This window comes from Ruegeria sp. AL3 (assembly GCF_056536065.1).
Genome location: NZ_JBQFJG010000001.1, coordinates 1781156 through 1895796, shown reverse-complemented (window position 1 = coordinate 1895796; position 114641 = coordinate 1781156). Strand labels below are relative to the sequence as shown.

Annotated in this window: 109 protein-coding genes and 1 riboswitch (1 of these 110 cut by a window edge); of the genes, 42 read left to right on the top strand and 67 right to left on the bottom strand. The window is 58.7% G+C overall.

The window, feature by feature from the left end:
• Nucleotides 1-45: 45 nt before the first annotated feature.
• The 6 genes from ACR3E6_RS09640 to pdeM all read left to right on the top strand — a co-directional run bounded on the left by ACR3E6_RS09640 (nt 46) and on the right by pdeM (nt 6597).
• Nucleotides 46-588, top strand: a complete 543-nt coding sequence (locus ACR3E6_RS09640; protein WP_371732270.1) for a tetratricopeptide repeat protein — start codon at nt 46-48, stop codon at nt 586-588.
• A gap of 30 nt (nt 589-618) precedes the next feature.
• On the top strand, nt 619-1470 hold the full coding sequence (locus ACR3E6_RS09635; RefSeq protein WP_171636850.1) for a tetratricopeptide repeat protein: 852 nt from the start codon (nt 619-621) through the stop codon (nt 1468-1470).
• Between the two features lie 3 nt (nt 1471-1473).
• Nucleotides 1474-2019 carry a prepilin peptidase gene (locus ACR3E6_RS09630; RefSeq protein WP_171724435.1) on the top strand — a complete coding sequence of 182 codons (546 nt, stop codon included), beginning with the start codon at nt 1474-1476 and terminating at the stop codon, nt 2017-2019.
• Nucleotides 2020-2134: 115 nt separating this feature from the next.
• The gene (locus ACR3E6_RS09625; RefSeq protein WP_171636847.1) at nt 2135-3442 is read left to right on the top strand and encodes an ATPase; all 1308 of its coding nucleotides are present in this window, start codon (nt 2135-2137) and stop codon (nt 3440-3442) included.
• Between the two features lie 40 nt (nt 3443-3482).
• A complete protein-coding gene (locus ACR3E6_RS09620; protein WP_480486896.1) occupies nt 3483-5894 on the top strand; it encodes a ligase-associated DNA damage response DEXH box helicase in 2412 nt (803 codons plus the stop codon).
• Nucleotides 5895-5934: 40 nt separating this feature from the next.
• Nucleotides 5935-6597, top strand: coding sequence for a ligase-associated DNA damage response endonuclease PdeM (gene pdeM, locus ACR3E6_RS09615; protein ID WP_480486894.1), 663 nt, complete (start codon nt 5935-5937; stop codon nt 6595-6597).
• 2 nt (nt 6598-6599) lie between these two features.
• On the opposite strand, the gene ACR3E6_RS09610 is transcribed toward pdeM, so the two are convergent.
• The 18 genes from ACR3E6_RS09610 to ruvC form a co-directional block, all read right to left on the bottom strand.
• Nucleotides 6600-7298: a LytTR family DNA-binding domain-containing protein gene (locus ACR3E6_RS09610; RefSeq protein WP_480486892.1), complete on the bottom strand. Its 699-nt coding sequence runs from the start codon at nt 7296-7298 to the stop codon at nt 6600-6602.
• A 264-nt stretch (nt 7299-7562) separates the two neighbouring features.
• Nucleotides 7563-8453 (bottom strand): bifunctional methylenetetrahydrofolate dehydrogenase/methenyltetrahydrofolate cyclohydrolase FolD, encoded by an 891-nt coding sequence (folD, locus tag ACR3E6_RS09605; protein WP_171636839.1) that lies wholly within the window; start codon nt 8451-8453, stop codon nt 7563-7565.
• 53 nt (nt 8454-8506) lie between these two features.
• Nucleotides 8507-8812 carry a chorismate mutase gene (locus tag ACR3E6_RS09600; RefSeq protein WP_171636837.1) on the bottom strand — a complete coding sequence of 102 codons (306 nt, stop codon included), beginning with the start codon at nt 8810-8812 and terminating at the stop codon, nt 8507-8509.
• Nucleotides 8813-8872: 60 nt separating this feature from the next.
• A complete protein-coding gene (locus tag ACR3E6_RS09595; protein ID WP_480486889.1) occupies nt 8873-10549 on the bottom strand; it encodes a formate--tetrahydrofolate ligase in 1677 nt (558 codons plus the stop codon).
• 144 nt (nt 10550-10693) lie between these two features.
• Nucleotides 10694-11290 carry an MOSC domain-containing protein gene (locus ACR3E6_RS09590; protein ID WP_171636835.1) on the bottom strand — a complete coding sequence of 199 codons (597 nt, stop codon included), beginning with the start codon at nt 11288-11290 and terminating at the stop codon, nt 10694-10696.
• 97 nt (nt 11291-11387) lie between these two features.
• Entirely contained in the window at nt 11388-13301 is a 1914-nt protein-coding gene (gene ftsH / locus ACR3E6_RS09585) for an ATP-dependent zinc metalloprotease FtsH (protein WP_171636833.1), read from the bottom strand.
• A gap of 75 nt (nt 13302-13376) precedes the next feature.
• Nucleotides 13377-14636, bottom strand: a complete 1260-nt coding sequence (tilS, locus tag ACR3E6_RS09580; protein ID WP_480486887.1) for a tRNA lysidine(34) synthetase TilS — start codon at nt 14634-14636, stop codon at nt 13377-13379.
• On the bottom strand, nt 14627-15451 hold the full coding sequence (ybgF, locus tag ACR3E6_RS09575) for a tol-pal system protein YbgF (protein WP_480486885.1): 825 nt from the start codon (nt 15449-15451) through the stop codon (nt 14627-14629). The genes tilS and ybgF overlap by 10 nt, the downstream gene beginning before the upstream one ends.
• A 4-nt stretch (nt 15452-15455) precedes the next feature.
• Nucleotides 15456-15962, bottom strand: coding sequence for a peptidoglycan-associated lipoprotein Pal (gene pal, locus ACR3E6_RS09570; RefSeq protein WP_152457229.1), 507 nt, complete (start codon nt 15960-15962; stop codon nt 15456-15458).
• 72 nt (nt 15963-16034) lie between these two features.
• Nucleotides 16035-17354: a Tol-Pal system beta propeller repeat protein TolB gene (gene tolB, locus ACR3E6_RS09565; protein ID WP_171636829.1), complete on the bottom strand. Its 1320-nt coding sequence runs from the start codon at nt 17352-17354 to the stop codon at nt 16035-16037.
• Entirely contained in the window at nt 17351-18454 is a 1104-nt protein-coding gene (locus ACR3E6_RS09560; protein WP_480486883.1) for an energy transducer TonB, read from the bottom strand. Before ACR3E6_RS09560 ends, tolB begins: the two co-directional genes overlap by 4 nt.
• A 9-nt stretch (nt 18455-18463) precedes the next feature.
• Nucleotides 18464-18940, bottom strand: a complete 477-nt coding sequence (tolR, locus tag ACR3E6_RS09555; RefSeq protein ID WP_152457226.1) for a protein TolR — start codon at nt 18938-18940, stop codon at nt 18464-18466.
• A gap of 2 nt (nt 18941-18942) precedes the next feature.
• Nucleotides 18943-19638, bottom strand: a complete 696-nt coding sequence (tolQ, locus tag ACR3E6_RS09550) for a protein TolQ (RefSeq protein WP_152457225.1) — start codon at nt 19636-19638, stop codon at nt 18943-18945.
• Nucleotides 19639-19748: 110 nt separating this feature from the next.
• Nucleotides 19749-20132, bottom strand: a complete 384-nt coding sequence (gene ybgC / locus ACR3E6_RS09545; RefSeq protein WP_171636827.1) for a tol-pal system-associated acyl-CoA thioesterase — start codon at nt 20130-20132, stop codon at nt 19749-19751.
• Complete coding sequence (locus ACR3E6_RS09540; protein WP_171636956.1) at nt 20129-20752, bottom strand: hypothetical protein; 624 nt, start codon at nt 20750-20752, stop codon at nt 20129-20131. Before ACR3E6_RS09540 ends, ybgC begins: the two co-directional genes overlap by 4 nt.
• 63 nt (nt 20753-20815) lie before the next feature.
• A complete protein-coding gene (ruvB, locus tag ACR3E6_RS09535) occupies nt 20816-21835 on the bottom strand; it encodes a Holliday junction branch migration DNA helicase RuvB (RefSeq protein ID WP_171229583.1) in 1020 nt (339 codons plus the stop codon).
• A gap of 4 nt (nt 21836-21839) precedes the next feature.
• Entirely contained in the window at nt 21840-22517 is a 678-nt protein-coding gene (ruvA, locus tag ACR3E6_RS09530; RefSeq protein WP_171229582.1) for a Holliday junction branch migration protein RuvA, read from the bottom strand.
• Nucleotides 22514-23011, bottom strand: a complete 498-nt coding sequence (gene ruvC / locus ACR3E6_RS09525) for a crossover junction endodeoxyribonuclease RuvC (protein WP_152457220.1) — start codon at nt 23009-23011, stop codon at nt 22514-22516. Before ruvC ends, ruvA begins: the two co-directional genes overlap by 4 nt.
• Nucleotides 23012-23344: 333 nt before the next feature.
• Here ruvC and ACR3E6_RS09520 point away from each other — a divergent pair, with 333 nt between their 5' ends.
• Complete coding sequence (locus ACR3E6_RS09520) at nt 23345-23560, top strand: DUF1127 domain-containing protein (protein ID WP_171636824.1); 216 nt, start codon at nt 23345-23347, stop codon at nt 23558-23560.
• 111 nt (nt 23561-23671) lie between these two features.
• Here the strand turns inward: ACR3E6_RS09520 and ACR3E6_RS09515 are convergent, their stop codons facing one another.
• The 4 genes from ACR3E6_RS09515 to ACR3E6_RS09500 form a co-directional block, all read right to left on the bottom strand.
• Nucleotides 23672-24016 carry a hypothetical protein gene (locus ACR3E6_RS09515; RefSeq protein ID WP_171636822.1) on the bottom strand — a complete coding sequence of 115 codons (345 nt, stop codon included), beginning with the start codon at nt 24014-24016 and terminating at the stop codon, nt 23672-23674.
• 101 nt (nt 24017-24117) lie between these two features.
• The gene (locus ACR3E6_RS09510; protein WP_480486880.1) at nt 24118-24996 is read right to left on the bottom strand and encodes a 50S ribosomal protein L11 methyltransferase; all 879 of its coding nucleotides are present in this window, start codon (nt 24994-24996) and stop codon (nt 24118-24120) included.
• 66 nt (nt 24997-25062) lie between these two features.
• Nucleotides 25063-26295 (bottom strand): MFS transporter, encoded by a 1233-nt coding sequence (locus ACR3E6_RS09505; RefSeq protein ID WP_171724443.1) that lies wholly within the window; start codon nt 26293-26295, stop codon nt 25063-25065.
• Between the two features lie 79 nt (nt 26296-26374).
• Entirely contained in the window at nt 26375-28570 is a 2196-nt protein-coding gene (locus tag ACR3E6_RS09500; RefSeq protein ID WP_480486878.1) for a primosomal protein N', read from the bottom strand.
• Nucleotides 28571-28658: 88 nt separating this feature from the next.
• On the opposite strand from ACR3E6_RS09500, the gene fsa reads away from it, so the two are divergent.
• The 4 genes from fsa to ACR3E6_RS09480 all read left to right on the top strand — a co-directional run bounded on the left by fsa (nt 28659) and on the right by ACR3E6_RS09480 (nt 31898).
• Nucleotides 28659-29312, top strand: coding sequence for a fructose-6-phosphate aldolase (gene fsa / locus ACR3E6_RS09495; protein ID WP_152457215.1), 654 nt, complete (start codon nt 28659-28661; stop codon nt 29310-29312).
• A gap of 197 nt (nt 29313-29509) precedes the next feature.
• Nucleotides 29510-30217, top strand: coding sequence for a DUF484 family protein (locus ACR3E6_RS09490; RefSeq protein WP_480486876.1), 708 nt, complete (start codon nt 29510-29512; stop codon nt 30215-30217).
• Nucleotides 30214-31134: a tyrosine recombinase XerC gene (locus ACR3E6_RS09485; protein ID WP_209834933.1), complete on the top strand. Its 921-nt coding sequence runs from the start codon at nt 30214-30216 to the stop codon at nt 31132-31134. Before ACR3E6_RS09490 ends, ACR3E6_RS09485 begins: the two co-directional genes overlap by 4 nt.
• 68 nt (nt 31135-31202) lie before the next feature.
• Nucleotides 31203-31898: a CDP-alcohol phosphatidyltransferase family protein gene (locus ACR3E6_RS09480; protein WP_170344959.1), complete on the top strand. Its 696-nt coding sequence runs from the start codon at nt 31203-31205 to the stop codon at nt 31896-31898.
• Nucleotides 31899-31919: 21 nt separating this feature from the next.
• Here ACR3E6_RS09480 and ACR3E6_RS09475 read toward each other — a convergent pair whose 3' ends face one another.
• Nucleotides 31920-32387, bottom strand: coding sequence for a hypothetical protein (locus tag ACR3E6_RS09475; protein ID WP_152457211.1), 468 nt, complete (start codon nt 32385-32387; stop codon nt 31920-31922).
• Between the two features lie 76 nt (nt 32388-32463).
• Entirely contained in the window at nt 32464-32919 is a 456-nt protein-coding gene (locus ACR3E6_RS09470) for a methylated-DNA--[protein]-cysteine S-methyltransferase (protein WP_480486874.1), read from the bottom strand.
• 134 nt (nt 32920-33053) lie between these two features.
• On the opposite strand from ACR3E6_RS09470, the gene ACR3E6_RS09465 reads away from it, so the two are divergent.
• Complete coding sequence (locus ACR3E6_RS09465; protein WP_480486872.1) at nt 33054-35012, top strand: lipase family protein; 1959 nt, start codon at nt 33054-33056, stop codon at nt 35010-35012.
• Nucleotides 35013-35052: 40 nt separating this feature from the next.
• Here the strand turns inward: ACR3E6_RS09465 and ileS are convergent, their stop codons facing one another.
• From ileS to ACR3E6_RS09435, 6 genes are all read right to left on the bottom strand, one after another.
• Entirely contained in the window at nt 35053-37965 is a 2913-nt protein-coding gene (ileS, locus tag ACR3E6_RS09460; RefSeq protein ID WP_480486870.1) for an isoleucine--tRNA ligase, read from the bottom strand.
• Between the two features lie 165 nt (nt 37966-38130).
• Entirely contained in the window at nt 38131-40839 is a 2709-nt protein-coding gene (locus tag ACR3E6_RS09455) for a DUF2339 domain-containing protein (protein ID WP_480486868.1), read from the bottom strand.
• Nucleotides 40840-41017: 178 nt separating this feature from the next.
• Complete coding sequence (locus ACR3E6_RS09450) at nt 41018-41728, bottom strand: VIT1/CCC1 transporter family protein (RefSeq protein WP_171636806.1); 711 nt, start codon at nt 41726-41728, stop codon at nt 41018-41020.
• A gap of 60 nt (nt 41729-41788) precedes the next feature.
• Nucleotides 41789-42778, bottom strand: coding sequence for a YcjF family protein (locus ACR3E6_RS09445; protein WP_480486866.1), 990 nt, complete (start codon nt 42776-42778; stop codon nt 41789-41791).
• Nucleotides 42771-43226, bottom strand: coding sequence for a GNAT family N-acetyltransferase (locus ACR3E6_RS09440; protein ID WP_171724450.1), 456 nt, complete (start codon nt 43224-43226; stop codon nt 42771-42773). The genes ACR3E6_RS09445 and ACR3E6_RS09440 overlap by 8 nt, the downstream gene beginning before the upstream one ends.
• The gene (locus ACR3E6_RS09435) at nt 43223-44638 is read right to left on the bottom strand and encodes a YcjX family GTP-binding protein (RefSeq protein ID WP_480486864.1); all 1416 of its coding nucleotides are present in this window, start codon (nt 44636-44638) and stop codon (nt 43223-43225) included. Before ACR3E6_RS09435 ends, ACR3E6_RS09440 begins: the two co-directional genes overlap by 4 nt.
• Nucleotides 44639-44745: 107 nt before the next feature.
• Here ACR3E6_RS09435 and truA point away from each other — a divergent pair, with 107 nt between their 5' ends.
• Nucleotides 44746-45513, top strand: coding sequence for a tRNA pseudouridine(38-40) synthase TruA (gene truA / locus ACR3E6_RS09430; protein WP_480486862.1), 768 nt, complete (start codon nt 44746-44748; stop codon nt 45511-45513).
• A 1-nt stretch (nt 45514) separates the two neighbouring features.
• On the opposite strand, the gene ACR3E6_RS09425 is transcribed toward truA, so the two are convergent.
• The 4 genes from ACR3E6_RS09425 to ACR3E6_RS09410 form a co-directional block, all read right to left on the bottom strand.
• Complete coding sequence (locus ACR3E6_RS09425; protein WP_480486860.1) at nt 45515-46450, bottom strand: nickel/cobalt transporter; 936 nt, start codon at nt 46448-46450, stop codon at nt 45515-45517.
• Nucleotides 46435-47082, bottom strand: coding sequence for a DUF1007 family protein (locus tag ACR3E6_RS09420; RefSeq protein WP_171724454.1), 648 nt, complete (start codon nt 47080-47082; stop codon nt 46435-46437). The genes ACR3E6_RS09425 and ACR3E6_RS09420 overlap by 16 nt, the downstream gene beginning before the upstream one ends.
• A 72-nt stretch (nt 47083-47154) precedes the next feature.
• Nucleotides 47155-47961 carry a thioesterase family protein gene (locus ACR3E6_RS09415; RefSeq protein WP_171724455.1) on the bottom strand — a complete coding sequence of 269 codons (807 nt, stop codon included), beginning with the start codon at nt 47959-47961 and terminating at the stop codon, nt 47155-47157.
• A 7-nt stretch (nt 47962-47968) separates the two neighbouring features.
• Nucleotides 47969-48196 (bottom strand): hypothetical protein, encoded by a 228-nt coding sequence (locus ACR3E6_RS09410; RefSeq protein ID WP_171636793.1) that lies wholly within the window; start codon nt 48194-48196, stop codon nt 47969-47971.
• A gap of 130 nt (nt 48197-48326) precedes the next feature.
• Between ACR3E6_RS09410 and ACR3E6_RS09405 the strand changes: the two genes are divergently transcribed.
• Nucleotides 48327-49262: a 2-hydroxyacid dehydrogenase gene (locus tag ACR3E6_RS09405; protein ID WP_171636791.1), complete on the top strand. Its 936-nt coding sequence runs from the start codon at nt 48327-48329 to the stop codon at nt 49260-49262.
• Nucleotides 49263-49277: 15 nt separating this feature from the next.
• On the opposite strand, the gene ACR3E6_RS09400 is transcribed toward ACR3E6_RS09405, so the two are convergent.
• Nucleotides 49278-49634, bottom strand: coding sequence for a hypothetical protein (locus ACR3E6_RS09400; RefSeq protein ID WP_209834911.1), 357 nt, complete (start codon nt 49632-49634; stop codon nt 49278-49280).
• A gap of 325 nt (nt 49635-49959) precedes the next feature.
• Between ACR3E6_RS09400 and ACR3E6_RS09395 the strand changes: the two genes are divergently transcribed.
• From ACR3E6_RS09395 to ACR3E6_RS09380, 4 genes are all read left to right on the top strand, one after another.
• Nucleotides 49960-50283, top strand: a complete 324-nt coding sequence (locus ACR3E6_RS09395) for a hypothetical protein (protein ID WP_480486858.1) — start codon at nt 49960-49962, stop codon at nt 50281-50283.
• Between the two features lie 54 nt (nt 50284-50337).
• Nucleotides 50338-51324, top strand: coding sequence for a type I glyceraldehyde-3-phosphate dehydrogenase (locus tag ACR3E6_RS09390; RefSeq protein WP_209834909.1), 987 nt, complete (start codon nt 50338-50340; stop codon nt 51322-51324).
• Nucleotides 51325-51518: 194 nt separating this feature from the next.
• Nucleotides 51519-53282, top strand: coding sequence for an autotransporter assembly complex protein TamA (locus ACR3E6_RS09385; protein ID WP_480486856.1), 1764 nt, complete (start codon nt 51519-51521; stop codon nt 53280-53282).
• Nucleotides 53279-57367 carry a translocation/assembly module TamB domain-containing protein gene (locus ACR3E6_RS09380; protein ID WP_480486855.1) on the top strand — a complete coding sequence of 1363 codons (4089 nt, stop codon included), beginning with the start codon at nt 53279-53281 and terminating at the stop codon, nt 57365-57367. The genes ACR3E6_RS09385 and ACR3E6_RS09380 overlap by 4 nt, the downstream gene beginning before the upstream one ends.
• Nucleotides 57368-57636: 269 nt before the next feature.
• On the opposite strand, the gene fdhF is transcribed toward ACR3E6_RS09380, so the two are convergent.
• From fdhF to ACR3E6_RS09365, 3 genes are all read right to left on the bottom strand, one after another.
• Complete coding sequence (gene fdhF, locus ACR3E6_RS09375; protein WP_480486853.1) at nt 57637-60420, bottom strand: formate dehydrogenase subunit alpha; 2784 nt, start codon at nt 60418-60420, stop codon at nt 57637-57639.
• Between the two features lie 13 nt (nt 60421-60433).
• Nucleotides 60434-62137, bottom strand: a complete 1704-nt coding sequence (locus ACR3E6_RS09370; RefSeq protein WP_480486851.1) for an NAD(P)H-dependent oxidoreductase subunit E — start codon at nt 62135-62137, stop codon at nt 60434-60436.
• Between the two features lie 85 nt (nt 62138-62222).
• Nucleotides 62223-63104 (bottom strand): LysR family transcriptional regulator, encoded by an 882-nt coding sequence (locus ACR3E6_RS09365; RefSeq protein ID WP_480486849.1) that lies wholly within the window; start codon nt 63102-63104, stop codon nt 62223-62225.
• A gap of 215 nt (nt 63105-63319) precedes the next feature.
• On the opposite strand from ACR3E6_RS09365, the gene ACR3E6_RS09360 reads away from it, so the two are divergent.
• Nucleotides 63320-63712 carry a GFA family protein gene (locus tag ACR3E6_RS09360; protein ID WP_171636778.1) on the top strand — a complete coding sequence of 131 codons (393 nt, stop codon included), beginning with the start codon at nt 63320-63322 and terminating at the stop codon, nt 63710-63712.
• A 78-nt stretch (nt 63713-63790) separates the two neighbouring features.
• On the opposite strand, the gene ychF is transcribed toward ACR3E6_RS09360, so the two are convergent.
• On the bottom strand, nt 63791-64888 hold the full coding sequence (gene ychF, locus ACR3E6_RS09355; RefSeq protein ID WP_171636776.1) for a redox-regulated ATPase YchF: 1098 nt from the start codon (nt 64886-64888) through the stop codon (nt 63791-63793).
• A gap of 198 nt (nt 64889-65086) precedes the next feature.
• Here ychF and ACR3E6_RS09350 point away from each other — a divergent pair, with 198 nt between their 5' ends.
• The 7 genes from ACR3E6_RS09350 to ACR3E6_RS09320 all read left to right on the top strand — a co-directional run bounded on the left by ACR3E6_RS09350 (nt 65087) and on the right by ACR3E6_RS09320 (nt 71112).
• A complete protein-coding gene (locus ACR3E6_RS09350) occupies nt 65087-65575 on the top strand; it encodes an acyloxyacyl hydrolase (protein ID WP_171636774.1) in 489 nt (162 codons plus the stop codon).
• A 78-nt stretch (nt 65576-65653) separates the two neighbouring features.
• Complete coding sequence (gene trpA, locus ACR3E6_RS09345; protein WP_171636772.1) at nt 65654-66445, top strand: tryptophan synthase subunit alpha; 792 nt, start codon at nt 65654-65656, stop codon at nt 66443-66445.
• Nucleotides 66446-66589: 144 nt separating this feature from the next.
• The gene (locus tag ACR3E6_RS09340; RefSeq protein ID WP_171724464.1) at nt 66590-67756 is read left to right on the top strand and encodes an alpha-hydroxy acid oxidase; all 1167 of its coding nucleotides are present in this window, start codon (nt 66590-66592) and stop codon (nt 67754-67756) included.
• 249 nt (nt 67757-68005) lie between these two features.
• Nucleotides 68006-68659 carry a 50S ribosomal protein L25/general stress protein Ctc gene (locus ACR3E6_RS09335; RefSeq protein WP_171636768.1) on the top strand — a complete coding sequence of 218 codons (654 nt, stop codon included), beginning with the start codon at nt 68006-68008 and terminating at the stop codon, nt 68657-68659.
• Nucleotides 68660-68800: 141 nt separating this feature from the next.
• Nucleotides 68801-69481 carry an aminoacyl-tRNA hydrolase gene (gene pth, locus ACR3E6_RS09330; protein ID WP_480486846.1) on the top strand — a complete coding sequence of 227 codons (681 nt, stop codon included), beginning with the start codon at nt 68801-68803 and terminating at the stop codon, nt 69479-69481.
• Between the two features lie 83 nt (nt 69482-69564).
• Nucleotides 69565-70728, top strand: coding sequence for a serine hydrolase domain-containing protein (locus ACR3E6_RS09325; RefSeq protein ID WP_480486845.1), 1164 nt, complete (start codon nt 69565-69567; stop codon nt 70726-70728).
• 9 nt (nt 70729-70737) lie between these two features.
• A complete protein-coding gene (locus ACR3E6_RS09320; RefSeq protein ID WP_171117420.1) occupies nt 70738-71112 on the top strand; it encodes a DUF2237 family protein in 375 nt (124 codons plus the stop codon).
• Nucleotides 71113-71166: 54 nt separating this feature from the next.
• Here ACR3E6_RS09320 and ACR3E6_RS09315 read toward each other — a convergent pair whose 3' ends face one another.
• The 10 genes from ACR3E6_RS09315 to ACR3E6_RS09270 form a co-directional block, all read right to left on the bottom strand.
• Nucleotides 71167-72762, bottom strand: a complete 1596-nt coding sequence (locus ACR3E6_RS09315) for an Ig-like domain-containing protein (protein ID WP_480486844.1) — start codon at nt 72760-72762, stop codon at nt 71167-71169.
• 728 nt (nt 72763-73490) lie between these two features.
• Nucleotides 73491-74738, bottom strand: a complete 1248-nt coding sequence (trpB, locus tag ACR3E6_RS09310; protein WP_480486842.1) for a tryptophan synthase subunit beta — start codon at nt 74736-74738, stop codon at nt 73491-73493.
• 68 nt (nt 74739-74806) lie between these two features.
• Entirely contained in the window at nt 74807-75142 is a 336-nt protein-coding gene (locus tag ACR3E6_RS09305; RefSeq protein ID WP_171636762.1) for a hypothetical protein, read from the bottom strand.
• 47 nt (nt 75143-75189) lie between these two features.
• Nucleotides 75190-75831, bottom strand: coding sequence for a phosphoribosylanthranilate isomerase (locus ACR3E6_RS09300; protein ID WP_480486840.1), 642 nt, complete (start codon nt 75829-75831; stop codon nt 75190-75192).
• An 11-nt stretch (nt 75832-75842) separates the two neighbouring features.
• Entirely contained in the window at nt 75843-76193 is a 351-nt protein-coding gene (locus ACR3E6_RS09295; protein ID WP_171724471.1) for a lipopolysaccharide assembly protein LapA domain-containing protein, read from the bottom strand.
• Nucleotides 76194-76200: 7 nt separating this feature from the next.
• The gene (ihfB, locus tag ACR3E6_RS09290) at nt 76201-76485 is read right to left on the bottom strand and encodes an integration host factor subunit beta (protein ID WP_050603110.1); all 285 of its coding nucleotides are present in this window, start codon (nt 76483-76485) and stop codon (nt 76201-76203) included.
• Nucleotides 76486-76755: 270 nt separating this feature from the next.
• Nucleotides 76756-78432 (bottom strand): 30S ribosomal protein S1, encoded by a 1677-nt coding sequence (gene rpsA / locus ACR3E6_RS09285; protein WP_068337749.1) that lies wholly within the window; start codon nt 78430-78432, stop codon nt 76756-76758.
• A 231-nt stretch (nt 78433-78663) separates the two neighbouring features.
• Complete coding sequence (locus tag ACR3E6_RS09280; RefSeq protein ID WP_480486837.1) at nt 78664-78939, bottom strand: DUF6525 family protein; 276 nt, start codon at nt 78937-78939, stop codon at nt 78664-78666.
• A 168-nt stretch (nt 78940-79107) separates the two neighbouring features.
• Nucleotides 79108-80793, bottom strand: a complete 1686-nt coding sequence (locus ACR3E6_RS09275) for a tryptophan halogenase family protein (RefSeq protein WP_171636759.1) — start codon at nt 80791-80793, stop codon at nt 79108-79110.
• Nucleotides 80794-80986: 193 nt separating this feature from the next.
• Nucleotides 80987-81523 carry a hypothetical protein gene (locus ACR3E6_RS09270; RefSeq protein WP_480486835.1) on the bottom strand — a complete coding sequence of 179 codons (537 nt, stop codon included), beginning with the start codon at nt 81521-81523 and terminating at the stop codon, nt 80987-80989.
• A 217-nt stretch (nt 81524-81740) separates the two neighbouring features.
• Here ACR3E6_RS09270 and ACR3E6_RS09265 point away from each other — a divergent pair, with 217 nt between their 5' ends.
• The gene (locus ACR3E6_RS09265) at nt 81741-82217 is read left to right on the top strand and encodes a YHS domain-containing (seleno)protein (protein ID WP_210093552.1); all 477 of its coding nucleotides are present in this window, start codon (nt 81741-81743) and stop codon (nt 82215-82217) included.
• A 21-nt stretch (nt 82218-82238) separates the two neighbouring features.
• On the opposite strand, the gene cmk is transcribed toward ACR3E6_RS09265, so the two are convergent.
• The 10 genes from cmk to miaB form a co-directional block, all read right to left on the bottom strand.
• Nucleotides 82239-82856, bottom strand: coding sequence for a (d)CMP kinase (gene cmk / locus ACR3E6_RS09260; protein WP_171636757.1), 618 nt, complete (start codon nt 82854-82856; stop codon nt 82239-82241).
• A complete protein-coding gene (gene aroA, locus ACR3E6_RS09255; protein WP_480486833.1) occupies nt 82853-84199 on the bottom strand; it encodes a 3-phosphoshikimate 1-carboxyvinyltransferase in 1347 nt (448 codons plus the stop codon). The genes cmk and aroA overlap by 4 nt, the downstream gene beginning before the upstream one ends.
• A 68-nt stretch (nt 84200-84267) precedes the next feature.
• Nucleotides 84268-84978, bottom strand: coding sequence for a tRNA (guanosine(46)-N7)-methyltransferase TrmB (gene trmB, locus ACR3E6_RS09250; RefSeq protein ID WP_171724476.1), 711 nt, complete (start codon nt 84976-84978; stop codon nt 84268-84270).
• A gap of 97 nt (nt 84979-85075) precedes the next feature.
• Nucleotides 85076-86257, bottom strand: coding sequence for a methionine adenosyltransferase (metK, locus tag ACR3E6_RS09245; RefSeq protein WP_480486831.1), 1182 nt, complete (start codon nt 86255-86257; stop codon nt 85076-85078).
• A gap of 5 nt (nt 86258-86262) precedes the next feature.
• Nucleotides 86263-86312: riboswitch (SAM-SAH riboswitch) on the bottom strand.
• Between the two features lie 41 nt (nt 86313-86353).
• Nucleotides 86354-87859, bottom strand: coding sequence for an apolipoprotein N-acyltransferase (gene lnt, locus ACR3E6_RS09240; RefSeq protein WP_480486829.1), 1506 nt, complete (start codon nt 87857-87859; stop codon nt 86354-86356).
• The gene (locus ACR3E6_RS09235; protein ID WP_171636747.1) at nt 87856-88743 is read right to left on the bottom strand and encodes a hemolysin family protein; all 888 of its coding nucleotides are present in this window, start codon (nt 88741-88743) and stop codon (nt 87856-87858) included. Before ACR3E6_RS09235 ends, lnt begins: the two co-directional genes overlap by 4 nt.
• Before the next feature lie 36 nt (nt 88744-88779).
• Nucleotides 88780-89274, bottom strand: coding sequence for an rRNA maturation RNase YbeY (gene ybeY, locus ACR3E6_RS09230; protein WP_480486827.1), 495 nt, complete (start codon nt 89272-89274; stop codon nt 88780-88782).
• A gap of 36 nt (nt 89275-89310) precedes the next feature.
• Nucleotides 89311-90333 carry a PhoH family protein gene (locus tag ACR3E6_RS09225; protein ID WP_171636743.1) on the bottom strand — a complete coding sequence of 341 codons (1023 nt, stop codon included), beginning with the start codon at nt 90331-90333 and terminating at the stop codon, nt 89311-89313.
• Between the two features lie 136 nt (nt 90334-90469).
• Entirely contained in the window at nt 90470-91234 is a 765-nt protein-coding gene (locus ACR3E6_RS09220; RefSeq protein ID WP_348539536.1) for an outer membrane protein, read from the bottom strand.
• Between the two features lie 170 nt (nt 91235-91404).
• Nucleotides 91405-92724 (bottom strand): tRNA (N6-isopentenyl adenosine(37)-C2)-methylthiotransferase MiaB, encoded by a 1320-nt coding sequence (gene miaB, locus ACR3E6_RS09215; RefSeq protein WP_209834883.1) that lies wholly within the window; start codon nt 92722-92724, stop codon nt 91405-91407.
• 123 nt (nt 92725-92847) lie between these two features.
• Between miaB and ACR3E6_RS09210 the strand changes: the two genes are divergently transcribed.
• A complete protein-coding gene (locus tag ACR3E6_RS09210) occupies nt 92848-93711 on the top strand; it encodes a hypothetical protein (RefSeq protein WP_171636737.1) in 864 nt (287 codons plus the stop codon).
• On the opposite strand, the gene ACR3E6_RS09205 is transcribed toward ACR3E6_RS09210, so the two are convergent.
• On the bottom strand, nt 93694-94515 hold the full coding sequence (locus ACR3E6_RS09205; RefSeq protein ID WP_210093560.1) for a phytanoyl-CoA dioxygenase family protein: 822 nt from the start codon (nt 94513-94515) through the stop codon (nt 93694-93696). The two genes, ACR3E6_RS09210 and ACR3E6_RS09205, sit on opposite strands and share 18 nt — an antisense overlap.
• A gap of 83 nt (nt 94516-94598) precedes the next feature.
• Between ACR3E6_RS09205 and ACR3E6_RS09200 the strand changes: the two genes are divergently transcribed.
• Entirely contained in the window at nt 94599-95495 is an 897-nt protein-coding gene (locus ACR3E6_RS09200; protein ID WP_480486823.1) for a LysR family transcriptional regulator, read from the top strand.
• A 6-nt stretch (nt 95496-95501) separates the two neighbouring features.
• Here ACR3E6_RS09200 and irrA read toward each other — a convergent pair whose 3' ends face one another.
• On the bottom strand, nt 95502-95918 hold the full coding sequence (irrA, locus tag ACR3E6_RS09195) for an iron response transcriptional regulator IrrA (RefSeq protein WP_117872833.1): 417 nt from the start codon (nt 95916-95918) through the stop codon (nt 95502-95504).
• Between the two features lie 186 nt (nt 95919-96104).
• On the opposite strand from irrA, the gene fabA reads away from it, so the two are divergent.
• From fabA to ACR3E6_RS09180, 3 genes are read left to right on the top strand one after another with little or no spacing between them, the layout of a single operon-like run.
• Nucleotides 96105-96614 carry a bifunctional 3-hydroxydecanoyl-ACP dehydratase/trans-2-decenoyl-ACP isomerase gene (gene fabA / locus ACR3E6_RS09190; RefSeq protein ID WP_152457158.1) on the top strand — a complete coding sequence of 170 codons (510 nt, stop codon included), beginning with the start codon at nt 96105-96107 and terminating at the stop codon, nt 96612-96614.
• Between the two features lie 31 nt (nt 96615-96645).
• Complete coding sequence (fabB, locus tag ACR3E6_RS09185; protein WP_171117367.1) at nt 96646-97875, top strand: beta-ketoacyl-ACP synthase I; 1230 nt, start codon at nt 96646-96648, stop codon at nt 97873-97875.
• 5 nt (nt 97876-97880) lie between these two features.
• Complete coding sequence (locus ACR3E6_RS09180) at nt 97881-98672, top strand: enoyl-ACP reductase FabI (RefSeq protein ID WP_171636730.1); 792 nt, start codon at nt 97881-97883, stop codon at nt 98670-98672.
• 271 nt (nt 98673-98943) lie between these two features.
• Here ACR3E6_RS09180 and ACR3E6_RS09175 read toward each other — a convergent pair whose 3' ends face one another.
• A complete protein-coding gene (locus tag ACR3E6_RS09175) occupies nt 98944-99372 on the bottom strand; it encodes an FKBP-type peptidyl-prolyl cis-trans isomerase (RefSeq protein ID WP_171330048.1) in 429 nt (142 codons plus the stop codon).
• Nucleotides 99373-99498: 126 nt separating this feature from the next.
• Between ACR3E6_RS09175 and ACR3E6_RS09170 the strand changes: the two genes are divergently transcribed.
• The 9 genes from ACR3E6_RS09170 to ACR3E6_RS09130 all read left to right on the top strand — a co-directional run bounded on the left by ACR3E6_RS09170 (nt 99499) and on the right by ACR3E6_RS09130 (nt 107689).
• The gene (locus tag ACR3E6_RS09170; protein ID WP_480486820.1) at nt 99499-100185 is read left to right on the top strand and encodes a haloacid dehalogenase type II; all 687 of its coding nucleotides are present in this window, start codon (nt 99499-99501) and stop codon (nt 100183-100185) included.
• The gene (locus ACR3E6_RS09165; RefSeq protein WP_480486818.1) at nt 100185-101015 is read left to right on the top strand and encodes an alpha/beta fold hydrolase; all 831 of its coding nucleotides are present in this window, start codon (nt 100185-100187) and stop codon (nt 101013-101015) included. The genes ACR3E6_RS09170 and ACR3E6_RS09165 overlap by 1 nt, the downstream gene beginning before the upstream one ends.
• Nucleotides 101012-101986: a threonine ammonia-lyase gene (locus ACR3E6_RS09160; protein ID WP_480486816.1), complete on the top strand. Its 975-nt coding sequence runs from the start codon at nt 101012-101014 to the stop codon at nt 101984-101986. The genes ACR3E6_RS09165 and ACR3E6_RS09160 overlap by 4 nt, the downstream gene beginning before the upstream one ends.
• Nucleotides 101987-102045: 59 nt before the next feature.
• The gene (gene pcaD, locus ACR3E6_RS09155; RefSeq protein WP_480488118.1) at nt 102046-102834 is read left to right on the top strand and encodes a 3-oxoadipate enol-lactonase; all 789 of its coding nucleotides are present in this window, start codon (nt 102046-102048) and stop codon (nt 102832-102834) included.
• A 12-nt stretch (nt 102835-102846) separates the two neighbouring features.
• On the top strand, nt 102847-103560 hold the full coding sequence (locus ACR3E6_RS09150; RefSeq protein ID WP_171636722.1) for an alpha/beta fold hydrolase: 714 nt from the start codon (nt 102847-102849) through the stop codon (nt 103558-103560).
• Nucleotides 103561-103660: 100 nt separating this feature from the next.
• Complete coding sequence (locus ACR3E6_RS09145) at nt 103661-104860, top strand: TCR/Tet family MFS transporter (RefSeq protein WP_171724489.1); 1200 nt, start codon at nt 103661-103663, stop codon at nt 104858-104860.
• 82 nt (nt 104861-104942) lie between these two features.
• On the top strand, nt 104943-106037 hold the full coding sequence (locus ACR3E6_RS09140) for a Zn-dependent alcohol dehydrogenase (protein ID WP_480486814.1): 1095 nt from the start codon (nt 104943-104945) through the stop codon (nt 106035-106037).
• A 19-nt stretch (nt 106038-106056) separates the two neighbouring features.
• Nucleotides 106057-107289 (top strand): mandelate racemase/muconate lactonizing enzyme family protein, encoded by a 1233-nt coding sequence (locus tag ACR3E6_RS09135; protein ID WP_209834866.1) that lies wholly within the window; start codon nt 106057-106059, stop codon nt 107287-107289.
• A 112-nt stretch (nt 107290-107401) separates the two neighbouring features.
• Nucleotides 107402-107689 carry an ArsR/SmtB family transcription factor gene (locus tag ACR3E6_RS09130; protein ID WP_171636950.1) on the top strand — a complete coding sequence of 96 codons (288 nt, stop codon included), beginning with the start codon at nt 107402-107404 and terminating at the stop codon, nt 107687-107689.
• A 3-nt stretch (nt 107690-107692) separates the two neighbouring features.
• Here the strand turns inward: ACR3E6_RS09130 and ACR3E6_RS09125 are convergent, their stop codons facing one another.
• Nucleotides 107693-110689, bottom strand: a complete 2997-nt coding sequence (locus ACR3E6_RS09125; protein ID WP_480488116.1) for a cyclic nucleotide-binding domain-containing protein — start codon at nt 110687-110689, stop codon at nt 107693-107695.
• Between the two features lie 244 nt (nt 110690-110933).
• On the opposite strand from ACR3E6_RS09125, the gene ACR3E6_RS09120 reads away from it, so the two are divergent.
• Nucleotides 110934-111296, top strand: a complete 363-nt coding sequence (locus tag ACR3E6_RS09120) for a DUF3307 domain-containing protein (protein WP_480488114.1) — start codon at nt 110934-110936, stop codon at nt 111294-111296.
• Between the two features lie 6 nt (nt 111297-111302).
• Here the strand turns inward: ACR3E6_RS09120 and ACR3E6_RS09115 are convergent, their stop codons facing one another.
• The 4 genes in view from ACR3E6_RS09115 to ACR3E6_RS09100 are tightly spaced (at most 56 nt apart) and all read right to left on the bottom strand, a layout consistent with a single transcriptional unit that may run on beyond the window.
• Nucleotides 111303-112034 (bottom strand): hypothetical protein, encoded by a 732-nt coding sequence (locus ACR3E6_RS09115; RefSeq protein ID WP_480486812.1) that lies wholly within the window; start codon nt 112032-112034, stop codon nt 111303-111305.
• Between the two features lie 56 nt (nt 112035-112090).
• Nucleotides 112091-113395, bottom strand: a complete 1305-nt coding sequence (locus ACR3E6_RS09110; protein WP_210093567.1) for an NAD(P)/FAD-dependent oxidoreductase — start codon at nt 113393-113395, stop codon at nt 112091-112093.
• The gene (locus tag ACR3E6_RS09105) at nt 113392-114066 is read right to left on the bottom strand and encodes a TetR/AcrR family transcriptional regulator (RefSeq protein ID WP_171636708.1); all 675 of its coding nucleotides are present in this window, start codon (nt 114064-114066) and stop codon (nt 113392-113394) included. The genes ACR3E6_RS09110 and ACR3E6_RS09105 overlap by 4 nt, the downstream gene beginning before the upstream one ends.
• Nucleotides 114067-114641, bottom strand: partial view of a trimethylamine methyltransferase family protein gene (locus tag ACR3E6_RS09100; RefSeq protein WP_480486810.1) — the 3' portion only. Its footprint extends 970 nt past the window's final position; 575 of the gene's 1545 nt are visible here — the last part of the coding sequence; its start codon lies off the right edge, out of view — the gene reads right to left on this strand; its stop codon occupies nt 114067-114069.

The following is a 114641-nucleotide window of genomic DNA, read 5'->3' as shown; positions in this document are numbered from 1 at the left end:
CATATGAAAGCTGAATTCAGGTGCTTCCCTTCCGGGTTTCGCCTAATGTTCCGGGCCACCATGGTTTTTGCCATGGTGGCTTCTTGTACAGAAGGCCTGTCACCCAACGGTTTGGATGCACCGGGAGTTGACACCAAAGGTCAGGCCGAGGACAGCATCGAGGTCGGAAACAGATTGATGGCCGCCGGAGAATACGAACTGGCGCTTCAAACCTTTACCCGGGCCGCGCTGGAACAGGGTATGACGCCCCAGGTCCTGACGTCTCTGGGTACCGCAAATGTTGGGCTACGCCGCTTGGGACAGGCCGAAAAACTTCTGCGCAGAGCCGTCGAAGACGACACGGACTGGCCGGTGGCCTGGAACAATCTGGGTGTCCTGCTGATGGAAAAACAGGAATACCCCGAGGCCGCGCAAGTGTTTCAGCGTGCCTATGCGCTGGACAATGGCGAAAGTGACGCAATCCGGGACAATCTGCGCTTAGCACTCGCAAAAATGGAAAATCCTGTTAATAATACCCCACAAGAACAACAAGAATACACACTGGAGCAGCTTGGCGACGGGCAATTCACGCTACGCAAGATCCAGTAATTGAGGCGAGAGCAGTAAAGGACGCAAAAAATGCGCCAGCAATTCTTGATTCCGAGTGTTGTTATCAGTGGTCTGATCCTTTCGGCCTGTGCAAAGGAAACCGAAGAGGAAAAGGTTGAACGAACGTTTCAGGAAGTGAACGTTATTGACGAAACAAACCTGAGCGATGTGCTTCTGAGCGCCGCAGATCCAAACGAAGCGGTGACCTATTTCCACGGCGCAGCGCTCAAGAACCCGGACCGGATCGATCTTCAGCGCGGACTGGCAATTTCTTTGGGCCGTGCCAAACGCACGACCGAGGCCGTGACCGCATGGAAGCGCGTCACAACGATGAAGGGCACGAACGCCGCGGACAAGGTTGAATACGCGGACGCATTGGTCCGAAACGGCGACTGGTCGCAGGCGAAAACCGTTCTGGATTCGGTTCCCCCAACCTTTGAAACCTTCAAACGGTATCGCCTCGAGGCAGTCGTTGCGGATTCCCGGAAAGAGTGGAAACGCGCGGATCATTTCTATGAAACCGCTGTCGGGCTGACGACACGTCCGGGCAGTGTGATGAACAACTGGGGATATTCCAAACTGACCCGCGGCGAATATGCCGAAGCGGAGCGGTTGTTCTCGGAAGCGATCCGTCAGGACAACTCGCTGTTTACTGCCAAGAACAACCTGGTTTTGGCCCGATCAGCGCAAGGCAACTATAGCCTGCCAGTCGTCCCGATGACTCAGGTCGAGCGAGCGCGTCTGCTCAACACGATGGGTATTTCGGCAGTCAAACAGGGCGATATAACCACCGCCAAGAACCTTTTCCGCGAAGCCATTTCAACCCACCCGCAGCATTTCGACGAGGCGGTCCGCTCGCTTCGGGCGCTTGAAGGGGCCTGACACATGCAAATACCCGCAGTGGCAGCGGCCTGGTTTCTGCCGTTTGTGCTGCCGATCTGCTTTTACGTGGCCTTCACGGATATGCGTGAGATGCGGATCAAGAACCATGCAGTCCTTGCGCTGACGCTGGTTTACATCGTGATAGGACTGATCGCCATCCCGCCCTGGTCTACAGGCAGTGTCGGCGGCAACCTGGGGCCGATCACCGTGTCTATGCCGGTCTATTTCTGGCAACTGCTGCATATCGTCGTGGTTTTGGTCATTGGTATCTTCCTGAACGCCGCGGGCACCATGGGCGCTGGCGATGCCAAGTTTCTGGCCGCCGCATCGGCGTTTGTCTGGCTGGGCGATCTGCGAATTATGCTTATGATCCTGACCGCCTGTATTCTGGCTTCCGTGGTCACTCATCGTTTGGCCAAGATCACAAGGCTGCGCACGATCGCGCCGCATTGGGAAAGCTGGAGCCGGGGCAAACAGTTTCCGATGGGTTTCGCCTTGGGCGGATCATTGGCGATGTACCTGATTCTGGGCACTGTTCTCGGATCGTAAACTATCATCAGCGCGCCTTGCCGCTGCCTTTGTCCCGCCACAAAGCTGGTTCATTTTCTTCAAGACGCCCGTTTTCGGCTTCTTGGCGTGACATTTTGATGGACGAGCACAGCGCATGAATATGCAGAATTCCTCTGTTATGGCCCCCCCTGCCCCCAAAGGTCTGGGCGAAATGAAGCTTCCGCTTGTAATGATGCGGGACATCCTTCTGAAGACGATTTTTCGCAAAAACGCGAGCACGGTATCAGAAGTCGCCGAAGCCATATGTCTGCCTGGTTCCGTAACACAGGAACTGGTCGATATCGCGCGCGATCAGAAACTGCTTGAAGCGACCGGGACACTGAACGCCAATAGCGGCAATGAGATGGGATATCAGCTGACCGATGCAGGCAAGGCCCGTGCGCTGGATGCGCTGAGCCAATCCGAATATTTCGGCGCAATGCCGGTGCCGCTGGATGTCTATCGCGAGCAGGTCAAACGCCAGTCGATCCGAAATATTCAGGTCACGCGAGAGCAACTGGTTGGCGCAATGGGTCATCTGGTTCTGCCCGACAGCCTGCTGGACCATCTGGGCCCGGCGGTCAGTGCGGGCCGATCGATTCTGATGTACGGTCCTCCGGGCAACGGTAAATCCTCAATCTCGAACGGGATCCGGGATGCGTTGGGTGATAACGTCTATGTGCCCTACGCTATCGAATATGCGGGTCAGGTGATCACGGTCTATGACCCGATCGTGCACACGGCGATCGAACAGGAGCCGGACGACCCCAACAGCCTGCGTCGTCGCAAGCGGTTCGATTCTCGCTATGTGCAATGCGAACGCCCTACCGTCGTAACCGGTGGTGAGCTCTCGCTCAGTATGTTGGATCTGGTTTACAATCCGACCGCACGAACCTATCAGGCCCCCTTGCAGCTGAAATCCACCGGTGGCATTTTCATCGTTGATGACCTTGGCCGTCAGGCCGAACCGCCGCAGGCGCTGGTCAACCGTTGGATTGTCCCGCTTGAAGAAAACAAGGATATCCTCGGCCTGCAATCGGGTGAAAAGTTCGAAGTTCCGTTTGACACGCTGGTCATCTTCTCGACCAACTTCCACCCCAATGAGATCTTCGACCAAGCGGCCTTGCGCCGGATCTTCTTCAAGATCAAGATTGACGGCCCCAATCAGGAGAACTTCCTGAAAATCTTTGCCATGGTGGCCCGCAAACGAGGTATGCCGCTGGATGAGGCGGCATTGGTGCACCTGTTGAAGGTCAAGTACCCGACCATCAACAATATTTATGCCAACTACCAACCGATCTTCCTGATCGATCAGATGATCTCGATCTGCGAGTTCGAAGGCATCCCTTATCAGATGAGTCCGGACCTGATTGACCGTGCCTGGGCCAACATGTTCGTAAAAGACGAGAAAATCGTCAAATAACGCCGTGCCAATCCCTCCTCCGGGCGGGTAATCTGCAACCATGACGCAGATTCCCGCTCGGATTGGTACGTGGTTCTCCTCCAAAGGCTGGTCCATCCACCCACATCAGAAAGAGATGTTCGACCGGGCGAAGGAACCGGCAACCCTGCTGATCGCCCCAACCGGTGGCGGCAAGACCATGGCCGGATTTCTGCCTTCCCTGTCCGAAATGGCCGACGGGGACCACAACGGGTTGCATACACTCTATGTCTCGCCGCTCAAGGCGCTGGCGGCGGATATCAAACGTAACCTGCGCACCCCGGTGGATGAGATCGGCCTGCCCATCCGGATCGAGGATCGCACCGGTGACACCTCGGCCACGCAGAAAAAACGCCAAAGAGCCGATCCACCCCATATCTTGCTGACCACACCGGAAAGTCTGGCACTGCTGACCTCGTACGAAGATGCGCCGCGCATGTTCGATGGGGTACAGCGGATCATCGTCGACGAAGTCCACGCGCTGGCGGAAAGCAAGCGCGGCGATCAGCTGATGCTGGCCCTGGCACGACTTCAGCGCCTCAACCCGGGTCTGCGTCGTGTAGGCCTGTCAGCCACAGTCGAAGACCCTGCGGCAATTGCCGGCTTTCTGGCGCGCCACCCGGACGCCTGCCGGATCGTGCAGGCCGATCCCGGCCCGGACCCGGACATCCAGATGCTGGAAACAACGGAAACGCCGCCCTGGTCCGGCGGAGGCGCGGCCTATTCGATTCCGGCTGTGCTGGACCAGATCCGGCGGCACAAGACCACGCTGATCTTTCACAACACCCGCGCGCAGGCCGAAATCTACTTTCACAATCTGTGGCTGGCGAATGACGACGGCCTGCCCATCGGCATCCATCATGGCAGCCTTGACCGGCAGCAACGCGAGCGGGTCGAGGCCGCGATGGTGCGTGGCGAATTGCGCGCCATCGTCTGCACCGGCAGCCTCGATCTGGGCATTGATTGGGGCGATGTCGATTTGGTGATTCAGATCGGTGCGCCCAAGAACGTCAAGCGGCTGGTGCAAAGGATTGGTCGGGCCAACCACCGCTACAACGCGCCTTCCAAGGCGCTGCTGGTTCCTGCCAACCGCTTTGAGGTTGTCGAATGCGTCGCTGCGCTCGAGGCCGCCAAAGCCCATGACCTGGACGGAGAACCCCGAGGCTCCGGCCCCCGCGATGTGTTGTGCCAGCACATTCTGATTGCGGCCTGTGCCGGGCCCTTTGACGCTGATGATCTATATGCCGAGATGACATCCGCGGGACCTTACGCAAAGTTGACCCGATCCGAATTTGACTCCTGTCTGGATTTCTGCGCCACCGGTGGCTACGCCTTGCGCGCCTATGATCGCTGGCAAAGGTTACAGCAGCGCGCCGACGGGCAATGGCAATTGCGCGATCCCCGCGCAGCGTCGCGCATTCGCATGAATCTGGGCACGATTCAGGACACGGATACACTCAAAGTTCGCCTTAGACGCAGCCGTGGCGGTAAACCGTTGGGCGAAGTCGAGGAAGCCTTTGCTGCTTCGCTGACCCCCGGCGATACCTTCCTGATCGGCGGACAGATCGTACGGTATGAAGGTCTGCGCGAAATGGTGGTCGAAGTCAGCCGTCGCGCCGATCGCAAACCAAAGATCGCGACCTTCTCGGGCACGAAATTTGCGACCTCAACGCAACTCAGCGACCGCATTCTGCGCATGTTCGCCCAAACTGACTGGCCGCACCTGCCTTCCCATACGGCTGATTGGCTGGACTTGCAGCGCCAAATGTCCCGCCTGCCTCAACGGGATCGTCTGCTGATCGAAAGCTTTCCAAGCGACGGGCGAGAGCATCTGTGCGTATACGGATTCGCCGGCCGCAACGCGCAACAAACACTGGGGCTGCTGCTGACCAAACGGATGGAGGAAACCGGTTTGGCGCCGCTGGGGTTTGTCGCCACAGACTATGCCACGCTGATTTGGGGTTTGGATGCGGTCACTAACCCACGCCCTTTGTTTCAACCCGAAGCGCTGCGTGACGGGCTGGACACATGGCTGGCAGGCAACGCAGTCATGAAGCGTACCTTTCGCGCGTCGGCCACGATTGCCGGTCTGATCGAACGCAACTTGGCCGGGCAACGTAAAACCGGGCGGCAAGCCACGTTTTCGTCAGATATTCTCTATGACACTTTGCTGAAATATGATCCCGATCATCTGTTGATGCAGATCACCCGCGAAGAAGCCATGCGCGGGTTGGTTGACTTCGGTCGGATCGAGGCAATGCTGGCGCGCATCGGCGACCGCATCGATCTGCTGCGTCTGGACCGCGTTTCCCCACTGGCCGCGCCGCTGTTTCTTGAGGTCGGAAAGGTGCCTGTCAAAGGGGCCGCCGAAGAAAGGCTGCTTGCCGAAGAAAGCGCCCGCCTGCTGGAAGCCGCCGGGTTGGACCAGCTTTGAAGCCCTTGCGCAAGATGTGGAATCAGGTCAAGAACGTATCATGAACGTGTGTGAATTTTCCTTTGCAGACCAGCAACTCGCTGCGTTGCCGTCTGGCGCATTATGGTGGCCGGCGCGGCGACTGCTTTGTGTTTCGGACCTGCATCTGGGAAAATCAGAACGTATGGCCCGACGGGGCGGGGCTACGCTTCCGCCTTATGACAGTCGCGAAACGCTTGACCGGCTGGCGCGCGATCTGGAACACACCAACGCCGAAACCGTCATCTGCCTGGGTGACAGCTTTGACGATCTCGAAGCGGCCCAAACCTTGCCCGACGCAGAAGGGTTGAGGATTGCGACTTTGCAGGCCGGGCGCCAATGGATCTGGATCGAAGGGAATCACGATCCCGGCCCGATCGAGATGGGGGGCTCTCATCTGGTCGAATGGCAGTGCGGTCCTCTTGTCTTTCGTCACATCTCCCAGGATCGGCCGCAAGGTGAAATTTCAGGCCATTTTCATCCGAAAGCACAGATTCGGACAAAAGGAAGGCACATTTCCCGGCCCGCCTTTCTGCTGGACAGAAACCGGCTGATCCTGCCTGCCTACGGAACTTACACCGGGGGGTTGCGCAGTTCGGATCGGGCACTTTCCGATCTCATGGGCTCGGACGCAATGGCCATTCTAACGGGTCCGCAACCACAGATGATCCCAATGCCGCGTTGAGTTCAGATCAACCCGTCTTCTTCCAACTTCGGTTTGTACTTGCGGCTTACTGGAACCAGATCGCCGTTCATCAGGCGCAAAAAGGTTTTACCCGCTTTTTTTTCAAGCCCAACAATGGACGCGTCTACCACCCAATGTGACCGGTGCGAACAGTGCCCGGGGACCGGCTCCATCTCGGCAATTGCGTCCGTAAAGCGCGAGCGGACCGTGAACGTGCCTTCTGAAGTGACAATATCCACATTGTGGTCCCTGACCGTCAAACGATGGATTTGACCATCGAAGTCAGGCGGCAGACGCCTGATCAGGCGCGGCTTCTCGGCGTCCGGGGTCGAGGCCATCAATGGGTTCAGATCATTGCGTTGCACAAGAACCAAACCCGTTGCAAACAGGACCCCATATACCGCTACGGTCTGGGCGCCAGGTACTATGTGGCCCCCGCACGTGAACAGGACCCACGCCAATATCCAAAGGGACGGCGTGAACAGAACCAGGATCAGTGCCGCGAATGCCAGATCACGGACGGGAACATTCAACAGAACAGGGTTTTTCTGCATCAGCTTGCGCGCCAACCCGGTGACTGTCAGGGCAAGGACCATCACCCCGGTCCAGAAAAGAAGACGCAAACCGAAGCTCAGATCCGCAACCAGAAACGGAGGAAACGCGTAGGCAAGCAATGGAAGAAAGACAAGGCCCGCCGTCACTCGCTGTGGGGTACAAGCATTCCGAACGGTGTTAATCCCAGACGTCATACCGCTTTTGTGCATGACTCAACAAAATTCAACCTTAGCACGACACGCACTGATGCACCTTACCTGTAACCAACTGGGAATACTGGGATATCACGATTTCTTAAGCTGTCAAACCCATTCAGGGCAAAATGGCTACAGCGTGCAACGATTGTCTCGCGGGGTCACGCACAACCGAGGAGTGTGCCGGGCCGATATGATCGACCCGACCAGATTGCCTTACGCAGTCAAACCTTCGGGTTCGGGCAGAGCGTTGGCGCGGCAGCACGCAGTCAAAGTGTTGGCCAACAGGCATGCAATGGTCATTGGACCTACACCACCCGGAACCGGAGTGATGGCGCCAGCACGCTGGGACGCGCTGGCATAGTCCACGTCACCGACCAGCTTGTTCTTTCCGTCGCGTTCGATGCGGTTGATGCCTACGTCGATCACGGTCGCGCCTTCCTTGATCCAGTCGCCCGGAACCATCTCGGGGCGGCCAACAGCGGCAACAACGATGTCGGCGCGGCGTACGACATCCGGCAGATCCTTGGTGCGCGAATGCGCGATGGTCACGGTGCAGCTGTCGCCCAGCAGCAGCTGCGCCATCGGTTTGCCCACAATGTTCGAGCGGCCGATCACAACGGCGTCCATGCCGGAAAGCGAACCGTGGTGATCACGCAGCATCATCAGGCAGCCCAGCGGGGTGCAGGGCACCATCGATTTCTGACCGGTGCCCAGAAGGCCCACGTTCGAAATGTGGAAGCCATCCACATCCTTGGCCGGGTCGATCGAGTTGATCACCAGATCCTCGTTCAGGTGTTTGGGCAGCGGCAACTGAACCAGAATGCCATGCACGGCCGGGTCGTTGTTCAGCTTGTCGATCAGCGCCAGCAGGTCTTCTTCCGACGTCGCGGCGTCCAGTTTGTGCTCGTACGAGTTCATGCCGACTTCAACGGTCATTTTGCCCTTCGAGCGGACATAAACCTGGCTGGCTGGGTCTTCGCCCACAAGAACCACGGCCAGGCCAGGGGTGATGCCGTTTTCTTCTTTCAGCTTTGCGACCTGATCGGCAACTTGACCGCGCACTTTTGCGGCAAAGGCCTTACCGTCGATAACCTGAGCTACCATACTTCGATCCCTTCTTTCAAAAAACGGATCGGGCGCACGGAGCGCCCGGTCAGTCAGTCGGTGCCAATCACGCGCTCTTCGCGTGCAATCGACCAGTCAATCAATATGCGCCACAGCTTCTCGGCCAGATCCGGGTCCATCCCCAGCGCGTCCGAGCTTGCACGCACGCGTTGCACCACCTCTTCGACGCGTTCCGGGATACGGGCCGGAAGGCCCTCGCCCGGTTTCAGCTGCGACGCGCGGTCGATATAGCTGGCGCGTGTCACCAGCATTTCGATCAGTTGGCGATCCAGCTTGTCGATCTCAGCCCGCAGCTCCTGCATCGTGTTGCAGTTCTGAGGCGGTGTCAGAGTGGGCATCGTCATCTCCTCATGGCCCGGGAATGAATCCCCGGACCACGAGATGTCCTATTCGGCGGCTTAGAACAAGCCCTCGATCTCACCTGCGTCATTGAGGCAGATGGTTTCGGCAGCCGGTTTGCGGGGCAGACCAGGCATGGTCATGATCTCGCCGCAGACGACCACGATGAAGCCCGCGCCCGCGCTCAGGCGTACCTCGCGCACCGGAACCGAATGGCCCGTGGGTGCACCGCGCAGCGATGGGTCGGTCGAGAAGGAATACTGCGTCTTGGCCATGCAGACCGGCAGGTTGCCATATCCGGCTTCTTCCCATTCACGCAGCTGGTTGCGGATCTTGTTGTCAGCCAGAACCTCGTCAGCGCGGTAGATGCGCTTGGCGATGGTTTCGATCTTCTCGAACAGAGGCATATCGTCGGGGTAGATCGGTGCGAAGTTCGCGGTGCCACCTTCGACGATTTCGACGACTTTCTCGGCCAATGGGGCAGACCCTTCGGAACCCAGCTCCCAGTGACGCGATAGAACCGCCTCGACGCCGTGCTCGCCACAATAGTCTTTCACCGCCTGAACTTCGGCATCGGTATCGGTGACGAAGTGGTTGATCGCGACGACAACCGGTACACCGAAGGATTTCACGTTCTCGATGTGACGGCCAAGGTTGGCACAGCCTGATTTGACGGCCTCAACGTTTTCCGCACCCAGATCGGCCTTGGCAACGCCTCCGTTCATCTTCATTGCCCGCACGGTCGCAACCAGCACCACAGCCGACGGGGCAATGCCCGCCTTGCGGCACTTGATGTTCATGAACTTCTCGGCACCCAGATCCGCACCGAAACCGGCTTCGGTCACGACATAGTCGGCAACTTTCAGAGCGGTCTTGGTCGCGATGACCGAGTTACAGCCATGCGCGATGTTCGCAAACGGGCCGCCGTGGACGAAGGCCGGGTTGTTTTCCAGCGTCTGCACCAGGTTCGGCTGCATCGCATCCTTCAGCAGAACGGTCATTGCGCCTTCGGCCTTGATGTCACGGCAGTAGACCGGCGTCTTGTCGCGGCGGTAAGCAACGATGATGTCGCCCAGACGCTTTTCAAGGTCTTTCAGGTCGTTTGCCAGGCAGAGGATCGCCATAACCTCGGACGCCACGGTGATGTCAAAACCAGCTTCGCGCGGGAAGCCGTTCGATACACCACCCAGTGAAGCTGTGATCTGACGCAGGGCACGGTCGTTCATATCGACCACACGGCGCCATGCGACACGGCGGGTGTCGATCTCTTGCTCGTTACCCCAGTAGATGTGGTTGTCGATCATTGCCGACAGCAGCGAGTGCGCCGAGGTGATGGCGTGGAAGTCACCGGTGAAGTGCAGGTTCATCTCTTCCATCGGAACGACCTGCGCATTACCGCCACCCGCGGCGCCGCCCTTCATACCGAAGTTCGGGCCAAGCGAAGCTTCGCGGATACAGATCATCGCGTTCTTGCCGATGCGGTTCAGGCCGTCACCCAGACCCACTGTGGTCGTGGTCTTGCCCTCACCTGCCGGGGTCGGGTTGATTGCAGTCACCAGGATCAGCTTGCCGTCTTCGCGGTCCTGAACCGAGTTGATGAAGTTCTGGCTAACCTTCGCCTTGTCATGGCCGTAAGGCAGCAGATCCGCAGAGTCGATGCCGATCTTGGCACCGATTTCCTGAATCGGCTTTTTGTTCGCTTCGCGGGCGATTTCGATATCGGATTTGTAGCTCATTGGCCGGGGTCCTTGATTGAATACCGTGCAAAACCGACGCGGGGCGTCGGCGCTGTGCATTCCATACCCTTGTGTACAATCCCGATAGCCATGGATTCCGACATTCTGGCGTCGCGAAGCGTCGTAAGTTCGTTTCAGGGGTTTCTAATCGGAAACAAGCCCGTTTTCACAAGCCCAAACAGGTTGATCCGGAACAAACAGTTTCAGCCGGTCCCCCAGTTGAATGCGCCCCGGGCGCTCGACCCATCCGGTGACGCCCCGACGCCCGGCCGCCGCAGGTTTGAAAGCTGCGCCATGCCCCGGTTGATCCGCTTCGATCTCGCGCCCCGGCAGAACACAAGGGGCGTTTTCCATGTCCACTGTTATCGTCGCCCCGTTCGTTGCCTGAAGACGCGAGGACGGGGGAATATGAGAGAAATCCGGGATTCCGCGCAGCACAATGGAAGCCCCAAGATAGGACGGGTCAAGCTGATCCAACCCCATGTCCTGCGCAATTTGCTGCAACTCCTCCTCGGACAAAACTGAAAGCTGACGCACGTTGCGAATTTCAGTGCCTTTCGGGTAAAGGTTCGAGACCCGGACACAGGACGCCCGATTGAGGCCTTCGTGGCGCTCACCCTTCACGCCGTCAAAACCCAGATCCAGCGTATCAACAGCCTGGGCCCGCAAAGAGGTTCCCGCAGGGACATAGCCAAGCCAGACTGCTTCAGCGGCAAATTTGGTTTCACGCAAAAACGGCATAGCCTTCCCTTTTCATCCTTTTTCTTGCGCGCATATTGCCCGGCAAAACACCGATGAAAAGAAAAAAGACCCGGACTATGCGCCGGGTCTTTTTTGACTATGCGGTGGGTTCAGGCTCCATCCCGCCATCGGGCGGAGATTTCTTGGCCTTTGTCTTGGGAATGGCCGTGACACTGGGCGCGCTGCCTTCATCTGGCTTGTCGCCTTCATCATCCTCGCTGGGTGATTCACCGTTCATAACGCGCTTGATCTCATCACCCGTCAGGGTTTCGTATTCAAGCAGGCCCTGCGCCAGGCGTTCCCATGCTTCGTGCTGTTCGGTCAGAATCTGGTGCGCGCGCTCATAACCCTGCTGGATAAGGCGTTTCACCTCTTCTTCGATCAGCTCTTTCGTATGGGCCGACACCGAGAACCCTGCGGTGTTGCCCTGATAGCCTTCATGCGCCTCGGCATAGTCGATGTTGCCAACCTTGTCCGACATGCCCCAGCGCATCACCATGGCACGCGCCAGCTGACTGGCCTGCATGATATCCCCGGCCGGGCCGTTCGAAACGTGGTCTTCACCGTATTTGATGACCTCGGCGGCTTTGCCGGCCATGGTCATGGCCAGCTTTTGCTCACACTCATCACGGTGGTAGTTCAGGCGATCCATTTCAGGCAGCGAAACCACCATACCCAGCGCACCACCGCGCGGAATGATCGTGGCTTTGTAGACAGGATCGCACAACGGCAGGGTCAGGCCGACAACGGCATGGCCGGCCTCGTGATAGGCTGTCTTTTCCTTCTGGTCCTGGGTCAGCACCATCGAGCGGCGCTCGGCGCCCATCATCACCTTGTCCTTGGCGTTCTCAAAGTCTTCCATGGTGACAAAGCGGCGACCCACGCGGGCGGCCATCAAAGCAGCCTCGTTCACGAGGTTCGCCAGATCGGCACCCGAGAAGCCCGGCGTGCCGCGAGCAATGATGCGCAGATCGACATCGGGGCCCAAAGGTGTCTTGCGTGCGTGCACGCCCAGAATCTTCTCACGGCCTTTGATGTCGGGGTTGCCAACGGTCACATTACGGTCAAAGCGGCCTGGACGCAGCAGTGCGGGATCCAGAACATCCTTACGGTTGGTGGCCGCCAGAATGATCACGCCTTCATTGGCCTCAAAGCCGTCCATCTCAACCAGCAACTGGTTGAGGGTCTGTTCGCGTTCGTCATTACCACCGCCGTAGCCAGCGCCACGATGGCGACCCACCGCGTCGATCTCGTCGATAAAGACGATACAAGGCGCATTCTTCTTGGCCTGTTCAAACATGTCCCGGACACGGGATGCACCGACACCCACGAACATCTCGACAAAGTCGGACCCTGAAATAGTGAAGAACGGCACACCCGCCTCACCCGCGATGGCACGGGCCAGCAAGGTCTTACCGGTGCCCGGAGGTCCGACCAGCAGCGCGCCCTTGGGGATCTTACCGCCAAGGCGGCTGAACTTCTGTGGATTGCGCAGGAATTCGACGATCTCTTCCAGTTCTTCCTTGGCCTCGTCGATGCCCGCGACGTCGTCAAATGTGACGCGGCCATGCTTTTCGGTCAGCATCTTGGCCTTCGACTTGCCAAAGCCCATCGCACCGCCTTTGCCGCCGCCCTGCATCCGGTTCATGAAATAGACCCAGACACCGATCAGCAACAGGAACGGCAACAGCGTGATCAGGAAAGACTGGAAGCCCGACTGCTGTTGCTTGACCGCTTGAACCGGGATGTTCTCATCGATCAAAAGCTTGGTGACCTCGGCATCGCCGGGTTTGATCGTGACGTAAGTCGCACCGCTCTCGGTCGTATAGCGGATCTGTTCACCATCCAGCGTCACGTTCTTGACTTCACCGCCTTGCACAGCGCCGACGAAATCGGAGTAAGTTCTTTCATTGCTCTGAAGCGTTCCGCCCGGTCCACTGAACAGATTGAACAGTGCAAGGATTAGCAGGAACAGAACGACCCAAAACGCGATATTGCGAGCGTTGCCCAAGGAAATTCTCCCAAAAGTTCCGGCAGGTGAGAAGCTGCCAAGTTACCTCTTAAAATAGAGAGGATTGTGGTATGTTCAATGCGATAAAAAAGATGCGTGGAACTCGGGCCATTCCGGCGTCGTGTCCGCGCGCCATCCATTCGCGAATCCCGCAAGCGGAGCGGCCAGCACCACGCCCCCCTTCCAGACCGCGGGCGTCGCACTCAAGGCCAGCCTGGGCCGGCCTGTTTCGCGCCATTCAGGCACCTGTCGCAGCCCGTCTTCACCCAGAGCGCGGATCTCGGCACCGGAAATTTCGGGACCGGTCAAGACCCATTTGCCATCCCAAACTTCGTCACGTGCTGAAATCCGAGCCTCCACGGCCTTGAATTCCCTGCAAATCCAAACACTCATCCCTTCCGGGACCAACAGGCAACCGCTGAGCGACCCTGCCCGCCCGTCGGTTATGGCCTTCATGGCCTGCTCGACCGCCGCCTGACGCGGGGGATATCCCTGCCCTGCGATCCAGGCAAGGCATCCAAGCAACACGCGGCGTCGGATTTCCTTGGGCAATGCGGCAAAACCGGCCCTGTTCACCTTCACGTCGCATTGTTCGATTTGGGCGACATTCCGTGCGGATTCCTGCGCAAAAACGCCCAGGGCTGCATTGGCCTGCGCCAGATTGTCGGCCACTCGCGACAGTGAAAGCGCATCAATTCCCAGTGGTTTGAGGCCGGACATGGCCTCTCGTGCCTTGATCCGGTCGAAACGAGGGTCCTGATTCGACGGGTCTTCGACCCATGTTGCGCCGATACCGGTCAGGTAGGTTCTCAGATCCTTGCGTGTGATCCCCAGCATTGGCCGCAGCAATGTCACCCCTTCCCATTGCCGGCTTGCCGACATGCCGGACAGTCCCGTGACACCTGATGAACGACCCAATCGCATCAGCAACGTTTCCGCCTGATCATCCGCCGTGTGCCCCAACGCGATGGCGTCGATTCCGCGCTGTTGCGCCCAACCGGCAAGCAGGCTGTAACGCGCCTTGCGGGCCTCGTCCTGAACATTGCCCGATCCGTCCCAACCCGCCCAATGCAAAATGTCATGCGGCAGCCCCAAAGCAGCGGCCTGGCGCGACACTGTCACGGCCTCCTGCGCTGCGTCGGGGCGCAAGCCGTGATCGACCGTGGCCACAAAAAGGGCGATCTCTTCGTTTTGGGCGACTTGATGCAAAAGATGCATCAACGCCACGGAATCCCCACCGCCCGAGACCGCCACGCCCAGTTTAGGCGGAAGCCTTTCGGGAAGCCGGGCGCGAAGCTCTGCAAGCAGGTTTTCGCTGTGACGATTCAAGAACACCCCAGCGCAGACATCTCTTGCGTCGCATCCGCAAATGCCGGTGCGGATGGAAAGCGCACGCCAACTTCGTTGAGCGTGATGCAGGCCTGATCGGTCTGCCCCAGACGCCCCAGCGCCGCGCCCAACTCGAACAGCGCCTCGGGGGCAAATGCGCCTTCGGAATCTCCGGTAAAGCTTGCCAAAAACGCCCGTGCCGCTTCGCGGGTGTCGCCAAGGCCTTCGAGCGCATGACCCCGTTTCAGATTCGCTTCGGGCGCCAGGGGGCTGCCAGGATAGTTCGCATCAAACTGCGCAAACAAATCAGCCGCAGTCTGGTAATTCCCATCGGCCAGTGCTTGCGATGCCGCGTCGAAATCCGCCCGCTCGCCCACGGCCAGTTCACCCTGATCGGTTTGGGATGGCGTGGCAGGCGTGATGACGGCCGTACCTACATCTGTGCCCTCTCCGCCCAGTGTGCTGGTCGGTTCGCCTGAAATCTCGCAGTTTGCCTCAAGCTCGCACAGGCGGAACTCCAGATCTCCGATGCGATTGGTGCCGTCTGAGACGATGTTTTGCACACGCTGGTTAAGCTGCTCGGTCTGACGGGTCAGGCGTTGCAGTTCCGCTTCAATGGCGTCAACCCGATCGAGAACCGAACTGCCGGACAAGTTTGGCGCGGGCGATCCTGTGGTGGAAAACTCGCGCTTCAGACGCTGAATTTCCACATGCAGCACCGTCAGCTCCTGACGTATGTCGGCCAGGGTTTGCTGATCCTGTGCCTGTGCAACACCGGCTGTCGCCATGACCGCCGCCAATACCCATCCTGCCATACGCATTGTCTTACCCCAGTGTTGATCCGGTCAGCACAGTCACTGCGCGGCGGTTCTTGGAATAGCATTCCTCAACGCTGCAAATCTCAATTGGGCGCTCCTTGCCGTAGCTGACGGTTTTGAGACGGTTGCCAGCAACACCGCGCGAAATCAGATACTCACGAGCGGCATTTGCGCGACGCGCACCCAGCGCAAGGTTATACTCGCGCGTACCCTGCTCGTCCGCGTGCCCTTCGATCGTGGCAACAAAATCCGGATTGGCCAGAAGCCAGTCCGCTTGCCCTTGCAACACGGTCTGCGCCTGTGGTGTCAGGGTGGACTGGTCCACGGCGAACAGAACACGATCCCCGACGGTCTGCTGGAAATACGCAGGCGAACGCGGGTCACTGGGCGAGCCCGGTACGATTGCGCCTGTGCCACCAGCACCGCTGCCGCCCAAGGCGGATGGGTCATTGTTCGTACAGGCGGCGATCACACTCAGCGCGCCCAACGCCAGGACTTTGCTCAATACATTCATTTCAAGTGCCTCGTGTTTTGATTGTTGCCGCCTGTCTACCACAGGGACGATTCGTTGTGAACTTTGCTGCGATCAATTCTGTAGTGGGCCCCATGACGGATCACTGCCGCCATCCGGTGTACGCACCGGGCGCAGGTTGCGGCCCGAGATATCCACCGAATACAGCGAGGCCCGGCCGCTGGCGCCCTGCGTTTCACGGGTGAACATGATGACGCGGCCATTGGGCGACCAGGTTGGGCCTTCATCCAGAAACGAGGCGGTCAACAAGCGTTCCTCTGATCCGTCCGTGCGCATCACCCCGATGTGGAAGCGGCCCTGATTTTGCTTGGTAAAGGCAATCAGATCGCCGCGCGGCGACCATACCGGCGTGCCATAACGACCCGAGCCAAAGCTGATCCGCGTTGCCTCGCCGCCATTCGCAGGCATCACGTAAAGCTGCGGAGTGCCCGAACGGTCGCTTTCAAACACGATCCGGCTGCCATCCGGCGAATAGCTGGGGGCGGTTTCAATCGCCGGCGTGTTGGTCAGACGAGTGCTTTGCCCCGACGCCAGATCCATTTTCCACAGATCCGTGTTTCCGCCCTGAATCAAGGAATACACGATCGACCGGCCATCCGGCGAAAAGCGGGGCGAAAAGCTCATGGTTCCGTCCTGCGTCTTCAGTTCCTGTCGTTTGACGCGGCCCACATCCAGAACATAGATGCGCGGGCTGCCGCTTTCATAGCTGGTGTACAGCAACCGATCGCCAGTAGGCGAAAAGCGCGGCGCCAGAACGATTGCGGCACTGTCGGTCATGTACTGCACGTTCGCCCCATCATAATCCATGATCGCCAGACGTTTCAGGCGTTGGTTTTTCGGTCCACTTTCCGAAACAAAGGCCACGCGGCTGTCAAAATAACCGCCCTCGCCTGTAATCCGGCTGTACACCTGATCTGCCACTTTGTGGGCCATGCGCCGCCAGCCCTCGGTGGTGCCTGCCAATTGCAACCCATTGCCCAGCTCCTGACCCGAAAACACATCCCAGACCCGGAACCGAACCGTGAGGTTCTTGCCCGAAACATTGACCGCCCCCGTAATCAGCGCGTCGGCATTGATCGCTTTCCAATCGGCAAACTGAACTGGTGCTTCGAAGCTGCTGACCCGACTGATGAAGGCATCCGAAGAGATCTCGCGGAACAACCCGGTTCCTGTCAGATCAGCCGCCACCACGCGCGAGATGTCCTGTGCATATTGCGCCGCTGACGGACCATCGGGAACAAAGCTCGGCACCGCAAAGGGCAATGGTTCGATAATGCCCTGGTCCAACTCCAGTCGCAGGGGACCGTTCTGTGCAAGAACCGGCGCAGACATCAGCGTCAGGCCGACAAAGAGGCTGGTCAGAAGTTTCATCATTTGATCCGCATCCTCTCGGGATTGAATGTAATCTCAACATCCTGCCAATGAGCGTATTTGTCAGCAGGCAAATCATATCCTCTGGCCCCGCAGCGCAAAATCGCGCGCCGGGCGGCCTGATAAGCCTGATTGGCCGCACCAGCAGACCCACCAGAACTGTCCAGCATCCGAATGCTGCCATCCACAACCGTACCATCACGGTTTAGCGAAAAAGCCACAACGACCACAGTACTCAGTGCATCCGTAGACAAAGAGCCCACATTCCAGCACTTGGACACGGCCAATCGCATCGCGTCCTTCTCGCCGCTGGTCAGCGGTGGGCCGGATGGCTGGGTTCCACTGCCCAAGGCTTCGGCCAGAGCGTCATTGATCGCGGCCTCGTCGGCTTGCGCGTCAGGTTCAGGCGCCGCCTCGGGCGTCTCTGCCACAACGGCTTCGGGCGGTGGGCTTGGGCGGTTCGGACGCACCCGCGGTCGCGGTGACGTAAGCGGAGACTGCTCTTTGGTTTCCTCTGCCTCGGTCACGATCTCGGGGGCCGCTTCTTCCGGCGCGGTCTGATCCTGTTGTTCTTGCTGAACCTCGGCGCCCTCGTCCAGAGACACCGGCGGCGTTTCGAAATCATCCGGTTTTGCCTCGGGCGGTGGTGGCGCTATGGCCTCGGGGGCAACACGATCGGACGGGCGCGGCTGCGCCTCGGGTCCCGGAGGCACAGGCTGTGCGACAGGTTCGACCTCGGGCTCTGTCAGTACCGGCAGCTCATCCGGCACGTCCGGTTCCGGCGGTGCTTCGACGATAACGGGGGCAGGCTCGGGTTCGGGTTCGGCAGGCACGACGGGTTCAGGGCGGGGTTGTTCCTCGACCACAGGTTCTGGCGGCGTGCTATCAGCCTGTGGTTCGGGCGGTTGTTGCAATGCCGTCGGCACCTCCGGGATATCAGGCGCATCCCGCTGGGCCGTCATGGCCGCGAATTGTTCAGCGGTTATCACGGACACATCCTGTACGGCCATCGGCAAAGGCTCGGACCGGAAGGTACCGCCGAAAAGCGCCGCTCCGATCAGGCTGACATGCGCAATCGCCGAAATCTTGGTGCCGGTATCCACCGTGCGCCCTCACTCTCCACCTTCGTCCAGCGTCGGCCCGCCCGTATCGGTCACAAGCCCAACGTTGGAAAACCCGCCCGCGTTCAGCGCGCCCATGACCTGCATGACCTGCGCGTAAGGAATCGCGCCATCGGCGCGCAGGAAAACCCGGTCACTGCTCCGCTCTGCGGCGATGGCCCGCAGCTTGCCGATCAGTTCCTCGCGCAACACGTCAGTTGTCTGGATCTGCACACGTCCATCTGCCGTCAGGGTTACGGTCAAAGGTTCTTCATTGTCACCGGGCAAAGCACTGGCGGCGGTCTTGGGCAGATCTACCGGAACACCGACGGTCAGCAATGGCGCGGCCACCATGAAGATAATCAGCAAAACCAGCATGACATCCACAAACGGTGTCACGTTGATCTCGGCCATGGGTTGCGCACGACCGCGACGCCGACCGCGTCTGCGCCCGTTTCCACCCGAGGATTGCTGAACCGCCGCGCCCATTGTCAGCTATCCAACTGGCGCGACAGGATGGTCGCGAACTCGTCAGCAAAGGCCTCATAGCCGCCCACGATGCGGTCACAGTCAGCACTGAGCTTGTTGTAGAAAATAACCGCCGGGATCGCGGCCAGAAGGCCGAGCCCCGTTGCCAATAGTGCCTCGGCAATACCCGGGGCCACGACCGCCAGGTTGGTATTCTGCTGTTCGGCGATTTCAATAAACGCATTCATGATGCCCCAGACGGTACCAAACAGGCCGATGAACGGCGCAGTCGATCCAACCGTGGCCAGTATGGGCAGACCTTTCTGCAAGGTCTCTGCCTCTTTCGCTATGGCCACATCCATGGACCGGTCTATCCGCGCGGTCGCTCCGGCAATCAATCCGCCATCATTTCGGTGCGACCTGCGCCATTCGATCATTCCGGCCGCAAAAATCTTTTCAGAACTGCCATCCGGCTGGGTTCCGATCTGCTCGAACAGCTCGTCCAAAGGGTTGCCGGACCAGAAGCTCTCGTCAAATGCCTGCGCCTCGCGACGGGCCGCGCGGTAATTTATCAGCTTCTGGATGATGATGCCCCAGGACCAGATGGATGCACCGATCAGCATCAACATCACCAATTTGACGATAAAGGTCGCGCGGGCATACAGCCCCCACATGGAGAAATCGATCTCCTGCGCCAGCGCCAGCGTTTCAGCTTCCATGAACCTGCTCTTTGTTTTTGCCTGACGGCCGTTTGTTTGGCCTTGTTTTGCCAAACGCTAACGCAGTTGGGGTTGAAATGCCAATAGAACCACCCCCGACCCTCAAATTGTTACATCAATGCGCGAATCTCTGCCGGAAGCCGGATCGGCCTGCCATCCTTGTTGATACACACGGCAGTGACCGAGGCGCGAAAAATCTCGGTCTCGCCACGCCGGACCAGCTGCGCCATGGTCAGCCGCACACCCGAGATTTCCGTGACTTCGGTTTCGACGATCAGTTCGTCATCGAACCTGGCTGGCGAAAGGTAATCGGCCTCGACCCGCCGCACGACCCAAACAATGCCTTCTTCCCGCATCGCGTTCTGGTCATTGCCCAGATTGCGCACCCAATCCGAACGCGCACGTTCGATATACCGCAGATAGTTCGCGTGATAGACGACGCCGCCCATGTCGGTGTCTTCATAATATACACGAACCGGGTAGGAATGTTTCATTGCGGTGGCTCCAACCGGGCAAACAACCTGAGCGCATGAGACGCATCCTGCGCCGAACCGGGCAAAACCGGATCGTAAGCAGCCCGAATCAACGCAGCAATATCGGGGCGCAGGATCGTCGTCTCGCCCGCCACGGCCAGCGGAGATTGCGTCCGAAACGCAGTGTCGGACCAAAGCAAGATGGTCTGCACCACCTGGCTCAGCGCCAGCGTTTCCGCCGGTATCTTGGACAACTGCTTGTCCATGCGCAGAAAAACAAAAGCCGCGCGGATCGCACCGTCTTCTTCGAACCGGAAGATGCGGTACTGGTTTGCATCCGCTTTAACCAAGCGCCCGACCAACGGTGCCAGATCCGGGATCAGACGATCAAGATCCGGCACGTCCAGCAGCTCTTTCCAATCCCGGAAGAAGAAGACCATGCAGTTGGCACCAAGTTCGGGGTCGGTTTCGGCCATTTTGTGACCGGCCAAGGTGACAACCGCCTCGAAGGCGCCCTTCACAGTGGACAGCGTTTCATCTTCAACGCCAAACACAATCGGCACGATGGGTCGTCCCCAACGGGCAAACAGAAACTCACCGCTTTCGCGCGTGAACAGCGCCTCAATCTCTTCCGGTGTCACGGTCAAGCCTTCATCTTTTCGAAAATACTCTCGCCGAAGGCATAAATTTTCCAAGCGCAAGCTTCAACCGAACAGATCGCTCTGCCGCTTGGGTGCAGCCATGCCCAGATGCGTCCAGGCCTTTTGCGCCAACATCCGCCCACGCGGTGTCCGCTGGATCAACCCCTGTTGCAACAGAAAGGGCTCGATCACTTCTTCCAGCGAGTCCCGGCTTTCAGACAGCGCGGCTGACATCGTTTCGATCCCGACAGGACCACCACCGTAATTTTCGGCGATCAGTTTCAGATACCGGCGGTCCGCACCATCCAGCCCCAAATGGTCCACACCCAGCCGCGTCAAGGCTCCGTCAGCCAGTTCGCGGGTAATCCGCCCATCTCCTTCGACAATGGCGAAGTCCACCACCCGGCGCAGCAGACGTCCGGCGATGCGCGGTGTCCCGCGCGACCTGCGCGCAATCTCACGCGCGCCCTCATCATCCGCCGGAGCGCCGAGTTTCCGCGCGTTTCGGGTGACGATCTCATGCAGTTCATCCACGGTGTAGAACTGCAACCGGGTCGGAATACCAAACCGGTCGCGCAAAGGTGTGGTCAGCAAACCCATGCGCGTCGTGGCCCCGACAAGCGTGAAGGGTTGCAACTCGATCCGAACCGTGCGCGCAGCGGGCCCCTCGCCGATCACCAGATCAAGCTCGAAATCCTCCATCGCGGGGTAAAGCACCTCTTCCACCGCCGGGTTCAGGCGGTGGATTTCGTCGATGAACAGGACATCACGCGCTTCGAGATTGGTCAGGATCGCAGCCAGATCGCCCGCTTTCGCCAGAACCGGCCCGGACGTCATGCGAAAATTCACCCCCAGTTCACGCGCCATGATCTGCGCCAGCGTCGTCTTGCCCAACCCCGGAGGGCCATGGAACAACGTGTGATCCATCGCCTCGCCCCGCTGGCGGGCGGATTGGATGAAGATGCGCAGATTGGCGCGCGCCTCGGCCTGACCGATGAACTCATCCAAGCCCTGCGGGCGCAATGCGCGGTCGTTGTCCTCGGGCAATGGGTCCGGGCGCACAGTGGGATCAGCGTCTACCATTCATTCAGCCTTTCGGAGCCAGCAATTGCAGGGCGGCACGGATCAAACCCGCTTCGTCTGCATCCGGGTTGTTGGCGGCGGCCTCGGCAACCGCGGCTGCTGCATCCGACGGCCCATAACCCAGATTGGACAAGGCAGACAGCGCACCCGCTGATGCCGCAGCGGCCCCAGAGGCTGGTTTTGGCGTCCGCTTCGGAGCAGGCGCTGCCTCGACAGGCTCTACAACTTCGATCGAAGGGCCATCCATCGCATCAATCACCGTGCCACCCATGGCCATCACGCCCGGCGCCTTGTCCTTGAGGTCCAGAACGATCCGCTGCGCTGTTTTCGGCCCCACACCTTTCGCCGCCTTGACCGCCGCCCAATCTCCCAGTGCGATTGCGCGGCTGACACCGTCCGGCCCCAGCGCGCTGAGGATCGCCAGAGAGACTTTCGCTCCGACCCCCTGAACCGAGCACAAAAGGCGATGCCATTCCTTCTCGACCAGCGAAAGAAAGCCATAAAGCTGCATCAGGTCTTCGCGCACGACCATGTCCGTATAGATCGAAACCGCCTCGCCCACGCCCGGCAGTGCCGCCATGGTCCGGTCAGAGCAATAGACGATGTATCCCACCCCCCGGACATCGATCAGCACGTGATCTGCGGCGCGATAGTCCAGCCTTCCGGTGAGTTTTCCGATCATGCCCGCACCTCTTTCACACGCACCTGTTGGGTCTTGCCGTAATAGGCATGGCAAATCGCAATCGCCAGAGCATCGGCTGCATCCGCCCCTTTGGGCTGACATCCGGGCAATTGCAGTTTGACCATGTGCAGCACCTGTTCTTTTTCCGCGTGCCCCACACCCACGACCGTTTTCTTGACCCGGTTCGGGGCGTATTCCCCAACCGGCAAACCAGCCTGAGCCAGTGTCAGCAACGCAACCCCACGCGCCTGACCCAGTTTGAGCGTACCGGCACCATCCTTGTTCACAAAGGTCTGTTCAATGGCTGCCTGGTCCGGTTGGTGATCGGCGATGACTTCGACAATCTGGTTGTGGAGAGACAACAGCCGCTCACCCAGATCATCCCCATCCGACTTGCACAAACCGTTGGCCACGTGGCTCAGGCGGCTGCCATTTGATTCGATGACGCCCCACCCCAGGGTCCTAAGCCCCGGATCAATGCCCAGAATTCGCATGTTTTGCCTCGGCCTGCTCGGGTTCTGTGATCTTTTTTCAACGCCTAGCACGAAGCGTGAACATTTTCCAAGCGAATTGACCCAAGGCCTGAAAACGACACCCCTGTCCCAAGGGCGACTCAACGTGCCATTTGCGACTTCAAAAAGTCTGAATTCGACACTTTTGTGAACGCGTTTTCACCAATTATTTAAGGAGATTACAGCCTTTTGCAGCATTGCAGGAAACGCATAGGACACATGCAAAAACTGAACTTGTGCGGGCGATTTGGCGGCACTAGATGCCGGGCAGATCGCAAGACTGCAAAGTGAACACCAACCAGAAGGAAACAGGATATGGCTGCACTGGACACCACCCGCTTCGCCTCCACTGGCTCGTTCGGCCTCGTTGGCCGTATCGGCGCATTTTTCGTATCGGCCGTGAACGCAGCTGTCGAATGGAATGACGCCCGCGTTACCCGCAACGCGCTGACCGGTCTGAGCGATCGTGAACTGGAAGATATCGGCCTGTGCCGCGGCGACATTGACGCCATCGCCCAAGGTCTCCGGTAATACCGACCACCACTCGCATTCGCCCCTTCCTCCTCCCTTGAGGGGCAAACAAAAACACCGCGCGCCCCGGGCACGCGGTGTTTTTTTTTGGAAACTGAGTCAAATTGAGATTCAGTATAAAACCTTGTTGAGTTGCACGGCAATCGCCTGCGACACCGGGTCGATCTGCATCACCCAGGCACCCGCTTTTTCGACCGATGTGCCTTCGTTCAAACTGTCGATCCGATATTGGTATCCGGTCGGGCCAAGGCTGGACAAAAGAAACGCCTTGAACGCCACAACACTCAGAAGCGTAAGCAACAGCACCCTGGCCGGCACTGCCGAGCTTACCCGCTGCGGCTTCATGACGACCAGGCCATCCTTGCGCATCGTCGCGCGATAGCCACGGCTCATCTTTTGATGTTTTTTGTTCAGGCGATTAACGCGCTGAGTGAACTCCAGTTGTTTACCCGTCATGGCAGCCTCCAAAAACCGCCCCCCTCGACTTCAGTCAGAAAACGGTAAATAGAGAATACGACAAAAACGTGGCAAAATTCCACAAAACTCCTGCAAATGGCCTAGTTTGAGCCCTGTTTCATTAAGATTAGGGTCGTCCACTCACCAATCTCACCTCTATGAGCGAGATTGAATTCATTTTGAGAATAAACCGACACCACGTCATCGGCCTGTTCGTTGAGGATCCCCGACAGGATTGCATAGCCTCCGGGACGCAGATTCGCCGCGATTTCCGGCGAGAGGGCGACCAGAGGACCTTTCAGAATATTGGCAAAGATCAGGTCGTAGGGTGCGTGCGCCCTGAGATCGGGGTGATCGAAACCCGCGGCTTCCACGCACCGTACGGCACCGGACATCCCGTTCGCCTTGAGATTGGCTTCGGCCACGTCAACGGCCACTTCATCAATGTCACTGGCAATGATGTCGCCGTCCCAAACCCGGGCTGCGGCCATGGCCAGAACGGCGGTGCCGCATCCGATATCCGCCACTTTCGTCGCGGTGAAGCCTTCGTCCAGCAATCTGTCAAAGGCCTTGAGGCAACCCAAAGTCGTACCATGGTGGCCGGTGCCAAAGGCCATTGCGGCCTCGATCAGCAATGGAATGCGACCTTCGGGCAGCTTGTCGGCATCATGGCTTCCATAGACAAAGAAACGCCCCGCCTCGACGGGTGCAAGCTCGCGTCGCACATGCGCAACCCAGTCGGTTTCCGGCAGCTCTGAAACAACAAACGGTTTGGCGTCGAACGCCGCTGCCAGAACCGCCAGCGCGGTCTCGTCAGGGGCTTCGGTGAAATATCCGCCGACCTCCCACAGGCCGGATCCGTCTTCGACTTCGAACACACCAACGCCGGTTGGCTCTGGCTCCAGACGTTCCATCGCCTCGCCCAGACCTTCGGCGGCCTTCTTACCTGTCAGCGTCGTCAGTGCGGTGAATGTGGGCATTGGGGCCTCCTGTCTCGATTGACACCGCGCCTAGGACGCCGCGCCGTCAAGGTCAAGCGCCGAGACCTATTCCGCAGGGGCCGGAGCGTATTTGGTCAGGATGGTCTCGTTGCCAGGCTCGGGGTGACGCGGGATCAACAGGGACAACAGCAGCGAAACGATCGCCATCGCCGCGGCCAGGCCAAACACAGCGCCCGGCGACACGACCCAAAGCAGGCCAAGCAAAGCGGGCAAAAACACCGCCGCAATATGATTGATCGTAAAGGCCACCGCAGCGGTCGGCGCGATGTCAGCAGGGTCAGCGATTTTCTGGAAATAGGTTTTCAATGCCAAAGCCAGCGCAAACAGCACGTGGTCGATCACATAAAGGATTGCCGCAAGCAGAACGCCCCAACCGAACCAATAGATGCCGCCATAGGCTGCGAACACGATGGCCAGGCCGGTGTATTCAAATATCAGCGTGCGCCGCTCACCGAACTTTGCCACCGCCTTTCCCAGCAATGGGGCGGCCAACATGTTGATCATCAGATTGATCAAATAAAGGCTGGTGAGCTCATGCACTTCAAAGCCGAATTTCTCGACCATCATGAACCCGGCAAAAACGACAAATATCTGCCGCCGCGCGCCTGCCATGAACTGCAATGCATAATACAGCCAATACCGGCGACGCAGGATCAACTTCTTGGTCTGCGGCGTGGGCGCATCGAATTGCGGATAGGCGAACAGACAGAACAGTGCCAACGCAGCCGTAACTCCACCCGACGCCATGAATACAAAGTTGTAGGACAGATCAAAGCGATCCCAGGTCAGTACGATCAGCCCATACACCACCATGGTCGCCGCCGATCCCATCGCAACCAGCCATCCCAGCACCTGCGGAGCACGATCTTTGGGCAGCCACTGCAATTGAAGCGACTGGTTTACGGTCTCGTAGTAATGGAACCCGATCGAGCTGAACAAGGTCACAAACAGCAACCCGCCCAGGCTGGGAAACCACGCGGTCACCGCCGTTGCGACGCCAAGCATCATCAGCGAGATCATCGCCAGCACCTGCTCGCGAATGAAAATGATGACGGCAATCACGCCAACCGCCAGAAACCCTGGAATCTCGCGCACCGTATGCAGCAGACCGATATCCGCGCCATCAAAGTTCGCCACCTCAATAACAAAGTTGTTCAGCAGCGCGCTCCATGCGTTGAACGCAATGGGCATGGTCAGCGCCATCATGAACAACAGCGTGATGGGGCGGCGCCAGAACGGCAGGCTCTGCGCCTCTGTAAGGGGCATGGGTTTCAGCATGAGACCCCTCTACGCCCATTTCGCTGCTTTGGCGAGAGGGAAGCGGTCTGCGCACAATCACCCTGCACAGATGCAGAGGTCAGTAAAAATTCTGTGGGTCGATATCGACGGTCAGGCGGATATCGCCCTTCAGGCGCAACGGGGCGATCCAGCGGGCAATGGCATCCTGAATCGGCGCCCCTTTCGGGGCTTTCACCAACAAGCGCACTCTGTGGCGACCGCGTATACGTGCAATAGGTGCCGGCGCCGGGCCAAAGACCTGAGCACCGATCGCGCGCAGGGGCGAATCGTTGCGGGCCATTGCATTGCCGATATCGAAGACCGGCCCGACCTCGGGGCCCGACAACACGATCCCGGCCATGCGACCATAGGGCGGCACGCCTGCCGCCTGCCGACCCGCTGCCTCGGCTTTCCAGAACCCTTCCTCATCACCCGACAGGATGGCCCGGATCACAGGGTGTTCCGGTTGAAATGTCTGCAAAAGCGCCTGCCCTGGCTTGTCCGCCCGTCCCGCGCGCCCAGCCACTTGCCGCATCAATTGAAACGTACGCTCAGCCGCGCGCAGATCCGCGCCGTGCAGAGACAGGTCAGCGTCAATCACACCGACCAATGTGAGCTTGGGAAAGTTGTGCCCCTTCGCCACCAACTGCGTACCGATGATAATGTCGGCATCCCCGGCGGCGATCTCTTCTATCTTGACTTTCAATGCCCGGGCTGAACCAAAAAGATCAGAACTCAGCATCGCGATTTTCGCCTCGGGGAAGGTCGCCTCGGCTTCTTCCGCCAGCCGTTCGATCCCCGGCCCGACCGGGGCCAGCTTGCCTTCCACGCCGCAGGAGGGGCAGGCTTCGGGCATCGGCTTGGTTTCGCCGCATTGGTGGCACATCAATCGCTTGAGAAACCGATGCTCGACCATGCGTGCGTCGCACTGATCACAGGCGATCTGCTCGCCACAGGCCCGGCACAAGGTCACCGGCGCATAGCCACGGCGGTTGATGAACAACAGCGATTGTTCACCTTTTTCGATCCGCTGCTGCACCGCTTGCCGCAAAGACGGAGAAACCCACGTTCCGGGCTGCATCTGCTCGGCCCGCATGTCGATGGGCTTCATCTCGGGCAATACCGCCGCCCCAAAACGCGAGGTCAGGTCAAGCCTTTCGTACTTGCCCGCCTCGGCATTGGCCCAACTTTCAAGCGAAGGTGTCGCACTGGCCAGGATCACCCGCGCGCCACAGATCGCCGAGCGCAGAACCGCCATGTCGCGTGCGCTGTAGTGCACGCCGTCTTCCTGTTTGTAGGACGTGTCGTGTTCTTCATCGACGACCACAAGCCCCAGATCGCGGAATGGCAGAAACAGCGCCGACCGGGCGCCCACGACCAGTTGCGCATTGCCCTGCCCGACCATCCGCCAGACCCGCCGCCGTTCCGTCATGGTTGCGCCGGAATGCCATTCCGCCGGGCGCGCACCGAACCGCGCCTCGACCCGGGTCAGAAATTCTGCGGTCAGGGCGATCTCGGGCAGCAGGACCAAGGCCTGCCGCCCCATGCGCAGCGCCTCGGCCACGGCCTCCAAATAGACCTCAGTCTTGCCGGAACCGGTAACGCCTTTCAGCAGCGTGGTGCCGTAATCACCGGTCCGCTGCCCGGCCTGAAGCCGTTCGACCGCCGCTGCCTGATCCGCTGTCAGGTCTTTCCCGGGAAGGTCCGGATCAAGATGAGGATAAGGCAGGTCGCGCGGGCTGTCCTCTTCGCGCACGGCGCCTTGTTTGACCAACCCTTTGACAACAGATGACGTTACACCCGCCTGCTCGGCGAGCTCTTTCAAGGTAAAAGCCAGCCCGCCGTAGTCGCGCAATACCCCCAGAACCCGGGTCCGCGCATCGGTCAATCGGTCTGGTTGGCCTTCACCCAAGCGATAGACCTTGCGCATCGATGGCGGATCACCCAAGCCCGGTGCCCGCGTCGCCAGACGCAGCATCGCAGGCATTGGTGTCAGAGTGTAATCGGCGACCTTTTCCAGAAACACCCGCATCTCTTCACGCATCGGTGCAACGTCAAGAACCCGGATTACCGAGCGCGCCTTGCTCAGGTCAAAGCCGCCCTGCCCCGGCCCCCAAACCACCCCAAGCACCTTGCGTGGTCCCAAAGGAACCTCAACAAACGCGCCCAGAACGCACCCGCCTTCGGGCGCTTTGTAATCCAGCGTCCGGTCAAGCGGCTGCGTTGTAAGCACCGCAACCAGCTCTCCTTGGTCGAAAAATCCGTTAGCGCTCACGGCATATCCTTCGCAGGGGGTTCCAGCAGGGGTCTCTTTGAGGTAAAGCCATCCGCGACCAAGGCCAACCCATCAAAGGACTGCCCTCATGAAATTCTTCGTAGACACCGCCGAGATCGACGCCATTGCCGAACTGAACGATCTGGGCATGGTGGACGGCGTAACCACCAACCCTTCGCTGATCCTGAAGTCAGGTCGCGACATTCTGGAAGTGACCAAAGAGATATGTGATCTGGTCGATGGCCCGGTATCGGCCGAGGTTGTCGCCACCGAAGCTGACGACATGATCGCCGAAGGCCGCAAACTGGCCAAGATCGCACCGAACATCGCGGTCAAAGTTCCGCTGACATGGGCCGGTTTGAAAACCTGCAAGACGCTCAGCGACGAAGGCCAGATGGTCAATGTGACGCTCTGCTTCTCGACCAATCAGGCGATTCTGGCTGCGAAAGCGGGCGCGACATTCATCTCGCCTTTCATCGGTCGGCTTGACGATATCAACCTCGACGGCATGGACCTGATCGCAGACATCCGTCAGGTCTATGACAACTACGGGTTCGAGACCGAAATCCTTGCTGCATCGATCCGTACCGTCAACCACGTGACCGACAGCGCCCGCATCGGAGCCGACGTGATCACCGCACCGCCTGCCGTAATCAAGAAGCTGGCCGACCATCCGCTGACCGACAAAGGTCTGGAAACCTTTCTGGCCGACTGGGCCAAAACCGGTCAGAAAATCCTCTGATCTGGCTTGCAACCGCGCGGCGCCATCAGGCGCCGCGCCCGGCCCAACGGCCAAATGCCTGATCTGTGATCGGGCATGGCGGGCGGGAGCCCCTTGCCACAACATGCAAGGAAATCCACCCTTGCGTGCATTTTTTCCAAGGCAAATCCGGTCCGGCATGTTATAAGCCGCGACAACAAAAAAAGACCGGACGGGACATGAGCAGCACCCCCAAACTCGAGGATAACCTCCGCGCGGCAATTCTGGCCGAGCCGGATGTCGTACTGGACGACAAAGACCTGATGCAGGCGCTTGTCGCTGCCAACGAACAAGCGCGCGGCGACAACGTGATAGACCTGCGCGGCATCGCGATGCAACGGCTCGAGGCGCGACTGGATCGGCTGGAAGACACCCACCGTTCCGTCATCGCTGCGGCCTATGAAAACCTCGCGGGCACCAATCAGGTCCACCGCGCCATTCTGCGATTGCTGGAACCTGTCGAGTTCGAAGATTTCCTGCGCGCGCTGGGCGCCGATGTGGCGGACATCCTGCGCGTCGACAGCGTTACGCTGGTTCTGGAAACAACCGTGGTTCAGAACGATCCCGCAATCGACACGTTGGGCGGGGTCCTGACGATCGCGGAACCCGGTTTCATCGACCGGTACCTGACCATTGATCGCGGCGGTCCTGCGCGGGATGTGATCTTGCGGGAAATCCACCAGCCAAACCGACGTGTTTTCGGGTCACAGGCCGATCAGCTTCGTTCCGAGGCCTGCCTGAAGCTGGACCTCGGGGCCGGTCGCCTTCCGGGCATGATCGTCATGGCCGCCCGCGACCCGCGGCATTTCACCCCGCAGCTGGGCACCGATCTTCTGGCCTTTTTTGCCGGCGTGTTCGAACGCTCGATGCGCCACTGGTTGTCGTGAGCCTGATCTCGCCCGCCTGCCGCGACGCGCTTCAGCATTGGCTGGACAGCCTGAGCGCGCTTGCTGGACGATCCGAGAATACGCTAAATGCCTATCGTGGCGATGTCGTCGAGTTTCTGTCGTTCATGACCCTGCATCACGCCGAACGGCATGGCCTGAAGGCGCTCGAACGGATCACGGTGTCGGATATGCGCGCCTGGATGGCGGATCAGCGCGGCGCGGACGTCAACGCGCGGTCTTTGGCGCGCAAACTGTCGGCGGTCAAAAGCTTCTACCGTTGGCTGGCAGAGCGTGAGGGGTTCGAGCCCACCGCCGTTCTGTCCACCCGCGCGCCGAAATTTACCAAGAAACTGCCCCGTCCGCTGGCCGAAGATGCAGCCCGCGCCATGATCGATACAGTGGAACTGCAATCCACATCCGACTGGGTCGCGGCGCGCGACGTCGCGGTTGTCACGCTGCTGTACGGATGCGGCCTGCGCATATCCGAGGCGCTGTCCCTGACCGGAGCGGACGCGCCTTTGCCCACCACGCTGCGCATCGTCGGGAAAGGCGACAAAGAGAGGGTCGTACCGGTTCTTCCTGCCGCCCGCGAAGCGGTCGACGGATACCTGAAGCTGTGTCCCCATCCACAAGCACAGGACAAAGCCCTGTTTCGAGGCGTCCGTGGCGGGCCATTGAACCCGCGTGCAATCCAAGGGGTCATGGCCAAGGCACGTATGCAATTGGGGCTGCCCTCAACCGCAACACCCCACGCGATGCGGCACAGCTTTGCCACCCACCTGCTGTCAGCCGGAGGCGACCTGCGTGCCATTCAAGAGCTTCTAGGCCACGCCTCTTTGTCGACGACGCAGGCCTATACGGCAGTGGACACTGCGCGGTTGATGGAGGTCTACAACAGCGCGCATCCCAAAGCCTGAAGTGCACATGACTCGAAAACCCGGGCTTTTGGTTTGCATCTCGGACGCGCATCAGTCATGACGCTCGCATGACACTCAGATTCAAAGCTCTTTCCGTTCATCTCTTTACTGCAACAGGCGCTGTTTTTGCCATGTTGGCCATGCTGGCCGCGGTCGAAGAGAAATGGAGCCTTATGTATCTTTGGCTTGTCGTGTCTTTCATTGTAGACGGTATCGATGGCCCGTTGGCGCGACATTATCACGTCAAGCACAACGCGCCCGAGTTCGACGGCGTTCTGCTGGATCTGATCATCGATTACCTGACCTATGTGTTCATTCCGGCTTTTGCCCTGTTCAAATCGGGGCTGATGGACGGCTGGACCGGATGGTTCGCGATCATCGTCATCACATTTGCCAGTGCGATGTATTTCGCGGATACACGCATGAAGACCAAGGACAATTCCTTTTCCGGTTTTCCCGGGTGCTGGAACATGTTCGTGATCGTGATCTTCGCACTGGAACCGAATTTCTGGATCATCCTGCTGCTGGTCACCCTGCTGTCGCTGGCCATGTTTCTACCGCTGAAATTCGTTCATCCCGTGCGCACCGAGCGCTGGCGCAGCCTGACCTTGCCGATGGCGCTGGCATGGACGTTCTTCGCGGGTTGGGCCGCATGGGTCGATTTTCACCCCGAAAGCTGGGCCCATTGGGGGCTGGTCATCACCAGCCTGTACCTGACCTTCGCAGGCATCGCTCAACAGGTTGTTCCGCAGCGCCACGCCTGACGCAGCGCTGCCCGTCCCGTTTTACAGAACGTCCTGCACCTCGAACTCGGTGCCGTTATGGGTAAAGACGTCGCCCTTTTGCAGACCTGCCATCGCCAGATATATCGGGCTTTGGGTTGAAATGCCCATATAGGTCTTGCCATCCACTTCAAACCGCGTTGTCGAGACACACACGACAAATCTGCGGTTGTTGAACTTGATCACAGCTCCTGGCCTGACCGTGTCGGCAAGGCTGAAATCGGTATTTTCGATGACATCAATCTTGGCATGATGCGCATGAACCGGGGCATCGAAGGCAGCCGCCAGATCGGCGTTTTCCCGCGATGCGGCAATGTCATCCTTGTCGTGACCTTCCCTGTCATCCAACTGGGCATCTTTCAAAAACGCATCGTAATGCGCCTGCGCCGTTGCAAGCTCTTGCGCTTCAAGCGACATCAACCGGTCGATAATGGCCTTCTTGCGGGCTGCACGGTCTTGTTCAGTGGTCATGCAATGCGGTCCTTCAAATTCAGCAATGGTTACAAGTTGTGTCTGCAAAAAGCGGATTGCAACCGAATTTCGACGCTCAGATCAAAAGACCTGCCGCCCGCTCATGCCGCAACAGGGCAACTTTCGTCTCAACACCACCGTCGCCCGAAAAACCGCCCAGGCCATTTGCGGCCAGTACCCGGTGGCAGGGAACGATCACGGGAATGGGGTTTGATCCGCAGGCCTGGCCAACCGGCTGGGCGGGTTGCCCCAGTTCTTTGGCGATATCGCCATAGGTGCGCGTTTCTCCAAGCGGGATGGCATACATCAGGTCACAGACCCGCTTTTGAAACTCTGAACCGTCAATGTGATACGGCAGATCGAAACGGTCAAGCCGCCCTTGATCATAGGCCCTCAACTGGGCGGCGGCTTCGCGCAGCAGCGCAGTCGGCTCACCCTCGTCCCTGCCGTTCCAGACAAGCCGTGCAAGGGCCCCGTCCGTTTCTTCAACACCAAGTCGTCCGAACTGAGTTTCAACGGAAATCATCGCCATGGACCGACGGTTTCAGATCAAAGCGCCAAGCACAAGCGCGGGAATGTGCAAGACCACGCAAAACGTCATTTTTGGGCATTGGCGCCATTCGTGATACGCTCCTGCCGTTACTTAAAGAGATTTTGGAGAACGCAATGGGTCGACATTTGATCCTCACGGTACATGGAATCGGTGAACAAAAACCCGGCGAAACCGTCGATCAGGTCGTTGGCGCAGCAACAACTTGGCTGGATGGAAACCCCAGACCACCGATCGAAGTCGAACGCGGCATGATCGAACTGGCCGAATCCACCTTCGACGGAAATCCACGAAATGCAGAGCTGTTCGAAGTCAATCTGCGCACGGTGACTGACCCGGCTGTTCCTCAGGACAAGGCCCTGTTTGCCGAAGTTTATTGGGCTGATCGCTCTCCGGCCCCGAAAGGAGCGATCAAAACCGTGCTGGACCTGATTTGGGTCGTTCTGGCGTTGGGATATCTGGCGATGGACAATGTCGAGCAAACCCACATCCGAAAAGGCGTTGCTTCGGACCAACCCAATGGCAGGAATACACTGGCGGCACAGCTGGTACATCTTTTTACATGGGTCTTCTTCGGTGCGGTTGCGACGCTGAACGTCTTTTTGTTGATCGGTGCCGCAGCGGTCATGACCGACCGGATACCTGTCTCGGTTTTCCAGAACCCTACCCTGTTGTTCTGGCTTCTGTTCGTGCTGTACGCCGGCGGAGCCATTGTCGGGCTGGGGCAAAGCCGATCCGCACCGACCTATCTCAGGCGGGTCTTCTGGCGAGGAATGCTCGCAATGGGAACAGCACTGACCCTGTGCCTGGTCATTGGGCCGCTGGGCCTGAAATTGTGGGCATGCGCCCCTTCCGAAACCGGAAATTGCCCGCCGGCCCTGGAGCAATTCGTGGCGTTTCAGGTTTTTCTGCTCTCCATCTTCTGGGCCACTCTTATCTTCCTGACAATCATTCTTTACGCGTTGTCCGCCTGGACGTTGCGGATCAATGACACACTTTCAGAGCACAGGCGGCTGTACCCCAGCATCTGTGCAGGCATGCTGGTTTTCTGGATGTTCTTCATTTCCGGCCTCTGGTTGACCATAGAGCAATTACTGGAAACTGTTTCGGGCCTGTCCGGCGGTCAGCTGCAACGTCTTTTTGAAAGCAATTTGAACGAGTCCATCGAAACTCTCAGCGTGGCCTTTGTGGCCATCGTTCTGTTGGGGTTCGTTGGCGTCGGGCTTTTTGCAGGTCGCAAAACGTACAAGGCCAACCTTCACACCCGCAGCGGTCTGATTAGCCGGGCGATTGTAAACCGGCTGGCGCAGTGGGTCTTTCTGTTTGGTACAATCGTGCTGGTTCTGGTCACGATCCGAGAGATCGCAGCCAACCAGAGTTTTGAGGCCGCATGCAACGTGGGCATAGGTGAAACCAACCCGATCTCTTGGGCTTTGGACAGGTTGGCCTGTTCGCAGGGCGAGATCGGCCTGATCGTTCTTGGCGCAACTGCGTTGATGTACCGGTTTTCTGATTTTGTTTCCGCCGGGCTGGGCGTTGCACGGGATATCGTTACCTACGCCATTCGCGACAAATGCTATCTGGGAAAAGATCTGGAAACGCGGCAACGCAACTATCCGGATCGTAAGGCGATAGACGAGCGTTTCTATCGCACGTTGTACTATGTTCTCGATATCTTTCCAGCGGATCATATCACGGTGATATCCCATTCGCAGGGCACCGTGATCGCCACACAGATGCTTGCTGACCCACGTGTCCAAAGACGCATCGGCGGGCGGGCTCTGACACTCATCACGATGGGCTCTCCGGTCACCCATATCTATCAGCGCTATTTTCCCGAGATGTTCACCATCACCGCCAGTCAGTTGAACGCCGCGTGGTTCAACATCTTCCGGCAGGACGATTTTGTCGGAACCGAGATCGAGGGTGGGCTCATTTTTGCAAATCGAAACATCCCGGTCGATCCCGGCGGGCACACCGGTTACTTTACGGACTATCAGGTTTGGAAAGCCCTGTCAGGTCCTGCCATTGGCTTTGATCTGTTCAATCCAACACGGCAATCTGTGCAGACATAGCCCAAAATGCCCCCCGACTGAATTCGGGGGGCGCGATGATTTATCCCAGCGCCTCATTGCAGCGCCCGCAGACGCCCGCGTGGGTGTGGCGGCCCACATCAGGCAGGATTTTCCAGCAACGCTGACATTTCTCGCCTTCTGCTTTTTCGAACACGACGGCAACGCCTTCGATTTCCGGCACACGGAACGCCTCGGCCGGGGCGGGATCGCCGGTCACGGTCAGGCCCGAGGTGATGCACATGTCGTCCACGTCGAACGTGGCCAGCAGATCGCGGGTATCACCATCCTCGACATGCACGATCGGTGCCGCCTCGAGGCTGGAGCCGATCACCTTGTCCTGACGCTGAACCTCGAGCGCGGCAGTCACGGCCCGGCGCACACGACGCACCTTGGCCATATTGGCCTCAAGCTCGGCATCGCGCCAATCGGCGGGTGTGTCCGGGAAGTCCACCAGATGGACCGAACTGTCATCGCCCGGGAACCGCTCCAGCCAGACCTCTTCCATGGTGAAGACCAGAACCGGGGCCAGCCAGGTGGTCAGGCGGTGGAACAGAATATCCAGAACAGTGCGCGCGGCGCGGCGGCGTGTGCTGTCCCCGTCGCAGTACAGAACATCCTTGCGAACGTCGAAATAGAAGGACGACAAATCAACCGTAGCAAAGTTGAACACGGCGCTGAAAACACCCTGGAAGTCGAACGCGGCATAGCCCTTGCGGACCTGCTCATCCAGCTCGGCCAGGCGGCTGAGAACCCAGCGTTCCAGACGCGGCATATCCTCGGGCGCGACGCGGTCGGCCTCGGTGAAGTCGGCCAATGAGCCCAGCATGAACCGCATGGTGTTGCGCAGACGGCGATAGCTGTCGGCAGTGCCCTTCAGAATCTCCGGCCCGATCCGCTGGTCGGCGGTATAGTCGGTCTGAGCCACCCATAGGCGCAGAATATCGGCGCCGTATTGCTTGACGACCTCTTCCGGCACGATGGTGTTGCCCAGCGACTTGGACATCTTGTTGCCCTTGGCGTCCAGCGTGAAACCGTGGGTCACTACGTTGCGATAGGGCGCGCGGCCCTTTGTGCCGCAGGCTTGCAGCATGGACGAATGGAACCAGCCGCGGTGCTGGTCGGTGCCTTCCATGTAGACATCGGCAATGCCATCCTCGGTCCCGTCCTCGCGGTCGCGCAGAACGAAGGCGTGGGTGGAACCCGAGTCGAACCACACATCCAGCACATCAAAGACCTGTTCGTAATCGTCCGGGTTGGCGATTCCGTCGAGGATCTTTTCCTTGAAGCCGTCGGTGTACCAGACGTCCGCGCCGTCCTTTTCAAACGCTGCCTTGATGCGGGCGTTGAGTTCGGCGTTGCGTAACAGGTAATCCGCGTCGGTGGGCAGAGCGCCCTTCTTGGTGAAGCAGGTCAGCGGCACACCCCATGCACGCTGGCGCGACAGAACCCAGTCCGGGCGCGCCTCGATCATCGAATACAGGCGGTTACGACCCGTCTGCGGGGTCCATTTCACCAGCTCGTCGATGGAGCGCAGAGCACGTTCGCGGATGGTGTCGCCCATCTCGCCCATGCCATCGTCCAGCTTACGGTCGACGGATGCGAACCACTGCGGCGTGTTGCGGTAGATGATTGGAGCTTTCGAGCGCCACGAATGCGGATAGCTGTGCTTGATCTTGCCGCGCGCCAGCACCCCGCCGACTTCGGCCAGCTTGTCGATGACGGCCTTGTTTGCGTCACCCTCGCCGCCCTTGCGGGACAGGATGTATTTGCCGCCAAAGAACGGCAGATCAGCACGGAACGAGCCATCGTCCATCACGTTATAGGTGATGACCTGCTCCAGCATGCCCAGATCACGGTACAGCTCGAATTCCTCCATCCCGTGGGACGGCGCGCAGTGGACGAATCCAGTACCTTCGGTATCGGTCACGAAGTCAGCGGCGCGGAAATCGCGGATGTCGTCCCATTCGCCATTGCCGCCATCGGCGCCGGCCAGCGGGTGAAGCAGCTGAACGCTCTCCAATTCGTCGGCAGTCACGTCACGCACACGGGTCCACTGATCGTCGTTCAGACGGGCACGGCCCAATACATCGGCGGCCAGGTTGTCGGCCAACAGGAACTTGTCGCCTACCTTGGCCCAGCATTCTTCCGGCGCGCCGGTGACTTCGTAGAGTCCATAGGAGATGTCTTTACCGTATACGACGGCCTTGTTCGACGGCATGGTCCACGGCGTGGTCGTCCAGATCACCACACAGGCGTCATCCAGATCACCCGCGTTGACGATCTTGAACTTCACCCAGATGGTGAAGCTTTCCTTGTCGTGATACTCGACCTCGGCCTCGGCCAGGGCCGTCTTTTCGATGGGCGACCACATGACTGGCTTTGAACCCTGATAGAGCGTGCCGTTCATCAGGAACTTCATGAATTCGTCCGCAATCACCGCCTCGGCGTGATAATCCATGGTGATGTAGGGATCGGGCCAGTTGCCAGTGATGCCCAGACGCTTGAACTCTTCGCGCTGCACGTCGATCCAGCCTTCGGCGAACTTGCGGCATTCCTGACGGAAATCGACGATGTTCACCTCGTCCTTGTTCTTGCCCTTCTTGCGGTACTGTTCCTCGATCTTCCATTCGATCGGCAGGCCGTGGCAGTCCCAGCCGGGGACGTATCGCGCATCAAAGCCCATCATCTGATGGGATCGCACGATCATGTCCTTGATGGTCTTGTTCAGGGCGTGGCCGATATGCAGATGACCATTCGCGTAAGGGGGGCCATCGTGCAGGGTAAAGGGTGTGCGGCCCTTTTTCTCGCGCAGGCGGTCATAGACGCCGATGGTCTCCCACCGTTCCAGCCATGCGGGTTCGCGTTTCGGCAGGCCGGCGCGCATGGGGAAATCGGTTTTGGGCAGGTTCAGCGTGTCTTTGTAGTCAGGTGTCTGGATCGTGTCGGCGCACATTTGGGGCGTCCTTTGGATGATCTGGTCGTCTATTGGATCGAAGCGGTCGGTGCGAAGTCTCAAACACCTTTGCCCGGCGTCTCAGGAGGTCAGAGCGCCGGGGATATAATTCGAATAATGATGGCCATCCGGTCATGCATGACCGCGCTTATATGACGCCTGCACCTAATGGTCCAGAGGTTCTGCCCGCTGCAGCGAATGGCGCAGTTTCGCCCACCGGTTCAGCCACGCGAGACCGGCCAGCGCAAGGCCCAGCGCCAACAGCGAAAACACCCGGATCAGGCCGCCCAGACCGGCGATGTCGATCAGGAAGACCTTGGCAACCGCCAACCCGATCACCGCCAGCCCGGCCTTGCGCATCAGGTCGGATCGGCGGGCCAGAGATTGATAGAACAGAGCGGCCCCGATCAGCAGTAGAACGATGGTATAGGTGTAGAGCTCGGGCTGCGTGACGCCGTTGCCTTCATACATACCCGCCGCGCCCTGCCAGACGTGACGGATCGCCAAACCCAACCAAACTGCGGCCAACACCCCTGCAACGGCAAAGCTTGCTTGCATGATCGGTTTCGGCATTTCCCGGATCCTCCAGGCCGAACCGCCGATGGCCAATGCGGGCAACAGATAGGCAACGGCCAGCGTATTCAAAACCGGCGCCCCCAGCACCGGATCTGCATTCGGATCAAACAAGGGGTTCTGGTCCGCCAATGCCAGCAACAGATAGAATAGGCCATGAGCCGCAAAGAACAGAGCAAGCAGGTATCGCAAGTAGTTCAGCTTGCCACCCAGCCCGAACCTCTGCACCTGCGCGAACGCAAGCAAAAGCCAGATGACGGCCAGCAGACCCAGGCCCCAATGGCTGTTGTCAGCGCCGCCCTCTCCGAAGCCTTCGAGCCAACGCAGCAGCAGCAATGAAAGCAGGATACCCGCTGTCGCCCAGGCCGCGCTTTCCAGCAGCAGCGCCGCCAGAGGGCGCTTCAACGGACGCAAAAGCCACCAGCCCACGACAAATCCCAATGTGGCCGCGCAATAGACCATCGCCATCTCAGACACCGGAGCGGAATTGGCCCAGTCCAGCCCGGGATCAAGCACCAGACGCACCGTGACGGTAAAGACACCCGCCCAGATGAACCAGCTCATCGGCGGCAGGATGAACCTGCGGTCCAACGCTGCGGCAACCACGACACTGGCGACCAGAGCAACCGTGAGCGCCGATGAACTGAGCACGATGACGCAAGCGAACACCAGACACGACAGCGCGGACAGAGTGGCCAGAGCCGCTCGCATCCGGTCATCGCCGTCAACACGGGCAAAACGTTCTGCCAGAACCACCATCAGCACCGCCAGTGCGATCGCATGGAGCGCCCAGGGGTAGGCTCCGATCACCGAAGCCGGATGCCAGCCTATTTCCAGCGCGATGGCCAGCACAGGGGCAAAAAGCGCGGCTCCTCCGGCCCAGACGGCGCGATACTGGCTTGCCTTGAATGACCGCCACGCCATCAGGGCCGACATCAAACCTCCCAAAGCGACGAGAACAGTCACCACCATCGGATAGTCGGCCTCGGGCGTTTCCGCGTAAGTGGCCGCGAACCGGCCCAGAACCGCGCCATCCTCAAGCCCGTGAGAGGCGACAAAGACCACCAAACCGGCCGCAGGCAGGACAGTCAGGTCCCGAAGGGCCGGTGCATCCTTGGCCCAGAGGAGCAGCGCCAGAACAAGGGCAGACAACAGGCTGACGCCCAACCAGAATTCGGACTCTGTATCCGCCCAATGCCAGGACAGGATCACCGTACTTGCCGCGATGGCCCCGGCGGCCAGTCGAGTTGGGAATTCTGGCCAGGGGCGGGCCTTTGGGCGGCGGATCATCTCAGTCAGCATGGGGCCCGCGTGATTTGGCCAAATGCGCCGCACCGGAATGGCGGTTGCCAAAAGCGCCAGCACCGTTGCCGCGATCAGGTATCCCGATTCCCTACTCGGCGCGCCCATCACCAGAAGCAGATTCGCCGCATAGGCCCCGAACAGTGTCAGGACCGAGATCCACGCCCAGCGCCGTACCGTGTCGATACCCAGACCCAAGACGGCGACCAGCAGGAAATACGCGTAAAGCCACGACGGATCATCGGACGTGCCCCCGACCAGGAAAGGCGCCGCGAAGGCACCGGTCAAACCGACCGCAGCCAACAGCGGACCATGGAACCACCCCAGAACGAGCCCCACCAGCGCGACAACGACCATCCCTGCCAGTGCCGTTTCGGCACCGATCAGGTTGTACAGCTGGCGCGCGGACAGGATGGCCCCGAACAAAGTGACAAGCCCGGCACCGGAAAAGACCGAGGGCAGATAGGCGGTTGCCACCGCTTCGTCATCACCGAACTTGCGGTGCAGGACTTCTCCTCCGATGATCAGAACCGTGCCGAAACCCAGGGCTGCGACGACACGGGCCGCCGGCGGCAGCAAACCGTTTTCGACGCCGTATTGCACAAGAAAAATACCGGCCAGCGCCAGAGACAGGGCCGAAACCACATAAAACCAGTTCTCGCGCAGCCACGCTCCCAATGCCGCAAACCTGTCATGGCGAAACACGACAGCCGGAGAAGAAACCTCTGCATCCTGAGCGTCGGCACTGTTGTCTTCCTGCCGCTTTGGAGCCGACCAGGGTGCCGGCCTGCGCGGCTTTTCTTCAGCAGCAGGATGCGGTGCAGGCGTTTCCTGTTCCGGTTGCGGCAGGACCGTCGCATCGCCTGAGGCCAAGGCGTCGATTTGCGCTTCCAGCTGCTCTACCCGGCGACGCAAACGGGAATGCCCGACCAAAAGAGCGATCAATGTCACAGGGATGGCCAGAACAATCAGGCCAACAAGAACAAGCAGCGATTCCAACCGAGTCTCCGATCCTTTTGGAGGTCAGGCTATCTTGAGCCGTCCGAAAGTGACAGTCAGGAAAGCTGTGATCCGATCTAAAGCACCGAAATCGCCGGGCGCGCGATCGTCGGCCTGAAAAGGTCCGGGGTCTGCGGTAAGGCCCACTGCAACAACCGTCATCCCAGCGCCGCAAATTTCATGGGTGGAACAGGGACCCGACGAGATACGCGATCAGCGCGGCCAGCCCGCCGATCAAAAGCGTCTCAATCCCCGACCGCCACCAGGGGGCCAGTGACCACCGGCTTTTGAGCGCGCCAATCGCAAAGAAGACAGCCATGGTCATCCAGGCCGAGATCGCAAACGCGTTCGGCACGGACACCAGAAACGGCAGCAATGGGATCATCCCCGCCACCAGAAACGCAAAGAAGGTGGCCAATGCGGCTTTCATCGGATGCGGGTCGACACTGCCCAGACCATACTCACCTTCGATCATCAAGTTGATCCAGTTTTCGGTGCTCGAGGTGATCTCTGCCGTGGCCTCGATCAGAATGTCGCCAGACAGCCCTTTTTGCGCAAGGATCTCTCGCACTTCTTCGCGCTCACCATCCGGGTACAACGCAATGTGGCGTTCCTCGACCGCGCGGATGCGGCGAATGTTGTCCAGCTCGGCCTTGGTGCCTGAATAATTGCCCGCAGCCATCGAAAACCCGTCAGCCAGAACATTCGCCAGGCCAAGCGCCACAATAACGAAAGGGGAAAGACCTGCCCCTGCAACGCCTGCCACAATGGCAAATGTGGTGACGGACCCGTCGATGCCGCCATAGACGACATCGCGCAACACGCCGCGTCCGGGCGGTGCGTTGATCCGTTCGGCGATTTCCTGCGGGCTGTGACCGTGATCCGTCATGGCTGGCTCCTTTGACACATTCAGTGTGCCGAAGCGCAGGCCGGGGCGCCTTGCTTTGGATCAACCCTTGGAAAACAGGCCCTGCAAGGCGCGTTTGATGATGCCCCGCGTCGAAGGTTTGTGCCTGTCCGAGAAGGGCAACGGGCGGCACACCTCCATCGCGGCCACACCCACACGAGCGCTGAGTGCCCCGTTGACCAGACCCTCGCCGAACCGGCGTGACAGTTTGCTCAGAACGGAACCGCCCAAGACAGGCTCCAGCAGATCATCGCCGACTGCAACCGCCCCTGTCGCCACCAGATGCACAAATACACTGCGGGTCAGACGCCAGCCGCCCAGCGTACCCGCGCGCCCGCCATAGATTTCGGCAACCCGGCGGATCATCCGCAATGACGCGGCCAGCGCGGTTATCACATCCGCAAGCGCCAGCGGCACCAATGCGGTCACGGTTGCAACTTGCCGGGCCGCGGCCTCGACCTCGCGGCTGGCGGCTTGGTCCAGAGGCGCCAACAGCTCAACTTCGGCAAGTTCCAGCAGAGCTGACGCATCGAACTGATCCGCCATCCGCTCGGCCAATCGTTCGCGGCCCCAGCGTGTGTCTTCCCGGCCCTTGTAGAATGCGATGATACGATTGGTGACTGCGCGGGCCTGAGCCAGATCTTCCTCTGCCAACGCGGTATCTGCGGCCCGGCGCAGGCCATCCACTCGGGACAATCGCCCCAATGCGGCCAGTTCACGGATTGCGATCATAAGCGCCACAAGAACCAGCGCGGCGATCAACCCGGTTACGATCCACCCCAAAACAGGCGTTCGCGCCACCAGCGAAGTTGCAAAATCCCACGCGGCCACCGATACGGCCGCCCCGACCACTGCCAGGGCCAGCCCCCAGAACCAGCGCGCCAGAGCCGATGGCTTGCGCGCCGCCAGCCGTGCCGCGCCTTGCATCGCCTGCCCTTGTGGTTGCGCGATGTCCGGCACCGGCGGGGCCTTGGCGACATCGGCAGGGGGCTCATCCGCTTCAAGATCGATCAAAACCGGGCCTTTAGCCATTGATCACATCCTCGCTGCGCCAGACAAACCGTATGTCCGGCAGGTTTTCGTCGTTGTCCGCCCCATCGCTGCGGGCCACCTCGGCAAAGCCGTTACGTTCATAAAACCGGCAGGCTCGGGCATTGTTCTGAAACGCGTACAAACTCAGCTCTGAGCGGGCCGATTTGGCGTGATCCAGCAATTGCCGACCAATCCCGCGGCCCCGAACCGAAGCATCCAGATAAAGCGAATGGATTTCACGACCGTCGAGCGCCAAAAAACCAACAACGCCGGCCTCGGTTTCGGCCACGGTCACCCATTCCAGATCAATCATTCGACCACAGAAAGCAATTGTCTCGGCGCAGCTGTGCAATTCAGGCATCCAGTCGTTTTCCAAGACGAAACCGTGCAGGATCGACCCGATGGTGCCCGCATCCGTCGGGCGCGCGCGGCGCAGAATTGTCGTCACAACCGATCTCCGATCAAGAACTGTGCCGCCCTGTCCAGCCGGATATGCGGCGGGCCATCACCAGGTTTTAGCGACAGCTTTGCCGGGGCAAAGGCCATGAAGCCGTAATCTTCGCCCAACCACGCATCAGCCCCGTTTCGGGCCGGACCCAACAGATGCGCTGGATCCTCGGGCAATTCTCCCGGGTAGAAGGCGGCCTGTTTGCCGTTCTCCAACAGGGTACCTCGAACGCATGGCAAGTCTGTCCCGTCGTGGTGGCGCAGTTCTTCGGTCGTAGCACGCAGCGAAGCCAGAGACAGGGCCTCGGTCCGGGCTCCGGCGAAATTCGCCCGATCACTCGCCTCGCGCGTCAACGCCTCGATAATCGCGGTCAGGCGGGGATGCTGCATGTGGTGCAGGTGGTCCGCTTTTGTCGCCGCAAAAAGGATGCGTTCAACCCTTTTGCCCAGCAGCAATTGGCTGAGCCACGCGTTTCGGCCGGGGCGAAAGGCCGACAGGATATCAGCCATGGCGCGCCGCATATCCTCGACCGCCTGTGGACCTTTGTGAATAGCGCCCAGCGCATCGACGAGAACCACCTGCCGGTCGATGCGCGAGAAATGATCGCGAAAAAACGGTTTCACGACCTGGGCTTTATAGGCTTCGTATCGCCGTTCCATCTCGCGTTGAAGCGTTCTGCGCCGAGACGGGCCAGACACCACCAACGGCGCAAAGGTCAGAACCGGAGATCCGGCCAGATCCCCCGGCAGCAGGAAACGCCCGGGGGTACAGTCGTAATACCCCGCTTCACGCGCCTGATTGAGATAGGTCGTGAAAGACGATGCCAGCGCCTGCGCGGTCGGCTCGTCATGTGCGCCGGACGGGTCTGCGGCATTGACCTGCCCCAGATACTCGGCTGCCTCCGTGCGGGCCTCGATACGCGCCAGTGTTTCCCAAGACCAGTCTGCATAAGACTTGTCCAGCAGGGCCAGATCCAGAAGCCATTCGCCGGGGTAATCGACGATATCCAGATGGACGGTGCGCGGTCCCTGCAAGCCAGCGAGCAAGCCGGCTGGGCGGGCTTTGAAGGACAGGCGCAGCTCTGACACCGCGCGTGTGCTGTCCGGCCAGTGCGGTGACGGACCCGTCAGGGCGGACAGGTGCGTTTCATAATCGAACCGGGGCACAGTGTCATCCGGTTGGGGTTGCAGATAGGCGGCATTGATCCGACCTTCCTGCTGCGCAACCAACCCGGTCATGCGCCCCCGATCCAGCAGGTTCGCCACCAACGAGGTGATGAAAACCGTCTTGCCCGATCGCGCCAACCCGGTGACACCCAGGCGGATGACAGGCTCAAAAAACGTCTCGGATACGCTGTCGCCGATGGTTTCGACGCCGCGCACAAGACTGTCTGCCAGAGATGAGATGACCAATCTGTCGCCCCGCAATTATCGTTTCACCCAAGATAGGTAGAGGGTACCGCACATACCAGCGCTTTCGCCCCCTTGCCCGTTCCCGCGCCGCGCTGTACCAGCGGCACATGCCCAGATACGCGTTGAAAGTCGAATACCAGGGGGAACCGTTTGCCGGATGGCAGCGGCAGAAGGATCAGCCGTCCGTGCAGGGCGCAATCGAGCAGGCCCTGTCCCGTATCCAGCCGGGTGCGCATACGATTGCTGCCGCAGGGCGTACCGACGCCGGGGTTCATGCGTTGGGTCAGGTCGCCCATTGCGACATGGCCAAGGAGTGGGACCCGTTCCGCCTGTCCGAGGCGCTAAACTATCACCTCAAACCGCAGCCGGTGGCGATCGTGGACGCCGCACGCGTGACCGACGATTGGCACGCGCGGTTTTCGGCGGTCGAACGGCAATACCTGTTCCGCGTCCTGATGCGACGCGCGCCTGCAACCCATGATAAAGGGCAGGTTTGGCAGATCAATCATCCGCTGGATGTCGAGGCCATGCAGGAAGCGGCGAACATGCTGCTGGGTCGCCATGATTTCACGACCTTCAGGTCGTCGATTTGCCAGGCGGCCAGCCCGGTCAAAACTCTGGATGAGTTGCGGGTTGAACAGGTTCAGGGCTTTTCCGGCCCCGAAGTTCATTTTCACGTAAGGGCTCGGTCATTCCTGCACAATCAGGTGCGCAGTTTCGTCGGAACGCTGGAACGTGTGGGCGCCGGAGCGTGGACCCCGGAGGAGGTGCGTGAGGCGCTGGAAGCTGCCGACCGTGCAGCCTGCGGGCCGGTGTGCCCGCCGCAGGGGCTGTATCTGGCGCGGGTCGGATATCCGGAACCGGTGTTCGACTGACCTAAATCGCACGCAGCAGCAAACCACTTGCGATCACGGCAATGATCAGCCCGGCGACCAGTTCGATGGTTGGGGCCAACACCGATGCGAACCGTGTGGCTGAGGCTGAGGCCAGCAGACCTCCGCGAAGGCCAAAGGACGTCCATCCCACCAATGTCGTCACCAGCGCCGTGCCCAATGCCATGGCAAAAGCCCCGGCGATGCCGACCATCGCGATGCCCATCTGCCACGTCAGAATCAGCACGAACAAAGCCCCTGTGCATGGTCGTGCCGCGATGCCCGCAATCAGGATCAGGGCCTCGCGCAGTGAACCCACATTCGCAACTTCCTGCGCGGTCGGGCCATGGCGGTGGCCGCAATCTGAACAGACTTCTCCATCGTGGTGGGGATGATGCGAGTGATCATTTTCCTGATGATGGTGCTCATGGGGCGATGTGGTATTCCGTTTCTTTGCAAAACTGCGCAAGGACCGGACCACCAGCCAAAGACCGATAAGGGCGATCGCTCCGTAGCTTATCGGAGCCATGACCTGTTCCGTCGTTCCAACAAGGCTTTCGCGGGACATCTGGAACACCAGCACCCCGGCATAGACCAGTACAACGGCCGTCACCGCCTGCCCGAGGCTGGACAATACGCTGATCGCCGATAGCCTCCAGAAAGCAACACGCCGACCCAAACCGTAGCCCCCGATCAGGACTTTTCCGTGGCCGGGGCCGATGGCGTGAAAGAACCCGTAGGCGAAACAGACCGTCAACAGCGTTGCCACCGCCTCGGGTTGCTCGGCACGCGCGGCACGCAAGGACCGGGCGATCTGGTTCTGGAATTCTCGTTGCTCCCCCGCAGCCCAGGCCGCAAGGCTGTCAAAGCCTCCGCTGCCCCAAAACCAGAGCAGCAGTGCAATCGCCAGGCCGACAGGCAGGATCAGGTAGCGGGACATGATACGCGGATCTCGGTGGCAAAACGTTCACCGACCAGAGGGATGTCATTTTCCTCGAGGTCATAGTCGGCGTCCAGGGTCAGCAGAAAGGCCTGCATCTGGGCCAGTTCGCCGTCGATATCCGGGTCAAACCGGTCAATCTGGCACGCGGCGGGGCCCGTCACGGTCACGGGTCGCGTCACCTCGTAGGCGGTATAAAACGTCTCATCAAACGCTTTCGCAGACAGCGCCGTGGCCGCGACGGAACCGGCCTCCACCGCCCTGAGATGCGTGGTGACAACGCGCCCGTCTTCAACTGTCGCCTGCGCCTCCATCGGGCCCGACAGCGCGACGGGGGTTCCGTCTGTGGTAACGACAAGATCGCCGTTATATCCTTCCACCCACTGCGTATCGAACCCGGTCAGGAACCGTTCTTCGCTTTCCGTCAGAACGCCGTCAGCATCCTGATCCAGCTTCATGTCTTCCAGAACCAACAACGAGTAGAATTCGTCATACGCCCAGGTCACGCGAACATGGGTCAGTTGACCAGCGTCATCCACGATGAACTCCAGCCCGGTATCAATGAAGACATGGGGGTGGGCGTTGGCCTCCATCGGCAAACAAAGGATCATAGTGGTTATAAGATAACGCATAGGTGCAAGATAGGTCTCCCTCCGCGTGGCGGCAACGACATTTTCACTCCCGATGCGAAATCCGGCCCAACATCAGGTCGGCGGAAACAGAACCAGTGTTTGCAGCGCAGTACCCACTGGACCTTGCGTATCAAAGAGCACGGACTGAGACATGCCGATGCCGGAAGGCTGCCAATGCGAAATCGATTTTGAGGCCAGCCAATCCGAAACCGGTTCACGGTGGATATGCACGGTCAGGTCCGTATTCATGAACCCCATTTCAGTGGTCGGCGCATTCCATGAGATACCGTTTCCACAATCGGCCAACGGGCACAGGGCCTGTATGGGCGATTGATCCTCGCCCTGCAAAAGCTGTGGAGTACGCATCCAAATCGTTTTGGGCCCGGCCCCCTGTTTTCCCCCTGCGGGATAGCGAATATCGCTGTAATGGGCAAAGCCTGGCAGATCGTGGCGAATTTCACCTATCGGAAAAGGGCCATCGACAACGTCCTCTATTTTCGGCGCATCCATCTCGACATTCGGCACCTGCCCCAGATCGCGCCGCAACAGGTGCATGGTTGTTGCCGTGGCGCACAACGTATCGTCGAGATCGTGCACCGTGACCCGCGTGGTCCCAAGCGTCTTTGTGTGGCGCGTGGTTTCTGCCGCAACGCGAAGCCCGGCCAGCGGGAGCGGCCTCAGCAAATCGACAGTCAGTCGGGTCAGCATCTTCTCGGGGCCGATTTCGGTTTCCGCGGCCCGTACGATCAAGCCGCTGACCGGCCCCGCGTGGCAATGTGCGGCAGACCAAGGCCCGCGCGCGGCATCGTTACCAACAAACGCCCCGTCCTCGCGCTGATGAAAATAGGTCGTGTTGGTAAAGTCGAGCGCTTCCGCCATGTGATCCTCAGGTTTGTTCTTGCGCAAATCGTTTCCGTTTGTCTGAACCCAGGCGTTCAAACACTTTCCCCATTCCGACTTTGGCGGCGAAAATGTAGGACACGCCGGCCTTGCGATCAGTTTCGCCATTACCGCCAGGGACACATGCGTCATCCATCCGAGTGACCTCGACCCCGGTCATATCAGCAACGTCTTGCAGATGATCATGAATTTGCACGGCCAGGCTGATTGTCATGTTTTCGGAAATGTCCCTCTGAAGCACCGGGTCCGGGCTATACTTTTGCCTCAAGGATGGCTTAACTGCCCGGGCCCTGTCCACCGCAGTGACGGGACGTCACCACATCAAACACATGCAGGAGCCGCACATGGCGTTGTTGATCGAAACCGGGCTGTCCAACTGGATAAGTGATGACGAAATTGCCCGCAGTTTACAGGCCGTGTTACCGGATGCGGATATCCGCACCGCCGAAACGTTGGGCAATCCTGATGACATAACCATGCTGGCCGTGGTTGACATGCAACGTGACCACCCGACGCGATTGCCGAACCTGAAACTGGTACAAAAGCTGGGCGCAGGGGTCGAGACCATTGTCAGCCATCCCGGTCTGCCCGGTCACGTTCGCATCACCCGCCTGAAGCCTGACGCACCGGCACAGGGCATTGCCGAGTGGTTTCTGGCCTATATCCTGCGCGCTCAGCGACACATGGCGTTTCACGAAGCGGCTCAAACCCGCGCCGAGTGGTCCCCGCGAGCACCGGTTTTTACCCCGGACACCGTGGTCGGTGTTCTGGGTCTTGGCCACATCGGCGCCCGCACCGCGCGGATGCTGCACGCCGTGGGCTTTCAAGTCATGGGCTGGAGCCGTACGCCCAAAGCCATTGAAGGCGTAACTTGCATGCATGGGCAGGACGCGTTGCCCGCGCTTCTTGGCCAATGTGACCACGTTTGCGCCATCCTGCCCTCGACCCCTCAGACCGCTGGCCTGTTTGATGCCCGGATGCTGGCGGCGATGAAACCCGGCAGTCAGCTGCTGAACGCCGGGCGCGGAAATCTGATTGATGAGGGCGCCCTTATCGCGGCACTGGACGCAGGGGTTCCGGGGCATGCCGTTTTGGACGTCACCTCGCAGGAACCTTTGCCACAAGACAGCCCGCTATGGCGCCACCCCGGTGTGACGATCACACCACATGTTTCAGGCTGGCATCTGGGCGACGCCTTGTCGGATGTGGCTGAAAACTTCCGGCGCCTCAGCTCCGGCGCGGCCTTGCTGCATGAAGTCAATCGTGATCAGGGTTACTGAAATCTGAGCTGATGATCAGGGCGTAAGGATCCAATTGCCGTTGCCGTCGTTGCACCGGCGGGTTCGGATTTCCCTGCTCTGATCACCGCCGTCCGGCTGAATCACATGCTGAAGACCAACGCAGTTTCCCTGTACCGATCGCACCCGGATTGTCCCTTTGGAACCCGTGTCGTCATTCTTCCATGACCGTTCCTGGCCCACGGAAGGCGTACCGCTGGTCAAAAGCGCGTTCGAGGCTGCGTTGACCACTTCGAAATCTGCCGGAGACAACCCCATCTCGGCTATGATTCGGGACAGCGGCTTGGCCTCGACCACGGTGTTCATCAATAGAATGCCGCATGCGGCGATGGCGGTAAAACTTGGGGCATTCATGGCGGCCTCGCAGAGCTGAAATCATTTGTGGTCAAGGTTATACCCCTAACCCGGCAGGGCCAAGCCCCCGACACGTACCTTCGAAGCATACCAAAAAATCTGTCTGCGTGCCCCCTGTTCGCAAGCCCGCAACACAGGCGATCCGGGGTGGGTCAGGCATTGGCGGCACAGGTGCTGCAACCGGCATTTGCCATTGCCCACAGATCGTCGGTAACACCTGCCCGACGGGGTGGCGTCGCAAATTTCTGACCTTGGGGCTTCACAGGCGGGCCGGAATTTGCTGAAATCCAAGTAAATTCTGATTTTGAGCACTGGAGATTGTTCCATGAAACTACGCCCTGCCCTGCTGGCCGTCGCAGCACTCGCTTCATCCGCGGCCCTTTTTGCATCCCCCATCTCGGCCAAGGAAGAAACCAAATCCGTGTTCGTCATGAGCCGCACCTGGGCGGTGACACAGGTTTCCGATGCGCCGGTTGTCTATCGCGCCACGCGTGACAACAACAACCTCAACCCATTCGGTCCGCCACCGTGCCTGCGCACCGTTCAGGCCATTGCCGCGATTCAGCAGGCAACCGGGTGCAAGCCGTTCGTGGCCAGCATGTATCAGAACATCTCGGGCCAGTTTTTCTCGCAGGTCAGCTGCAACTGACACAGCGTCAGATCAGGCATTGAGGTCGCCGGACCGGCCTGCCATAGCTTGCGCATGAAACTCGCAATAAACGGATTCGGCCGTATTGGCCGTACGATCCTGCGGCAGGTTCTGGCCCTGCCGGCAGGGTCAGATATCGAGCTGGTGCTGATCAATGACATCGCGCCGCTGGACACCTGTGCATACCTGTTCAAATACGACAGCACGTTTGGCCCCTATTCCGGCGATGTGTCCACAGGGAACGCCGCGCTGATCGTGGATGGGCACTCGATTCCCATGACACACAGCGCTGATCTGACCCGCGTTGATCTGTCGGGCGTTGACGTCATGCTGGATTGTACGGGTATCGCCCGCAGTTCGGACGTTGCGCGTCGCGGTTTGTCTGCGGGCGCAGGCAAAGTGCTGATCTCAGGCCCCTCCCCTGCTGCTGATGTCACCGTCGTTCTGGGTGCGAACGAAGACCAGTTGGGCAGCGCCCGGATTGTGTCAAACGCATCCTGCACCACAAATGGGCTGGTGCCACTGGTCAAGGTCATCGACGATATCGGCGGTATCGTGTCGGGGCACATGACCACCATCCACTGCTATACCAACAGCCAACCGATGGTGGATGCGCCGCGCGGCGACCTTGCCCGTTCCCGGGCGGGGGCGCTGTCGATGGTTCCGACCACATCGAGCGCGATGCACCTGATCGACGTCGTCCTTCCGCATCTGGCCGGGCGTATCTCGGGCGCGGCTGTCCGCGTTCCGACGGCAAGTGTGTCAGCCGTGGACCTTGTGGTCACATTGCAACGCGGCATGAGCGCCGAAACCTTCGATCAAGCCCTGAAACAATCCGTTGCTGCATCCCCGGTGCTTGGCTGGACTGATTTGCCGCTGGTCTCGTCCGACTTGCGGTCCCGCCCTGAATCGCTGGTTGTTGCTGGGCCCGAGACCCGTATGGTGGGTGAAAATCAGGTCAGGGTCTTTGGTTGGTACGACAACGAATGGGGCTTCTCGGCGCGAATGCTGGACGTGGCCCGCCTGATGGCAGCCGAATAGCCGGGCGGCAACCTCAACACAATTTGGCCGAAAAAATTCTCGTCTCATGTATAATTCCTTTCCCCATCCGCTTTCAGATGCTCTAACCTGAATTCAAAGGGCCGTGCACGACACGGACAAGAGAACTGGAATTGGGACAGTTGGGGCAATTCATGCAAAGGAGCAAGCGGCAATGCCGCCTGGGGCGCTGGCTGATGGCCACACTTGTGACTTTGGCCCCAACCACGCTGGCGGCGCTGGAAACGTCTCTCACCGCCCCTGGTGCATCGAAAGAACTGGTTGAACGTCTCAAGCAGACATCCTCAGTAACCACGGCTGAAGAACGCGGCCTCGACACCCCGCTTGAAATCCTCTCGGCGGCCTTGTCGGATTACCGTACGATCGTGCAAATCCTTTACGACGAGGGCTATTTCAGCCCGGTCGTCAGCATCAAGCTTGATGGACAGGAAGCGGCCGAGCTGAGCTCTCTCACGGTGCCTGCACAAATAAACCGTGCTGCGATTGCCGTTGAAACCGGGCCAAGCTTCAAATTCGGCACCGCCACTGTTCAGCCCCTGGCCCCTGAAACCAAACTCCCCGAGGATTTTGCCCCCGGGAAACTGGCGACGACCGGTGCCATTCAACAGGCCTCCTCGGCCGGTGTTCAGGGATGGAGGGACGCGGGTCACGCAAAAGCCGGAATTGCGGGTCAGACAATCATCGCGCGCCACGCCCAAGCTCGTCTGGATGCCCAGATCGACCTTGATCCCGGGCGCAGGCTGACATTTGGCAAGATGTTCATCAAGGGCAATTCAGATGTACGCCACAGATCCATCGAAAAGATCGCCGGGTTCCCTAGTGGAGAGGTCTATTCCCCTGAGAAAATCCAGAAGGTGGGAACACGGTTGCGCCGGACCGGCACGTTCAACGTGGTCTCGTTGCAGGAACGAGAGGTTCCAAACCCCGATGGCACACTGGATTTCGACGCCACGTTCGAAGACCTGCCCAAACGTCGGTTGACCTTTGGTGTCGAACTGGCCTCTCGCGATGGTGTGGATGTGACGGCGACGTGGACCCATCGCAATATGTTCAGGCGCGCAGAACGTCTGCGCTTCGAAGCGGCGGTTCGAAATATTGGCGGTGCAGAGGATATTGATGGCCGGATCGGGCTGCGTCTGGATCAACCTGACCGGCTTGGACCTGATGACAACACCTTCTGGAGCGCCCTGCTGGAACGCCGCAACACGGAAAACTACAATGTGACGGTGGCTTCGCTGGCCTATGGTGCGCGCCGGACGTTCTCGGACAATCTTTACGCCGAGGCATCGGCCGGGTTCCAGTGGTCGGACGCGGATGACGCATATGGCAGCGGGCGCAAGTTCAGGTATTTCATCGTTCCGTTCCGATCCGAATGGGATGAGCGTGACAGCAAAGTCAGTGCAACGCGCGGTTTCTATCTGGATTCCCAGATCATGCCCTTTGTCGGCTTTTCCGGCAGCGACACGGGAATTCGTCTGTTTTTCGACGGTCGTGCCTATACCAGCCTTGGCACCGGAGGACGGGTTGTACTGGCGGGGCGGGCGCAACTGGGATCGGTAATCGGCCCACCCGCAAATGGCGTCACGCCCGATTTTCTGTTCTTCTCGGGCGGTGCGGGAACCGTTCGCGGGCAGCCGTATGAAAGCCTCGGCATTCCGGTCGGAAGCGGCGTCGCGGGCGGCAAGTCATTTATTGGCTTGTCCGGCGAGATCCGAGGCAAGGTGACCGACAGCCTGTCGCTTGTCGGGTTTTACGACTACGGTGTCGTCGATACATCTTCGTTTGTCGGCAGCGGCGCGGAAGACCACTCGGGCGCCGGTATCGGCGTAAGATACGATCTGGGCGGGTTTGGCCCCTTGCGTCTTGATCTGGCCTATCCTGTCAGCGGTCCCACCGGGGACGGGCTACAGTTCTATATCGGGATCGGACAGGCATTTTGAGACGGCACCTTTCATATCCTCTGCTGATCGCCGCGCTGGCAATCGTGCCTGTGGCCGGACATCCGCAGGAGGACGAAGGCGGCAGCATGATTGAGCGGTTCCTGCAGGATACCCTGTCGGGCGACGATCAGAACGTCACCGTCAAGGGCCTGCAAGGTGCACTGAGTTCACGTGCCACGATTGCCGAGATCACGGTTGCCGATGACGAAGGGGTCTGGCTGACTATAAAGGACGCCGAACTTGACTGGAACCGGCTGGCTTTGATCCGTGGGCGGTTTTCGGTCAATGCCTTGACTGCACAAGAAATCGACGTTGCCCGTGCGCCGGGCACCACCACCAAAGACACGCCGCCGCCAACCGCAGAAACAAAAGGCTTCCAACTGCCTGAACTGCCCGTAGCCATCGAAATTGGTGAAATTCGCATCGACGAGCTGGCTTTGGGCCAGCCCCTGATCGGAGTGGCCGCAGAACTGGCGGTTAGTGGCAACCTGTCACTGGCCGACGGAACGCTGGACACCAACCTTGATATCACGCGGCTGGACCGGGCGGGCGATGAGATCAAGTTGGCCGCGGGCTTTCAGAATTCAAACAGCCAGATCAATCTTGATCTTCAGGTGACAGAGGCAGCGGGCGGCCTGATCTCGACCGCTCTTGAAATGCCGGATACCCCGCCTATCGCGCTGACAGCGAAAGGGTCCGGACCCGTGACCGATTTTACGGCCGATATCGGTCTCAGCAGCGATGGTCAGCCTCGGGTGACAGGGCAGGTTCGGTTACGCTCGGCCCCGACTGCCGCGGCTAGCGCGGAAGAGGGCATTGCGTTTACTGCCGATCTCGGCGGTGATTTGACACCTTTTGTCGCCGAAGAAATGGATACGTTTTTCGGTGCCAAAACACAGCTCTATGTGGATGGGCGAACCCAACCTGAAGGTGCGCTGGAAATTGACGAACTTGAGATCTCGTCACAAGCACTGAACCTGAAAGGCCAGTTACAGTTGGCGGCAGGTGGGCGATTGCAACTCGCGGCCCTGCAAGGACGCATAACGCCACCGGAGGGTGAAAGGGTAACTCTTCCAGCCTCGGGCGGTGACACGTCCGTTGGAGCGGCACAGATTTCGGCGCTGTACGACGAAAAAAACGGCAATCATTGGGACCTGAGCCTGACTGCGAACGCCGTGCAGGCCGAGCAAGTTAATTTGGAGCGCGCGCAAATTACTGCTCACGGGACCTTGGAACAGGGCGCAGCGCTAAAAATCAATGGCAATCTGCAGGCCGCGTTGGACGGAATTGATCTGGCGGACGAGGCCCTGAATGCAGCAATAGGCGACCTCATCACTCTGGATGGCACCTTTGACTATGGCAGTGACCAATCCCTGAACCTGACCGGTCTCGAACTGGTTGGTTCGGATTACGAATTGGGTGTCGACGCATTGGTCAGCGGCCTGTCCACCGGTTTGGCCATCGACGGCACCGCCACTTTGGAAGCCACGGATTTGTCCCGGTTTTCGGAACTGGCCCAACTGGAGCTGGGAGGCCAGGTCTCGGCCCGTCTAAACGGTAAAGGCTCACCACTGGAAGGCAGTTTCGACGGCAAACTGGAGGTCGAAGGAACCGACCTCTCGACCGGGCGTGATGACATCGATCCGGTGATCAAGGGCAACACAGCAATAACGCTCGACGCCAAGCGTGGCGCAGATGGCATAACCATCCAAGATTTCGCCCTGATCGGTGATACTTTGCGCGCCCAGGCCGACGGCACCGTAACGACCCCTGATGGCAACGTGACGATCGATGGTCAGGCGACGGTCAATTCCCGGGACCTGTCCGTGTTTTCGGGCCTTGCCAAACGCGAGCTTGGGGGAGCAGTGCAAGCGAAACTGAACGGAAAAGGAACTGTTCAGACGCTGGAGTTTGACGGCACGGCCAGCGTATCGGGCCGGGATATCAAAACCGGTCTGGCCGAGATCGACCCGCTGTTGGTCGGTCGCAACGAGATCACGTTCGACGGTGCGCTGAGCCAGGAACAGATTGTGATCCGCGACGCATCGGTGAACGGTTCAGCGCTGACCGTCAAGGCCTCTGCCACCATAGACGACCCAAGGAAAGCCCTTGCCATTGACGGGCAGGTCAATCTGAACATCCCGGACCTGTCACCGTTTTCAAGCCTTGCAAAACGCGATCTGGCAGGGGCGATCCGTGCGGATATTGTCGGCAAGGGCGCAGTCGGCAGCAAAGCGTTCGACGTAAAAGGCAATCTGGCGGCGGACGACATCAAAACCGGGATCGACGCCGTTGACGACCTGATCCAGGGGCGAACGAACCTGACCGTGGACGCGATGAACGACGATGAAGGCCTGGATATCCGTACGTTCCAACTGATAGGAACGGCCCTTTCGGCGAATGCATCGGGCAAGCTGAACCGAGACGCCGGCGGTTTGGACTTTTCCGCCAAACTGGATGACCTTGCCCGTCTGTCGCAAACCTTGTCCGGCCCGCTGAACCTGAGCGGGAACGTCGCTCCGACCGGCTCTGGGTTGGAAGGCACTGCCCGCCTGGACGGGCCTGACAGCTCTTACGCCAGCCTTCAAGGAACGGTCGGCCAGAATGGCTCGGCTGATGTGGATTTTGACGCCAAACTGAACCGGATCGAGCGGTTCGTTCCCGAATTTCCTGGCACTGTGGCAGCAAAGGGAACGGCCAAACGCGATAACGGTGTCTGGACGATTGACGCCAAGGCGCAAGGGCCTGCCGACATAGACACCACGTTGGCTGGCACCTTTGATGAAACCAGCGGTCAGGCGGATCTGAAGGCACAGGGCGGCATCAACCTTGGGATCGCGAATGTCTTCATCACACCCAACAAGATCGACGGGTCGGCGCGCTTCGATCTGGCACTCAAGGGTGCTCCGGCGCTGGCGTCGCTGAGCGGTTCAGTCACCACTTCGGGCACATCCCTTGCCATTCCGGGTGCTGGTCAGACCATTACCGGGATCAGTGGTCAGGTGGATCTGGCGCAAAGTCGCGCAAACATTACACTGAATGGCGGAGTTCGGGCGGGAGGCAACTTTACCGTCAACGGGCCTGTTGACCTGACCCCTCCGTTCAACGCCCAGATTACCACCACCCTGAACAACCTGGTGCTGACAGACCGGTTGCTGTATGAAACCACCCTGAACGGTCAGATTGCCATGACCGGGGCGTTGGCCGGAAACAGTTCGCTTGCCGGTCAGATCACGTTTGACGAAACCAACATCAACCTTGCCGCCGCGTCCGGCGCGGTAGGCGCGGCACCTATCCCGGACATCCAGCACATCAACGAAAGTCGCGCCGGTTTCATCACGCGAGAGCGGGCCGGATTGGTCGTGACCGAAGGATCGGAGAAAAGCGCATCTCGTATTGCGCTGGATATCAGCCTGCTTGCACCCAAGGCGGTTTTCGTCAGAGGACGCGGGGTGAACGCAGAACTGGGGGGTCGAATTTTCATCGGCGGCACTACCGCCTCTGTTGTTCCGTCCGGTCAGATCGAACTGATCCGAGGGAATTTCGACATTCTGGGCCGCAGATTGGCACTGACCAAGGGGATCGTCACGTTGCAGGGCGACCTGACCCCGTATATCGAGTTCGAGTCTTCAGCCAGCACGTCTGACGGCACCGCGACGATCGAAATTGCCGGCCCGCTGGATTCACCTGAGGTCAATGTGTTTTCCGACCCTGAACGTCCGGCTGAAGAAGCGCTGGCAATGTTGCTGTTCGGGAACCGGTTTTCAGAAATCTCGCCTTTCCTGATCGCGCAAATGGCAGCATCACTGGCGCAGCTTAGCGGTGCGGGTGGTGATGCAACCAAAGGTCTCCGCGACTCCACCGGAGTCGACACGGTCGACATAGGAGCTTCGGAAAGCGGCGCGGGCCGTTTGGGCGCGGGCGCGTACCTGGGTGAAAACCTCTATACGGATTTCACCGTGAACACCGAAGGTGACACCGAAGTGAACCTAAACCTCGATGTCACGGACAATTTCACGGTGCGCGGTACGGTCGATGGCCGAGGGGAAACCGGCCTGGGTCTGTTCTTCGAGCGTGACTATTGACCAGCTGCCAATAAAAGCCGCGTTGAGCCATCCGTTTGTTTCGCACCAGCAGGTGACGGGTGTTCACATTGCCTTATGGACGCCTGGTTCCGATTTCGTTGGTGGGCGCGATGCCATCGCCAGTGCGGAAATTTGCGTGGTGCCGAGACCAAATGAAAACGCGACGAATTGCCGGGGCAAGTCAGATGAGGCAATCGTTTGAACGACGGCGCGGCAAAGAAAAAAGCGGCCCCTTCCAGAGGCCGCCCTTGTTCAGTCTGGCCGCGATCTTACTCCGCTGCCATCGCATCCTCGATCTTTTCGACACGAATGGCCGAGAACTTGAACTCGGGGATCTTGCCGTAGGGGTCGATAGCCGAGTTCGTCAGGATGTTCGCCGCCGCTTCGACATAGGCAAACGGGATGAACACCATGTCTTCGGCAATGGCCCGGTCGGCGCGCACCATGATTTCAATCGAACCGCGACGCGTGGTCAGGCGGATCATTTCGCCCGGTTCAATCCCCATCAGCTTCAGCGTGCGCGGGTTCATCGAGCAGTTGGCTTCTGGCTCGACCGCGTCAAGAACCTTTGCCCGGCGGGTCATTGAACCGGTATGCCAATGTTCCAGCTGACGGCCGGTGGTGGCAATCATCGGGTATTCGTCATCGGGCGCCTCATCGGGCGGGATGACGCTGGCCGGTGTGAACCTTGCTTTGCCGCCCGCGCGGGGGAAACCATCACCGAACACGATTGACTGGCCGGGATCGGTTTCGCTGAGCGAAGGATAGGTGATCGTCTCGGTTTCCAGCCGTTCCCAGGTGATATTGTCCAGCGACTCCATGGTCAGTTTCATCTCGGCAAAGACCTCAGACACATCGGAATAATCCCAGTTCAGACCGATCCGTTGTGCCAGTTCGACTGTGATCTTCCAATCCTCGCGTGCCTCACCCGGAGGTGCCACGGCCGGACGGACACGCTGAACCTGACGGTTGGTGTTCGACACCGTGCCGTTCTTTTCATACAGCGCCGAGGCCGGCAGGATGATGTCCGCATAGTTCGCGGTTTCGGTCAGGAAGATGTCCTGCACGATCATCAGGTCCAGCTTGGCCAGCGCCTCACGTGCGTGGCCAACATCCGGATCGGACATGGCCGGGTTTTCACCCTGAATGTACATGCCCTTGATGTTGCCCGCATAGGCTTGGTCGATGATCTCGGTGACGGTCAGGCCCTTCTCGTTCGAGAAGTCGTCCGAGTTCCAGACACTGGTGAACTGCGCGCGAATGCTGTCATCGGTGACAGTTTTGTAGTCCGGCAGGAACATCGGGATCAGACCTGCGTCCGACGCGCCCTGCACGTTGTTCTGCCCCCGCAGCGGGTGCAGACCCGCGCCCGGCTTGCCCACATTGCCCGTCATCAGGGCAAGGCTGATCAGGCAGCGCGAATTGTCGGTGCCGTGGATATGCTGGCTGACGCCCATGCCCCAGAAGATCAGACCGGCCTTGGCCTGCGCAAAGGTGCGCGCAACGCGGCGCAGCTGATCCGGTTCGATGCCGCAGATCGGTGCCATCGCCTCGGGCGTGAACTGGCGCAGGTGCTCTTTCTCGGCCTCCCAGTTCTCGGTCCAGCGGTGGATGTACTGGCTGTCATAAAGCTCTTCTTCGACGATCACGTTCATGATCGCGTTCAGCATCGAGACATCGGCACCGGGCCGGAACTGCAGCATTTCGTCCGCGAATTTGCGCATGCCGACGCCGCGCGGGTCCATCACGATCAGCTTGCCGCCGCGCTTGGCGAACTGCTTGAAATAGGTGGCCGCGACAGGGTGGTTTTCAATCGGGTTCGACCCGATGATGATGGCCACATCGGCATTCTCGATCTCGTTGAAGGTCGCCGTCACCGCGCCCGAGCCCACGTTCTCAATCAGAGCGGCAACGGACGACGCATGGCACAGACGGGTGCAGTGGTCGACATTGTTGTGCTTGAAACCCTGGCGGATGAACTTCTGGAACAGATAGGCTTCCTCGTTGGTGCATTTGGCCGATCCAAAGCCCGCAACGCTGCGCGGGTCTTGGTCGCGCAGGGCCATCAGTCTGGTGGCCGCCAGATCCATCGCCTCTTCCCAGGTCGCTTCGCGGAAATGGGTCGACAGGTTGCCGGGATCAACGTTCAGACCTTTTGCCGGTGCATCCTCGCGCCGGATCAGTGGCTTGGTCAGACGATGCGGGTGGTGGATATAGTCGAACCCGAACCGGCCCTTGACGCACAGACGGCCTTCGTTTGCCGGGCCGTTGATACCCTCGACATACTTGACCTTGCCGTCCTTGACCTTCAGCGAAACCTTGCAGCCCACCCCGCAGAACGGGCAGACGCTTTCGGTCTCAGAGTCGTAATCTTTGCTGTCGCCCTGCTGTTGGTCGTCCAGCACGGTTGCAGGCATCAGGGCGCCGGTCGGGCAGGCCTGAACACATTCACCACAAGCGACACAGGTTGAATCGCCCATCGGGTCGTTCTGGTCGAACACCACCTGAGCGGTATGCCCGCGACCAGCCATGCCGATCACGTCATTCACCTGCACGTCGCGACAGGCGCGGACACAGAGGTTGCAGTTGATGCAGGCATCCAAATTGACCCGCATCGCCACATGGCTGTCATCCAGCAACGGGATCTTCTCGGCCTCTTTCGCCGGGAAACGGCTGTCGCTGACGTCGTTCAGCTTGGCCATGTCCCAGAAATGGCTCGAGGCATCATGCGGCTGCTCGGGCTGGTCGGCCACCAGCAGTTCCATCACCAGCGCGCGCGATTTCTCGGCGCGGTCGGTGTCGGTTTTCACCACCATCCCGTCAGCCGCCGGACGGATGCACGAGGCGACCAGCGTACGCTCGCCTTCCACCTCGACCATGCAGGCGCGGCAGTTGCCATCGGGTTTGTAGCCCGGCGCCGGTTTGTGACACAGATGCGGGATCACCAGTCCACGGCCATTGGCCGCTTCCCAGATGGTGGTGCCTTCGGGCACGGTGACGTCATCGCCGTTCAGGTTGAAGGTGACGGTCTTGTTTGGGCTTGCATCAAGCATGGCTCTGTCTCCCTCAGATTTCTTCAGCGAAGTGTTTCATGACCAGACGGATCGGGTTCGGGGCCGCCTGCCCCAGACCGCAGATCGAGGCGTCGCTCATCACCTGGCACAGATCTTCCAGCAGATCGGCGTCCCACTTCTCGGCCTGCATCAGCTTCACCGCCTTTTCGCATCCCGCCCGGCAGGGCGTGCATTGGCCACAGCTTTCGTCCTCGAAGAACCGCAGCATGTTCAGCGCCGCATCGCGGGCCGTGTCCTGATCGGACAGAACCACAACCGCAGCAGACCCGATGAAGGTGCCCAGCGGCTGTAGTGTGTCAAAATCGAGCGGGACGTCGTCAATGCTGGAGGGGAGAAGACCTGACGACGGCCCGCCCGGTTGATACGCCTTGAACACATGACCTTCGGCCATGCCCCCGGCGGCATCAATCACGTCAAGAATGGTCGACCCTGCCGGCAGCAGGTAGACGCCGGGTTTCGCTACCCGGCCCGAGACCGAATAGCTGCGCAGCCCCTTACGGCCATTCTTTTCAACTGAATTGAGGATCTCCGGACCTTCCCGGCAGATTTTGGACACCCAGTAGAGCGTTTCCACGTTGTGCACCAGCGTCGGGCGGCCGAATACGCCGACCTGCGCCACGAAGGGCGGGCGATGACGCGGCAGGCCCTTTTTGCCCTCGATCGATTCGATCATTGCGGATTCTTCGCCGCAGATGTAAGCGCCCGCGCCGCGACGTAGGTCAATATAGCCCGGCTCGACGATTCCGGCATCTTCCAGCGCGGCAATCTCGCGCCGCAGAATTTCCAGAACGGCTGGATATTCGTCACGCATGTAGATGAAGCAGGTCTCTGCCTGAACCGCCCAGGCAGCGATCAGCATACCTTCGAGGAAAACATGCGGCGTGCGTTCCAGATAGTAGCGATCCTTGAAGGTGCCGGGTTCGCCCTCGTCCCCGTTCACGGCCAGATAGCGCGGGCCGTCATTCATGCGGACAAAGCCCCATTTCTTGCCCGACGGAAAACCGGCGCCGCCCAAACCGCGCAGGCCCGAGGCCAGAACCTGTTCCTGAACCGCTTCCCAGTCACCGCCCTCGCGCAGCTCTTTCAGCTTGGTATAGCCGCCATTGGCCTCGTAGGGCGCGAAGGTTTCGTAATCGGGTAGATGAGCATGGGTGTCATCGGCAGCAATAGCGGCCTGCACCTTTTCAGGGGTCGCGTGGTCGATATGGTTGTGACCAATCTCGAGCACCGGTGCCGTGTCGCAGCGCCCCATGCAGGGCGCGCGCAGAACGCGCACTTCGGACGGGTCCAGCCCATCCTCCAACGCTTTTTTCAACTGCTGCGCACCAGCCATTTCGCAGGACAGGGAATCACAGACACGAATGGTCAGCGCGGGGGGCTGTGTTTCACCTTCTTTCACCACGTCGAAATGGGCATAGAAGGTCGCGGTCTCGTAAATCTCGGCCTGCCCGATCCGCATCTCGACGGCCAGCGCGGCAATATGGTCGGCGCTGATATGGCCGTGCGTGTCCTGAATCAGATGCAAATACTCGATCAACAGGTCGCGGCGGCGTGGGCGGTCGCCCAGCAGGCGCGCAATTTCGGCCTGTGCTTCATCCGTAAACTGTCGGCCTTTGGGCGTGTGCCGCCCCTTGCCTTTACCTGACTTCCAGACGCCCTTGGGTGCGCCTGATGGCTTGGTGTCTAATGGTGCCATGATGCCCTCCGATTCAGGCCCCGTGTCTCATCAGGCTAGCATATCGTCAAATCGCTTTTTGCAATCGCACGATAACGACATCTTATCACCGTAAAGACGTCACCACAGCGCGCAGTGCCTGCACCGTTGGCAGTTCAGGATCTCGGCTCAGGGTGGCCAGACAGATCGGTTTGCTGACAATCGGATCGACCAGCGGCAGCACCTTTGTCCCCTGCAACTCGCCCAATGCCCGAATAAGGACACGTGGCACAACCGTGGCAGCCAGCCCCTCGCGTGCCATCACCATCGACGCGGTAAATCCGCTGGTTTCGGCAACCACGTCCGGGTGCAGCCCCTGTTCGGCAAAGATACGATCCAGAATACGCCGGTTTTGCATCTGCGGCTCGAGCAGGCTCAGCGGAAATTCAGCCACGCGCGCCCAAGGCATGGGGCCGTTTTCGTCCGTCATGTGTGACGGAACCAGCAGAACATAGGTTTCCTCGTACAAAGGTTGCACCTGTCGCAGATCGGTCCCGATGCTGTCGCCATATGTTATCCCGGCGTCCAGGCTTCCTTCGTCCAGCCGGTGTTGAATGGCGGTGGCAGACATGGTTTCGATGCGCGTAACGATGCGCGGATGCGCTTTCCGAAAGCGTTTGGTGAGGCGCCCGGTAAAGGCGATGGCCGTCGGAATCACGCCAAGGATCAGCGTACCGGTGATCTCGCCCTTGGTGGCCAGCACCTGCTGTTCCAGTGCTTTGGTGTCATCGAGAATGCGACGCGCCCGCTGAACGATCATCTCGCCCTCTTCGGTCAGGCCCTGAAATCGGTTGGCGCGGCGGACGATGGACACGCCCAGTCGATCCTCGAGGTTGCGGATGCGCATGGAAAAGGCGGGTTGCGAAATCCCGCACTCTTCGGCGGCCTTGGCGAAATGGCGGTGCCGCGCCAACGCGCTGAGCAGTTGCAGGTCGCGGATTTCGATCATTTTGGGGCATTCCTGTTGGCAGGTCGTTCGTCAGAGTATCGGATATTCGACGGCAGAGAAAAGAGCGCTTAAATTGCGCGGGCTGCGACTTGTGATTCCCGAACTCAAGGCATTTACCATGCAGGAACAGTGAATCGTATGACGTCTTCAACCAAGCGAAACAAAGCTGACAAAACCCGGAAATTACCTTAGCTTCCAGAGGCGGAGGTTTCAGGATGACGGAACGAATAACAGGTGGGTGCAAATGTGGCCTGGTACGCTATGCAGGCACCCGACTTGATGTACCAATGTTTCGCTGTCACTGTCGCGACTGCCAGCACCTCACAGGTTCCGGGCATTCAGAGATGATGCCTTTGGTCCGTGACTCTTTTGAAATAAGTAGTGCTTGCAAAACGTACGAAATGCTGGGCGGGTCGGGCAACCCAACGTTCAGCGGCTTCTGCCCGAACTGTGGAGCGCAACTTACAAGGCGCAGCAGTCTTATGGATGATCGTATCTATGTTCACGCATCATCGCTAGATGATCCGCGAAAATACAACCCGGAAAAATCAATCTATCAAGAGTCTGCGCAATCTTGGGATGCAACCTCAGTCGTCGGACAGACTTAAAATCACAGGACAGTTCATTTCCCGATTTGAGTTGGCGGGCCTCGATACGCCAATACGATTGCGGATTGTGGCGCAATTTCAGGTGTTGAACAGGAAATGCATCACGTCGCCATCCTTGACGACATAGCTTTTCCCCTCGGCCCGCATCTTGCCTGCCTCTTTCGCCCCCTGCTCGCCGTTGCAGGCGACAAAGTCTTCATAGGCGATGGTCTCGGCGCGGATGAATCCCTTTTCGAAATCACCATGAATGACACCAGCCGCCTGCGGTGCAGCGGTGCCGGTGCGGATAGTCCAGGCGCGAGCTTCTTTCGGGCCGACCGTAAAATAGGTTTCCAGTTTCAGCAGGTCGTAACCGGCACGGATCAGACGGTCGAGACCGGGCTCTTCCAGACCCATTTCCTCAAGGAACATCTGTGCCTCGTCCGCTTCAAGCAAGCTGATCTCTTCTTCGATCTTGGCGCTGATAATGACGTGAGAGTTGCCCTGGGCGGCAGCCATCTCGGCAACTTTCGCCGAGTATTCGTTGCCTTCAGCGGCTTCTTCCTCGGACACGTTGCAAACATAAAGAACCGGCTTGGTGGTCAGCAGTTGCAACATCTTCCAGGCCTTGGCGTCCTCGTCCGAAACCTCGACCAACCGTGCAGGTTTGCCGCCTTCCAGCATCTTTTGCGCTTCGGCAAGCAGGCGGTCCTGCTGTTGGGCCTCTTTGTCATTGCCTTTCAGCTTGCGCACCAGATTGGCGCGGCGCTTTTCGATGCTTTCCAGATCGGCGAGCATCAGCTCAGTCTCGATGGTGTCAGCATCGGCCACGGGGTCGATGCGGCCTTCTACATGGGTCACGTCGCCATCTTCGAAACAGCGCAAGACATGGGCGATGGCATCGACCTCGCGAATATTTGCCAGAAACTGGTTCCCGAGCCCCTCGCCTTTCGAGGCCCCCTTCACCAGTCCGGCGATATCCACGAATGTCATGCGCGTCGGGATGATCTGTTTTGACGATGCGATTGCGGCCAACTTGTCGAGCCGCTCATCCGGCACGGCCACATCGCCGACATTGGGCTCAATCGTGCAGAACGGGAAATTCGCGGCTTGCGCGGCAGCGGTTTTGGTCAACGCATTGAACAGGGTCGACTTGCCCACGTTCGGCAGACCCACGATTCCCATCTTAAAGCCCATAACGGCCTCCTGCATAGAATACGAACGCAGCTTCTATGCAGGTCCGCATCAATGCGCAAGTGATTGCCGGGCCACTTTGTTTGAGTCCCTTCGGCCACATCACGAAATTGTTCTCAAATCGTGTTCTTGTCGGCCCTGAAAACCGAAGGGTAGGATGAACAATTAACATAGCGCGATCAAATTAAATGGCAGAATATAATGGAAAAACTACTTCTTGCAGCCGTACTGACGGTCTCTACATTTGCTACAGCCCATGCTCAGACGGTTGTTCTTGGTGCCGGGTATTCAGATTTTTCCGAGGCGACGTCCGAAGATCAGGCACTGATCGCTCTCGAGTACCATCACACTCCTTTTCACCAGGCAACTCGGTTCAGTGCTGGCTGGGGTGCTGCGTTTTCTGTGAACGAAGACGGGGATACGCATATCGGTGTTGGGCTGGTCGGGCTGTATTCTCTGGGTGAGCGCTGGTTCGTCGAAGGCAGTGTCATGCCGGGATACTTCAATGCCAGCAACGACCAGAACGACCTGGGCGGAGACTTTCAGATCCGCAGCCTTTTGGGTCTTGGATATAACCTGAACAACGGCAACAGAATGTCAGTTGCGATCACGCACAAGTCGAACGCCAGCACCAACGATGAGAACCCTGGTGTAAACGCGGTTCTGCTGCGGTACCATCTGGGCTTCTGAGCTATTCCTGCGTTGGCGGGATTGATTTTCGGTCAAAGTTTCTGCACACGGGTCCAAACCCGATTGCAAGGACATCCGATGACCCGTATCGACGCTAAGTTTGCCGCCCTGAAAGCCGAAGGAAAGAAGGCTTTTGTTGCCTATGTGATGGCAGGGGACCCGGACTATGACACCTCGCTCGACGTGGTCAAAGGCCTGCCCGGCGCGGGTGTGGACATCATCGAACTTGGTTTGCCCTTCACTGATCCGATGGCGGATGGCCCCACAATTCAGGCAGCGGGTCAACGCGCGTTGGACGGCGGGATGACGTTGCAGCGCACATTGGATCTGGCGCGCGCGTTCAGGGAAACAGATGACACAACGCCAATTGTCCTGATGGGGTACTACAACCCGATTTACAGCCGGGGTGTAGAGGCTTTTCTGGCCGATGCCAAAGATGCCGGTATTGACGGGCTGATCGTTGTCGATCTGCCGCCCGAGGAAGACGAAGAGCTTTGCCTGCCTGCGCAGGCGGCCGGCCTGAACTTCATTCGTCTTGCAACACCTACCACGGATGACCAGCGCCTGCCGCGCGTTTTGCAAAACACCTCGGGCTTCGTGTATTACGTCTCAATCACTGGCATCACCGGCGCGGCCGAGGCGCAGGCAACGGATGTGGCCCCCGAGGTTGCCCGCATCAAGGCCGCAACCGAGCTGCCGGTGATCGTGGGATTTGGCATCAATACGCCCGAGAAATCCCGCAATATCGCGTCCGTGGCAGATGGTGCCGTAGTCGGATCGGCGATCGTCAGCCAGATCGGTGCAGGCAAACCGGTCAATGAAGTGCTGGATTTTGTAAAGTCCCTGTCGGATGGCGCTCATAGCGCCTGATCCCGCAGATAACACAGACTGAAAAGCCTGCCGCAGACTGTTCTGGGGCAGGCTTTTTTGACTGCCCGACGCCGGGCCAGATCATTGCAGGCGTTGACATGCATTGGTAAGGAAAACGAACCAGTAAGTTCGGAGGTCTGAGTCATGCCTGTGATAACCAATATCGAAAACCTCAGGCGCATTTACGAGCGTCGCGTGCCGCGGATGTTCTACGATTACGCTGAAAGCGGCAGCTGGACGGAACAGACTTTCCGCGAGAACAGTTCCGATTTTGAAAAGATCCGCCTGCGTCAGCGGGTTGCCGTTGATATGTCCGGGCGTTCGACGGCCTCGGAAATGATCGGCCAGAAGGTGTCAATGCCGGTCGCGTTGGCCCCGGTCGGGTTGACGGGGATGCAGCATGCGGACGGAGAGATGAAGGCCGCCAAAGCCGCCGAGGATTTTGGTGTGCCCTTTACCCTTTCCACAATGTCGATCAACTCGATCGAAGACGTGGCCGAGCACACCGACAAGCCGTTCTGGTTTCAGCTCTACACGATGAAGGACGATGACTATGTCAGCCGTCTGATCCAGCGGGCCAAGGACGCCAAGTGTTCGGCGCTGGTGATTACGTTGGATCTGCAGATTCTGGGCCAACGGCACAAAGACCTGAAGAACGGCCTGTCCGCACCACCCAAGCTGACCGCAAAGACCATAGCGAACCTGATGACCAAATGGGCATGGGGCATTGAAATGCTGGGTGCCAAACGGCGCGAGTTCGGCAATATAGTGGGACATGTGCAAGGTATCTCGGACGCGTCTTCACTGGGGGCCTGGACCGCTGAACAGTTCGACCCCACCCTCGACTGGAGCAAAGTCGAAAAACTGATGGAAAAGTGGGGCGGAAAAGTGATCCTGAAAGGGATACTCGACGCGGAAGATGCCAAAATGGCTGCCAAGCTGGGAGCGGATGCCATAGTCGTGTCGAACCATGGTGGGCGTCAGCTGGATGGTGCGCTCAGCTCGATTCGGGTATTGCCCGAGATCATGGACGCTGTCGGCAACGATGTCGAAGTGCATCTGGACAGTGGTATCCGCTCGGGTCAGGACGTGCTTAAGGCATTGGCACTGGGGGCCAGGGGGACGTATATCGGCCGCGCATTTGTTTATGGGCTGGGCGCCATGGGCCAGAAAGGCGTCACCACCGCGCTGGAAGTGATTCAGAAGGAACTTGATACAACAATGGCGCTGTGCGGTGAAAAAACCGTTAGCGCGCTGGGGGCGCACAATCTTCTGGTACCAGAAGATTTTGGTGGTCGCTGGCAAGCCTGAGACCGCGGCAGATTTGGGGCTCTGCCCCCGCCGCCCGTTCCGGGCGTCTCCCCCGGGATATTTGTGGCCAGATGAAGCAGCGGACCCTTCACTCATTTGACGAAGAACACTCCGAAGCGCGCGGTTGGGCCATAGAGAACGACAAGCTGTGATTTCCCCCTTTCCAAACCGGATGAATCGAGATAAGGACGCGGCTTCACGCGGGTATACAGCCTTGGAGGATACCCGCCCTAACATTGGAGAATTATCATGGCTGGAGAGATTCCTGATCTCGTAGCTCTGGAACGGACGGGGACAGGCAAGGGCGCCGCTCGCAAAACGCGCCGCGAAGGCATGGTTCCGGGCGTAGTGTTTGGCGGCGACAAAGATCCGCTGCCGATTCAGATTCCGTTCAACGAACTGTTCAAGCGCCTGAAGGCCGGTCGCTTCAAGTCGACCCTGTGGAACCTGAAAGTCGAAGGCCATGAAGACGTTCGCGTCATCTGCCGCGACGTTCAGCGTGATGTCGTCAAAGACCTGCCGACCCACCTGGACCTGATGCGCCTGCGCCGGACCACCAAGATCGCACTGTACATTCCGGTTGAGTTCATCAACGAAGATGAAGCCCCCGGCATCAAGAAGGGCGGCGTGCTGACCGTTGTCCGCCCGGAAGTCGAGCTGTTGTGCACCGCAGGTGACATTCCTGAGAAGATCACCGTTGATGTGGCCGGAATGAACATCAACGACGTCGTCACCATTTCGTCGGTTGAACTGCCCGAAGGCACCAAGCCGACCATCGACCGCGACTTCGTGATCGCAAACGTCTCGGCACCGACCGGTCTGTCGACAAGTGACGACGAAGAAGGTGAAGAAGCAGAAGTTGCAGTCGATGAAGTCGAAGTCGTCGGCAAAGAAGAAGAATAAATTCGGATCAAACGTCTGATTTTTGAAACGGGGTTCTGACGAGCCCCGTTTTTTTGTGGTCATGACGCGCGGCGCCGGCTGGATTTCCATGGCAATTCCGGGCATCACATAGCCTCGAGGCTACAGAGGCGGAGCATGGTCATGAAACTCTTTGTCGGATTGGGAAACCCGGGGCAGAAATACGCCCGAAACCGGCACAACATCGGGTTCATGGCTGTGGAACGGATTGCGGAAGATCATGGGTTTGGCCCATGGAAGTCCAAGTTTCAGGGCGAAATCTCGGAAGGGCGGTTAGGGTCTGAAAAAATCCTTTTGCTGAAACCACAGACCTTCATGAACCGGTCCGGTCAATCCGTGGGTGAAGCGATGCGTTTCTACAAACTCGAGTCCACAGATGTTGTCGTGTTCCATGACGAGCTGGACCTCGCCCCGGGCAAAGTGCGGGTAAAGGCGGGCGGCGGACACGCTGGGCATAATGGTCTGCGTTCGATCCACGACCATATAGGCGCAGCCTATGACCGTGTCCGGCTTGGGATCGGACATCCGGGCCGCAAGGAGATGGTCTCGGCTTATGTTCTGAGCGACTTTGCGAAATCCGAGAGTGACTGGCTGGACGACGTTCTGCGGGGTGTTTCGGACGGCGCGCCCCATCTGGCCCAGAATGATGGTGGAAAATTCATGAACGCGGTGGCCCTGCGTACTGCTCCGCCCCGGTCGTCCAAGACGACGGCTCCGAAAGCTGAAACCGCATCTAAGGCACCTCCGAAGCCACCAGCCGACGAACGGTCGGCCATGCAGAAACTGTTGGACAAGTTCAAATAGCGCCCCGCCCTCTTTCCGTTACGTCGGCGTTGCGAAAGCGGGATGTCCACGTTCCAATACACGCAAACAAGGGAGGCTATGCGATGCGGTCCATACTGAAGTGGGTTCTGCGCATTGTGCTGGCGCTGGCTTTGGCCGCCGCTGCCGTTGGGCTTTGGAAACGCGAAGAGTTACAGCGCCTGATGGCGGTGAACTCTCTGTTTTCCGAGGACAAGATCGTTCACAACTTTTCGCATATGGATGAAGCCTTTCTGACCGTGGATCTGCCGCGTGGAAACGCCCCAACATGGGAACTGCCTTACGGCGAAGGTTTCGATCTTCCGGAAGGCACCGACACTTGGATCAATGAACGCTCGGTCACTTCTTTGCTTATTATGCACAACGGCAAGATCCGGTTCGAGGAATACTATCTGGGCACCGGTCCCGATGATCGCCGGATTTCGTGGTCAGTGGCAAAAAGTTATCTGTCGGCGCTTTTCGGCATTCTCCTGCAAGAGGGCGCAATCGATTCATTGGATGATCCCGTCGTCAAATACGCCCCCAAACTTGCAGGCAGCGCATATGACAGGGCGACAATTCGGAACGTTCTGAACATGGCCAGCGGCGTCACGTTTGACGAAGATTATCTGGACCCGAAATCTGACATCAACAGGATGGGCCGTGTGATTGCCCTGGGCGGTGAACTGGACGATTTCGCGGCCTCATTGCAGGACAGTTTCGCGCCCCCCGGTGAAACCTGGCAATATGTTTCCATAGACACGCATGTATTGGGCATGGTGATACGCGGGGCGACCGGTCGCAGTGTCGCGGATCTTTTGACGGAAAAAATCCTTCAGCCCCTGGGCCTTGAGCGGGACGGGTATTATGTCACTGACGGCGCTGGTGTCGCCTTCGTTTTGGGCGGATTGAACTTCACGACACGTGACTTTGCACGGTTCGGGCAAATGATCCTGCAAGATGGGGCATTGAACGGCCGGCAAGTGGTGCCCTCCGACTGGATATTCGAGGCAACTCAACCCAGCGCCCCGACCGCTCAGGGGAAGATTGGATATGGGTACCAGTGGTGGATCCCGCGCGGCGCCCATGAGGGAGAGTTTCTGGCCCGGGGCGTGTATGGGCAATACATCTATTTCAACCAACCTCGCGGCGTTCTGATTGTGTCTACCGGCGCTGATCGGAAATTTCGCGACACTGGCGTAAACGACCAGAATATCGAAATGTTCCGCAAGATCGCAGAAAGCCTGTAAGGTGTGTTCATGCAGAAGCAAGACAGTATCAATGTACTCGGCGGCGTTCTGGCGCCCTGCTCACGCGATCCTCTGACCGGGTTCTTCCGCGACGGTGCGTGCAATACCTGCCCCGAGGATCAGGGAAGCCATACGGTTTGTGCCGTGATGACGGCCGAGTTTCTGGCATTCTCGAAATACGTCGGCAATGATCTGAGCACGGCTCGGCCCGAGTTCGATTTCCCGGGCCTCAAGCCCGGTGACAGCTGGTGTCTGTGTGCCGGCCGGTTCCTACAAGCCCATGACGAAGGATGCGCCCCAAAGGTTCACCTGGAGGCGACCCATCAACGCGCGCTCGAGATTGTGCCGCTTGATATCTTGCTTCAGAACAAGGCGAATGCCTAGACAGCCATTGCGCCTGGGGCGAGACCTGATCCGCGATCCAGTTTCGCCCCAAGGTCAGAACGCCATTTGCCAGATCAGGCTGATGCTGTAGTTTTCAAAACCGCTTTCACCAATGCCATCGTAGAACACGTTTGCTGCAAGCAAGCTGTTGTTTTCCAACCGATAGTCCAGGCCCAGATCCGCACGGGCTCGGGCGGTGTCGCCAATCGGAGTCACGCCCGGGGCGGTGCCAGTACCCGAAGTCGTGCTCCAAATCCCCGAAAGCCCGCCCGTCAGCATCATCTCTCCTCGTGACACTTGAAGCGGGTGGCTGAAATCCACACCCAGCCGTGCCGTCGTCAAACTGAAATCCTGCTGTGGAATCAGATTACCCAGGCTGTCGGTATAAGCTTTCTGATCGTCACTGGCATAACTTACGTCCAGCAAGGGCATCAATGTCAGGGCGCCACGCTTTATCTCACCTGTTACGCGCGACTGGACGAGCCAACGGTCACTGTCGAAACTGTCTTCGTAGGTGCCAAACGGAGAGATGTTGTTGTCGGCCTGGCCATAAAGTACCCGCCCTTCAAGAAACACCGAATGATTGGGCAATTTTGCCACCACATAAGGGCCAACCAGCCAGCCCGTACCGTCCACGCTGGCCGGGCCGTTTTCCGTTTCGGCATAGTCGAACTGAAGCATGGCGCCGATCAACAGGTTCGAATTGATCTGGCGATGAGCCCCGACAACAGCCAGTGCATAGGAGTTGTCATAATCATCCTGAGAACTCCAGTTGCCGGTCACACTGAACCAGACGGGGCGCGCCGGATCACTGGCGAAATTCAGATACCCCGAGCCCTGCGTGACCGAAGCGTCCAGTACACCCGACCCCGAACCTTGCAGAAACTGGGTCAGTTTCGGCTGGTTCGACACAAGGCTGTTGGCCCGGGCGTTCTGGAACGCCTGAATCTGACGTTGAGCATTTGTCACGGCCTGAAGCGTGCTGACCCTGTTTGACTCAAGGTTCAGATTCCCAGCCGCGTCCGAGAACACCCCTGCCGGAATGAAAAGCTCGATGGTACCGTTGTTCTGGGGCGTCAAAGTGGCGACATAGCTGGTGCCGGACCCGGTCAGAGTGGTCGTTGCATTGGTGACGGACAGGTCGCCCACGGTGAAATCGGTGCTTGGTTCGCTCAGCGTAATGGTTGCTTGAAACGTTCCGCTGCCGGTCGGCGTCAGGGCCCCAATCGTTGCAGTTGGCTGTGTCGTATCCACCAGAACGCGCGTGTTGACGATTTGGGTGTTCGTTACACCGGACAACGCGATCTCATAGCGATAAAGCGGCCCTCCGACGGTTTCGCGCGCAGTGAACGTAATCCCCATATACCCGTCTGCCGCATATGTGGAATCCGCGCCATCCTGACTGAGAATGGTTGCGCCGATATAGCCCAGGGAAGCAAGGCCGGCAGGCGTGATCGCACTCAGGTTCAGAATGCCGTTGTTGAAATAGAAACTACCGCCGGGAACCTGCCCCGACCCACCCAGCGAAACAAAGGCCGATCCGGTAAGTGGGATATTGTTGAAAAAGATGCTTCCCCCGTTCGGCGTCGGAACTGAGGTTATGAAGAAGCCGCCACCAAGGGCCGCACCCTCTTTCGCGCTTCCGATCATGAGTGCTGAAATCAGAAAACAGAGGCACAACAGCCTCGAAATAACGGACCTGACCATTTTACCTCCTACAACACCGCGAGGGCGCTAAACACCAGGGCGCCCGGGCAAAGACACTATGCCCCGAGCCACGTCATCCATTGTCCCATCCATTGCAGAGACGTCCCCTGAACCGGCCGCAACTACGCCAGTTACCCAATAGTTAATTCAAATTGGAGACACTGTATAGAATTGGAAGCAACTCAACTTTGGCGTGCGGGCCACATGACTGTGCACAAACCAAAAGACAAAGGCAAAAAATGTCGGAAAGCACTTCGAACCCCGGTGTTTTCAAGGAGTCTTCTCGGCAAGACGTCACAACAAGCCGTGACTTTGCAAGTCACGTGCTCAAAATATGCCGGTTACAGATTCTCGACCTTGACGGGATATTCGAAACAATCCTAGGCAGAGATCGCAACTGGCAGTTGTCGGGAAACAAATGCAGGCACAATGATCGAGGTTTCCCAGCAGCCGGCGATTCCTCGGGCCTCTGTGTTGTCCTTACATGCGCCTTGGCGGCGGCCCTTTTTTGCAGGGCAACCTGATTTGGGCGGACATGTCACATGTTTGACTATCCCGCCTGTCCTGCCCTGGAACGTCAGGACGTTTCGCCTTGAAAATGCTGCTTTCAGGACCGCTTGAGCCAAGGACGCCATAACAGAGCAACCGGGACATGCCGCCCCGGTTCACACTCAACCCGCCGTACGGCCTTCGGTGTCTGACATATCGAAGTTCAGATATTTGGCCACGGTCTGAACGTCCTTGTCTCCACGGCCGCACATGTTCATGCAGATCAGGTGATCCTTGGGCAATTCCGGTGCGATCTTCATCACATGGGCCAATGCGTGGCTTGGTTCCAGCGCCGGGATGATCCCCTCGGTTGCGCAGCACAGCTGGAACGCCTCGAGCGCTTCCTTGTCAGTGATCGAGACGTAATTCGCGCGTCCAATTTCGTGCAACCAGGAATGCTCGGGCCCGATGCCCGGATAGTCCAGCCCGGCCGAGATTGAATAGCCTTCAAGAATCTGGCCATCGTCATCCTGCAACAGATAGGTCCGGTTGCCGTGCAGCACGCCCGGCCGTCCGCCGGTCAGCGAAGCGCAATGCTCCATTTTCTCGTTCACACCTTTTCCGCCCGCCTCGACGCCTATGATGTTGACGTCCTTGTCGTCGAGGAAAGGATAGAACAGACCCATCGCGTTCGAACCGCCGCCGATTGCCGCGATGATCGTGTCGGGCAAACGGCCTTCGGCCTTCAACATCTGCTCTTTCGCTTCCTTGCCGATGATCGACTGGAAATCGCGGACCATTGCCGGATAGGGGTGCGGCCCAGCCACGGTGCCGATGCAGTAGAACGTGTCGCGCACATTAGTCACCCAGTCGCGCAGCGCGTCATTCATCGCATCCTTGAGCGTCCCACGACCCGAGGTCACAGGGATCACCTCGGCCCCCAGAAGACGCATGCGGAATACGTTCGGGGCCTGACGCTGCACGTCGTGCGCCCCCATATAGACAATGCATTTCAAGCCAAACTTGGCACATACGGTGGCGGTGGCCACGCCGTGTTGCCCTGCCCCGGTTTCAGCAATGATCCGGGTCTTGCCCATACGCCGCGCCAGAATTATCTGCCCCAGCACGTTGTTGATCTTGTGCGCGCCGGTGTGGTTCAGCTCGTCACGCTTCAGATAGATCTTGGCACCCCCCAGATGCTCGGTCAGGCGTTCCGCAAAATACAGCGGCGAAGGACGACCCACATAGTTTGCCCACAGGTCATCCATTTCGGCCCAGAACGTCGGATCATCTTTGGCCTTGTTGTATTCCTCTTCCAGTGACAGGATCAGCGGCATCAGAGTTTCACTGACAAAACGCCCGCCGAAGATGCCGAAACGTCCCTGTTCGTCAGGGCCGGACATGAAGGAATTGAAAAGATCGTTGGCCATGGGTGTCTCCCTCGTCGTATCTGTTGTTCATAGGTGGTGGCAGCGGGATTTGCCATGGGCAAAACGCATCATTCCACAACCTGCGTGTTTTGACGCCAGACCTGAACCGCCTGCGCCGAGCTGGGCACACCAATGCACGGAAAATGATGAAACCTGTTCACATCCGCCAAACGATCGGCCGCCAACAAGGCACGCCTGTGTGGGCCGGATTGGGAAAATGTCAGCATTGCTTCGATGTCTTGCCAGACACTGAATGAAAAATAGATGCCATCCTGCCTGAACAAGTCAGCGTGCAGGCACAATGGGTCGCCTTGCGCCTGCCGACAGGCCTGTCCCGCGCGCCAGAAAAACTCCGGCGCATGGTACCAGTGTTTCAAGGAAACGCCCCCGATTGCTGCGAGCATGCTCAACCCCTCTGTTTCGAGGGATACGCAGCAAGATCTTTATCAGATCACCTGAGAGCCGATGCAAAGTCGCGGATCAGGGCAGCATCTTTCACACCCGGCGCGCTTTCGACACCGGATGACACATCCACCTGCCGGGCACCTGTCATCCGGACTGCTTCGGCAACGTTCTGGGGTGTCAGGCCACCGGCCAGCATCCAAGGCCGGCGCCAGTATTTCCGTCCGGCCAACAGCCGCCAGTCAAAAGCCAACCCGTTGCCGCCCGGCAATTCGGCCTCTCTGGGCGGTTTCGCATCGATCAGCAGTTGATCGGCCACCTCCGAGTAAAGATCGACGGCCGCCAGATCCTCGGCCTCGGCCACTCCTATGGCTTTCATCACCGGCAAACCAAATCGCTCGCGAATTTCGGAAACCCGTTCGGGCGATTCCTTGCCATGCAGTTGAAGCATATCAAGCGGTACAGTCGAAACGATTCCGTCCAATTCTTCGTCAGTGGCATTCACCACCAAAGCCACCTTGGCAACGCCAACTGGGACCAGATGCGCCAGTTCTGCGGCCCGCGAAATATCCAGATTGCGTGGCGATTTCGGAAAGAAAACAAACCCAACATAGCCCGCCCCGGCTTCGGCCGCAGCGCGCACGTGATCCGGTGCGGTCAGACCGCAGATTTTGAACCGAACATCAGACATGACGATCAGGCTCAGCTCGCCTCATCCAGAATGGCAAGTACATCGTCCTTGCCTTGGTTTTGCTTTTTCTTGAGCTTCTTGACTTCGCGCTCAAGCTTGCGCACTTCGGTTTTCTTCACGGTCGCGTCGCGGCGGTGCTTGTGTTCCCGCAGCCATTCCCACAGGAAACCAATAACCAATCCTGCCGCAACACCTCCCAAAACCACCAGAAACAGCGGCAGTGACGCGCTGAGGTTAAAACCCAGAAGCTCGGCCAGAGCATCCGGCATCAGTTTCAGTTCTACGGACTGAACATTGGCAAGAGACACGGAAATCAGGATGATCCCGAGAGCCGCCAGAAAAGCATATCGAAGGTAACGCATCATGGTGTCAGGCTTTACCGTTCAATCGATCCCTGAGCAACTTGCCAGTTTTGAAAAACGGTACACATTTTTCTTCGACCTGCACCGTTTCGCCCGTGCGCGGGTTGCGCCCAACACGTGCGTCGCGTTTTTTCACGGAAAAGGCACCAAAGCCCCGCAGTTCGACACGGTCACCGCGCGCCATGGCGTCTGTGACTTCTTCGAATACGGTGTTCACGATCCGCTCGACATCACGCTGATAGAGATGCGGGTTTTCGTCAGCGATTTTCTGAATCAATTCTGAACGGATCATGCGTGATACCCTCCCAGGCAGCCGGTGTGACAGGTCTACTGTTTTGACAGTATAGGAAAAAACCCGGAAGGGGGGAACGGATACTCTGAGTTTTGAGGCTTTATTTTGCCACATTCTCGCGCGAAATTTTATCTGTCAGGCCAATTTCCACACTTAATGCGCGATCAATCCCCTAATTAACCCTGCGGTTCGGAACATATTGATTCGCAACAAAAACGGCCCCGCACTGTCGTGCGGGGCCGAAATTCATGCTTGGGATACTGCCTTGGCTTAGTCGCCGGATTTCAACGCTGCACCCAGGATATCGCCCAGCGATGCGCCCGAATCGGAGGAACCGTACTGTTCCACGGCCTCTTTTTCTTCGGCGATCTCGCGCGCCTTGATCGACAGGCCCAGACGACGGGTCTTGCTGTCGACGTTGGTGACGCGGACGTCGACCTTGTCACCGACCGAGAAACGCTCGGGGCGCTGTTCGGCACGGTCACGCGACAGATCTGAACGACGGATGAAGGACTTCATGCCTTCGTATTCGACCTCGATGCCGCCATCTTCGATCGCGGTGACTTCGACGGTGATGACCGAGCCACGCTTCACGCCGCCCACGGCTTCGGCGAACTTGTCACCGCCCAGGGCTTTGATCGACAGCGAGATACGCTCTTTTTCCACGTCAACTTCCGAGACAACCGCCTGAACGACATCGCCCTTGCGGTAGTTCTGGATCGCATCCTCGCCACGCTCGTCCCAGGACAGGTCGGACAGGTGAACCATGCCGTCGATGTCGCCTTCGAGGCCAATGAACAGACCGAATTCGGTGATGTTCTTGACTTCGCCTTCGACCTCGGTGCCCTCGGGGTGTGTTTCTGCGAACACTTCCCATGGGTTGCGCTGAGTTTGCTTCAGGCCCAGAGACACGCGACGCTTGGCGCCGTCGATTTCCAGAACCATGACGTCGACTTCCTGGCTGGTCGAAACGATCTTGCCGGGGTGGACGTTTTTCTTGGTCCAGGACATCTCGGATACGTGCACCAGACCTTCGACACCGGCTTCCAGCTCGACGAACGCGCCGTAGTCGGTGATGTTGGTGACGCGACCCTGATGGACCGAGCCCAGCGGGTACTTGGCAGCAACCAGATCCCACGGATCTTCCTGCAGCTGCTTCATGCCCAGGCTGATGCGGTGGGTCTCTTTGTTGATCTTGATGACCTGAACCTTGATGGTTTCGCCGATCGTCAGGATCTCGGACGGGTGGTTCACACGGCGCCATGCCATGTCGGTGACGTGCAGCAGGCCGTCAACGCCGCCCAGGTCAACGAATGCACCGTATTCGGTGATGTTCTTAACAACACCCTCGACGGTCTGACCTTCGGACAGGTTGCCGATAACCTCGGCACGCTGTTCGGCACGCGATTCTTCCAGGATTGCGCGACGCGAAACAACGATGTTGCCACGGCGGCGGTCCATTTTCAGAATCTGGAACGGCTGCTTCAGACCCATCAGCGGGCCAGCGTCGCGCACGGGGCGCACGTCAACCTGCGAGCCGGGCAGGAACGCAACTGCGCCACCCAGATCGACGGTGAAACCACCTTTGACCCGACCAAAGATTGCACCTTCGACGCGCTGGTCGTCGGCATATGCTTTTTCCAGCCGGTCCCATGCCTCTTCACGGCGGGCCATCTCGCGCGAGATGACAGCTTCGCCACGGGCGTTTTCTGCGGCACGCAGGTAAACTTCGACCTCGTCACCTACAGCGATTTCAGGGGCTTCGCCGGGATTTGCGAATTCTTTCAGATCAACGCGGCCTTCCATTTTGTAGCCGACGTCGATGATGGCCTGGCCGGCTTCGATCGCCAGAACCTTGCCTTTGACAACAGAACCCTCTTCGGGTGTGTCCATTTCGAAGCTTTCATTCAGGAGGGCTTCGAATTCCTCCATGGATGCGTTAGCCATGTGGCGTTGTTTTCCTTTACAATACGTTTTTGCTGGCCGAGCGGTTGTCTCCGCCGGTCTTGATTCATGGTGCCATCGGACGTGACCCGGTGCGCCCCTGAGCAAACAAACACAAAGGGCCGAGGTAACCCGGCCCTGCTCAGAAACGTCATCCGGACGTTGACCGCCCTTGTATCGACAGCGCGCGTATAGGCGGATTCCCCGGTATGTGCAAGGGCAAAGCCCATATTTTCAAGGTTTGGCGGCTCTGTACCCAGGCGCGTTGCCGGTTTTGAAGGTCCAAACCCCGGCATCGCGCCGCAGCATGGCCTGTTCAATTGCGTCCAGTCGCATCAACGCTGCGGATGGGTTGCGCGCGCCTCCGGCCCGGGTCCAGATTTTTTGCGCAGAAACGGGGCTCCACAGCAAACTTGCCGAGGCCAACCACTGGCGCAGCCCTGACGGCAGAGAATCGTAAACCTGCATAGGCGCCGCCTGTCGTCTCCGACGTTTGAGGGTGCTCCGCAAGTTCCGACCCTTTGTTTGCCCTTGTTTCTTCTGTTGTCGCAATGCGGTCGCCTTTCACTATATATGTGATTACATTACATGTTGATAAAACAGTTGGAAGTAAAAAAGACGGGGAGTTTGCACCCCGCCTTTCCTGCAAACATTCCCTGCGCGACGGGCAGGAAGCTGTCAGAACAGTTGCAAATCCTTTTTACCGCTTTGGATTTCAGCAAAGTTCGGCATGTTCTCGATGACCACAGGGGCTGGCGCCGTGCCCGGCATCGCCACTGTCGGCTTCATTGCCGCCGCCATTCCAAAGGCAGGTTGATCAAGTTCCCCCCGGATATCGCGCAACAGTGTTTTGTGATCCGGCATGGATTTAACGATCTTCGCCAGATCCATTTTCGCGTTCTTCATACCCTGGAACCAAATCGGTTTCTTCAACGGTCGAAGACGATCACGGATGCCTGAACCATAGCCCGTATCATAAACCTGTTTGCCCAAAAGAACGGTTTGATAAACGCGGCTGTCAAACAAAGTGGCGAACTCGATATCGTGATCCATCGGCAGGCGATACTGCCACAGTTCAAGATTTTCGGCCAACCGATCCGGTATCTTCATCTCGGTGCGCGCATCGATCCAGTATTGGTCATCGGTACGGTTGCCCAACCGATAGTGTAAACAGATGAATTCCAGTACCTCGTTATAAAGCTTGTCCATCTGCCGATTGTATCTGTCCCTCAGCGAAGGCTCGATGTCTCGCGTGGGCAAATGCTCGGCGAACCAGCGTATCGCATGATCAATCATGTGGATCGCCGTGCTTTCCAGCGGTTCAATGAACCCGCCGGACAGGCCTATGGCCACGCAATTCTTGACCCAGGCATTGCGCACGCGACCGACGCGCATCGGGATCACGCGCGGTGTCAAACCTTTGCCGCTGTCACCCAGCCACTCAAGGTACTCGTCCGCCGCCTGGTCATCCGTTCGGTGTGCCGACGAATAGACATATCCTGTGCCCACACGGTTAAAAAGCGGCACGCGCCACGTCCAACCTGCGCCCAAGGCAGTGGATCTGGTGGCGCTTTCGATCTTGTCAGGATCTGGATGCTCGATCTGCAACGCCATGGCCCGATCATTGGGCAGGTAGTCAGAGTAATCCAAAAATGGCTCACCGAGTGCCTTGTTGATGATCAGCCCACGAAACCCGGTGCAATCCACGACCATCTCAATATCATGGCGGCCTTTTGCCTCGAGCATAAGATGACTGACATTGCCCTGTTCATCCAGCTCGACCGTTTGCACCTCATCCCGGATGTGTTCCACTCCGCGCTTCGTGCAGACCCTGGTCAGCATGCCTGCAAACTTTACGGCATCCAGATGATAGGCATAACCAAACCGTTGTTCGAATTCCGGCTGCCCCAACTGACGCGCGCCCTTGCACAAACGGGCCAGATCATCATGCGGCGAGATGGACTGCGTGAAATCCCTGTCGCCATTGCCGAAGCGCAGGAAATACTCTGCAGCCTCCAGTCCCTCAAGCATCTGGCCGTGCGCAAAGGGGTTCATGTAGTCGATGCGATTGCCCTTGGCGTCATTGTTCCAATTGCAGAACTTCACACCCAGCTTGAACGATGCGTTTGTCTCGCGGAAGAAACTCCGCTCTGAAATGCCCGCCTGACGCAGCGTGACAGGCATCCGCGGAACCGTGGCTTCACCCACCCCCACGGTCGAGATGTTCGGGCTTTCGATCAGACAGATTTGCGGTCGATCCTTGGGCGCTGACGTGCGGGAAAACACCATATCCAGGATCAGCGCGGTCATCCATCCAGCCGTACCGCCACCCACGATAGTGATTTTGTTCAAACGATTGTTCATGTAGTTTTGTCCCTGTTGGCTCGGGAATTTTTTGCTGCGCCCCTGCTTTTTGCGGGTTGTGTCGCAGCTTTCCCTTTTCGCTGGGAAGAAACTATAACAGCTTTCCTCAATCCATCTAGGGCCTATGAAGGCCCGGCCGCGCAACGTCGGCCAACCAGCAGGCGTCACGCCATTCCCATATTCACGATGCAGGTCAGATCTCTTCGCCTTTCTTCAGCAGTTCTTCAATCAACTCACGTTGCAGATCGGTGCTGTCGCCGCCTCCGAACTCTGCCGCGCCACCGGAATACAGGGTGCCATATGTCCTGGCGATGTTCACAGTCTGGGCCAGCCCCGAGATCAGCTGATCTTTTTCCAACAGGGACAACGGGTGGATAAACGCAGCCCACAAGGTGCCATTGGCGATCGCGTAACGGGCATCCAGAGTGCTGTCGAAATTGGCCTGCATCATTCGAATCAAGTCTTCCTCCGACAGCGCCTCAGCGCTGCGGATCGGGACCATGGCCCGCATCCGATCCGCATTGGTGTCGGTGATGACCAAGACCTGTACCCCTGCAATCGTCAATTGAAACCCGGGGCCGCTCGGCTCTGCTTCGGGGTCAAGCGCGAAAAGAATGTTGCCCAGCCGTTCGTACGTCATGGGCGGCTCGGCTTCGGGTGGGCTTTGCACGGGCTCTTGCGCGGCAAGGCTTCGGGCAATGAAAACAAGAATGAGGGCTGATCGGATCATGATGGCACTCCTGCAGGCATTCTTTCAGCATAGGTACGCAAAACCACACTGACCAAACAAAGCTTGGTGAACGCGCCTTCTGGCCATTCAGGTACTTGTACGATCTGCAATATCTGATGGCCTATCTGCGATTACACGTCCAACTTTCACCCCCTAACTATGTTTCACCGGTCGACGATCCGATCGACCCGAACCCAGAACCAAGAGGAAACGTGTAATGAAAACTATCGTCTTCACCGCCCTGGCGGCCGCCATCGCCCTGTCCACTCCGGCTTTTGCCGCGGACGAAATCAACGTGTCGAACGGCATCTCGGCCGCAGGTGCCCCGCTTGCCGCACATGGGGTCGATCTGGTTGCTTTGGTCAATGATGGCAACCCGGTCGAAGGCTTCGCCACCCACTCGGCGACATATGATGGCGCATCCTACTACTTCACCACCGCCGCCAACCTAGAGGCGTTCGTGGCCAACCCGGCGGCCTATCTGCCGCAGCATGGTGGGTTCTGTTCATTCGGCGTGTCGGTCGGCAAGAAGTTCGACGGAGACCCGGATCAGTACCTGGTCGCAGATGGAAAACTGTACCTGTTCCTGAACGCCGAAACCCGCGCGGCCTTCCTGAAGGACGTTCCCGCCACCACAAAAACGGCGGACGAACAGTGGGCAAATATCAAGAGCATCGCCGTAGGCGAGCTGTAAATGTCGCCCCTGCCTGCGACGTCAGCGCGTCGCGGGCAGTTTTGCGCTTATGATTTCAAGCGCTTTGGCCAATGCAGCCTCGATACTGAGGTCTGTTGTGTCCAGTCGCACTGCATCCTCGGCTGGCTTCATCGGCGCAGCGCTGCGCTCTGCGTCGCGCGCATCCCGCTCTTTGACATCTGCCAGAACCTGTTCGCGCGTCACGTCAGCACCTTTTGCGCTAAGCTCCAGAAACCGGCGTTCAGCTCGCACCTCTGGGCTGGCCGTTACAAACAGCTTCACCTCGGCATTGGGACAAATCACCGTCCCGATGTCGCGCCCATCCAAGACGGCACCGCCCGACCTTCGGGCAAAGGCGCGCTGAAAATCCACCAAGGCGGCGCGAACCTCGGGGATCACCGCCACTTTGGATGCGGCCTGCGCGATTTCAGCCGTGCGCAGATCACCCTGCTCAAGCTCTTCGGCGGTCAGGGCCTGCGCTGCTTCAAGCGCGCCAAACCCTTCAAGAGTACGCCGCCCAACGGCGCGATACAGCAAGCCGGTGTCCAGATGCGCGAACCCGAAATGCGCCGCAACGGCCTTGGAGATCGTGCCCTTGCCCGCAGCCGCAGGTCCGTCAATGGCGACAGTGAAGCTCACCTGCGCTCTACCTTTGCACCAAGCGACGCCATCAACGGCTCAAAAATCGGGAAGGATGTCGCGATCGGACCACCATCATCCACGCTTACCGGGTTCTGCGCGCCCATGCCCATCACCATGAAGGACATGGCAATGCGGTGATCCAGGAAGCTTTCGCACGTCCCGCCGCCGGGAACCTTGCCGATACCCAACCCTTCGACCGACCACCAGTCGTCACCCTCGTCGACCGTGACGCCGTTGGCGCGCAGACCGCGCGCCATGGCATCGATGCGGTCGCTTTCCTTCACCCGGAGTTCCTTCACTCCGCCCATCATCGTGGTGCCCGTGGCGTTTGCGGCAACCACGGACAAAACGGGATATTCGTCAATCATCGAGGCCGCGCGTTCAGGCGGTACGTCAATACCCTTCATGTCTGGCGAGTATTTCGCGCGCAGATCGGCAACCGGCTCGCCGCCCTCTTCGCGCTCGTTTTCATAGGTCAGGTCGGCGCCCATCTCGCGCAGTGTCGTGAACAGGCCCGCGCGCGTGGGGTTCAGGCCGATACCCGGCACCAGAACGTCCGAACCGGGCGTGATCAGCGCCGCGCAAACCGGGAAGGCCGCGCTGGACGGGTCGCGTGGAACGGCGATGACTTGCGGCTTCAACTCCGGGCGCCCCGTCAAAGTGATGACCCGGCCTTCATCGGTGTCTTCCACCGTAATTTCGGCACCGAAACCGGACAACATCCGCTCGGAATGATCGCGGGTCGCCTCTTTCTCGATAACCACGGTTTTACCGGGGGCATTCAGCCCCGCCAGCAGGACGGCGGATTTCACCTGGGCCGAGGGCACCGGAACTTCGTACCGGACCGGAGTCGGGTCTGCCGCACCGACGATCGTCATGGGCAAACGCCCCCCCGAACGGCCCACGGCCTGCGCACCAAACAACGCAAGCGGATCCGTTACTCGCGCCATGGGACGCTTGTTCAGGCTGGCATCGCCGGTAAAAGTTGCCGTAATCGGCGAGGTCGCCATGGCACCCATGATCAGCCGGACTCCGGTGCCGGAATTGCCGCAGTTAATCACCTGATCCGGTTCGGCAAACCCGCCAACGCCCACGCCATGCACGGTCCATTCGCCGCCGCCATGATCTGTGACTTCTGCCCCGAAGGCCCGCATTGCCTTTGCGGTGTCCAAGACGTCCTCACCTTCGAGCAACCCCGATATCCTGGTCTCGCCTACAGCCATCGCGCCAAGGATCAGTGACCGGTGCGAAATTGACTTGTCGCCCGGCACCTCTGCCGTGCCGGTCAGCGGGCCGCAGGGATGCGAAGTCATCGGGATGGGCGTTCCGTGTCCGGACATGGGGGCTCCTTTTGCGCTATCAGTGCTCAAGCCGATTAGCGAATTGGCACCGGTTGGTCCAGCGGCAATCAGTCTTTGCGGCGGAAGGTCAGGTAATGGGGCGTGCGTCCTTCACGCAAGGCTTTCTGCTCGTAGCGTGTGGAAATCCAGTCGTCCCACGGCTCGCGCCAATCTGCGGGGCGCTCGGCCAGCCACTCGAACCCGGCGCGGGGGACTTCCTCCAGTGTCTGCCGCACATAGTCGGGGATGTCCGTGGCGACCCGGAAGATCGATCCAGGCTTCAAGACCTTTGCCAATGGTTCAAGATGTTCCGGCGTCACGAAACGGCGTCGATGATGCCGGGTTTTCGGCCACGGGTCAGGATACAGAAGGAAGGCGCGCGATATACTGGCCTCTGGCAGCACGTCGAACAGGTCTCGGGCATCGCCGGGATGCACAGCAAGGTTATCAACCCCCGCCTGCCGAATTTTGCCCAGCAGCATGGCAACGCCGTTGATATAGGGCTCGGCCCCGATGATGCCGATGTCGGGGTTGCTTTGCGCCTGATGAACCAGATGCTCGCCGCCGCCAAAGCCGACTTCCAGCCAAACCGGTTTGCCGCCGAACAACGTGTTCAGGTCCAACGGCCTGCGTTCGGGGTTTGTATCCCAATCCACCGCACCGGGCGACAAAGCCGCCAGATCTTCGTTCAGATAGGTCTTTTGGCTGGGCTTCAGGGTCTTGCCCTTGAAGCGGCCATAGAAGTTTCTGCGCGGGCGTTGTGGGGTCTCGGTGCTCATGGCGGTCGCCATACTGCGCGCCAGAGAACGTTGCAAGGGCGCGCGGCACGCACAAGGAAAAAGCGCGCCCTCAAAGGCGCGCTTTGTGTTGTTCAGGTCAGACTGCGGATTTCAACGCATCGACCAGATCGGTGCGCTCCCAGCTGAAACCACCATCATCGCTCGGCTGGCGACCAAAGTGGCCGTATGCAGCTGTGCGCTGATAGATCGGCTTGTTCAGTTGCAGATGCTGGCGAATGCCGCGCGGTGTCAGATCCATGACCTCACCCACAGCTTTTTCGATAACCGCATCCGCCAATTGGCCGGTTCCATGTGTGTCGGCATAGATCGACAGCGGCTTGGACACGCCAATCGCATAGCTCAGCTGAATCGTGCAGCGTTCGGCCATGCCGGCCGCCACGACGTTTTTGGCCAGATAGCGTGCTGCGTATGCTGCCGAACGGTCAACCTTGGTCGGGTCTTTGCCCGAGAACGCGCCGCCGCCATGAGGGGCCGCACCGCCATAGGTGTCCACGATGATCTTGCGCCCGGTCAAGCCCGCGTCGCCATCCGGCCCGCCAATAACGAATTTGCCGGTCGGGTTGACGTGCCATTCGGTTTCGGCCGAAAGCCAGCCGTCAGGCAGGGTTTCACGGATATAAGGCTCGACGATGGCGCGGATGTCATTCGAAGTCAGCGCTTCATCCAGGTGCTGCGTAGACAAAACGATCGAGCTGACGCCGACCGGCTTGCCGTCGCGATAAACGACTGACAGCTGCGACTTTGCATCGGGGCCCAAAGCAGGTTCGGTGCCATTCTTGCGCACTTCAGCCAGTCGCCGCAGAATAGCGTGTGAATACTGGATCGGTGCAGGCATCAGCGCCGGAGTTTCAGTCGTGGCATAACCGAACATGATGCCTTGGTCGCCGGCACCCTCGTCCTTGTCATCCGCAGCGTCAACGCCCTGAGCGATATGGGCAGATTGTTCGTGCAGCAGGTTGGTTACTTCGACGGTTTCGTGGTGAAACTTGTCCTGCTCGTAACCGATGTCTTTGACACAGTCGCGGGCGATCTGTTCGATGCGACCCATGTAATCGTGCAGCTTGTCTTGATCAGACAGACCTACTTCGCCACCGATCACAACCCGGTTGGTCGTGGCGAAAGTTTCGCAGGCCACACGGGCTTCTGGTTCTTCATTGAGAAATGCATCAAGGACAGCATCCGAGATGCGGTCACAGACCTTGTCGGGATGCCCTTCGGAAACGGATTCCGAAGTAAATGTATAGTTCTGTCGGGACATAAATGCGCTCCATTAGGGGTTTCTCCGCCACGCCAGGAAGCCGTTGTGACAGGTCACAGACGCATACGCTCGCTTAAAGATGTGGTCAATCTTAAATTATTTGGTCAGGCGACGGATGTTGAACCACGCCAATGCAGCAAGAAACAATAGCAGTCCAAGAACAGGGCTGTCCCCGATGCGGGAATAAACTGTTGGCTGATGTGGCTGCGGCAGGATCGCATCCACGTATCCCGCCTTGCCCAGCGCCAATGAGGCCGTGACCTGACCCAATGGGTCAATCATGGCCGATATGCCGGTATTGGCCGAACGGATCATCGGCAGACCCTGTTCAATTGCCCTCATCCGGGCCTGTGCCAGATGCTGAAAAGGTCCCGAACGCGTTCCGAACCACGCGTCATTTGTGATCTGCAACAGAAAGTCCGCCCGACCCGCCGCCCCGTTCACATCCTGCGGGAACACGGCTTCGTAACAGATCAGAGGCAGCGCCCTTCCCAATTTGCCAAGGCCCAAGAGCTCGGGCCCCGGCCCTGCGCTGAATCCATGCCCCGTTGTGGCCGCCATCCCATAAATCCCAAAACGGCCCATCAACTCGCCAAAAGGCACATATTCTCCAAACGGGGCCAGATGGTGTTTGTCATACAGACCGCCCTGCTGCCCGGCTTCATCCAGATAGACCATCGAGTTGAAAATCCTCGGGCCGTCTCCACGCTGGATCCCCAAAACCACGGGCGTCCCCTGAGCGGCATCCGCAATGGCCGTCAAATACGGTTGCGCGCTGCCCAGCCAGGCTGGAACTGCGGTCTCGGGCCAGACGATCAGGTCCGGTCTGGGCAAAGCGGCGGAATATTCAATCTGACGGGCAAAGAACAAGGGCGCATATGCCGGGTCCCACTTTTGGTGTTGCGGCGCGTTGGGCTGAACGACACGAACTGTGTGCCGGCCTTCCTGAACCGTTGGCCGCATCGACGCATAGCCAATCGCCAGCACCACCGCCGCAGCTGTAAATCCCAGTGGACGGACCAGTGCCCGCAAGCGTCTTTCCTGAGTCAGTGCCGCCCCTATCGGAAACGCCACGGCAAATGTCAGCGCATTCAAGCCATACGGCCCCACCAGAGACAGCACTTGCGCCACGGGCGTATTCATCCAGATTTGCGCCACTCCGCCCCAAGGGAACCCGGTCAGCACGTATCCCCGGGCCAGTTCGGCCAGCGACAGCGTTGCGATCAGCAAAACGCCTTGCTGCATGGCGGTCGCGCCAACATGCCGCGCAAGTCGAAACGCAATTGCCCAGAACAGGGCGAGCCCGCCAGCCATGAACACCAGCGCAAACGGTGCCATCCAGGCGTGACGCTCTGCATCCACCTGAAAGGGCTCGATGATCCAGCTGAGCGCATGGGCAAAATAGCCGGTGGCGAAGAACCAGCCGATCCACCCCGCGCGAGCACGGGTTTCACTGGCGAGGAACACCGGAACGATCAAAACCAGTGCAACAACCGTAGCGCCCCAATACCCATGCGGTGCCTGGCCAAAAGCGCCGAAGGCGCCCAGTGCGGCGGCGGCAAACAATCTCAACGATAACGGCCAGCCCCGAACAGGCGTCATGCAGCGACGTCCGGCAGCATGACGCGCAACCGTTTGATGCGTCGCGGGTCGGCTTCGATCACTTCGAATTCCGGCCCTTCCGGATGAATCACGACCTCACCCCGTGCCGGAACACGCCCGGACAGCATGAACACTAGCCCCCCCAGCGTGTCGATGTCTTCTTCATCCACATCCTCGTGGCTGGTCAAGGATCTGCCGATCTCGGCCTCGAAGTCCTCAAGCGGCACACGTGCCTGCACAACGTAACAGCCCGGCTTTTCCTGCACCCAAAGCTGATCTTCGTCTGCATCGTGTTCGTCCGCGATCTCACCCACGACCTGCTCGATCAAGTCTTCGATCGTCAGCAGCCCGTCGACGCCGCCATACTCATCAATCACCAACGCCATATGGCGACGTTCGGTCTGCATCTTGGTCAGCAGGACACCGATCGGCATTGAAGGCGGCACGAACAAAAGCGTGCGCAACATGGATTTCAGGTCAAACTTGTCCGCACCGCCATTGAAACCATGGGTCAGCGCTAAATCCTTGAGGTGAACGAAGCCCAACGGCGTATCCAGCGTTCCTTCATAAACCGGAATTCTGGACAACCCACTGTCCCGGAACACGTCAGCCAGCTCATCCTTGGTGATGGTCGAAGGAACCGCGATGATCTCGGCCGTGGGAATGGCCACGTCTTCGACGCGCATCCTGCGCAGGTTCATCATCCCGTGAGGCCGAGCTGCCGCTGCGCTCTGCCCGTTCATCCCCGGGTTTTGCTGAGTCTCCTGACTCGAAAACGCATCGAAAATTCGGGAAATAAACCCGCTTTTCTCTTCTGTATCATTGCCGCTGTCCTGAGGTTGCGCGCTTTGCGCCGCCCTAGAACTGCCGTCTGTTTCGCCCATTACCTTGTTCCAATTGATCGGGTCACATGACCCACCTTATACCTTATATGGGTCATCTATACCCAACTTGCCAAGTATCTCGACCTCAATCCCTTCCATCAAAGCGGCGTCGGGGTCACGAATGTGATCATATCCCAGCAAATGCAACGTTCCGTGAACAAGCAAATGGATGACGTGATCGTCAATGTCCTTGCCTGCCTCATCCGCTTCACGCGCGCAGGTGTCGAAGGAGATCGCAATATCGCCCAAAGGAATTTCACAGGTGAAATCCGGCTTTGGCGGATGGGGCGCTTGCCCGGCTTCCTCCGGGGCCAAATCTTCTGCCGGCCAGCTCAGAACATTGGTGGCGGCTGGTTTGCCGCGAAACTCGGCGTTCAGTTCCGAAATGCGTGCGTCATCGCATCCCAGAACGCTGATCTCGCAAAGTTCAGGGTCCAGTTCCGCATAGGACAGGACAGCGGATATCGCTTGCCGCGACAAAGCTTCAAGCCCTTGCCACCGGTCGTCTTCGACAGTGAGTTCCAGATTCATCTTATCGCACAAAAGCCCTGTGAATGAGCCTTGCAATCAAGTGGATTCCCGGCCCGCATCCGCCTCATACGCCTCGATGATCGCGGCCACAAGCGGGTGGCGAACCACGTCCTTGGACGTGAAATAGTTGAAACTGATGTTGGGGATCGTTTTCAACAGTCTTTCCGCATCCTGCAAACCCGACTGAACGCCGCGTGGCAAATCCACCTGAGACCTGTCGCCGGTGATTACCATGCGGCTGCCTTCGCCCAGACGAGTCAGGAACATCTTCATCTGCATGGTCGTGGCGTTTTGTGCTTCGTCCAGCACCACAAAAGCATTGGCCAACGTGCGTCCACGCATGAACGCCAGCGGCGCTATTTCGATTCGCTTTTCCTCAATCAACTTGGCCAGTTGCTTGCCGGGCAGAAAATCATTCAGCGCGTCGTACAGCGGCTGCATGTAGGGATCGACCTTGTCTTTCATGTCACCGGGCAGATAGCCCAGTTTTTCACCCGCTTCGACCGCCGGGCGGCTGAGGATGATTCGATCAACATGCCCGCCAATGAACATCGACACGCCCACGGCAACAGCCAGATAGGTTTTCCCCGTGCCAGCAGGCCCAATGCCAAATGCAAGCTCATTTTGAAACAGTGACTGCACATAAGCTTTCTGGGCGTCCGTGCGCGGTTCCACCAGTTTCTTGCGGGTTTTGATCTCGACTGAACCGCCCTTGAACATTTCCAACTGATCGCCGTCGCGGCTGCCGGTCCCCTGTTCCGAACCACCCATCCGCAGTTCTCGGTCCACGTCCGCGGCCTCGACCTCGCGCCCGCCTTCCAAGCGCGTGTAAAGCGATTGCAGCACTTCAATAGCCTGCTTCTGGGCGTCTTCATCGCCCATCACGACAAGCTGGTTGCCGCGGCGTACGATCTGGACGGAAAGCTTGCTTTCGATGTCGGTCAGATTGCGGTCGTATTCGCCGCACAGGTCAATCAACAATCGGTTGTCGGGAAACTCTAAAAACGCCTCGCGTTGGGGCATTTCGTCTTGCGGTGGGGTCAGGGCACCGATGGCCAATCCGTTCTCCTGTCTTGGCGGTTCACCCCGAGCGTAGACAACAAATCTCGGTGGGCGCAAGCCACAGTTTCAAAAATAAGCCCGCGGATGACAAAAGCGCCGATCATACAAAAGAAAAAAGCCTGTCAGACGCGCATCAGAACGTATAGTTCAGCCCGAATCTCAAGCCGCCGTATTTCGGTGTGGACTTCGTGGAAAAGCCCGAACCGAATTGAACGTCTTCGGATTTGAACTGGACGTATTCGTATTCGCCGGTGACCGACCAATTGTCGGTCAGCTTGTGTTCGGCACCGATGCTTGCGGTATATCCGCCCCGCCGATCCGATGCCGAAAAGCTCTGTACTGTAGCTCCGGATGTGATGTTGTTGGTTGTTTCAACATCGCCCCACAGGTAACCGACGCTGAAAAAGTACAGAACCCGACCATTTCGGCTTGTCAGGCCGCTTCGATATTTGAGGGACAAAACGTCAGATATCTCTGCCCCACCCTCAACGTTCGAACCGCCGATCTGGGCCCTGACACTGTCGTCCAAGGATCCGAAATCATAACTGACTTCAAAACCATAGACGAAATCACGCCCCCACCTTGAAGGCAGAACACCACGCCAACCACCACGAAAGCCGCCGTATGCGCCGGATACGTTCAGGTCGCCAATATCAAACAGCCCGGCGGGCGTTCTCAGACCAAATCGATCGTCCCAGCCTGAGGCGTAGCCTCCAGCAATCCCCAGGTAAAATGCACTGACGTCACTGCTGAACTTCTTGGGGCTGATAACGACAGGATCGGTTGTCGTGCCCTTCAGGTCTCCGGCAATCGTCGCGCTGGCAAAAAAAGTAACAACCGAGGCCAAAGGCAAGGTTTTCACTAGGCTCAGGGTCCTGAAGCTGTTCAAGATTGGCACTCGTACCTCCATCACTCCGATCTTAAGATCGGCGTATAATCGTTTTTTGACGCAATAACGGCGCCTGAAAAACATGGCTCCTCTCGGAGCATAGTTCCAAGCAATAAATCAAGGGTAAATTTTGGAAACAAACACCAACTATGGTGTCTGAACGGCGGAATCTTACCGACTCAGAGCAGCTCGCCCGCCAAAGAGTTGGCGCCCGAGTCGGTGATCCGGACCTCTTTCAGATCACCAACGGCAATCTCGGGCCCTTTCACATGCACCGAATGCAGATACTCGGATTTTCCGACCATCTGGCCCGGCAGGCGGCCCGGTTTTTCAAACAAAACGCGGACTGTACGACCGACCATACCGTCCTGAATTTCCCCTTGGTGCCGTGTGATGAGGGCCTGAAGGCGCTGCAATCGATCATCCGCCGCAGCCGGATCAACCTGAGCCCGCTCGGCCGCTGGTGTTCCCGGGCGTGTGGAATACTTGAAGGAATAGGCGTAGCCGTATTTGACCTCTTCAACCAAATCCATCGTTGCCTGAAAATCCTCTTCGGTTTCTTCTGGGAAGCCGACGATGAAGTCCCCCGACATCACAATATCCGGGCGCGCCGCACGAATGCGTTCGATCAGGCGCAGATAGCTTTCTGCCGTGTGGCTGCGATTCATTCGCTTGAGGATACGGTCCGAGCCCGACTGAACCGGCAGGTGCAGATACGGCATCAGTTTCTCACAGCTGCCATGTGCCTCGATCAGGTCGTCGGCCATGTCATTGGGGTGCGACGTGGTGAAACGAATACGTTCCAGCCCGTCAACCTTGTTCAGTTCCCAGATCAGCCCGGCCAGGGTCATGTCTCCGTCGGGGCCGGCCCCGTGATAGGCGTTCACGTTCTGACCCAACAGCGTGATCTCGCGCACGCCGCGTTCAACCAGATCATGGGCTTCGCGGATGATGCGATCAGCGGGGCGGCTGACTTCGGCCCCACGCGTATAAGGCACCACGCAGAAGGCGCAGAACTTGTCGCACCCTTCCTGAACGGTCAGAAACGCCGTCGGGCCGCGTTTGGCCTTGGGACGGTTTTTCAGTTTTTCAAACTTGTCTTCCTCGGGGAAATCGGTGTCCAGCGCCTTTTCGCCCGCACGGGTCTTGGCCTCCATCTCGGGCAGACGGTGATAGCTTTGCGGACCGACGACCAGATCGACCAGCGGTTGGCGGCGCATGATTTCTTCACCTTCGGCCTGCGCAACACAGCCTGCCACACCGATTTTCAGGTCAGGCTTTTCGGCTTTCAGACCCTTGAAGCGACCGAGTTCCGAATACACTTTCTCAGCCGCTTTTTCGCGGATGTGACAAGTGTTCAGCAGAATCATGTCGGCATCGTCAGGCGTTTTGGTTTCGACATAGCCCTGCCCGCCCAGCGCCTCGGACATGCGTTCACTGTCATAGACGTTCATCTGACAGCCATAAGTCTTGATAAACAGCTTCTTCGGTTCGGACATGGGACGGGCCTTTGCATTCGCTGGATCGGCGTCATCTATACGCTTCGAACGCCGCTTGCAATGCGGGCGCAATTACCCGAATTTGGCAGGACTTTCCAGCAAGGCCGGACCAAAAAGCACCCGATGACGTACGATTCCCTCGACCATTTCCTGAAATCGGGACAGGCCGCACTGGCCAAAGGCCCCGTAGCATTGATTTTTGCCGAGGACGACGTCGAGTTGGCCAGCACGCTGCACCATCATCTGAGGCTGGGTTTCAAATCCGTCATCGTCTTTGCACCGGACGAGTTTCATCTGACAGAGGACCTGTCCGCCAAGGTGCATCGGGTCAATTTGAAATGTGTTCCCCGGCTGGTCGTGTTCGAAACCATAAACAGGATCATTCAGGCCGCACCCGGCATCTGGATGTATTATTGCTACAACGCCGAATACCTGTTCTTTCCCTACTGCGAAACGCGCAGCGTGGGCGAGATGCTTGTCTTTCATGGTGAAGAGCGTCGCAATGCGATGCTCAGCTATGTCATTGACCTGTACGCCGAGGATCTGACCGCACATCCCAATGGCGTGGCCCCCGATCAGGCCATGTTCGACAGTGTTGGCTATTATGCCCATACCCGCCACGACCCAAGCGGCCAACCGCTGGACCGTCAGGTGGATCTTTCGGGCGGGTTGCGGTGGCGGTTCGAGGACCACATTCCCTACGAACGTCGCAGGATCGACCGCATCGCATTGTTCAAAGCACAAAAAAACCTGGTGCTGAGACCCGATCACACTTTCAACGAACCGGAATACAATACCTATTCCTGTCCCTGGCATCACAACCTGACGGCCGCCATTTGTTCTTTCCGTGCCGCGAAGGCGCTGAAATCCAATGCAGGGTCAACCTTTGACATCCGAAGCTTTCGCTGGCGCAACTCGGTGCCGTTTGAATGGCAGTCCCGCCAGCTGCTGGATCTCGGGCTGATCGAATCAGGTCAGTGGTTCTGAGCCGGCCTGGCGCTGCAACAAGATCGGAAACCAATCCTCGCGCAGGCGCTGTCCCGGCGTCATGTCATGACCGGGAAACGGGGGCGAGGTTCGGCCGGGGCGCTCTACATACCGGGCATCGTCGCCCACCAGCCGCAGTGAAAAGGCGCGGCGACGGCTGTCCGACTGGTTTCCGCGCGCACCGTGCAGCGTGCGATAGTTGAAAGCGACGGCATCGCCGGGCTCCATCTCGAATTCGATGACCTTCATACCTTCGGCATCCGGATCCGGCACGGGGATGTACTGACCTTCATCCGGGAAAAAGCCGTCCTCGGAAACCCATCGGGTCGGCAGAACTTCTTTATCCCATCGGTGCGACCCGGCAACACACCGCAGCGTCGCCTGTCTGACCGGATCAAGCGGAGACCAGAAGCTGATCGTCTGCTGACCCTCGACGAAATAATATGGGCCGTCCTGATGCCACGGTGTCGCCATCGACGTACCGGGCTCCTTGACCAGCACGTGATCGTGAAACATCTGAACGCGTTTCGATTGCATCAGATCCGCGGCAACCTCAGCTGCGGGAGACGTCTCGATCACGTCGCGGAACTGCGGAATCCGGGTCCAATTGCAGTAATCATCAAAGAAACGACCTGTTTCACCCGCCTTCTTGTTTTCCGAGGCATAGGGACCGGGATCGGCCATATTCGCGGCCACACCATCGCGCAGTTGATCCACGTGATCCGCAAACAGCCCTTTGACCAGTACGACGCCGTCGGCCTGATAAGTGTCGATCATCTGCTGAGTAACAAGAGGGTGTGGCATCGGAAGCTCCTGAAGTTTTTTTGCTTTTGACCGGAAAAATGTATTCTGTTCAAATCATATCTTTCGAAGTTATTATTAATCTCATGTTATATATTTCGCTGCGCCAATATGAATATGTCTGTGCAGTCGGGCGTCACGGCAGTTTGTCGGCGGCAGCCCAGCATCTCAATGTTTCGCAACCGGCCTTGTCCACTGCGCTGACGCGTGTTGAAGCCCATTTGGGGTATCCGCTGTTCGTTCGCCGCCGGGGTGCAGCCATGGCACTGACACCTCAGGGACGTACGTTCATAGAGAACGCCGAGGTCTTGCTGAAAAATGCTGCGCGAATCGAAACGTCCGATACCTCCGCGCCGGGCACCTCCAGGCTGAGATTGGGCTGCTTTACGGACCTGGCCCCCTTCCTTTTGGCCCCGGCCCTGCAACTTCTCCGCAACACGTTCACCGATCTCAACCTTACCTATGTGGCCGGGTCCTTCGAAGGGCTGCTGAATGGATTGATGGATGGCCAGATTGACATCGCAATCACATACGACCTGACCATGGATGCGGGGTTCGCCCGTACAAAACTGTTCGACAGCAGACCGAGGGCCTTGATGTCCCCGGATCATCCATTGGCGACCACTGCGGAAGTCACCCTTGCAGCGCTGGAAGGTCATCCATTGATTCTGTCTTCGGAAGGATTATCCGCCCAACACATTCTCGGCCTGTTCCGGCAAAACGGGCTGCGCCCTACCGTCGCGCACCGGGCGGCATCCCTTGAGATTCAACGCAGCCTTGCCGCCCATGGTGAGGGAATCGGGATCAGCTATGCCAGCCCACCCAGCAGCTTCAGCTATGACAACAAGCATCTGGTCAGCGTACCGATTGCCAATCCGGACACAGCAGAATCCGTCGTTCTGGCACGGCACGGCACAGGACCCTCTGACACGACCACAGAAAAGGCCGAACGTGTTTTGGTGGCCGGGCTGACAGGCGTTTAAGGTCTGTTACTTCCTGCGCAAGCGAATGACGACATCGACAGAGGCGATTTCGACACCTTCCGGCGCCTCGGGAAGGCGCTGAATGACCAGCTGATCCGACGGCGCATCGCTTAGCCTTGCGTCGTCTTCCCAATAAAAGTGGGGATGATCATGCGTGTTCGTGTCGAAATAGCTTTTCGATCCGTCCACTGTGATTTCTTGCAGCACACCCGCATCGCAAAAAGCACGCAAAGTGTTGTAGACCGTTGCCAGAGACACCGCATCCCCATTCGCCTTTGCCGATTCAAACAGGCTTTCTGCGGTGACGTGGCGATGGCGGCCGTCGCCCACCAAAAGCTCGGCCAGCGCCACGCGCTGACGCGTCGGTCGCAAGCCGGCATTCACCAGCCAACCTGTTGCGATTTCGCGGCTCTGAGGTGTCATCGATCCGATACCCATTATTCCTGCCTTTATATATAGGGGCGCATCACCGGCAATTACAAATGAAATTCATTCGCAAGATAAGAACCAACACAACATGATGTGGCGCGCCGCTCTTGCAGGACCTTGCAAACGGGTGTTAGACGAAGCCAGATGTAAAGACAGACCCCCGGCAGGAAAGGTGGCAGAATGGCCCAGTTCCCTAGCAGTTTTGACAAAGATGATCTGCTGAAATGCGCTCGTGGTGAGTTATTTGGCCCCGGCAACGCACAATTGCCCGCCCCACCGATGCTGATGATGGACCGGATCACCGACATCTCTGCCGATGGTGGTCTGCACGGCAAGGGCCATGTGCTGGCCGAATTCGACATCACACCCGACCTTTGGTTCTTTGAGTGCCACTTTCCGGGCAACCCGATCATGCCGGGCTGTCTGGGGCTGGACGGGCTTTGGCAACTGACCGGTTTCAACCTTGGCTGGCGTGGATGGCAGGGGCGCGGCATGGCCGTCGGCGTCGGCGAAGTAAAGCTGACCGGCATGGTTCGCCCGGACCGCAAGATGCTGACGTATAAAATCGATTTCAAAAAAGCGATTCAAACGCGCCGCCTGACAATGGGTGTGGCGGATGGCATTGTCGAAGCCGATGGCGAGATGATTTATGATGTCAAGGACATGAAGGTCGTTCTATCCGAGGCCTGAGCCTGAACGGTCTGAAACAAGGAGTGCGCACATGCGTCGAGTAGTCGTCACCGGTCTGGGGGTTGTGTCCTCGATCGGGAACAATGCCGAAGAGGTTCTGACCTCGCTCAAAGCAGGTAAATCCGGGATCGTGGCCAGCGAGCAGATGGCAGAACATGGTTTTCGCAGCCAGATCGCGGGTACGCTCAAGATCGACGTGGCCCAGCATGTGGACAAGCGCACATTGCGCTTTATGGGTCCAGGGGCCGCCTATGCACATATCGCCATGAGCCAGGCGATTGCCGATTCTGGTCTGACCGAAGACCAGATCGTCAATCCACGCACCGGGCTGGTTGCGGGGTCTGGCGGACCTTCGACCAGCGCGATGCTGACGGCGCATCAAACCGTTCTGAAGACGGGCGCGACCAAGCGGATCGGGCCATTTGCCGTGCCAAAATGCATGTGCTCGACGATCTCGGCCAATCTGGCGACCGCGTTCAAGATCAAGGGCATCAACTATTCGATCACCTCGGCCTGCTCGACCTCGCTGCATTGCATCGGCAACGCGGCCGAACAGATCATGCTGGGCAAGCAGGACGTGATGTTCGCCGGCGGCGGTGAAGAACTGGACTGGACGCTTTCCTGCCTGTTCGACGCAATGGGCGCGATGTCGTCGAAATATAATGACACACCCGATAAAGCCTCGCGCGCGTTCGACGAAAACCGTGATGGTTTCGTGATTTCGGGCGGCGGTGGAATCGTTGTTCTGGAAGAGCTGGACCACGCTCTGGCCCGCGGCGCCAAAATTTATGCTGAAGTTACAGGTTATGCCGCAACTTCAGATGGTCACGACATGGTTGCTCCTTCAGGTGAGGGCGGCGAGCGCGCGATGCGACTAGCTCTGAGTACCCTGCCCGAGGGGCGCAAGGTCGGCTATATCAATGCTCACGGCACCTCGACCCCCGTCGGCGACGTGGGTGAGGTAGAGGCGGTGCGCCGCATCTTTGGCGAAGGCAATGTACCCCCCATCTCCTCGACGAAGTCGATGACAGGCCACGCTCAGGGCGCGGCGGGCGCGCTTGAGACGATTTTCTGCCTGCTGATGCTGGAAAATGATTTCATTACTCCATCGATCAATGTCGACACGCTTGCCGAAGGCATTCAGCCCGGTGAAATTGCAACTCAAGTGGTTGAAAACGCAGGACTGGACAGTGTCATGACCAACAGCTTCGGCTTTGGCGGCACGAACGGGTCCATGGTTCTTTCAAAGTATAACGGGTGAAAGTAATGTCGGATCTTCTCAAAGGTAAACGCGGCCTGATCATGGGCGTGGCCAATGACCGCTCGATTGCGTGGGGCATTGCCAAGGCCATGCACGAGGCTGGCGCCGAACTGGCATTCACCTATCAGGGCGAGGCATTCGGAAAGCGGCTGGAGCCGCTGGCTCAGAGCTTGGGCAGCGATTTCATGGTCGATGCGGATGTCACCGACGACGAGTCGCTGGATCGCGCTTTTGGCGAGCTGGCCGAACGTTGGCCCACCATAGATTTCCTGGTGCATGCTATCGCCTATTCGGACAAGTCCGAGCTGACAGGTCGGTTCCTGAATACCACACGTGCGAATTTCAAGCATTCGATGGATGTCTCGGCCTATTCCTTCATCGAGGTCGCGCGTCGCGCCTATCCGTTGATGAAAGACAATGGCGGTTCCCTGCTGACCCTGACGTATCAGGGCTCCAACCGGGTTGTGCCCAACTACAACGTGATGGGTGTCGCAAAGGCTGCGCTGGAATCGGCAACGCGCTATTTGGCCAACGATCTTGGCCCCGATGGCATCCGCGTGAACGCGATTTCCCCAGGGCCGATGAGAACCCTCGCCGGTGCAGCGATCGGCGGTGCCCGCAAGACCTACAAATTCTGCGATCAGAATGCACCGATGCGCTCTAACGCCACACTTGAAGCTGTCGGCGGAACGGCTGTGTACCTGACGTCAGATGCAGGTGCCTGTACGTCGGGAGAGATCATCCGCGTTGACGGTGGCTTCCACGTTCTGGGCATGCCTCAGCCCGAATCCATGTGACCATATCTTTCCCTGCCGCTGCCCAGATTTCACCATCATTAGGCGGCAGGTAATCGATATGAGCAAACTTGACCAAATCATTGCAAACAATGCACGCGCGACGCAAAGCCGGCGAAAGCCCGGCTTTCTCAGCCAACGGGCCAGGGTGCTATTGCTTACGTTGACTTCACTGTTGCTGGTGTTCGTCTTCTTTACGCAGCCACAGGTAAGGGCCGCGATTCACGCTCTGATAGGGTGAGATCCGGGCCGGACATCCGGCCCGAACCATGTCTCAGTTGACTGAAACGACTTCGATCTCGAAAACCAGATCCTGCCCTGCCAGCGGGTGATTTGCATCCAGAGTAACGGTGGCTTCGTTTGAATCCACAACCGTTACAGGCACGGCCTGACCTTCTGGCGTTTGCATCTGCAACTGTGTCCCGGGATCCAGGGGGATGTCGTCTGGAATGCCTTCACGGGGAATTTCCTGACGCATCGCAGGGTTGATCGGGCCGTAGGCGTCTGTACAGGCAATTTCCACCCGCGTCTTGTCCCCGGTGGACAGGCCCGGCATGGCACGGTCCAGCCCCGGGATGATCTGGCCCGACCCGACCACGAATTCCAACGGATCACGCCCGTCCGAGCTGTCAAAGACTTTGCCGTCCAGCAATGTCCCGGTGTAGTGGATGCGAACCGTGTCGCCTTGTTTGATTTCGGTCATCGTGGCCTCCGGCCGTTCCAAGGGGTTAAGCGGCCAACCCTATAGGTTGACACAATGTTGTAAACCCTCGGCTCTTTCACCCTCTGCGCCGATGTGCCAACCTGCGCGCAATCTAAGGAGGACCATATGCCGATCACGACCTGTGTGTTCGATGCCTACGGAACATTGTTCGATGTTGCCGCGGCTGCCCGGCAGGCGGCAGACGAGCCGGGTTTCGAAGCCCTGAAAGACAAATGGACCACCGTTGCGGGGCATTGGCGTCTGAAACAACTGCAATACACATGGCTGCGCGCCGTGGCGGATGCGCATGCGGATTTCTGGGACGTTACCCAGGACGGGCTGGATTGGGCTCTGGAGGCCGCAGGCCTGCAAGGCAACCCGGGGCTGCGCCAACGTCTGCTTGATCTCTATTGGGAATTGCAGGCCTATCCAGAAGTTCCGGCCATGCTGAAAGCCCTCAAGGATGGTGGGCTGCAAACGGCGATCCTGTCCAACGGGTCGCCCCCGATGCTGGACGGAGCCGTGAAGTCCGCCGGAATCGGCGATGTATTGGATGATGTACTGTCGGTCGAAAGCGTCGGCGTCTTCAAACCCCACGCCCGTGTCTATGATCTGGTGCAAGACAGGTTTGGCTGCGCACGCGATGACGTTTTGTTCGTCAGTTCGAACGGCTGGGACGCTGCCGGGGCCAGCGGGTACGGTTTTGTGACCGCATGGGTCAATCGGATTGGTGAACCCATGGATCGCCTTCCCTGGACACCTGCGCATGTGCTGTCCGATCTGACCTCGATTCCCAAGCTGGCCGGTCTCTGATGTCAGAATTCATGACAACGGACGGCAGGCGCATCTATTTCAAAGAGTCCGGCACCGGCACGCCGCTTTTGTGCCTGGCCGGTCTGACCCGAAACAGCCGCGACTTTTCGTTTTTTGCGCCACATGCCTCGGGCCTGCGCATGATCGCCATGGATTACAGGGGGCGCGGGCGTTCGGAATACGACCCCGACTTCATGAATTACAATATCTTCCGCGAATCCCATGACGCGATTGAGCTGCTCGATCATCTGGGGATCGAGAAAGCAGTCATTCTGGGAACATCGCGCGGCGGGCTGATCGCCATGGCGCTGGCCGCAAGCCACCCCGAACGTCTGGCCGCCGTAATTCTGAATGACGTGGGTCCGGTTATCGAGCCGTCGGGCATCGCCAAGATCATGGCCTACGTGGGGGCGCAGCCCACCGCCAAAACCTATGATGAAGCCGCCGCCGCATTGAAACACGTAATGGAGCCACAATTTCCCGGTGTTCCACTGGAGACCTGGCGCAAGCAGGCAGAATTTCAGTATGAAATGCGCAAAGACGGGCTGAAGCTGCGATATGATCCAGCCCTGCGCAAGGCGCTTCTTGAACAAGCTGCAAGCGCGGCAGCCCCTGATCTTTGGGTGTTCTTCGAAGCCTTGCGTGGCATTCCCACCGGTGTGATCCGGGGCGCGAATTCCGATGTTCTGGGCGCGGACACTCTGGCCGAGATGCGGCATCGACACCCGGAGCTGATCTCGGTCGAGGTACCGGATCGCGGGCATGTTCCGTTCCTGAACGAAGTCCAATCACTGGACCTGATACAGAAGGTATTGAAGAACGCCGCATGAGCACATTTGAGATGATCGAAGCCGCCGCAGAACGGCTGAAAGGACACGTTCGCGAAACGCCGATCCTGTCGTCGCCCTTTCTCGACACGCTTGCGGGCCGCCGCATTTGGGTCAAACCGGAATGCCTGCAACATACCGGCAGTTTCAAGTTTCGCGGCGCGTGGTCGGCCATTTCGGCGCTGGATGAAGGCATACGCCAGCGTGGTGTGATCGCATATTCATCGGGCAACCATGCGCAAGGCGTTGCGATGGCCGCTTCGAAACATGGGATTGCCTCGGTCATTGTCATGCCGTCGGACGCGCCGCAGCTCAAGATCGACAACACCCGCGCGCTGGGCGGCGAAGTCGTTTTGTACGATCGCGCGAATGAAAAACGGGAGGAAATAGGCGAAGCCATCGCTGCTGAACGTGGTCTGACCCTGATCCGCCCCTATGACGAACCGCAAGTCATCGCGGGACAAGGCACAACCGGGCTGGAAATCGCCAGGCAGGCAGCGGAAATTGGGGTTTCGCAGTCGGATGTTCTGATCTGTTGCGGCGGCGGAGGTTTGACCTCGGGCATTGCGCTGGCGCTGGAGAAACACGCGCCGAATTTGCGGGCGCGCCCCTGTGAGCCGGAAGGGTTCGACGACGTCAAACGATCCTTGGCGTCAGGTCGCATTCAAAACAACAATGCGGCGTCGGGTAACATATGCGATGCGATCCTGACACCGCAGCCCGGCGACATCACCTTTCCGATCCTTCACCGTCTTTGCGGCCCCGGACTCTCTGTCACCGAAGACGAGGCATTGCAGGCCATGGCATATGCCTTTCTGCGCCTTAAAATCGTATTGGAACCCGGCGGCGCCGTAGCACTGGCCGCGGCCCTTTTCCGGGGCGACGAGATCGAAGGCGACGACGTGATCGTCGTCACATCGGGCGGGAATGTCGATCCGGGAATATTTGCTAAGGCGTTGGAATTCCTGACCTGACATCGGTGCGAAAGCCGTGCAAATTACGTCAGGACGGCATGACGACAAGGACCTTTGTCATGATGATCGCTGATCTGGGCGACGTGAAACTGAACTATCGCATCGACGGCCCCACGGACGGTGCACCCATTGTGTTTGCCAATTCCCTGGGAACCGACCTGCATCTTTGGGACGCGGTGGTGCCATACATGCCCGACGGGCTGCGCATCATCCGGTATGACAAACGTGGGCACGGGCAATCCTCGGTGCCCCCTGCACCCTATTCGATGGGCGCTTTGGTGCGGGATGCCGAGGCGCTGCTGGATCACCTTCAGGTTCGCGATTGCGTCTTTGTCGGCCTCTCGATTGGCGGGATGATCGCGCAGGGGCTGGCGATCAAACGCATGGACCAGATTCGTGCGCTGGTGCTATCGAACACCGCTGCCAAGATCGCCACGCCTTCGATCTGGCAAGAGCGCATTCAGGCGGTGCGAAAGGGCGGGATCGAGGCTTTGGCCAATGCCACGATGGAGCGTTGGTTCTCGCGCGAATTCCGCCACGCCCAAAATTACCTGCCCTGGCGCGATATGATGGTCAGCCAACCAGTCGAAGGGTATCTGGGCTGCTGTGCTGCCATTGCCGGTACCGACTTTTATACCCCCACAAGCGGCCTGCGCCTGCCCACGCTTGGAATTGCGGGCAGCGAAGACGGATCGACCCCACCCGATCTGGTGCGGGAAACGATTGATCTTGTGCCCGGATCCCGATTTCGGCTGATCCGCCGCGCTGGACATTTGCCTTGCGTTGAGAATCCCGCGGAATACGCAGAAATCCTGACCGGATTTCTGACCGAGATCGGACATGTCTGAAGGAGAATGACAATGGCGTCCTTCCTGTTGGTCCATGGCTCGTGTCACGGCGCCTGGTGCTGGCGCGACCTGATCCCCGCTTTGGAAGCCCTGGGCCATACCGCCCGCGCCATCGACATGCCCAGCCATGGTGCAGACCCCACGCCGGTGGCCGACGTCACGCTGGACGGTTGCCGCGATGCCATTTTGAACGCCTGTACACCCGATACGATCGTCGTCGGCCATTCCTGGGCCGGCTTTCCGATCAGCGCAGCGGCCGAGGCCCGCCCGGATGCGATGCGCGCCTTGATTTACCTGTGTGCCTATGTCCCTCGGGATGGTCTTTCGATGGCGGAAATGCGCAGGCGCGGGCCACGGCAAACCATTGCGCACGCAGTGGAAAAATCTGCGGACGGGCTTTCCTATACCGTGTCAGTGGATGCGATCCCACAGCTGTTTTATCACGATTGCCCGGACGACGTCCTGCCATACGCATACGCGCGCCTGTGTCCGCAAGCCATCCTGCCACAAGAAACACCGCTGCCTGTCGGCCCACGCTTTTCCAAGGTCCCCAAGGCCTATATCCGAACAACCGACGACCACACGATACCGACCGAGTACCAGGCAGACATGAGCGCCTGCGTCCCCGAAAACCTTCGACGTACAATCGACAGCTCGCATTCGCCGTTTTTTTCACATCCGCAGGAATTGGCTGAGCTTCTGTCCGAACTGGCGGGCAAACTCTAACAACCTGCCGCAACGACATGGGGTGTCCCGCGGAACTGTCTCTTCCCTCATTCGTCGGGCATGACTAGGGTGCCGCTCACAACTCATGTGTTCAGGTCCCATGCGTCTGCCGTTTTTCTTTATCCTCTGCATCGTCATGATCGATGCTATGGGCATTGGTCTTGTGATGCCGATCATGCCGCAACTGATCGTCGAGGTTCAGGGCGGCACCCTGGCCAATGCCGCGATCTGGGGCGGTGTGCTGAGCACAGCCTTTGCCGCGATGCAATTCATCTTCGGCCCCATTCTGGGAAACCTTTCCGATGCTTACGGGCGCAGAACGGTATTGCTGGTGTCCTTGTTCGTCATGGCGCTGGACTACGTCGTCATGGCCTTGGCGGGCAGCATCTGGCTTTTGCTGGTCGGACGTATCGTCGGCGGCATAACGGCGGCCACCCATTCGACGGCGGCGGCTTTCATGGCCGATGTGTCCGACCCAAAAGACAAGGCCGCAAATTTCGGCCTTCTGGGCGCGGCATTTGGCGTGGGGTTCGTTCTGGGTCCGGTGATCGGCGGATTGCTAAGCGAATTTGGAACCCGCGCACCATTCTGGGCTGCTGCGGGTTTGGCGGCGCTGACCTTCTGCATCGGATATTTCGTGATGCCCGAAACGGTGACCGATGAAAACAGGCGTGCCTTCAACCTGCGGCGCGCGAACCCGGTGAACTCGCTTCGCGCCATAGCATCATTGCCCGGCATCCGGCCTATGCTGTGGGTCTATTTCCTGTATTCGGTTTCAATCTACGTCTATCCGGCCATCTGGTCCTATTTCACGACCGAGCGCTTCGGTTGGTCCGCGCAGATGATCGGCCTGTCGCTTGGAATCTATGGCATCGGCATGGCCGTCGTGCAAGGCGGTCTGATCCGCCCGGCCATCCGGCTTTTGGGCGAGCGGGCAACAATCATCTATGGCATGATCTTTGAAATCATAAGCTTCGCCATTCTGGCCTTTCTGACCAACGGCCTGATAGCACTGCTTCTCATTCCGATTACCGCCATTGGGGCGGTCATCACGCCCGCCCTTCAGGCGATGATGTCACGGGCCACACCAGATTCTCAGCAAGGTGAATTGCAGGGTGTCCTGACTGCGTTGCATGCGCTTTCGATGGTGATCTCACCGTTGGTGATGACCAGCGTATTCGCGCAGTTCATTCGACCTGACACCCCGCTCTACCTGCCTGGCGCCCCGTTTCTGCTGGCACTCTTGTTGATGCTGGCAGGGTTCCTACTGTTTAGACGGTCCCGGCCTGTCGTGGCGTAACAACGACACGCAAATGGCGGTTTCTGCCTTGCGAGCCGCCTTTTCCCGCGCCACCGTGAACCCAACGGGAGTGAGGGACAACATGCAAAAAATCAAAGCCGCAGTCTGCCGGGCATTTGGCGAGCCATTGGTGATCGAAGACATTTATCTGGCCCCCCCCGGCACGGGCGAGGTCCAGGTGACACTGGATGCCGTGGCCATCTGCCATTCGGACATTTCCTATGCCGAAGGCGCATGGGGAGGGTTCCTGCCAGCGGTTTACGGGCACGAAGCCGCAGGCGTGATCACCGCAGTCGGAGACGCGGCCGGGGATTTCAAGGTCGGCGACCCTGTGGTGGTGACCCTGATCCGCGCCTGCGGGTCTTGCCCTGCCTGTGCAGGCGGGCAACCGACAATTTGCGAAACACCTTACGACACTGTCAAAGGTCCATTGAAAACAGGCGATGGCGGCGCGCTCGAACAGGCGATGGCATGCGGGGCCTTTGCTGAAAAGGTCGTGGTAAGCCACCGCCAGATTGTCAAAATCCCGGATGACCTGCCTAAGGAACTGGCCAGCCTGCTGTCCTGCGGCGTGATCACCGGGGTCGGCGCTGCGGTTAATGCGGCAGGCGTGCGCCCTGGTCAGGACGTGGTGGTCATTGGGGCGGGCGGGGTCGGCCTGAACGCAATTCAAGGCGCGCGGATTGCAGGCGCGCGGCGGATCGTGGCCGTGGACATGACCGAAGAAAAGCTTGAGATCGCCAAAGAGTTCGGCGCAACCCACGGCGTTTTGGCCAGCTTGGATCAACCATGGAAAGCCGCATACAGGGCGCTGGGGGCGCGCGGTGCCGATGCCGTTCTGATCACCGTCGGCGCGATTCCCGCTTATGATCAGGCTCCGCGCTATCTTGGGCGCGGCGGCAAGGCGATCATGATCGGAATGCCACATTCCGGTGACATGGCCAGCTATGAACCCGTTGTATTGGCAGCCCTGGGCCAGGGTGTCGTCGGGTCGAAAATGGGCGACGTGGTCATTCAGCGCGACATACCCTGGATGGTGGACCTGTATAAGCAGGGACGGCTGAAACTGGACGAGCTGATCTCGGGCCGCTGGTCTCTGGATCAGATCAACGAGGCCATCGCCGACACCAAAACCGGATCGGCCAAGCGAAATGTGATCCTGTTCGACAGGACCTGACCCACCGAAAGGATTTGGGATGAAACTTCAGGATCTCGACGTCATCGTCACCGCCCCGCCCGCCCCGGGCTGGGGAGGGCGATACTGGATACTTGTCAAAGTGACGACCGATACCGGCATCACGGGATGGGGTGAGTGTTATGCCTCGTCCGTGGGCCCTGTAGCGATGCGTCATGTCATTCAGGACGTGTTCGACCGGCATATGTTGGGAGAAAACCCCGAAAACATTGAACTCATGTTCCGCCGCGCCTATTCCAGCGGCTTTACGCAGCGGCCGGACCTGACGGTGATAGGCGCATTCTCGGGGTTGGAAATTGCCTGCTGGGACATTCTGGGCAAAGATCGCGACAGGCCGGTGCATGCGCTGCTGGGCGGCAGGATGAATGACCGGATCCGGGCCTATACTTACCTGTACCCCCTGCCCCAGCACAACCTGAACGATTTCTGGACCTCTGCCGAACAGGCCGGTGAAACGGCGGCGGAAATGGTGAACCGTGGCTACACCGCCGTGAAATTCGACCCGGCCGGCCCCTATACCATCCGCGGCGGGCACATGCCCGCGATGAGCGACATTTCCATGTCCGTCGCCTTCTGCAAAGCGATCCGCGAGGCCGTGGGGGACAGGGCCGATCTGCTGTTCGGCACCCATGGCCAGTTCAACACAGCCGGTGCAATTCGGCTGGGGCAGGCGTTGGAACCATACCAACCCCTGTGGTTCGAGGAACCTACGCCGCCGGACAATATCGAAGACATGGCCCGCGTCGCGCGCAATGTACGCATTCCGGTTGCCACCGGAGAACGGATGACCACAAAGGCCGAATTCGGAGCCGTCCTGCGCGCCGGAGCCGCCGAAATCCTGCAACCGGCGCTGGGGCGTGCAGGCGGAATATGGGAGATGAAGAAAGTCGCCGCCATGGCCGAGGTCTTCAACGCGCAGATGGCACCGCACCTCTATGCCGGTCCGGTGGAATGGGCCGCCAATATTCATCTGGCGGCGTCCATTCCCAACCTGCTGCTTCTGGAAACCATCGAAACACCGTTCCACGATCTACTGATCAAGGGCTCGATCCGGGTCGAGAATGGCTTTGTCGCCGCCCCGGATGCTCCGGGCCTTGGGATCGATGTCGATGAAGACCTGGCCCGCGCGCACCCATATGACGGCGACGGGTTGCATCTGCAAATGCAGGAGGACCCATGCGATTACGTTGAAGGCAACGCTTTTCAAGGGGGCGCCCCGGCAACCGAGGGGTGACAATACAAATGGCCTTGATGCATATTGGCATCACGAAACGCGATATGACGGTCCGAAAGTGGCACTTAACGAAACCGAACCTCAGGCACACCCAACAGACGCTCCGCCGGACATGAAAGACAACGCTGCACGCGCGGCTGCATTTCTTAAAACACTGGCACATGAAGGGCGCCTGATGATCTTGTGCCATCTTGGCGGTGGTGAAAAATCCGTCGGCCAACTTGAAGAGCTGCTTCAGCTGCGGCAGGCTGCCGTCAGCCAGATGCTGGCACGCCTGCGCGAGGAAGAGTTGGTCTCGACGCGCCGGGAAGGCAAAACGGTCTATTATTCATTGCGCGACGGCGCCACGGAAAAAGTGATCCGCCTGCTTTATGATTTGTTCTGCAACACGGACTCTTGATCGCTAATTGGACACATAGCCGGCGATAACCTGCAACAGCTTGAATGCGGTCGCCGCGTCGTTTTCCACAACGGCAAGGAATTCTTCTTCACCGATCCGCAAGCAGGAAAGCTGGGTTTCCGCCACCATGCTCAGCGCACGTGGTTCTTTTCTGATCAGGCCCAACTCTCCGACCAAAGCACCAGTCCCGACTTTGGTGATCAATTGGTCAGGCCCCTGTTCTTGCGGCAGATACAAACCTGCTTCGCCCTCCAGCACCACATAGGCACCGTCGGTGGGTTGGTCATCTTTCAAGAACACCACCTGCCCCGGCGCGGCATCAAACCAGCGCGCACCAAAGGCCAGCAGGCGCAGCTGACGCCGGTCCAGACCCGAAAACAAGGGGGTTTGTTCCAGAGCGCGCAGTTTCCGCGTCAAATCCGCCGATGCTGCACTGTCTTCCTCCACCGCCACAGGCCCTCCGTCCGAGACCACACGACCTTGCCGGATTTCCACATACATATCGAATGCACCGGGGTTTTCAAACTGATCATTCAGATAGACGACGGTGGTGTCCGGCAGCAGTTCACGGAGCCGTTTATAGACCGCCACCTGCGTTTTCATGTCGTAGCTGGCCAGCGCGTTTTCCAGAATCAGGATGTCAGGTTTCTTGATCGTCGCTCGGGTAAAGGCCAAGGGTTCGGCAAACACCGCCGGAAGATTCTGACCGCCGAGAGCAACCTGGACATCATAGATCAGCTCTGTGACCAATGGGCGCGCGCCGTTTTCAGCCAACACATCCACTATCACCTTGCGGGCTTCGTCCGAACGGGAACCGCCAATCTGGCTGACTTTTCCGAACAGCGCATTTTCCATGACCGTCAATCCGGGCGCAAAGACGTTCGGATCCAATGGAACGAAGACGTCTTGCAAACGCTCCATCAGTTTCTCGGAATGGCTGTGCCGGAGTTCGAGGATGCGATCCTTCAGTTCATCCGTGAACGCAGGTCCGATCTGTTCGGCAGAGATCACAAATGGCACCGCCAACATGTTGGCAAGCTGTTCGTCATCCAGCCCGTCCGAACCTTCTTTGCGGGTCTGGTCCACCAGATCCACCGCAATTTCATAGGTTTTTGCATCAAGACCAAGCTTTTGGAATAACGGGTGGTCGGTTCCATCCATCCCGAAGATCTGGCGCAGCATGTCGATCACGTCGCGGGTCAACGCGATCAATGTCTCGTCCAGCCCCAGTTCACGCAACTGTCCGAGAAAGACCTTTTGCTGCGCAAGCAAAGCCTGTGTCACAGGAACACGTGGCGTTGCGAAAAGCAGATTTTCAGCCACAGGCAGGGCCGCATTATAGGTGTTCCGGTCAAAGACAAGCGCCTGTTGTTCCAGCCCGGCATCCCGAACCGCCTGCTGCACGACCGGGCGCAGCTCGATCAGTTTCTTTGCCAGTTCACAATGCTCGGCCGCATCGAAGCTTTGTTCGGCGCCCCGTTGGAACAGCGCTGCGCCAAACCCCATTCCATCAATCAACTGCAACCACCAGGCACGCAGTTCTGCGGCGTCCTGAAAGCCGGCCAGAGTTGGGTCCAGCCATTCCGCCCCAAACGGATCGGCACTGTTGCCTGCCCTCAAGGTTTCGAGAAAATCCGGGTCGTCCGGCGGGTCAGTCAGCGGTTTGAACCGCATCGGCATCATCACGTTGTCGCCCAGCGTACCCTGGAACATGACAGGGCGTGATGTGACATACCCGATACGCGCGGCGACAACCACCTGATGCAACTCGGCCAGTTTCAGATCTCCGATCCGAACCTGGCCAGCACTGGGACGTATTTCCCGTGTCAGCAATTCGCCGATGGCGCGTCGATCTTCCTCGCTGGGGGCGGCGATCCCAATTGTCTTTCCGGCAGGAAAACTGAGGTCCAGATCATCAAGCACCTGATTGCCATCCATGTCACGCACCGAAACGTGGTCCAGCACGATGTCGCCGTTCAGGTGTGGCCACTCGGAGGGTTCACTTTCGAACAAGGTTTCATCATGCATTCCGGCCGGGGCAAAACGGTCAATGACCACATCCCAGCGCAGCGACATGTCCTGGGTCTGGTTGTAATAGGTCAGCAGTTCCTTCCAAGGTGAGCTGAGATCCTTGTACGCAGCCAATGCGGCAACCAGCGCCCCCAGCGAAACCGAGCCCTGAAGCACCAACAGACCACCAACCAGATAGAACATGAACGGTGTAAGCTGCGAGATGAAGTTGTTCAGGAATTTCATGAAGAACTTCTTTTGATAGATCTCGAAACGGATGCCGAACAGGCGTCCCAATTGCTCTGAGATCATCGACCGGCGAAAACGCCAGCCGCCATTGGTCCGCAGGGTGGACGCGCCCGCCGCGTTCTCGCCAATCTGCGCCGCCAGAACTCGAACCTCCTGAATGCGTTTCTTGTTCAGCAGGTTGATCTGGCGTTGCAGCTTGGGGATCAACCAGGCCTGCAAGGGTATCAGCGCCACGGCAGCCAGCCCGAACCAGACGCTTTGTAGGAACAGGAAGGAAAGTATGGTGATCATTTGGCCAGCCTGAAGAACCGGCTGGCTGATCGCGTCGCCCATCAGGCCGCCCATCGGCTCGCTTTCGGCGGTGATCATTGACACCATTTCACCCTGGCTGACACGCTCGAAATAGGGTTGAGGAAAGCGCAGCGCCCGGCTGATCAACTGATAGCGAAAGCGCCGCAGCATCCGTTCACTCAGCACGCCCTTCATGGTGTTGATGCGCATTTTCATCAGGCCATGGCACAGCACGGCCGCCAGAAAGGCAAAGCACAGAGCAACCAGAAAATTGGTCTGCGACATGGAATAGCCCCAGATCGTCACCTCAGAGGTGGACGACCCGATCGCGTCATTGATTATTCGTTTTGGCAACTCAAGTGTGAGATACAGCAAAGGAAACAGCGTCGCCGTCACGGCCAGCAGGACCAGCTGTTCGCGCTTGGAGTATTTCCAGATAAAGCGGAAAATTGTGCGTTCTATGGAACCTGCCCCTGCTGCTGACCTTCGACGTGGATTAAACGCAATGCATGCAATTTCAACAGCATGAATCAAATATCATCCAGACAGGATAAGCAAATTTTTCCCTTTTGGAAAATTTCTTGACCGAATGTGAACTAGTTCATTTACGCGTGCCCGTTTTATTGCCTAATGTTGGCGTCAGAACGATATCGGGAGGGTTCTTTTGACTGCCAGTATTGGCGCAGTGTTTCTTATGCTTTGTCTTTTGCTGATCAAGCATATGTTCGCTGACTACTACCTCCAGACACCGAAGATGCTATCCGGTCGGGGTGAGTATTTTCACTTGGGACGCGCGCAACATGCCGCTGTGCATGTTGTGGGTTCTGTCGTCGTTTTTTTGGTGTTCGGCGCGCCGCTGGTTTTTATTCTGATTGTCGGGGCGCTGGAATGGTTCATCCATTTCAATATCGATTTCATCAAGGCCAGCTATTCAGACAAAAAGCGACTTGAGCCAACGCAACCCGCTTTTTGGCGCGCCGCAGGTTTGGATCAGTTGATGCACAACCTGACTTATGTTGCGATGGTTTGGGCCTGGGTTACCTTCGCCGCCGCCTGAACGGTGTCAGGCCGCGTTCTCCGATACGGCAAGCCGATAGGCCCTAAGCCACATCCGATCCAATGCGTCAATCGCAGCAGGGTCGAACCGGTGCTCAACTTCCCAATACCGACCCGAGGCTACATAATAGCCAAGATCATCTTCCATTCGCTGCACACTGTGCATGGCTGCAAAATCGCGAAGCGGTGCGGCTGTCAGGTCAGATAGGTTGACGGATGGAAACACCAGCCGGCTTGGCGCGTCGGATAACCGTACGGTTCTGCACCCCTGAGCGGCTGCAAAAAGCCCCAGTCGGGCGGCCTTCGCTTCAAGCGAACGCAGTGTCACGTCCTTTCGCAAAGGGTCCGCAGTGCCATTTCCGTAAAAATGTGTTCGCCCCGATCCTGAATACATCATGTCGCAACCGGAAAAAGCCAGAACATCCGGCTTCAGGGCTGACAAAGCCCAATAGCCTGCCGTGAAAGCCATCGTTCCGCCGGCATAAACGAACCCGCCATAGTCATTCTGTCTTGGGACGTATTCGTCGGCAGTGACTATGTGTTGAGTGCCAAGAACTTTTTCAGGGCGGCGCTCTGCCGGGAAGTCTTCGGGGTGGATCAGGTAATCCCAGTCTTCTCGGATGCGCCATGCGTTGTTGATGGCGACGATATGCGTGAAAGGCGCGCGCGACCATGCCCGCGCCTCCAGCGCCGATGGGGCGCTGCCAAGGATCAATACGGTTGTCTTTCGGTCGGTCATGTCAGGGCCGGGCTTGTTGACAGCCACACACGACATAGACCGTTCGCGAAACGCGACTAGCCCAGAACCGAGAAACTGCTTTCCTCATTGATCGGTCGTTTGCGCGAGTAGAAGCCCACGTCGATTGTCCGCTTGATGTATGGCAATTCGAACTGCAACGGTTTCGCGTCGTGATCGGCGCCACCTTCACAGTAATCGATCAGTGCCGCCATCATCTTGCCCGCAATGGGCGCATTCTTGTATTGGTTTCCGCTTGAACCACAGGCCATGTAGAACCCCGGCAGGCTGGATTTGTCATAGATCGGAATCCAGTCGGTAGACGCATCATAAAGGTCAACCACGCCCCGCGTTTTCGATGGAATACCAAGGCTGGGCACACGCTGCGCATACCGCATGGCCTGCGTGGTCCATTGATCGGTGAATTCACGATTGTAGTTCACATCGTCCTCGCACCACTGATGCGGATCACATTCCGGATCCTCAGATCCGACAAGGATGTGATTGCCGTGTTCCGGGCGGCAATAGCAGGCAATGTCACTGTCCGAAACGATGGTTCCGTCGTGTTCAAAATCGAACCCTTCAGGGGCTGGAACGTGCACGACCTCTTGCCGCAAGGGTCGGGTTTTGATGGTCATATCGTCCAGAACGCCGGCCATCTTGTTGATGATGGACGAACCAGGTCCTGCCACATTGACCACAACCTTGGCGTGGATTTCCTCGCCCGAGGCCAGCTTGACGCCGGAAACGCGCCCGCCCTCGGTCAGGATTTCCGTGACTTCAGCGCCGGTGCGCAGCTCGGCCCCATGCTGTTTCGCGGCATCCATCAGGTTCTGAGCCGACAGGGCCGGGTCGGTGACATAACCCGCCTGAGGCCAGTACACCCCGCCCGTCATTTTACGCCCGTTGGGTTGGCCGAATTCAGGATCGTCCATACGGCGCGCGGGGGCAAAGCTGTCCAGCGAATAGACCGGCAAGCGTTCCAGCACTTTTTCATCTGACCATTCTTCGAACGGGCAATTCAGCTCGGACGAATTGCGCATGTGTTTTTCCAGCATCCCGTTCGCCTCGGTTTTCATGACCAGACAGCCGGTTTCGCGGAACTGCGCAAGGTTGGCGTCTTTCGGCAAGCCAAGGTACTCGGCCCAGTCGCGCCAGTAGTGGTAGCCTTCCCAGGCAAACGCGGTTCCATCGAATGTGGAATAATGCATCCGGATAATCGCGCAGGACCCCGCGGTAGAACCGTGCCCGACCTGAGAATTCCGGTCCAATGACAGGGTTTTCCATCCCGCCTTGGACATCTCGAACGCAATGGCCGCGCCGATCACGCCGGTTCCGATGATGATTGCGTCTGGTTGGCTCATGTCTGGTTTCCTTTCCAAAAGCGCAGGGAATACGCGCTGAATTCTTCAACTTCCTCGGGTTTCGGCTCGACACCTGTAAAGGCGTAAAGGTAATGCGGCACCATCGACAGCCGCATCTCGATAGGTTCGTTCAATTGCGCCAGATCATAACCGATCTGCATGTAATACAGCACGCGCGCCCGGGTTTCGGCTTCGATCTCGGAATAGCCGTAGCGGGCGAACATGGCGTGCAGCGCTTTCAGCCTGCGGGCGTCCGACTGATCCAGCATACGCCGCACCTTGCCCGATTTTCGCGCCCAGTCACGTACGGCAAAATCCAGCGCAGTATCGAACAGATCGGTGTTCACCACGCACCGATGAACGTTGCAGACGGCCGCCGTTATCGTCTCGGCCGGTGCTTCGGCCTGCGCGACCAAGGCGGCGGTGTTGGTGGCCTGCCAGCGCGCCAGCAACGCATCCAGCAACTCTTGCCGGGATTTGAAGTACCAATAGAACGACGACCGCGATACTGCCATCCGTTCGGCCAGGTTCAGGACCTTGATCTGGTCCACCCCGTCCGAAATCAGCACATCCATCGCCACGTTCAGCCAGTCGTCACGCGTGACCTTGATGTTGCCGATCAATGGTTCGGCCTCGGGGTCATCGCGATGAAGGATCGGTTTCGGGCTCATTCAGCTCTCCGGTGGGGCACCGCCCTCGGCGGTACGACGGGCAATGAAGTCATGTAAATCACCTGTCCGATCATTGTCGACAGCGGGCGCCTGGAAGTCGTTCAGAATGCCTTTCCAAACATCCGTTGCCCGATGGTTCGCGTCCACCGAACCACGCTCGGCCCACGTGCCGAAATTGGCGTAGTCATGGACATGCGGTTGATAGAATTCAGTATTATAGCGCTCCATCGTCTGGCTTGATGCGAAGAAGTGGCCACTGGGTTCAACCTCACTCAATGCAGTTTCAAACCCGATCTCGGACGGCCCCGCCTGCGCACCTGCGCACAGTTCGGCGACCATATTCAGCACTTCCGCGTCGCAGACCAGCTTTTCGAAGGAAACCGTCAAACCGCCTTCCAACCAGCCTGCGGAGTGGATGATCACCGTTGCCCCGGCCATAAGGCATCCCCAAAGCCCAAACTGGTTTTCGTTGGCGGCTTGTACATCGTTGGTGTTTGACGCCGATCCGGCAGCCGACCGCCAGGGCAAACCAAGATGCCGCGCCAGTTGGCCCGCAGCCAGTGATGCCTGAAAGT

Excerpts from the sequence above, each read along its gene's own strand:
- ACR3E6_RS09640 (WP_371732270.1), top strand. The coding sequence starts at position 46 with ATGTTCCGGGCCACCATGGTTTTTGCCATGGTGGCTTCTTGTACAGAA.
- ACR3E6_RS09635 (WP_171636850.1), top strand. The coding sequence starts at position 619 with ATGCGCCAGCAATTCTTGATTCCGAGTGTTGTTATCAGTGGTCTGATC.
- ACR3E6_RS09630 (WP_171724435.1), top strand. The coding sequence starts at position 1,474 with ATGCAAATACCCGCAGTGGCAGCGGCCTGGTTTCTGCCGTTTGTGCTG.
- ACR3E6_RS09625 (WP_171636847.1), top strand. The coding sequence starts at position 2,135 with ATGAATATGCAGAATTCCTCTGTTATGGCCCCCCCTGCCCCCAAAGGT.
- ACR3E6_RS09620 (WP_480486896.1), top strand. The coding sequence starts at position 3,483 with ATGACGCAGATTCCCGCTCGGATTGGTACGTGGTTCTCCTCCAAAGGC.
- pdeM (WP_480486894.1), top strand. The coding sequence starts at position 5,935 with ATGAACGTGTGTGAATTTTCCTTTGCAGACCAGCAACTCGCTGCGTTG.
- folD (WP_171636839.1), bottom strand. The coding sequence starts at position 8,453 with ATGGTAGCTCAGGTTATCGACGGTAAGGCCTTTGCCGCAAAAGTGCGC.
- ACR3E6_RS09600 (WP_171636837.1), bottom strand. The coding sequence starts at position 8,812 with ATGCCCACTCTGACACCGCCTCAGAACTGCAACACGATGCAGGAGCTG.
- ACR3E6_RS09595 (WP_480486889.1), bottom strand. The coding sequence starts at position 10,549 with ATGAGCTACAAATCCGATATCGAAATCGCCCGCGAAGCGAACAAAAAG.
- ACR3E6_RS09590 (WP_171636835.1), bottom strand. The coding sequence starts at position 11,290 with ATGCCGTTTTTGCGTGAAACCAAATTTGCCGCTGAAGCAGTCTGGCTT.
- ybgF (WP_480486885.1), bottom strand. The coding sequence starts at position 15,451 with ATGCGTATGGCAGGATGGGTATTGGCGGCGGTCATGGCGACAGCCGGT.
- pal (WP_152457229.1), bottom strand. The coding sequence starts at position 15,962 with ATGAATGTATTGAGCAAAGTCCTGGCGTTGGGCGCGCTGAGTGTGATC.
- tolB (WP_171636829.1), bottom strand. The coding sequence starts at position 17,354 with ATGATGAAACTTCTGACCAGCCTCTTTGTCGGCCTGACGCTGATGTCT.
- tolR (WP_152457226.1), bottom strand. The coding sequence starts at position 18,940 with ATGGGCGCGGCGGTTCAGCAATCCTCGGGTGGAAACGGGCGCAGACGC.
- tolQ (WP_152457225.1), bottom strand. The coding sequence starts at position 19,638 with ATGGAAGCTGAAACGCTGGCGCTGGCGCAGGAGATCGATTTCTCCATG.
- ybgC (WP_171636827.1), bottom strand. The coding sequence starts at position 20,132 with ATGAAACATTCCTACCCGGTTCGTGTATATTATGAAGACACCGACATG.
- ruvB (WP_171229583.1), bottom strand. The coding sequence starts at position 21,835 with ATGGTAGACGCTGATCCCACTGTGCGCCCGGACCCATTGCCCGAGGAC.
- ruvA (WP_171229582.1), bottom strand. The coding sequence starts at position 22,517 with ATGATCGGAAAACTCACCGGAAGGCTGGACTATCGCGCCGCAGATCAC.
- ruvC (WP_152457220.1), bottom strand. The coding sequence starts at position 23,011 with ATGCGAATTCTGGGCATTGATCCGGGGCTTAGGACCCTGGGGTGGGGC.
- ACR3E6_RS09520 (WP_171636824.1), top strand. The coding sequence starts at position 23,345 with ATGGCTGCACTGGACACCACCCGCTTCGCCTCCACTGGCTCGTTCGGC.
- ACR3E6_RS09515 (WP_171636822.1), bottom strand. The coding sequence starts at position 24,016 with ATGACGGGTAAACAACTGGAGTTCACTCAGCGCGTTAATCGCCTGAAC.
- ACR3E6_RS09510 (WP_480486880.1), bottom strand. The coding sequence starts at position 24,996 with ATGCCCACATTCACCGCACTGACGACGCTGACAGGTAAGAAGGCCGCC.
- ACR3E6_RS09505 (WP_171724443.1), bottom strand. The coding sequence starts at position 26,295 with ATGCTGAAACCCATGCCCCTTACAGAGGCGCAGAGCCTGCCGTTCTGG.
- fsa (WP_152457215.1), top strand. The coding sequence starts at position 28,659 with ATGAAATTCTTCGTAGACACCGCCGAGATCGACGCCATTGCCGAACTG.
- ACR3E6_RS09490 (WP_480486876.1), top strand. The coding sequence starts at position 29,510 with ATGAGCAGCACCCCCAAACTCGAGGATAACCTCCGCGCGGCAATTCTG.
- ACR3E6_RS09480 (WP_170344959.1), top strand. The coding sequence starts at position 31,203 with ATGACACTCAGATTCAAAGCTCTTTCCGTTCATCTCTTTACTGCAACA.
- ACR3E6_RS09475 (WP_152457211.1), bottom strand. The coding sequence starts at position 32,387 with ATGACCACTGAACAAGACCGTGCAGCCCGCAAGAAGGCCATTATCGAC.
- ACR3E6_RS09470 (WP_480486874.1), bottom strand. The coding sequence starts at position 32,919 with ATGGCGATGATTTCCGTTGAAACTCAGTTCGGACGACTTGGTGTTGAA.
- ACR3E6_RS09465 (WP_480486872.1), top strand. The coding sequence starts at position 33,054 with ATGGGTCGACATTTGATCCTCACGGTACATGGAATCGGTGAACAAAAA.
- ileS (WP_480486870.1), bottom strand. The coding sequence starts at position 37,965 with ATGTGCGCCGACACGATCCAGACACCTGACTACAAAGACACGCTGAAC.
- ACR3E6_RS09450 (WP_171636806.1), bottom strand. The coding sequence starts at position 41,728 with ATGACGGATCACGGTCACAGCCCGCAGGAAATCGCCGAACGGATCAAC.
- ACR3E6_RS09445 (WP_480486866.1), bottom strand. The coding sequence starts at position 42,778 with ATGGCTAAAGGCCCGGTTTTGATCGATCTTGAAGCGGATGAGCCCCCT.
- truA (WP_480486862.1), top strand. The coding sequence starts at position 44,746 with ATGCCCAGATACGCGTTGAAAGTCGAATACCAGGGGGAACCGTTTGCC.
- ACR3E6_RS09425 (WP_480486860.1), bottom strand. The coding sequence starts at position 46,450 with ATGTCCCGCTACCTGATCCTGCCTGTCGGCCTGGCGATTGCACTGCTG.
- ACR3E6_RS09420 (WP_171724454.1), bottom strand. The coding sequence starts at position 47,082 with ATGCGTTATCTTATAACCACTATGATCCTTTGTTTGCCGATGGAGGCC.
- ACR3E6_RS09415 (WP_171724455.1), bottom strand. The coding sequence starts at position 47,961 with ATGGCGGAAGCGCTCGACTTTACCAACACGACCTATTTTCATCAGCGC.
- ACR3E6_RS09410 (WP_171636793.1), bottom strand. The coding sequence starts at position 48,196 with ATGACAATCAGCCTGGCCGTGCAAATTCATGATCATCTGCAAGACGTT.
- ACR3E6_RS09405 (WP_171636791.1), top strand. The coding sequence starts at position 48,327 with ATGGCGTTGTTGATCGAAACCGGGCTGTCCAACTGGATAAGTGATGAC.
- ACR3E6_RS09400 (WP_209834911.1), bottom strand. The coding sequence starts at position 49,634 with ATGAATGCCCCAAGTTTTACCGCCATCGCCGCATGCGGCATTCTATTG.
- ACR3E6_RS09395 (WP_480486858.1), top strand. The coding sequence starts at position 49,960 with ATGAAACTACGCCCTGCCCTGCTGGCCGTCGCAGCACTCGCTTCATCC.
- ACR3E6_RS09390 (WP_209834909.1), top strand. The coding sequence starts at position 50,338 with ATGAAACTCGCAATAAACGGATTCGGCCGTATTGGCCGTACGATCCTG.
- ACR3E6_RS09385 (WP_480486856.1), top strand. The coding sequence starts at position 51,519 with ATGGCCACACTTGTGACTTTGGCCCCAACCACGCTGGCGGCGCTGGAA.
- fdhF (WP_480486853.1), bottom strand. The coding sequence starts at position 60,420 with ATGCTTGATGCAAGCCCAAACAAGACCGTCACCTTCAACCTGAACGGC.
- ACR3E6_RS09370 (WP_480486851.1), bottom strand. The coding sequence starts at position 62,137 with ATGGCACCATTAGACACCAAGCCATCAGGCGCACCCAAGGGCGTCTGG.
- ACR3E6_RS09365 (WP_480486849.1), bottom strand. The coding sequence starts at position 63,104 with ATGATCGAAATCCGCGACCTGCAACTGCTCAGCGCGTTGGCGCGGCAC.
- ACR3E6_RS09360 (WP_171636778.1), top strand. The coding sequence starts at position 63,320 with ATGACGGAACGAATAACAGGTGGGTGCAAATGTGGCCTGGTACGCTAT.
- ychF (WP_171636776.1), bottom strand. The coding sequence starts at position 64,888 with ATGGGCTTTAAGATGGGAATCGTGGGTCTGCCGAACGTGGGCAAGTCG.
- ACR3E6_RS09350 (WP_171636774.1), top strand. The coding sequence starts at position 65,087 with ATGGAAAAACTACTTCTTGCAGCCGTACTGACGGTCTCTACATTTGCT.
- trpA (WP_171636772.1), top strand. The coding sequence starts at position 65,654 with ATGACCCGTATCGACGCTAAGTTTGCCGCCCTGAAAGCCGAAGGAAAG.
- ACR3E6_RS09340 (WP_171724464.1), top strand. The coding sequence starts at position 66,590 with ATGCCTGTGATAACCAATATCGAAAACCTCAGGCGCATTTACGAGCGT.
- ACR3E6_RS09335 (WP_171636768.1), top strand. The coding sequence starts at position 68,006 with ATGGCTGGAGAGATTCCTGATCTCGTAGCTCTGGAACGGACGGGGACA.
- pth (WP_480486846.1), top strand. The coding sequence starts at position 68,801 with ATGAAACTCTTTGTCGGATTGGGAAACCCGGGGCAGAAATACGCCCGA.
- ACR3E6_RS09325 (WP_480486845.1), top strand. The coding sequence starts at position 69,565 with ATGCGGTCCATACTGAAGTGGGTTCTGCGCATTGTGCTGGCGCTGGCT.
- ACR3E6_RS09320 (WP_171117420.1), top strand. The coding sequence starts at position 70,738 with ATGCAGAAGCAAGACAGTATCAATGTACTCGGCGGCGTTCTGGCGCCC.
- ACR3E6_RS09315 (WP_480486844.1), bottom strand. The coding sequence starts at position 72,762 with ATGATCGGAAGCGCGAAAGAGGGTGCGGCCCTTGGTGGCGGCTTCTTC.
- trpB (WP_480486842.1), bottom strand. The coding sequence starts at position 74,738 with ATGGCCAACGATCTTTTCAATTCCTTCATGTCCGGCCCTGACGAACAG.
- ACR3E6_RS09305 (WP_171636762.1), bottom strand. The coding sequence starts at position 75,142 with ATGCTCGCAGCAATCGGGGGCGTTTCCTTGAAACACTGGTACCATGCG.
- ACR3E6_RS09300 (WP_480486840.1), bottom strand. The coding sequence starts at position 75,831 with ATGTCTGATGTTCGGTTCAAAATCTGCGGTCTGACCGCACCGGATCAC.
- ACR3E6_RS09295 (WP_171724471.1), bottom strand. The coding sequence starts at position 76,193 with ATGCGTTACCTTCGATATGCTTTTCTGGCGGCTCTCGGGATCATCCTG.
- ihfB (WP_050603110.1), bottom strand. The coding sequence starts at position 76,485 with ATGATCCGTTCAGAATTGATTCAGAAAATCGCTGACGAAAACCCGCAT.
- rpsA (WP_068337749.1), bottom strand. The coding sequence starts at position 78,432 with ATGGCTAACGCATCCATGGAGGAATTCGAAGCCCTCCTGAATGAAAGC.
- ACR3E6_RS09275 (WP_171636759.1), bottom strand. The coding sequence starts at position 80,793 with ATGAACAATCGTTTGAACAAAATCACTATCGTGGGTGGCGGTACGGCT.
- ACR3E6_RS09270 (WP_480486835.1), bottom strand. The coding sequence starts at position 81,523 with ATGATCCGATCAGCCCTCATTCTTGTTTTCATTGCCCGAAGCCTTGCC.
- ACR3E6_RS09265 (WP_210093552.1), top strand. The coding sequence starts at position 81,741 with ATGAAAACTATCGTCTTCACCGCCCTGGCGGCCGCCATCGCCCTGTCC.
- aroA (WP_480486833.1), bottom strand. The coding sequence starts at position 84,199 with ATGTCCGGACACGGAACGCCCATCCCGATGACTTCGCATCCCTGCGGC.
- trmB (WP_171724476.1), bottom strand. The coding sequence starts at position 84,978 with ATGAGCACCGAGACCCCACAACGCCCGCGCAGAAACTTCTATGGCCGC.
- metK (WP_480486831.1), bottom strand. The coding sequence starts at position 86,257 with ATGTCCCGACAGAACTATACATTTACTTCGGAATCCGTTTCCGAAGGG.
- lnt (WP_480486829.1), bottom strand. The coding sequence starts at position 87,859 with ATGACGCCTGTTCGGGGCTGGCCGTTATCGTTGAGATTGTTTGCCGCC.
- ACR3E6_RS09235 (WP_171636747.1), bottom strand. The coding sequence starts at position 88,743 with ATGGGCGAAACAGACGGCAGTTCTAGGGCGGCGCAAAGCGCGCAACCT.
- ybeY (WP_480486827.1), bottom strand. The coding sequence starts at position 89,274 with ATGAATCTGGAACTCACTGTCGAAGACGACCGGTGGCAAGGGCTTGAA.
- miaB (WP_209834883.1), bottom strand. The coding sequence starts at position 92,724 with ATGTCCGAACCGAAGAAGCTGTTTATCAAGACTTATGGCTGTCAGATG.
- ACR3E6_RS09210 (WP_171636737.1), top strand. The coding sequence starts at position 92,848 with ATGACGTACGATTCCCTCGACCATTTCCTGAAATCGGGACAGGCCGCA.
- ACR3E6_RS09205 (WP_210093560.1), bottom strand. The coding sequence starts at position 94,515 with ATGCCACACCCTCTTGTTACTCAGCAGATGATCGACACTTATCAGGCC.
- ACR3E6_RS09200 (WP_480486823.1), top strand. The coding sequence starts at position 94,599 with ATGTTATATATTTCGCTGCGCCAATATGAATATGTCTGTGCAGTCGGG.
- irrA (WP_117872833.1), bottom strand. The coding sequence starts at position 95,918 with ATGACACCTCAGAGCCGCGAAATCGCAACAGGTTGGCTGGTGAATGCC.
- fabA (WP_152457158.1), top strand. The coding sequence starts at position 96,105 with ATGGCCCAGTTCCCTAGCAGTTTTGACAAAGATGATCTGCTGAAATGC.
- fabB (WP_171117367.1), top strand. The coding sequence starts at position 96,646 with ATGCGTCGAGTAGTCGTCACCGGTCTGGGGGTTGTGTCCTCGATCGGG.
- ACR3E6_RS09180 (WP_171636730.1), top strand. The coding sequence starts at position 97,881 with ATGTCGGATCTTCTCAAAGGTAAACGCGGCCTGATCATGGGCGTGGCC.
- ACR3E6_RS09175 (WP_171330048.1), bottom strand. The coding sequence starts at position 99,372 with ATGACCGAAATCAAACAAGGCGACACGGTTCGCATCCACTACACCGGG.
- ACR3E6_RS09170 (WP_480486820.1), top strand. The coding sequence starts at position 99,499 with ATGCCGATCACGACCTGTGTGTTCGATGCCTACGGAACATTGTTCGAT.
- ACR3E6_RS09165 (WP_480486818.1), top strand. The coding sequence starts at position 100,185 with ATGTCAGAATTCATGACAACGGACGGCAGGCGCATCTATTTCAAAGAG.
- ACR3E6_RS09160 (WP_480486816.1), top strand. The coding sequence starts at position 101,012 with ATGAGCACATTTGAGATGATCGAAGCCGCCGCAGAACGGCTGAAAGGA.
- pcaD (WP_480488118.1), top strand. The coding sequence starts at position 102,046 with ATGATGATCGCTGATCTGGGCGACGTGAAACTGAACTATCGCATCGAC.
- ACR3E6_RS09150 (WP_171636722.1), top strand. The coding sequence starts at position 102,847 with ATGGCGTCCTTCCTGTTGGTCCATGGCTCGTGTCACGGCGCCTGGTGC.
- ACR3E6_RS09145 (WP_171724489.1), top strand. The coding sequence starts at position 103,661 with ATGCGTCTGCCGTTTTTCTTTATCCTCTGCATCGTCATGATCGATGCT.
- ACR3E6_RS09140 (WP_480486814.1), top strand. The coding sequence starts at position 104,943 with ATGCAAAAAATCAAAGCCGCAGTCTGCCGGGCATTTGGCGAGCCATTG.
- ACR3E6_RS09135 (WP_209834866.1), top strand. The coding sequence starts at position 106,057 with ATGAAACTTCAGGATCTCGACGTCATCGTCACCGCCCCGCCCGCCCCG.
- ACR3E6_RS09130 (WP_171636950.1), top strand. The coding sequence starts at position 107,402 with ATGAAAGACAACGCTGCACGCGCGGCTGCATTTCTTAAAACACTGGCA.
- ACR3E6_RS09120 (WP_480488114.1), top strand. The coding sequence starts at position 110,934 with ATGCTTTGTCTTTTGCTGATCAAGCATATGTTCGCTGACTACTACCTC.
- ACR3E6_RS09115 (WP_480486812.1), bottom strand. The coding sequence starts at position 112,034 with ATGACCGACCGAAAGACAACCGTATTGATCCTTGGCAGCGCCCCATCG.
- ACR3E6_RS09110 (WP_210093567.1), bottom strand. The coding sequence starts at position 113,395 with ATGAGCCAACCAGACGCAATCATCATCGGAACCGGCGTGATCGGCGCG.
- ACR3E6_RS09105 (WP_171636708.1), bottom strand. The coding sequence starts at position 114,066 with ATGAGCCCGAAACCGATCCTTCATCGCGATGACCCCGAGGCCGAACCA.